Here is a 115,343-nt window from a genome sequence, read left to right as displayed (position 1 = left end):
CGCGGCCCAGGGCGTGCACGACGGCGAGCTGCTGACCCTGGTGCGCGGCGGACTCATGCGCGAGCCGCGCATCTACGACGACGTCGTGGAAGCCGTGATCGACGCGACCGCGGAGCAGCACAACTCCTGGACCCCCGCGGACAGCTCCCGCACCGCCCTCTTCGTCAGCCTCACCTTCCTCGCCCTCTGCGCCGTGCTCCTCGTCGCGACGCCGCCGACGTCTCTGCTCCCGGCGATCATCGCGGGATCGGGCGCGGTCGTGCTCAGCGTGGCCGCCGCCGTGCTGATGCGGCTGCGGCAGCCCGAGGCCGGTCATGCGCTCGGACTCACCGCCGCAGCGTACGGCGGGCTCGCGGGCTACCTCGCGGTCCCCGCGCAGAGCATCTGGGGCTGGCCGCTCGCGGCTCTCGGGCTCGGACTCGTCGTCGTCGGGGGCCTCAGCCTGGCCGTCACCCAGGACAAGCCCGAGATCCACCTCGTGCCCATCGCCCTCGGCGCCTCGATCGGGATCACGGCCACGGCGGCCGCGGTCTTCGGCGACCCGCTCGCCTCCTACGCGCTGATGCTCGCGACCACGGCGCTGCTCGCGAACGGCATCCCCTGGCTGGCTCTGAGCTCCACCCGCATCCGGGTGATCTCGCCGCAGAGCGACGCGGACATGTTCTCCGCGCCGCAGCCCATCGACGCCGAGGAGGTGAAGCGTCGCGCCGCCGCCGGCACCCGCACGCTCATCGCGCTCCGTGCCGCGCTCGGCCTCGCCGCCCTCATCGCGACCCCGCTCGTCGCCGCCAGCGGCGTCACGGGCGCTGTGCTGTGCGTGCTCGCCTTCGTCGGCATGATGTTCCAGTCGCGGCAGATGCACGCCCGCCTCGGGGTGCTCGTGCTGATGGCGATCGGGGCGATCGGCCTCGCCGCGACCGGTGTGACCGTCGCGCTCGCCCTCCCCGACGTGCGCACCTGGATGCTGCTCATCCTCGTGGTCGCCACCGTGGTGCTCATCGGACTCACGCTGCTCACGCCAAAGGCCCGCCTCCGCCTCACGCGGCTCGGCGACACGGTCGAGGTCGTCGCGCTCGCCCTCCTGCTCCCGCTCGGGGTCATCACGGCGGGGCTCGTCTGACCGATGGCGACCAAGAAGGACCTGATCGAGGCCCAGGGCTTCAGCCGACGACGTCTCCTCTCCGCCTTCACCGGCGGCGCCCCCGGCGGCAAGGAGCTCGAACCGGCCAAGCCGCTGCGCGCCGTCATCGCGGGCATCGCCCTCACCGTCGGCGTGATCCTCGTCGGCGTGTTCTGGGGCATCATGCAGCCGGGCCTCCCCGGCGACTGGCAGAACAACCGCCTCATCGTCGCCACCGACACGGGCGCCCGTTACGTCTCGGTCGAGGGGACGCTGTACCCCGTCATCAACACCGCGAGCGCCCGCCTGCTCATCCCCGCCGGCGAGTTCAAGGTCGTGCGCACGGATCAGGCAGCCCTCGACGGCATCCCGGTCGGCGGTTCGATCGGCATCCTCGGCGCCCCTGACGACCTGCCCACCCCGAGCGCCCTCATCAACACGGCATGGACCGCGTGCATCGACGACTCCGCCGGGACCGCCGTCTCGCTGTCAGGGGCGCCGATCGCGGAGCCGTCGGCGGGTACCGGCGCCGTGGTGCAGCGCGGTGACGAGCTCTTCGTGATCGCCGACGGCCTCCGCTACGCCGTCCCCGCCGACGACGCCAACGCGGTGCTGCGCGCGGTCGGCCTCGGCACCAGCGACGTCATCGAGGTCGACGGACGCTGGCTCAACCTCTTCGAGAGCGGCGCCGACCTCGAGCCGATCCGTCTGAACGCCGTCGGCGCCCGGGTGCCGGGGACCGACCTGACGGCGGGCACGATCGTGCACGTGCAGGGCAGCCCCGCGGACGAGCGCTACGTGGCGCTCGCGACCGGGGAGCTCGCGCGCCTCAGCCCGCTCGCGTACCAGCTCTACCTGCTCGGCAGCGCGCAGGAGGCCGGCGCGGATGAGGAAGAGGTGTCTCCGGCGGAGGTGGCCGACGTTCCCACCGTTCCGAACGCCGGTGGCGACGACTGGCCCACGCTTCCGCTGACGCCGCTCGCCTCCGGCGAGACCCCGTGCGCGGTCCTGGGCGACGACGCCCGCACCGTCCTCGGGTCCACGAGCACCGAGCTGCCGGAGGACCGCGACCGTGTCGCCGTCACCGTCGGCGGTGGGGCCCTCGTGCAGACGAGCGGCCCGTCGGACGAGGCGGTGGGCATGGCCGTGCTCGTCGACGAGTCCGGTACCGCGTACGCCATCCCGGGCGCCGTGCCGGACGAGTCGGCGGAAGACGCCGCCAGCGGACCGCTCGCCCAGCTCGGTTACACCCCCGGCGACGTCGGGCGGGTGCCGAGCGCGTGGATCGACTTCTTCGCCGCCGGGCCGGCGCTGACCACAGAGGCCGCGAGAGAGTCGCCCGGCTCCGAGGACGAGTGATGCGCCGCCGCGCCGCTCTCGCCACCCTCGTGGTGGGTGCTGCCGTATGGGGGACGCCGGCCGCCGCGGTGGCCGCGCCGACCGCCCCCACGACGATCGTGTCGATGGCGACCGGCGCCTGCGAGCCCGGCACCGTGGTGTTCGCTCCCGAGGCGCCGTCGGCACTCGCGGCCCTCGGGGCGGAGGATGCGAACCGTCTCGCCACCGGGAAGGGCGTGGTCGTGGCGGTCGTCGACTCCGGGATCGACGCCGGCAACCCGCACCTCGCCGGCGTCGTCGTCGGGGGCGTGAACCTCGTCGGCGACGGCGAACGCGGCGACGGCCTGAGCGATCTGACCGGGCACGGCACCGCCATCGCCGGGCAGATCGCGGCGCAGCCCGTCTCCGGCTCCGGCGTGGTGGGGCTCGCCCCCGATGCGCGCCTGCTGTCGGTGCGCGCGTTCCGCAGCGACTCGCCGCAGGACATCGACAAGGGGTGGGGACCGAGCGCCCAGCGCCTCGCCGACGGCATCAACTGGGCGGCGGACAACGGCGCGGACATCATCAACGTCTCGTCGTCGCAGGAGACGGACTCGCCTGCGCTGCGCGCGGCGGTGGAGCACGCGGCCGCCGTCGGAGCGCTCGTCGTCGCCAGCGGCGGCAACAGGATCTCCGACCCCGAGGCGGAGGACGGAGCCCGGTATCCCGCCGCCTACGAACAGGCGCTCGGCGTCAGCGCGGCCGACGCGACGGGGCTCGCGACCGACAGCTCGATCCACGGTCCGCAGGTCGGGGTCACGGCCCCCGGCGCGAACGTGCTCACCGCGGCGACGGGCGGCGGGGACTGCCTGTTCGCCTCCGATGCCCCGGCATCGAGCTACGCGACGGGCTATGTGAGCGCGGCGGCGGCTCTGGTCGCCCAGGCGCACCCGGACGATCCCCCGGCGGGGTGGGCGTATCGGCTGACGGCCACGGCGCTCCGTGCGGATGCCGACAACCGCGATGACGTGAACGGCTGGGGCTTCATCCGGCCCTCCGCCGCTATTCAGCTCCTCCCCGACCCCACCACCCGCGGACCCGTCAGCCCCTTCTTCGACACGGCCGAGAGCGCCGTGCGGCCCCCGGCGGTGAGCGTCGAGCCCGACCACGGCGTGCCGCCGTTCGTCCTCACCCGCGAGGTGGCGTTGATCGCCGCGATCGCCGGCGCGAGCCTGCTCGGAGTCCTCGGCATCCTCATCGTCCTCCGGCGACGCCGGGAGACCCCCGCCGACGCGGCGGTCGAGGTCGAGCGACAGGGCGGCCTCCTCGACCGCCCCGAGCCCGAGGCGTGAGAACCGGAGACAGAAGATGACCCCCATGGCTTCGCCGTGGCCGCCATACGATCGTTCGGCCTCGCTCGACGCGGCGGGCAGACGGAGCGGAGCGCAGCCACCGATCGGCTCCTCGCTCTCGCCGGTCTGCTCGTCGTCTTCGCCATGGTGTTCTCGGCGCTGACCGCCGCGGGTGCCGGATCATCGCCCGGAGGCTGCCGCCTGCCGCGCCCGGACGACGGCGCCCACGAGGGCCGCACCGGTGACCATGACATCTCCCGCCAACGGCAGCAGGGGCAACCTAATCCTGGCGAGACACCCGCACCAGTCGGAAGCCGACGATCGTCTCGATGAACGAGAGCACCAGGACGATGACCGCCACAGCCATCCCGTTCTGGCTTCCGCTCGCCGCGCTGAGCACGAAGACTCCCATGCTCCCGATCACGCCGACGACGGCCGTGAGGAGGGCGAGAAGGGTCAACGGTCCCGCCGCGGGCAGCTTCGCGGCAGCCGATCGTCCGAGCTGGAAGCCGTATCCGGCGAGCAGAAAGCTGAGGACGGCCACCACGGCTGCGACCAGGCCACCGCCGAGCAGAGCCCCTTCCGCCGAGGCGTTGGCGAGTGCCAGGAGCGCAGCGATTGTCGCGAACGCGCCGACGACAACGGAGACGATGGCGGGCACACGCGGGCGCGCCGTCCGGACTGCCCCGCTCATCAGGCGGTCGCGATCGACGGCCAGGTGGTGATGCCGGCCGACGTCGACGTCATGGTCGAACGCGCCTGCCCCGCCGACACGTACAGGATGGTGACGCCGGCACCGGCAGCGACGAGGAAGGTCGCGATGCCGAGACCGACGAGCACCGGAGCCGCCGGCAAGCCGATGATGGTTCCCGTCGCCACGGCCGCGCCGGCAAGAGCGCCGAGGAGCGTGAGGATGGCGACGGCGATGGCACCCCAGAAGGCGGCGATCGCCACCGCCAGCCCGCTCATGGCGTTGCCGATGTTCTCCGCGTAGTCGGACATGATCGATGTGTTGGCCCGGCGCTGCGGCTCGAGCGACTGCTGGTACTGGTCCGCGGCGCGCCCTGTCCACCGGTCGTCCACCGACAGGTTCGCGTCGACGATCGTGTCATTGATCCGCGACACCTGACCACCTACCCGCTTCCAGCCGTCGGCCGCGCCGTTGAGCACGAAGGGGTTGCCGAGATAGCTCAGCTTGTCCGCCAGCCAATCCCACATCTCCTGGATCTTGGTCAGCGTGGTGTCCCACGCGTCCTTGACCCGGTCGGCGACCCAGCTCAGGTACGCGGGGATGGTGCGGAGCGCCGCGTTGATCAGGCGCACGATCTCGTCGAGCTTCTGCTTGACCTTCTCCAGCAGTTCGAGCACTCGGTCAATGACGGGGTTCATCGTTGTCGTCTCGCCTTCGGTCAGACTGCCGGTTGCCAGATCCGATAGAGCTCGGACTGGGTGATGTCTTCGTAGCGCTCGAACTGATCGCGGACGGCGCGCAGCGCAGCCGCGCCCTCGCTCGTCCTGGTCGCACCGTCGGTGAGCAGTTGCTGCACGCGGGAATGCAGCTCCGCATAGAGGTCGGCCAGGTCGATCGCCGCGAACGAGAAAGCGCCGCGGTTCACCTCGATCCCCGCGATCTCCCCAGCGCTGGACTGCAGGGTGGCGGACGCCTCGTCCCACAGCGTGGCGTCTTTCGTCAGCGCTTCGAAACTGAGCGCGATCTCCGGATCCATCTCATTCCTTCCCACTGACGAACGCCACGAAAGCGTCCGGATCATCGACGAAACGGCCGTACTTCTCGAGCGGGCTGCCATCGAGCGCCCCCGCGTCCCGGGTCGCCCGGGTCTTCTCGAAAGCCTCGCGGAGTGTGTCGTTCAGCTCGCGCGAGATCTGGGCGCCGGAAGACCGCTCGGCCCAGTTCGGTGAGAGCGAGACCGCGACGAGGTGCCCGCCCGCGGACAGCTCCACGGTGAGGTGCCGGGAGAGCGGTGCGACCTCCTCGGTCTGTCGTCCCCGGCTGAGAGCGTCCGCGAAAGTCGCGTCGATGTTGGCGGAGACGTCGTCGAGGAAGGCGAGCATGTTCTCGAGAGCCCTCTCCACCGCGGGCGTGGTCTCCGGCTCCGCGAGGAGCGCCTCCTGCAGCTTCGCCGCCACCGAGTCGTGCGTCGAGGGGATCGGCGAGGGGCGATGATCCTGTTCGGCCGCGTCGCCGATGTTGGCCGCCCACGCCTCGACCCTGGCGGCGCTCAAGCCTTGGAAGGCGGCGACGATGCGGTCGCCGAGAGCCGACGGTTCGATGCCGTCACGCCAGCGGTCGGCGATCTCGACGGAGAGCACTCCGTCTTCGTCGATCTGCGCCGTCACCAGGCCTGCCTCATCGGTGAAGGAGGCGGGAACAGCCCGCGCGGACGCATCGGCGAACATCTTCGCCTGACTGTCCACCTCGTCGCGCAACTCGAAGAACCGTTCCGCATCGTCGCTCATCGACTATCCCCCCTCAAGGCGTTTCCTCGTCCACCATACAGAGCCTCCCGGCCGGCGTGGAGATCCTCAGCCGAAGACGACGAAGCCGAGCGCGACGAGCCCGACGACCGACACGACGCTCGCCCCGACGGTCGCAGCAAGGGTGATGATGCTCCACCGCTGCGCCTGCTTGGCGACGGACGGCAGCCCGGGCTCCACCACGCGCGTGGGAGCGGCCGCCCCGACGACGACGGGCGGAGCGACGGGAGTGCGCGGTGCCGGCCGGGGCTTGTAGATCGCAGGAGCCGGTGCGCCATCCGGGGCGGCGAAGGAATCGACGTGGAACCGCGGTTCGGCGGCCTGGGGTGCGGTGCCGTCGCCCTCTGCGGCGGCGCCCTTCTTCCGCCGCAGGCGTCGAGCCGGACGCGCGACCGCCACGGTGGCGTCCTCGGGGACGTCGGCCGCCGGAGGGGTGGAGCGATCGACGACCACGGTCGCGTCGTCGATGGCCTCGCCCGCGGCGTCCTCGGGCCCGGCATCGTCCGGCTCATCGGTGATGGCGCCCTCGGACGCGTCCTCCGCGGCATCGTCGGTTCGGTCGGGAGCCGGAGCCGTCTTCGCGCGATCCACCACGATGGTGGCCTCATCGACGGCGGCCGATGTGTCATCGGCCGCCGGGGGAACCGGGTCCGCCGCTCCGGCCCGCCGGCGGTCTCGGCGTGTCAGGATGACGGTCTCCTCGACCTCGTCGTCGCTCATCGCGCGCGCACCGGGACCGTCGTGCCCTCGAGCATCGAATCGGTGACGGCGGACACGGCGGCCCGTCCGCCCGTGGCGTCGTCGGGACGCGTGCGTGCGCCGCCGGAGACGACGTCGATCACCAGGACGGAGACGTTGTCGCGCCCTCCGCTCTGCAGCGCGCGGCGGACGAGGGCCGCCGCCGCGGTCTCCGGGCGACCGTTCATGGTCAGCGTCGCGCGGATGGCCTCATCGCTCACCTCGCCGGTCAGCCCGTCGGAGCACAGCAGGAGCCGCTCGCCGTCGACGACGGGGAGCAGCCAGCTGTCCGCCGTGCTGTCCGGGGCCCCGACCGCGCGCGTGATGACGTTGCGGCGCGAGAACGAGGCCAGGTCTTCGGGGCGGAGCTCACCGGCATCGACGAGCTCCTGTCCGAGGGAGTGGTCGATCGTGAGCTGCGCCAGCTCGGTGCCGTGGTGCCGATACACCCGGGAGTCCCCGACGTTGAAGACGAGCCAGTGCGGCGCCCCCTCGTGCTCCACGAGGGCCACACCCGTCACGGTGCTGCCCGCCCCGCGCTTGTGCGCGGCGGCGATGTCCTCGACCACGGCTGCGGCTCGACTCAGGGCGTCGCTGATGTCGCCGACATCGACCGGCAGTCCGCGCAGCGGCTCGAAGGCGGCGACGACAGCCGCGCTGGCGCGATCACCGGCGTCGTGCCCACCCATGCCGTCGGCGACCAGGAAGACCGGACGCGCGTCGAGGACCGCGTCCTCGTTGGCCGTCCGCGTGAGCCCGGTGTCGGTCAGCGCGGCGACCCGGAGGACGACGGATTCCACGGTCACGAATCGCGCTCCGCGACGACGTGCATGCCCACTTCTCCCAGGATGAACCGCCCGGTGCCGACCACGCTCTCCCCGGCATCCAGGAGCGTCTCCGAGCCGTCGTCCCCGACCACCACGACGCCGTTGGTGGCGTGCAGGTCGGTCAGGCGCCACTCGTCCTCCTGCACCACCAGGCGGGCGTGGGTCTTCGACAGCGTGCGGGTGGTGTCCGGGATGGCCAGCCGCTGCTCGCCCGGTTCCCCGGTGGGGTTCCGGCCGATCACGACGCTCGCGCCGGACAGCGAGAACCGACGACCGTCGTCCAGCACGAGGACGCGCCGCACCCCGCGCTTGCGGGCGACGACCACCGTGGCGTCGAGGTCGTCGTCGGTGGGACGCGGCGTCACCACGGTCTTGTCGACATCGGCGACCAGGCCTTCGGGCGCAGCGGGAGCAGGTACCGGCACGCTCTGTCCTGCTGCGGGGGAATCGGTCGCAGACGGAACAGGGCGGATCATGGGCATAGGCGGGGCTTCGGGCTGACCGCCGTCGCGGAACGAGGGCGGCACGGGTCGGACGACACGGTTCGCCTCCGGAGCCGGCGCGGGGGCAGCGGGCTCCTCGCTCGGCGAGGAGTCCACGGAGGGAGCAGGGGCCGGCGCGGGCTGCGGGGCGGCGGGCGGTACGTCGCCCATCGCGGCCATGATGCCGGTCGTCGGCAGCGCGGGAGTGGGGGGCGTCGGCTGTGCGGCCGGGGACGGTGGTGTCGGAGCGGCCGCAGGCGGAAGCACGGGCGCCGCAGGCTGAACCGGGGCAGCAGGCGGAATCGAGGCAGCCGGCGGAACGGGAGCAGCCGCGGGAGACGGCGCGGGCGGCGCCGGTGGTGCGAACGACGGAGACGGTGTCGCGGACGACGGAGCCGGCGGCGCGGCAGGCGGAGCGAAGGCCGGCGGAGCGAACGACCTCGGTGCCGGGGGCTCGCCCTGCGGCGCACCCGCGGTCGGCGGGGCACTCGCTGCAGGAGCGACCGCGGACGGCGCGGCGTAGTCCGGGAAGATCAGCGGCGGCGCCTCCGGCGATCCGTTACCCGCGGGAGCGAGGGAGGGGATCGTGTACCCCGACGCGTCGCGCGCGGGGGCCGCGGAAGGCGGGGCGCTGCGCCGCGGACCCGGCTGGAGGGCCGCGAGACGATCCCCCTCCGGGTAGGGCGCCGGGCCCCATGCGAGCACGGTCGCCCACACCGGCGGCAGGAGGATGGCGAGCACGGTCATGCCGGCGCCCCGCCCGAAGCGCCGGTTGATGCGATGAGTGGCGACGACCTTGAGGTAGATGCCGTAGATCTGCACGAGCGGGATGAAGTAGAACACCACCGACCAGGCGGGCACTCCCCCTCGCGCGAGGATCTCGGCCTCGTTGAGGACGGGCACCCAGCCCTTCCAGCCCTCCCCGTCGATGCGGGGGAACAGGCGCGACAGCGCGAGGGCGTACCAGACGTAGACGGCCAGGCCGACGAGCAGCCCGAGTCCGACGATGATGACGAGCATCGTGGCCAGACCGGAGTCCGCGGGCGCGGTCATGAGTCCCCCTTCTTCCGGTCATCCAGTGAACCGGTCCATCCGAGCGTACCGAGCGCGGGTCGCGCGCCGAAGCCGGGGAGGCGCAGGGAGCGCGTCCTGGCGACGAAAGACGTCGGCCGCACCCGGGTCAGAAGACGCTGCCATCGAGTCCCCGCCTTCGCCAGTTCCGCCCGCTCCGCATCCACGATCGCCCAGGCGGCCGTCGCTTCGTCGGAAGTGGGCGGGTGCTCGGCGAAGACAGCGCGGTCGACCAGAGCAGCCAGCCGCTGTGCTGCCACGCGACCGGTCGTCTGCGCGCGCTGCATCCTCGTGCCCTGCGCGTCCATGGGCACGTCATGGTCGGCGTACACGTCGGCGAGCTCTTCCCAGGCTCCGGCCAGGCGCACCTCGGGGTCTGCGGCCGTGCGCCGCGCATGCCCGCGCCGGCTCTTCGCGCCCACGAGCACGAGGAACGGCAGAACGAGCAGCAGCAGGGCAAGAAGCCCGAGACCCACTCCACGGAGGATCGGCAGCAGGAAGGCGAGGACCTCCGAGGCGGGCTCCTCCAGCGGGGGCGCATCGTTGTTCGCGTCGCTCTGCGCCTGCGGGGGATCCAGAGCCTCGGACCGCGGCTGCTCCGGAACCGTGGGGTGCTCCGGGAGCTGCTCACCTTCGGTGATGGCGCTCGGCAGCATGGCATACTGCGGCGTCGCGTCGACGGGGATCCACTCGCCGCCCGAGGCGCGCACCTCGACCCAGGCGCTCATGTTCGCGCCGGTGCACACGTCGGTGCACGCCGGGATCCCGGGGACCTCTTCGGCCGCCGCGAGTCGCGCTCCCACCACCACACGGGATTCCAGGCCCCAGTGCTGCGCGAGGAGGGCCGCGGCCACGGAGAACTGCTCGTCGTCGCCGACCGCCGCCACCAGCAGCTCCGGGTCGGCGTCGGGACCCGCCCGACGCTCCTGCTCGGTGAGCTCGGTGAACAGCTCCTCGATGCGGGCTGCGGAGTGACCGGCATAGCTGGGAGCGAAGGCGTAGCCCTCGGACTCCTGGAGAGCCGCGATCCACCCCGTGGCAGCGGCGTCCTCGAGCAGCGCGTGGCTCAGGTAGCCCCGGGATCGGAGACGGTCGACCACCTCGAGGTAGCCGGCACCGGTGCGGGGCTGCTCCTGCATCTCCGCCCATTCGACCAGCGCGGGGTATCGATCGGCATCGAGGGTCGACCGGCTGCCCTGGAGAGCGGTCACCGCGTCCGGTGCACCGGGCGCATCGACCAGCACCGAGTAGCGATCACCGGGCACGAGACCCTCCCCGCCGCCGGGCGCCTCCGCGATCGTGATGGCGGTGTCACCGTCATCGTTCACATGGAACCCGTCGGCGAGCGCGTCCGCACGCTCGCCGGAGAACGCAGGTGCCTCGGCGAGACCGGCGGGCGACGGAACCCAGATGCCCCGGTAGGCCTCGCCGATCGTGATCTCCAGCGTGACCCGGCCGGAGCCCGGGAGCGCGGAGCGCGGCAGACGGCTGAAGCGGTCATCGGCGTCGATGTGGAAGTCCTCGCCGTCGTACGCGTCGAGGGTGACGAAGCGGATGCGGTCCACGGCGCCCGGGTCGCCCTCCAGCTCCACCACCGGAGTGTCCAGGGTGTCGCCGGAGAACCAGGAGCGGTAGGAACTGAGCGGACTCGGCTGCTCCTGCACCACGACCTGCGGCTCGATCTCGTCGCGCAGCACCGAGCGGTCGGACCAGCCGGCCGCCGCCGGGGTGATCGCGAAGCCGGCCCCCAGGGCGACGACCGCCAGCGCCCCGGCGAGCAGGTGCCGGCGGGCGGTGAGCCAGACGGGGGTCGCCCGCCGGGAGATGTTGGCCGCGGCCACGGTCCGCAGCGCGGCGGCGCGCTGCAGGCGCGTACGACCGACGAGCCACACCAGGGACACCACGAAGACCGCCACCCCGACCAGCCATTCCCGCGGTGCGGGAAGCTCGATGCCGGCCACCGAGGCCGGGGAGGACGTGCCGCTCACACCGAAGGCGACGCCGAAGACGCTCATGGCCACGACCACGGGGACCGCTGCCACCGCCCGCTTGCCGCCGCTCCAGACGAAGAGCGTGGCGAGGAAAGCCCCGAACAGCATCACCACGAGGAAGGGGATGAGCACCGCCTGATACTCCCCCAACGGCGGGTTCAGAGTGAGCATCTGCTTCCAGCCCAGCACGACCCCGAGCACGGCATCCCGCACACCGCCGAAGAATGCGGGGACAGAGGTGAGAGCGGACGGGATGGCGAGCGGCACCGCGACCACCAGGTACACACCGACGGCGGCGAGCGCCCCGAGCAGAGTGCCCCAGCGCAGGACACGCGTGACGACGGCGACGGCCATGCCGAGGAGGCCGCCGATGATCCCCACCGCGAGGGCTCGGGATGACTCGTAGACCGGCCAGGCGGCCACCGTGGCGAGCAGGACGCCGACCAGGACGTACCCCAGCGACCAGAGGGTCAGGGCAGAGGGCGGGGAGCCCCGTCGTGATCCAGCGCGTCCGCGCTTCGGCCCGGCCGCGCTCATCGCAGCGCTCCTCGGGCGAGCATCTGCGGGAGATCGCCCAGTGCACCGAGGGTCATCACCGCGAGCTCCCTGGCCGTCCGCATCGTCGGCTGCGCGCCGAGTTCACTGCGCACCGCGACCGCCTCCACGGCAGCCGGGAGCTTCACCGCCGCGTGGCGCAGACGCTCGATCGGCAGGAGGGAACCGGTGAGCAGGAAGCCGATGGAGAGGTCGGGGTACGACTGCGCCGTGAGAGCGGTGACGGCCTCGAGCCTCATCACCCGCGCCGTCTGATCGATCGTGGAGGTCGCGTCGAGGAGCGCCTTGGGAGTCACCGTCGGCAGCGTGCGGATCGACAGCACCTCCGCACGGCCGTGCTCCGGGATCTCGTTGCTCACGGAGAACAGCACGTCCCTGCCGTCCCGCACACCCTGCAGCGCCAGCGAGGCGGCCGCGCTGACGGTGTTCTCGAACTCGTCGTCGTCGGCATACGACTCCGGATCGAGATCCAGGATGACGGCGATGCGCGCGTGCCGGGACTCCTCGTACTGCCGCACCATGAGGGTGCCCGTCTTCGCCGTGGACTTCCAGTGGATGTGGCGCGGCGAGTCGCCGACGACGTACTCGCGCACGGCATGGAAGGAGAGGTCGGCGTCCACCAGAGTGGTGCTCGGCGTGCCCTCGAGGTCGCGGATCAGTCCCGCACTGGTGCTGGGGAGCCGCACGGTCACCGGGTGCACGTGGATGCGCTGCACGTCCGGCCACCGGAGCTCGCGGCGGAGGATGCCGATCGGGTCGCCGCGAGTGATGGTCATCGGGCCGACGTCGATGACGCCGCGGCGGTGCGCGGCGATGGTCAGCTCTTCCCGATGATGCGCACCCGGCCGCAGCAGCGGCACGTGCGCCTCGACGAGGCCCTCACCGACCGGCACGTCCACGACGCCGGGGAGCGAGAGGCGCTCGCCGTTGTTGCGGACGTCCAGGGTCGCACCGATCTCGGCGCCCGCGACCACGCGGTCGCGGTCGAGCACGAGATCGATCCGGTAGTCGTGGGCGCCGAGGATGAACGGCACACAGGCCACCAGCAGCACGAGCGCGATCGTGGCGACCGCCCAGGCCTCCACCCAGCCGAACAGCACCCCGGCGAGCACGCCGAGCACCACGGCCACGGCGACGAGCATGCCCGCCGTGGTGACCGTCTCACGGACCCAGCCGACCGTGGCCCTGGTCGCGCGCCCCACGGAGCGGACCACCCGACGCGCGCCGAAGACCGCGCCGCGCACGGGACCGCGGCGCGTGCGGTCGTAACGCGTGACGGTGGACGTCCGCGTCGACGTGCTCGTGCCCGCGGTCGTGCGCGTCAGGCGGGATTCGGTGCTGAAGGTCACGCAGTGCCGTTCTCGCGTGGGGGTTCGACGTCGAGGAGGATCTGCCCGACGACGGCCACAGCCGTCACCCCGTCGAACTCGGCCTCCGGCTCGAGCACGAGGCGGTGCGCGAGGGCGACGACGGCGAGCTCGCGCACGTCGTCGGGCGTCACGAACGTGCGCCCGTTCTTGGCCGCCCACGTCATCACCAGCCGGGACAGCGCGAGGGCGCCGCGCACACTGGCGCCGAGACGGACCTCGGACGCCCGCCGCGTGGCGTCGACGATGCGCATGATGTAGTCCGACACCAGCGGGTTCACGTACACCCCGCGCGACATCTCCGCCATCGTCAGGATCGTGTCGGTGTCGACGATGCCGTCGAGCACCGTCTTCGGCCGGCCGGCGCCCTGCAGGATGCGCATCGTCGCGGCCTCGTCGGGGTAGCCGATCGAGGTCTTGATCATGAAGCGGTCGAGCTGGGCCTCCGGGAGCCGGTAGGTGCCGCCCTGCTCGATGGGGTTCTGCGTCGCCATCACGAGGAACGGGGAGCCGACGGACCGGGTGACGCCGTCGACCGTGACCGTGCCCTCCTCCATGACCTCCAGCAGCGCGGACTGGGTCTTCGGGCTCGCCCTGTTGATCTCGTCGGCGAGCACGATGTTCGCGAAGACGGGCCCCGCGTGGAACTCGAACGTGCCCTCCTTCTGGTCGTAGACGGTGATGCCGGTCACATCTCCCGGAAGGAGATCGGGCGTGAACTGGATGCGGCTGCTCGTCCCGTTGACCGTCTGCGCGACGGCGCGGGCGAGGGCCGTCTTGCCGGTTCCCGGGTAGTCCTCCAGGAGGACGTGGCCTCCGCTGACGGCGGTGGCGAGCACGAGCTCGACCACGTGGCGCTTGCCGAGGATCGCCTGCTCGATGTTGCCGGTCAGGATCGAGAACGTCTCGGCGAACCAGGAGGCCTGCTCGGGAGCGATGGTGACGGGGGCTGCTGCGGTGGCTGGCATAGGGAAAGAGTATTCGTGTCGGTGTGCTCGGCGGTCAGGGGCACAGGCCCGTGATGCGATGCGTGATGGGGGTCAGGGTGGCGAAGGCTCCGGTCCACGTGATCTTCGCGTCGAAGGTGCCGGGGGTGTCGACCAGGGGCGTCACCTCGAGGATGTACGAGCCGCGTGCCGCGGCGGACACCGTCACGACATCGCCCTCGACGACGGGCATGCAGGGCTGGAACACGGCGTTGACGACGGTCGGCGCGGTCGTCGCGGTGATGTTCACCTCTCCGGAGCACGAGCCGGTCTGCGTGGCATGGCAGGCGCGGGCGCGGACCTGCCCCGGGGACGAGTCCGGGGTGAGGGCGAAGTCGCCGACCCACTGTCCGTACATGTAGTACTGCGGCACGAAGCCGTTCTCGACGTCGATGCGCGGCGCCGAGGCCAGACCGTAGTCATAGCGGTTCCCGTCGCGCCGGGGGTCCTTCGCGACCGTGTAGGTGGTGTCACCGCCGGGGCCGTCGACGAACGTGAACGTGAAGACGGTTGTCGTGGACGACTCGGCCACGCCGTAGCCGTTCGATGCGCACGCCTTGACGTAGTACAGCTGGTACGGCCGCAGCCCCTGCAGAGAGGGGGACTCGGACCGCACCTCGCCGCCGGAGACCGACAGCGTGCCGTCTCCGTTCGCCGTGCAGCTGACGCTGCCCGATCGCCACGCGACATAGGTGACCTGGACGCCCCTGGTGCTGCCGTTCGCCTGTGCCGCGATGCCGGAGACGTTCACCGCCGTGTTCGAGACCGCCGTCGCCTGCGTCGTCGCCGGGTCGAAGTACACGGAGCCGGCGACGGTCACGGATGTACGGAACCCGCCGCCTTCGTTGCCGCCGCCGGTGGGCGGCTGGAACTGGCTGATCGGGACGATCGTGAGCGTCTGCGCCCCCGGCGACAGCGAGATATCGGCCGTGGTGGTCGCCCCCGTGCGATTGATGACCTCGCCCGTCTCCTCGATCCGGAAGGAGACAGCATCGTCGGCGGCGTCGATCGATACCCGCACCGCCCCGCGCCCGCGGTCGGAGACCCCCGGTCGATACTCCGGCGTGGCCGTCGCGTTCGCCACGACCGGGGCGGCGTAGGCCCAGCTCGTGTGCGGCGAGGTGGACGCCGAGGTGCCGACGGCGTTGACCGCTGCAGCCGTGAAGGTGTGCGGCGCGCCGTTGGTCAGGCCGTTCACCGTGCAGCGGTACACAGCACCGGCCGGACTGCAGGAGGCATTGGCCGCCGCCCCGTCCTGGAGGATGGTCACGCCCGACACCGCGGGGTGGGCGCGGCGCGCCTCGCCGAGCGGCACCTCCAGCACGACCGTCGAGCGGGTGAAACCCACGGTGGTCACGCTCGCCGGCGCCTGCGGGAATCCCTGCAGGTCGAGCGTGAGGGTGCCCGTGCCGGTTCGCCCCTGCGCGTCGGCCACGACGAACGAGACCACGCACTGCCCGCCCGGCGCCTGCCCGCCACCGGGCCAGCTCGCGGTGATCGTCTTGGAGCCCGCCGTCGAGAACGAGGCGACGTCGCAGCGCGATCCCGCCCCGAGCGACATCAGTCGCAGCCCGGATCCCGGCTTGCCGGCGAAGGGATCGTACTCGCCCGCCACATCGACGACGTCGATCGAGCAGCGGGCGCTGGTGACGACGCACTGCTTCGTGAAGGTCGCTCCCCGCGGGGCGTCCGGTGGGGCTGCGCCCACGACCAGACGCACGGAGGCTGAGGGCTGTCCGTACTGCGGCACGGTCACGCTGACGTTCTCGGTGTTGCCCGGTCGCGCGTCGGCGCGCGCCTCGATCGTCAGCTTCGCCCCGCTCTGCGTGACCACGAACGCCGAACCCGAGTACACGATCCGGTACTCGAGGGAGCCCGCGTTGCCCTCGCGCCCGCCTTCCCACGCGGCCATGTTGGCGTAGAGGTCGACGCTCTCCGTGGCTCCCGGCGCGATCGTGTGCGAGATCGAGGAGAGCAGCAGCTGCGGTTCGGACGGACGGATGCTGACCGGGACGTCGATGTAGGACCAGCGCTTCTGTCCGTCCAGACGCACCGGGATCAAGCAGGTGTCCGACCACGGCGCCTCACGACCGGCACGGTACTCCGCCTTGCGGGGGCCATCGGCCGCGCACGACGCCGCAGCCCGTTGCGCGGTGAACGCTCCGGAGCCGATCTCCACGGCATCCGATGACGGCAGATCGAGGTAGTCCGGCACCGCGAAGCTGACGGCCGCGTCCTCATCGACGACGACCGGCGTCGCGCCGGGGACGAGCTGGACCTGCATGTCGTCGAACGCCGGGATCCGCAGGAAGCCGTAGGCGGTCACGTCCCGTCCGCCGGCGGCGTTTCCGGTGAGCTGGAAGGGCACCAGTGCGCCCTCCTTCGGAGCGGGGCCGATGATCCGGTTCCCCTTCACCGTGTACCCGGCCTGATCGCCCCACAGGCTCAGACGGAGCGACGAGACGTCGCCGGACGGCCAGCGCACCCGGTCCGTGACGACGTCGAGGCCACCGTCCACGAGGTCGTCCCGGTCGCGCGCCGTGAGCACCGTGTCCGTCACGACCGGCTGATCGGCGACCGTGCCCTCGGTCACGGTCAGCACGATGAGGCCCTGTGCCGTGCTCCCGGTCCGCGTCGACTTCACGGTGTAGAAGTAGGAGTTCGTCCCCGCCGTCTCCCCGGCGCGCAGCACGACGCGCCCGTCCTTCAGGGAGGTGTCGGAATCGATCAGTGCATTCAGCCGCTCGTACAGCGGGTTCCCCTTGACGGGGGGCGCGTTCGGGACGAGCGCGGTGATCTCGAGCTCGCTCTGCGCGGGGTCGAGGTCGTTGGACCGGGGGTCCAGCACGACCGGTGTGCGGGACCCCGCCTCGACCCGGACGTAGTCGCTGAACGTCACCGGAGCGGCGTCCTCGACATCCGCGTCCAGGACGCCGATGCGGACCGCGCCGCTGCCTTCCTCACCCTGCGGGTCGCGCACGGTGTACCGGAACGACACCTGTCCGCCGTCCACTCCCCCGGCCGGGGCCCGGTACACGATCGCCTCGCCGCTGGCCGAGATGGTCGCCGTGCCCCCGCCCTTCTTCGGCTGGTCGACGCCGGACAGCACCACCCGGTCCCCGTCTCCGTCCATCCCGGTCGTGGGTACCGGAATCGTCACGGTCTGCCCGCTGAGGACGCGACCGGTGAGAGCGATCGGCGTGGGAGCGCGGTTCGTCCCGGGCGGCACGACGGTGACCGTCACGACGCCGTCGTCGGAGAGGGAGGGGTTCCGTTCGAGCGAGACCGAGTACGTCAGCCGATAGGTGCCTGGCGTCTTCGGCGCCAGGTAGCGCAGCGCGTTGCGGTCGGCGAAGACGAGTTCGTCCGGTTCGCCCGACCCCGTCACCTCCGGGAGCACCAGGAGCGGCTCCCCGCGGGGGGCGACGTCATTGGCGGCGACCTCGATACGCGTGAGCGAGCCCGCCCGCACCGTCACCGCGTCCGGGAAGACGATCGGGCGGGTGACGGTGGACGGCGGGGTGAGGAACACGCTCACCGTGCCCTGGACGGCCCCGCCCGCGCCATCCGCGACCGTGACGGTGGCCTTGCCGATCAGGCCGGGCTCGCCGTCCTCCGTCGTCCCGTTCACCCGCAGGCTCTCGTTCCCGACCACGCGCACGTTGAGCTGCGGGGTGGAGCTCACGGCGTCGGACAGCAGCAGCACCCGTCCGCTGGTGTTCTGCACCGCGCGGAGCACATCGACGGTCGTGTCCTCGCCCTCGCGGACGAACGCCGTCAACGGCGCCATCGCGAGCGCTGCGGAGCCGTCGACCGCCGTGACGCGGATGACCGCCGACTGCTCCGCCTGGGTCGTGGCGTCCTGCGCGGTGTACGTGACCACGTACTGGCCCGGCTCCGCCGCGGTCAACTCCACGGTTCCCGCGGCCGCGTTGGGGGTGACCTCGAAGCCCTGCGCAGTCGCGGCGGTCTGGACGGCGTCGACGAGGCGATACGACCCGGAGCCCCCGGACAGATGGTCGGAGATGCGGATGGACTGCCGCTCGCCCACGCGCGCGGTCACCGCGACGGCCGATGCCTGGAGGGCAGGGCTGCCGCTGACCTGGACTTCGAGGGTCTTCTCTGCGGTCGCACCGTGCACGTCCTGCACCACCACCGTGACCGGGATCACGGCATCCGCGGCGTTCGGGTCGGTGTGCCGGATGGCGACGCGGCCGTCGTCCGTCGGCGCCACCATCACCGGTGCCGAGGGATCCGTCTCGTAGGCGTCGCTCAGGATGAAGGCATCACCCTCGGGGTCGACCCAGCCGGAGAGCGCTGAGACGATCGTGCTGCCGCCGGCGAGGATCTGCGGCGTCGGCCACTCCTGCTTGCAGGCGTCGACGCCGCACCAGACCGGGGCGGAGTTGACTCCTGGATCGACGACCGTCAGCGTCACGGTCGCCGGCGGCGAGACGGCCGCGCCGTCCGTCACGGCGTACGTGAAGCTCGCCTGGCCCGAGCCCGCCTTCACATCGACGACCAGCGACTGGCCGTCCGCCACGAGCGCCAATTCCCCGAATGCCGGATCGCTCAGGCCTGCCGCGACGGACTCGGGATCGATCGTGAGGACGTCCTTCTTGTTCGGGTCGTGATCGTTCAGGAGGACCGGCAGGAGGACCTGCTCCCCCGCACGCACACCGAACGCGTCGTCGACGGCCACCGGCGGAAGCTGCTCCGCCACGTCCTCGACGACGATCGTGCCCTCCTGCTGCTCCGTGTCGTCCTCGATCTTCCACTGCTCGAGCGGGATCAGCACGCCGTCCGGCGCCGTCCAGATGAGGCCCGTCCCGGTCTCGACCAGCACCGCGCGATCGCCGTTGCCCTGGAAGACCGGGTCGATGGCGGCCGCGTCGAGCGTCTCGTCCGGGACCTGCAGCGGGGTGGTCTCCCCCGCGCTCCACAGGGTTCCGCCGCCGCTGTCGAGCCACGCCGCGTAGGTCTCCCCCCGGACCGTGACCGGAGCGGAGGGGACGCCGGAGGCCTCCGCCACCCGGTCGGCCTCTCCGGACGCGAGGTCGACGGAGACGAGGCCGTCCGAGTCCGCGACGAGCACCGCGTCGCCCTCGGCGGCTCCACGCTGCAGGCGTGCGTCCTCGGCGACGTCGAGCGTGACCGCCGCATCGCGACCGGAGAGCCACAGCTCGCCGGAGGTCGGCTGCAGCATCGCCCAGCGTTCCCCGACGACCGCGATCGCCAGGCCCTCCCCGGCTTCCGGCGCATCGGCCACGGGTGACTCATCCCCCAGGAACCGGTGCTCGTCGATGTCGAAGCGGCGCACGGCCCCCTCGTCCGCCGAGTAGAGGACGAGCAGGCCATCCGGCGACAGCCCGATGGCATCGGCGGTGTACGTCGGCGGGTCCTCCCCCTCCTCGACCTCGACCTCCGCGAAGGGGTCGACGAGGGCCGTGCCCGCCCCCGGTGCGAGGGTCGACACCGACACCTGCCCGGTGTCGGTGCGGTAGGCCACGTAGACCCCGGCGGAGAGGACGTCGCGGGTCCCGGCGGGGGTCGGCTGCGAAGCGAGCGGGGTCCCCTCTTCAGAGCTGTCGGAGAGCAGATCGGCGGGGCTGGCCGGATCGACATCCCACCGCTGCCGGTTCCCCTGTGCGTAGAGCACAGTGCTGGAGCCGCTCTGCCAGACCGCCTCAGGGTCATCGACATCGCGGACGGTGTCGATCTCGGCGAGCTCGGTGTTGACGCGCGCATACTGCCCGCTGTCGCGCATGACCCAGACCGCCGGTTCGAGACGCGGCACCTCCTGCGACTGATACCCCTGCGCCGTCACCGCGAGCGCCACGACGACCACGAGCGCGATGATCCCCGAGATCAGCGCGATCAGCTTGCCCCTGGGCGGGGTCGCCGCCTCGGCGGCGGTGCGGTTGCCTGCCGCCATCAGAGGATCCCTGTGAGGAACAGGACCGCGGTTCCGAGACCCGCGATGACGGCGGCGCCGATCACGGCGCCGACGATACCGACGACCAGGGGGGACCGGCTTCGGCCTCGGGTGCTCGCGGGGATGTCGTCCCGCTCACGGGGTGCGGCCTGCGGACGGGCGGCGCGCGCTGCCCTCCGCGAGTCGGGCGCGACCGTCGTGATGACCGGCCCGCGGACGCTCGTATCCGAGAAGTTCACCGGCGCCGCCGCGGCCCACTCCGCCGACGCCGCCTCGAAGGCCGTCGGCGAGATGCCGAGCTCGTACTGCGCCCAGCGCAGCTTCTCCGCGAACTCCGCCATGCTCGCCGGCCGCTTCGCCGGGTCGCGGTGCATGGCGCTCGCGAAGATGTCGTCGATGATCGGCGGGATGCCGGGGACCGGCACCGCCGTGTACCGCGCCTTGATGATGCGGTCCGTGAGCTGATCGCGCGAGTTCGAGCCGCGGTCGCCGCGTTCGAACGGACTGCGGCCGGCGAGCAGCGTGTACAGCGTCGCGCCGAGGCTCCACACCTCGCTGGGGATGGATCCGGACACGCGCTCCTGCAGCACCTCGGGGGAGCTCCAGGGCACGGACATCGCGATGGTCTCGCCCTCGCCCTCCTCGATGACGGCAGCGGCGATGCCGAAGTCGGCCAGCACGGGCGCGCCGAGCGAGTTGATGAGCACGTTCGAGGGCTTGATGTCGCGGTGCAGCAGACCGGCCCGGTGCACGGTCTCCAAAGCGCCGGCCATGCGGACGCCGATGTCGAGCACCTCCGCGAGTGGAAGCGGGGCCTTCTTGTAGCGCGCGCTCATCGTGTCGGGGCAGTACTCCATCGCGAAGTACGGCCGCCCATCCGCCGAGATGGACGCCTGGTAGATCGTGACGATCGAGGGGTGAGCACTCAGCCGCGCCGAGATGTCGGCTTCCACGTTGAAGGTCTGCAGCACCTCGGGGTTCACGGCATCCGCGAGCAGGACCTTGACGGCGACGACGCGGCGCGGCATGTCCTGTTCATAGAGGAACACATCGGCGAATCCACCGGACCCGAGCGGACGCACATAGCTGTACCCCGCCAGCGTCGGCGGTGTCGCTGCCATGCGCGTTGCCACACCTGCTCCTCACGGTCTGATGGGAGACCGCGCGCCTGCAGCCGCCCGGCGTCGTGCGCCGGGGGATCCCCCGATGTGCCGAGTATATCGGGCGAGGGAGTGTGGCCCCGCTCTCTTCTCGTCGGACCGTCAGGCCTTCCAGCACCCCTCGATGTGGTCGTCCACCATGCCCGCCGACTGCATGAGTGCGTACATCGTCGTCGGCCCGACGAAGCGGAAGCCTCGCCGCCGCAGTTCCTTGCTCAACGCGGTCGACTCCGGAGTGACGGCGGGGACGTCGGCGAACTCCCGTGGCCGTGCTCCGGTCGCCGGCGGGGCGAACGACCACATCAGCGCGTCGAGCTCCCCGTCGGCCATCGACTCCACGATCCGGGCGTTGCCGATCGTCGCGAGGATCTTGGCGCGGTTGCGGATGATGCCGGTGTCGGCCATCAGCCGTTCCACGTCCGCCTCGTCGAACGCCGACACCGCCGCGGGCTCGAAGCCGGCGAACACCTCCCGGAACCGCGGGCGCTTGCGCAGGATCGTGATCCACGAGAGTCCCGCCTGGAACCCCTCCAGCGCCATCTTCTCGAACAGCGCACGGTCCCCGTGCAGCGGCGTCCCCCACTCCTCGTCGTGGTACCGCCGGTATTCTGCGTCGTCGCCGACCCACGCGCAGCGCGCACGGGAGTCGGGCCCCAGGAGGAGGGAGGTCATCCCCTCACCGTATCCGCCCCCACCGACGCCCCACCCGTCCCGCGTCCCCTGGTCCCGCGTCCCCGGTGAGAGTTCACTTCCGCCCCTCCCCCCGCCTCCCCAGGCCCGTTTTCCATCCCGCCCCGGCACACACCTCCAACGGGGGATCGAAAAGGGCCCTTCGACACAAATCCGCGGCACCTTTTCGATCCCGCACCCGTACCTCCGACGCGAGATCAAAGCGGACCCTCCGACACGGAACTCCGGCACCTTTCCCATCCCGCACCGACCGCGGAGGCAGCGGACCGCCGTGGCACGGTGCACCCGGTTCCGCGCCCGCCGCTCGTCCTCCGCGCGCGCCCACCCAAGGCCAGCGCGGGATCAGAACCGCACCGACGCGGCCCTCGCCCGGAGACTTTTCCGTCCCGCCCCAGGGGCTCCACGGTCACGGGACGGAAATCGCTCCCAACGCGGGCACCGGAGGTGCGCTTTTGCTCCCGCACCGGACGGGAGCGGGAGCGAGACGGGAGCGGGAGCGGGACGGGAGCGAGACGGAGATCGCGCCTCGCGAGGGTGAAGGGGGTGCGCTTCTGATCCCGTACCGGATAGGACGAGGGACCGGGACGGGAGGGGGGTCAGTCGGCGAAGGTGGCGGCGTCGATGACGAAGCGGTAGCGGACGTCGGACGCGAGGACGCGCTCGTACGCCTCATTGATGGCCGAGGCGGGGATGACCTCGATCTGCGCGGTGATGCCGTGCTCCGCACAGAAGTCGAGCATCTCCTGGGTCTCCCGGATGCCGCCGATGTTCGAGCCGGCGATGGAGCGTCGTCCGGCGATCAGCGACCCCGCGTTCAGGGCGAGGGCCTCCGCCGGAGCACCGACGCACACGATGGTGCCGTCCACGTCGAGCAGCCCGAGGTAGGAGCGGAGGTCGATGACGGCGCTCACGGTGTTGAGGATCACGTCGAAGGAGCCCCGCAGGTCGCGGAAGGTATCGCGGTCGCCCGTCGCGAAGTAGCGGTCGGCGCCCAGGCGGAGGCCGTCGTCCTGCTTCGCGAGCGTCTGCGACAGCACGGTCACCTCCGCGCCGAGGGCGTGCGCGATCTGCACGCCCATGTGACCGAGGCCGCCGAGTCCGACCACCGCGACGCGCGTGCCGGGGCCGACCTTCCAATGCCGCAGCGGCGAGTACGTGGTGATGCCCGCGCACAGCAGGGGAGCCGCCGCGTCCAGGGGCAGAGCGTCCGGGATCCGCAGCACGAAGTCCTCGGTGACGACGACCTGCTGGGAGTAGCCGCCCTGGGTGATCGTGCCGTCGCGGTCGACCGCCCCGTAGGTGCCGACGGCGCCCTGCGTGCAGAACTGCTCGTCGCCGCGGAGGCAGTACACGCACTCCCGGCACGAGTTCACGAGGCAGCCGACGCCGACGCGGTCGCCGAGTGCGTGCTTCGTGACCTCGGACCCCACCGCGGCGACCGTTCCGGTGATCTCGTGTCCCGGGGCGAGCGGGTACTGCTGCGGACCCCAGTCTCCGCGCACGGTGTGGATGTCGGAGTGGCAGATACCGGCGAACGCGATGTCGATGAGGATGTCGTGCGGGCCCAGCTCCCGGCGCTCGATGACGGTCTTCTCGAGCGGGGCGGCTTCGGCGGGGGCGGCGTAGGCGGTGACGGTCGACATGATGCTCCTCGGGTCGGTACTCGCCGAGACTATCCGCCGGCGTCGATGAATCCGCTGTCCGGAGGGCCCGGGCCGTCGGTACGGCCCGGGCCGACCGCTCAGCGCTTCTGCCGCTTGAGGGTCTTCTCCAGGACGGGAGCCTGACCGGTGGCCTCGAGGTCGGCGTAGTACGCACGGGCCTCGTCCTGCCGCTGCTTCTCCGCGCCGCTCGCGATGGGCGCCCGCACGTGCTCGGGCTCGTAGCCGAACGCGTCCACGAGGTCGAGCGCGTACGGACGCAGCCGCGCGCACAGCCGATCGATGTAGCTCGACACCGCCGCCGCCCGCTGGGTGGAGAGCCGCCCGTGGATGAGGTGCCAGGCGAGGTGCTTCTCGATGAGCTGCAGTCCGAAGAGGTCGCGGAGCCAGGTCATGACCTTCTTCGTCTCGGCGTCGTCCATCGCGTGGACGGCGTCGGTGAAGGCCTCCCACTGCAGCAGCTCGCCGTGCGCCCTGGCCGCCTCGATGAGCTCGGCCTGGTTCTCGTTGAACAGCCGCGCCCCGAGCACCTTGTCCTTGCCGGCGGCGCGCAGCCGGGTCGCGATGTCGGCGACCATCTGCTGCACACGCCCTGCGAGGAGGTCGTGCTGCTGCTCCTCGCGCAGTCCGCGCTCCACCGACCGGGCGACCTGACCGAAGTCGGTCACCGCCTGACCGAGCTGACGGAGGCCGGCGCCGTGGAACACCTTGCCGGCGGTCATCCCCACGGCGTAGCGCGCGAGGGCCGCGGCGTCCTTGCCCTGGAACTGCTTCGCGTAGTCGGTCAGCAGCCGCTTGCCGACGAGCTGGAGCAGGACGTTGTTGTCGCCCTCGAACGTGACGTAGATGTCGAGATCGGCGCGGAGCCCGACGAGCCGGTTCTCGAACATGAAGCCGGCGCCGCCGCACGCCTCGCGGGCATCCTGCAGGGTGTCGAGCGCATGCCAGGTCGACAGCGGCTTGAGCGCGGCCGCGAGCGTCTCCAGATCCTCGCGGTCGTCCGGGGTGTCGGAGCGGCCGGAGAAGACCCCGTCGAACTTCTGCAGGAACTCGTCGTGCGCGAAGATCTGCGCGTACGTGGTGGCCAGGCGCGGGAGCAGCCGGCGCTGGTGCTTGCCGTAGTCCATCAGCACGACCTCCTGCCCGTCCGCACCGTCGAACTGGCGACGCTGCGTGGCGTAGGTGATCGCGATGTGGAGGCCGAGCGCGGACGCCCAGGAAGCGGCGCCGTCGAGCGAGACGCGTCCCTGCACGAGGGTGCCGAGCATCGTGAAGAAGCGGCGGCCGGGGCTGTCGATCGCGCTGGAGTAGGTGCCGTCCGGGGCGACGTCGCCGTAGCGGTTCAGCAGGTTCGTGCGCGGGATGCGCACCTGGTCGAAGGAGAGACGGCCGTTGTCGATGCCGTTCAGTCCGCCCTTGAGACCGTCGTCCTCGCGACCGATGCCCGGCAGATCCACGCCGTCCTCGCCGCGCAGGGGCACGTAGAAGCAGTGCACGCCGTGGTTCACGCCGTTGGTGATGAGCTGCGCGAACACGGTCGCCGCGATGCCGTGCAGCGCCGCGTTGCCGAGGTACTCCTTCACAGCTCCCCGGAACGGCGTGTGGATGACGAACTCCTCCGTCTCCGGATCGTAGGTGGCGGTGGTACCGACAGCGGCGACGTCGGAGCCGTGCCCGATCTCGGTCATCGCGAACGCGCCGGGGATCGACAGGTCCATGACACCGGGGAGCCACCTGTCGTGGTGCTCCTTCGTGCCGAGCTGCAGGATCGCGGAGCCGAAGAGCCCCCACTGCACGCCCGACTTGATCTGCAGGCTCGGATCGGCGGCGACGAGCTCCTCGAACCCGGCGATGTTGCCGCCGTTGTTCTCCTCGCCGCCGAAGCGCTTCGGGAACGCCCGGTGCACGGCCTTGTTGTCTACGAGGAGGTGGAGCTGGCTGAGCACGCGCTCGCGGTGGTCGTCCTTGCCGAGCTCGTCCTTCCGCCAGAACGCGGAGTCCTTGATCATCTCGCGGGCCTGGCGGCGCACGTCGCCCCAGGTGCCCATGAGGGCGTCGTTCAGGCGGGCGACATCGATCCGCGGGGCGGTCGCGCTCTCGCGCGGGTCAGGTGTCGTCGAAGGGCGGACGGCGGCGTCGACCATGAGCGTTCCTCTCAGAGAGACGAAGGTGGATGCCTCTCATGGTAGGTGTGCGACAAAACCGCACGAAGTCCCCTGTCCGCATCCTCCAACGCCTGACCGCCCCGTGCGCGCCCGCCCTTGTCGGCTCGCGACAGGTTCCGCGTTCGTAGCCCCGTCGACCCACCCCGTTCCGTGCGTCCCGGCCCCCTGCGAGCGTCCGCAAAGGGGTGGCTCGCGCGGAAGGGGGTGGGCCGGCGCAGGAGGAGTCAGGAGGCAGCGATGACGGCGAGCACGCCGTCGCCATAGGCCTCGCGCTTCTTCGCACCGATGCCGGTGATGCCATCGAGGTCGGCGTGCGACGTGGGCCGATGCTCCGCGAGCGCACGGAGCGTGGCATCGCCGAAGACGATGTACGCCGGGACGCCCTGTTCTCTGGCGGTCTCGGCGCGCCAGGCCCGCAGCGCCTCGAACAGCTCCCGGTCTCCGGCGTCGAGGGCGTCGGCGGCACTCGCCTTCCGGGCGCGGGACGGCGAGGACGGGCGTCCGATCGTGTCTTTCCGGAGCGGCACAGCGGTCTCGCCGCGCAGCACCCCGGCCGCGGCCTCTCCGGGTGCGAGCGTGCCGTAGTCGCCCTGCGCGACGAGGATGCCCCGGGCGAGGAGCTGGCGCACCACGCTCCGCCAGTCCTGGTCGGAGAGGTCGGCGCCGATGCCGTAGGTCGCGAGGGCGTCGTGCCGCTGCTGGCGGATGCGCTCGGTCGAGGCCCCGCGGAGGATGTCGATGAGGTGGCCGGCACCGAAGGCCTGATTCCGCTCCCGCTTGAGCCGCACGATCGTGGACAGCAGCTTCTGTGCGGGGACGAGCCCGTCGAAGGTCGCCGTGTCGTCGAGGCACGTGTCGCAGTTGCCGCAGGGCTGCGACTCCTGACCGAAGTACCCGAGGAGGTTCTGCCGGCGGCACTCCACCGTCTCGCACAGCGCGAGCATCGCATCGAGGTGCTGCCCCATGCGCATCTTGAACGTGCGGTCGCCGGGACTCTGATCGATCAGCCGGCGCTGCTGCACGACGTCGCCGAGCCCGTACGCCATCCACGCCACGGACGGCTCGCCGTCGCGACCGGCGCGGCCGGTCTCCTGGTAGTACCCCTCGACCGACTTCGGCAGATCGATGTGGGCGACGAAGCGCACGTCGGGCTTGTCGATCCCCATGCCGAACGCGATGGTCGCCACCATCACCACGCCGTCTTCACGGAGGAAGCGTGACTGGTTCGCCGCCCGCACCTCGGCGGGCAGACCGGCGTGGTACGGCAGCGCGTCGAGACCCTGCGCGGCGAGATAGGTCGCCGTCTGCTCGACCGACTTGCGGCTGAGCGCGTAGACGATGCCCGCCGCCCCCTCGGGCTGCGACCGGATGAACTGCACGAGCTGCTTGCGGGGATCGACCTTCGGGACGATGCGGTACTGGATGTTGGGGCGGTCGAAGCTCGCCACGAAGTGCTTCGCCGCGTCGAGGTGCAGGCGCTCGGTGAGCTCCTTGTGCGTGGCCCGCGTCGCGGTGGCGGTCAGGGCCATCCGCGGGACGCCGGGGAACCGCTCGCCCAAGTCGCCGAGCGCGAGGTAGTCGGGCCGGAAGTCATGACCCCACTGCGACACGCAGTGGGCCTCGTCGATGGCGATGACACTGAGCGTGCCGCGCTGCAGGAGGGAGGTGGTCTGCGCGCTCGACAGTCGCTCCGGGGCGACGTAGATGAGGTCGAGCTCTCCGGCGACATAGGCGCGCTCGACCTCGCGGCGCTCCTCGATCGACTGGGTGGAGTTGAGGTACGCGGCCTTCACCCCGTTGGCGCGCAACGCATCGACCTGGTCGTGCATGAGCGCGATGAGCGGGCTGATGACCAGTCCGGTGCCCTCCCGCACGAGAGCGGGCACCTGGTACGTGATGCTCTTGCCGCCGCCGGTGGGCATCAGGACGACGGCGTCGCCGCCGCCGATGACCTGCTCGACGATGGCCGCCTGGTCGCCGCGGAAGTCGTCGTAGCCGAACACCGTGTGCAGTGCCTCGCGGGCCGTCGCATACCGGCTGGGCGTGGCGCGGCGGACGGCCGGCGCGGTGGTCACCGCGGTCGTCGGACCCGGACCCCAGTCGAGGGGCGGCTCGAAGCCCGCGCCCTGCGGCTCCCAGTCCATCGGCTCCGGCGGCTCGGTCGGCTCCCACCCGTCGTCCCAGGGCTGGTCGGATGCCGCGTCCGGCTCGGGGATCCATCCGTCGTACGGATCGCGGGGAGTCTGCGGCATCCCTCCAGCGTAATCACCCCGACGGACAGCGGCACGGCGACGTCCACAGGCCCGCACCCTCGATCCCGGGCGTAGGTTGGTTCCAGACGCCGGAAGGAGCATCCGATGACCGACATCACCGTGACCCGCAACGACGAGGCCTCCCGCTACGAGATCCGTTCCGATGACGTGCTGGCCGGGTTCGCCGAGTTCGACACCCGCCCCGGCGTGATCCGGTTCCTGCACACCGAGATCGACCCCGCGTTCCAGGGCCAGGGCCTGGCGGGAAAGCTCGCCGCGGCGGCACTGACCGACGTCGCGTCGACGGGCGACGCGATCGTGCCGCTCTGCCCGTACATCGCGAAGTACCTCAAGACGCGCGAGGTGCCCGGCGCCGAGATCCGCTGGCCGCAGCGCCCGGGCTCGACGGCGGACGCCCCGGTGCAGGAGGAGTCGGCCGGCGCGGATGAGGACCCCACGGGCAGGGCGGAATGATCGGGCAACGCCGCCTCGTCCTCGAGCCCCGGGCGGTGCCGCTCGGGGGCGTGCGCGGCATGGAGGTGCTGCGGGTGCTGCCGCATCGCAACCTCCCCACCATCGGCGCGTGGTGCTTCCTCGACCGGTTCGGCCCGGCCGAGACCCGGATGCGCGTCGAGCCGCACCCGCACATCGGTCTGCAGACGGTGACGTGGCCACTGGTCGGCGAGATCCGGCACCGCGATTCGCTGGGCAGCGACGCCGACCTCCGGCGCGGTCAGCTCAACCTCATGACCGCCGGCAACGGCATCTCGCACTCGGAGTACTCCGTGGGCGAGGGCCCCGTCCCGCTGGACGCGCTGCAGTTCTGGGTCGTTCTCCCCGAGTCCGCGCGCCACGGCGACGGCGGCTTCGAGCGGCACACCGACCTGCCGACGACGACCCTTTCGGCCGCGACCGGATCGGACGCCACGGCCACAGTCGTGCTCGGCGAGTTCGCGGGCGTGCACTCGCCGGCGACCGTGCACACGCCGATCGTCGGGGCGGAGATCGTCGTGCCGGCCGGAACCACGGTGCGCCTGCCGCTGCGGCCCGAGTGGGAGCACGCGCTGCTCCTCGTCGAGGGCGACGCCGCCGTCCCCGAGCACGCGATGACCCGCAACGACATGCTCTACCTCGGCGATTCCCGCGACGGCGTCGAGGTGACCAGCAGCGAGGGCGGGTTGCTGTTCCTGCTCGGGGGTGAGCCGTTCGAGGACGAGATCGTCATGTGGTGGAACTTCGCCGGGCGCTCCCACGACGAGATCGCCGCCGCCCGCGAGGACTGGGAGGCCGCATCCCCCCGGTTCGGCGTCGTCGAGGGGCACGACCAGCGCATCCCCGCGCCGCCACTCCCCCCGGTGCGCCTGATGCCACGCAGCCGCTCCCTCTGACCCCCGCACAGGCACTCCTGCACAGGCACTCCTGCACAGGCACTCCCGCTGATCCAGGCATTCCCGCTGATTCAGGCACTCCCGCTGATTCAGGCACCCAGGACTCTCCCTGCCTGCTCTCACGCCACTGCCTGCCCTCGCGCGCGACCTCGCTGTCGCGCCCGAACAGGCACCCACGCCAGTCCAGGCACTCCCGCCAGAACAGGCACTCCCTCCCTTCCCTGCCTGCTCTCACGCCACTGCCTGCCCTCGCGCGCGACCTCGCTGACGCGCCCGAACCGGCGCCCACGCCAGTTCAGGCACCCACGCGAGTTCAGGCACTCCAACCAGTTCAGGCACCCACGCGAGTTCAGGCACCCACGCGAGCTCAGGCACCCACGCGAGCTCAGGCACTCCTGGGTCTCCCTGCCTGTTCTCGCGCCAGGGCCTGCCAACGCGCTGGAGTCCCCTGACTCGACCGCACCGACCCTCCCCGCTCTTCAGGCACTCGCGCCGGCTCAGGCTCGATGGGCTTTCACCGGCCTGAACCCGCGCGATCGCCTGTTCCAGGAGGCAGAGTCCGGGAGGCAGAAGCAGACTCAGGCGCGGTCGGGGGTGTGCACGCGGGCGAGGAAGCGGTCCGTGCGGGGCGAGGGTCCTCGAGGGTCGAGCAGCGACACGGCGACGGTGACCCCGGTCGCCAGCGGGATCGTCCAGGCGGCGGGCTGCGCGAGGTAGGGCGCCGCGACGCCGACCCCGTCCACCGCGGCGTGCACGAGCAGGGCGAGCCCGGTCGCGACGCCGCCGCACACCATGCCCGCGACCGCCCCGCGCGCGGTGAGGCCGCGCCACCACACGCCCAGCAGCACCACGGGCGAGAGCGTCGACGCCGCCACGACGAACACCACCCCCACGCTCGACACGAGTCCCGCGGGAACCGTGAGCAGCGCGATCCCCAGCGGCACGAGCGCGCACAGCACTGCGGACAGCCGGAAGGAGCGCACGGAGCCGGAGAAGACGTCCTGGCTGATGACCCCCGCGAGCGAGACCACGAGCCCGGCCGAGGTCGCCAGGAACGCGGCGAAGGCTCCGGCGACGATGAGCGCCGTCAGCAGCTCACCCGCGAGTCCAGGGAACACCCGCGACGGGAGCTGCAGCACCACGGTGTCGGCGACCCCCGGCCGTGCGAGGTCGGGGGCGGCGATCCGCGCCAGGAGCCCCATCGCGCTCGACACGGCGTAGAACGCGCTCACCATGGCGATGACGATCACGGTGGTCCGCCGCGCGGAGGCTCCGGTCGGGCTCGTGTAGAACCGCACCAGGACGTGCGGCAGACCCATCGTGCCGAGGAGCAGGGCGAGCAGCAGCGACGCGGTCTCGTAGGCGTCGAAGCCGGACGGCCCGGCCTCAGCGGGGAAGACGAGCGCGGGATCGAAGTCGTGCGGCCCGCCGCTCAGGGCGAAAGCGATGCACACCACCGGCACGAGGAGCGCCGTGAGCTTGAGCCAGTACTGGAAGGCCTGCACGAAGGTGATCGCGCGCATGCCGCCCGCGGCGACCGCCGCCGCCACGAGCACCGCGATCGTCACGGCCCCGACCCACTCCGGCAGCCCGGCCACCACGACGAGAGTGATGCCCGCGCCGTGCAGTTGCGGCACGATGTAGAGCCAGCCGATGATGAGGACCGCGAGGCTGGTGACACGGCGCGCGGCGGTCGAGTCGAGCCGGGCCTCGACGAAATCGGGGATCGTGTACGCCCCGCTGCGGCGCAGGGGCGCGGCCACGAAGACGAGCACGAGCAGGTACCCCGCGGCGTACCCGATGGGGAACCAGAAGCCGCGGGCGCCGTCCAGCAGCACCAGCCCGGAGAGGCCGAGGAAGGTGCCGGCCGAGAGGTACTCGCCGCTGATGGCCGAGGCGTTCCAGACCGGACGCACCGTCCGCGAGGCCACGAAGAAGTCGCTCGTCGTGCGCGAGACCCGCAGCCCGTACACGCCGATGAGGAGGGTGGCGATCACGACCAGGGCGACCCCGACGAGGTCGAGCACGGCGTTCACTCGCGGTCCCGCAGGGCGCGGTACCGCCGCTCGTTGCGGACCGCCGTGCGCACGTACAGCACCGCGAAGACGAGGATCACCGGGTAGAACGCGAAGGCCTGGAGGAGCCACGACAGCGGCAGCCCGCCGAGGACGACGGCGTCGATCTCGGGGATGAGCGCGATCCCGAGTGCCAGGGCGACGACGACCACCACGAAGCCGGCGACGGTGCCGAGGGCGAGCCGGAGCTGGCTGCGCATCAGGGCACGGGCGTAGACGGCATCGGCCTCCGCGACCGGGGCACCGGGCAGCGCGATCCCCCGGGTGGAGGCGGAGGAGCGGCGCGGCGGGGTGTCCGCCGTGACGCGCACCCGCTTCGGCGCCTCGGTCATCCGGCCCCCTCTCCGCGCACGAGGGCCTCCCGCACCGCCGCGACGAGCCTTCTGCTCACCGGCAGCACGGCCGTGCCGACGACCACGACGGGTTCCCCGCCCGACAGCCGCGCCTCGGTCACCGCGGCGATCCGGACGAGGGTGGAACGGTGGATGCGGAGGAATCCGGCCGGCGCCCACCGCGTCTCGAGCTCGGAGAGCGGAATGCGCACGAGATGGCCGGGCCCGTCGTCCTCGGTGTGCAGGCGCGCGTAGTCGCCCTGTGCCTGCACCCAGCGCACGTCGCTGCGCCGCACGAACCGCACGGACGCGCCCACGGTCACGGGCAGCACCTCGTCCTCGCCGCGCGGTGCGGCCTCCTGCTCGATCACCCGGTCCACGGCGTTTCGGAGCCGTTCCCGCCGGACCGGCTTGAGGAGGTAGTCCGCGGCGCGCAGTTCGAAAGCCTCGACCGCGCGGGCCTCGTCGGCGGTGACGAACACGACCGCGGGCGGTTCCGCGAGGCCGAGGAGCGCGCGGGCGAGCTCGGTGCCGAGCAAGCCGGGCATGTGGATGTCGAGGAAGGCGATCCGCACCGCACGCGCGGAGAGCTGACGCAGCGCGTCGGCGCCGTTACTCGCGGTGAGGATCTCGCCGATGCGCGGGTCGGCGCGCAGCAGGTGCACGAGCTCGTCGAGGGCCGGCTGCTCGTCGTCGGCGACGAGGACGTCGATCATGCCGCTCCTCAGTCGTCGTCCGGGTCGTGGAGGGGCTGCGATTTCGGGACTCGCATGCGCACCAGGGTACCCGCGCCGGCGTTGGTCTCGACGACCAGACCACCCCCGCTGCCGTAGACCTGGCGAAGCCGGGTGTCGACGTTCCGCAGGCCCACGTGACCGCCGTCCTCACGCGCCGTGAGCAGCGCGCGCAGACCCGCCGGGTCCATGCCGACGCCGTCGTCCTCGACGAGGATCTCGGTGTGCGTGCCGTCGTCGCGGGAGGTGATGCGGATCTCGCCCCCGCCCTCTCCCGGCTCCAGGCCGTGCCGCACGGCGTTCTCCACGAGCGGCTGCACCGAGAGGAAGGGGATGACCGTCGCGAGCGTCTCGGGCGCGATCTGCAGCGTCACCCGCAGGCGTTCGCCGAACCGCGCCCGCTCCAGTTCGAGGTACGAGTGGATGCTGCCCAGCTCCTCCGCGAGCGTCGTGAACTCTCCGTGCCGGCGGAAGGAGTAGCGCGTGAAGTCGGCGAACTCGAGCACGAGGTCGCGGGCCCGGTCGGGGTCGGTCGTGATGAACGAGGCGATCGCGGTGAGCGCGTTGTAGATGAAGTGCGGGGAGATCTGCGCACGCAGAGCCCGGAGCTCCGCCTCGGCGAGCTGGGTGCGGGAGGCCTCGAGTCCGCCGAGTTCGACCTGCGCCGCACACCAGTCGGCCACCTCCTCCGCCGCCCGCACGAGGGCGGCCCGCACCGGCGACGCGAAGGCGACGACCACCCCGACCGGCACCCCGTCGACGAGGATGGGCGCGCCGACCGCCTCCAGGTCGTCCGTCCGCGAGGGCGCGGGGAAGACCTGCCGCCGCCCGGACGCGCGCACCTGGGCGGCGATGCGCACGGCGGCGGATTCGAGCCCGTCCGCGGCGCCGTCGAGGGTGACCGTGTCGTCCTCGCCGACGATGGCGACCGCGGCGCTGCCCAGCAGAGTCCGCAGGTGCCGGGCGGCCTTGACCGCATCCGGGCCGGCCAGTCCGCCGCGGAGGTGCGGGGCGGCGAGGCTCGCCTGGTGCAGCGCCCGCAGCGCCCCCTGCTCCGCCTCGCTGCCGAGGTCGGCCGAGCCGCGCGCGAACCGCCGGGCGAGCAGCAGCAGCGCCGTGAGGGCGATGCCGCCGAGCGCGCCGAGGATCGCGGCGAGGACGACGTCGTTCATGCGCTCAGCCTAGGGACGCGCCGGCAGGCTCAGCGACCCGCGCTTCGACAGGCTCAGCGACCCACCCTGGCGCTTCGACAGGCTCAGCGACCCTCGCTTCGACAGGCTCAGCGACCCACCCTGGCGCTTCGACAGGCTCAGCGAACCGCGCTTCGACAGGCTCAGCGACCCACCCTGGGTCCCTGAGCCTGTCGAAGGGCCCTGAGCCTGTCGAAGGGTCAGCAGCAGCGGGCACCGGGATTGCGGTCCTGGTCGTCCATCCGCTGACGCCAGAACTGCCGCTCCGTCAGCGGCTCCTCGTCCGGATGATGCCGCCGGTGATGGGTGACGTACGTGGCGTACGCGGTGTCGCCCATCAGCGTCGTCATGTACCAGCGGATGCCGCGGCCGACCCGGCCGAGGGCGCTCCACAGCGCCCGCAGCGGGGAGGTCGCGGCATCCGTCCGATCCACCGTGGAGGTCATCTCAGTGCCGTGCCGCCGCGCGCTCTTCGGCGAGGATCGGCTCCCACTGCTTCTCCAGCTCGCGCTCCTCCGCGTCGGGGAGGAACCCGGCCGGGGCGAAGCGGCGCGACGGGACGGGCGGGTCCTCGGTGTTCTCACCGCCGCCGTTGCGGATCGCCTTCACGGTCGCGATGACCGCCATGACGATGACGATGATCGCGAGCACCACGAAGATGATCGACAACGTGCCCTGCACCGCGGTGTTGCGGATGACCGCCTGCAGCACCTCCGGCGCGCCGAGCGTGGTGTCGCCCGAGTTCAGCGCCTCCAGGTAGCGGAAGTGGTTCGCCCAGTATCCGATCGCCGGCACCGGCGAGAAGATCTTGTAGAGCGACGCCGTGATGGTGACGACCGCGGTGAAGGCGAGCGGCAGCGCGATGATCCACAGCCACCGGAAGTAGCTGCGACCACGCTTGGCGACGATGGCCAGCACCACGGCGAGCGCGATCGCCGCGAGCAGCTGGTTCGCGATGCCGAACAGCGGGAAGAACGTGTTGATGCCGCCGAGCGGGTCGGTGACGCCGAGGATGAGAATCGCTCCCCAGCCGGCCACCATGATCGCGGTGCAGATCCACACCCCGGGACGCCAGGAGACGTCGCGGAACTTCGGGAACCAGGCGCCGATCGAGTCCTGCAGCATGAAGCGGGCGACCCGGGTTCCGGCGTCCACCGCCGTGAGGATGAACAGAGCCTCGAACATGATCGCGAAGTGGTACCAGAACGCCATGAGCGCCTGTCCGCCGAGGGCCTGCTGCATGATGTGCGCGAGGCCGAGCGCGAGCGTCGGAGCACCACCGGTGCGCGAGACGATCGACTCCTCGCCGACCGCCGCCGCCGTGCCCGTGAGCATGTCGGGGGTGAGGTTCACCCCGGTCAGCCCGAGCGAGTTCACGAAGGCGACCGCTCCCTCCACGGTGCCCCCGGTCGCGGCGGCCGGGGCGTTCATGGCGAAGTAGATGCCCTGGTCGATCGAGATCGCGGCGACGAGGGCCATGATCGCGACGAACGACTCCATGAGCATGCCGCCGTAGCCGATGAACCGGGTCTGCCGCTCCTTCTCGACGAGCTTCGGTGTGGTGCCCGACGCGATCAGCGCATGGAATCCGGACAACGCGCCGCACGCGATCGTCACGAACAGGAAGGGGAACAGGGGCCCGGCGAACACCGGACCCATGCCGTTCTCACCGAAGATGCTGACCGCGGGGACCGAGATCTCCGGACGCACGAGGACGATTGCCCCGGCGAGCATCACGATGACGCCGATCTTCATGAAGGTGGAGAGGTAGTCACGCGGCGCGAGCAGAAGCCACACCGGCAGCACCGCGGCGATGAAGCCGTAGATGATGATGCCCCACGCGATCGTGGTGCGGTCGAGGTGGAAGAGCGCCTGACCCCACTCGGTGCCGGCGACCCAGCCGCCGCCGATGATCGCGGCCATGAGCAGCACGAAGCCGATGATCGAGACCTCGGTCACCTTGCCGGGACGCAGGTAGCGCAGGTACACGCCCATGAAGAGGGCGATCGGGATGGTCATCGCGACGGAGAAGACGCCCCACGGGCTCTCCCCGAGGGCGTTCACGACGACGAGCGCGAGGATCGCGACGATGATGAGCATGATGAGCAGCGAGGCGATGATCGCCGCGGTGCCGCCGATCTTGCCGAGCTCCTGGCGCGCCATCTGGCCGATGGTCCTGCCGCCGCGCCGCATCGAGAAGAAGAGCACCGTGTAGTCCTGCACGGCTCCCGCGAGCACGACGCCCACGATGATCCAGATGGTGCCGGGGAGGTAGCCCATCTGCGCCGCGAGCACGGGGCCGACGAGCGGTCCGGCGCCGGCGATGGCGGCGAAGTGGTGACCGTAGAGCACCCGGCGGTCGGTGGGGACGTAGTCCTTGCCGTCCTGCTTCACCTCGGCGGGCGTGGCGCGGCGGTCGTCGGGGCGGGTGATGTACCGCTCGATGACCTTGGAGTAGAAGCGGTAGCCGATCAGGTAGGTGCAGACGGCGGCGAACACGAACCAGATCGCGTTCACGGTCTCCCCGCGCACGATGGCGAGCATCACCCAGGCGACGCCGCCGAGGAGGGCGATGGCGGTCCACAGCAGGATCTTCGGCAGGGTCCAGCGGCGGCTCTTCGCCTCGTGCTCCGCGGAGAGGGCGACGGGTGGGAGGTTCGGGTCGGTCTCGATGACGGGGTCGTCGTCGACGAGCCCGGCGCCGTCGCGGCGGCGCGACGAAGGTGCGGTCATGGGGTTCTCCTCTGGGGGCGCATCATTGCGTCTCCCCACGGTAGGGAGGGCGTCCCGCTGTCGCTTCCGGATCCGGGGACGCTGCGACGAGCGGCGGCGGCCGTGCGACGAACGGATGCCCAAATGCGACGGCACGGCCGCACGAGGGATTCCTCGTGCGGCCGTGCCGGGGTCGTGCAGACGGTCCCGGATCACCCGGGGGCGTCGGTCTCCGGAGGCTCGGTCGGCTCCGGAGTCGGCCCCGGCGTCGGAGTCGGATCCGGGGTCGGCGTCGGCTCGGGAGTCGGCGACGGCTTCGGCGCGGGAGTCGGCGTCGGCGCGGCATCCGCGGGCGTCGTGACCGTCACCACGGTGCGCACGGCCGAGTCGCCGTACTGGACGAGTCCGAGGTAGCGGGTGCCGGCGATGAGACCGCTCCAGCTCAGCTCGTAGCTCGTCTTCTCCCCGCGGACCGCGGCGATCGGGTTCGGCGTCGCGGTGAACGACCCCTCCCCGTCCGGCAGCACGGAGGCGTGGGTCATGTCCCACGTCATCGGCCCGGTGGTCGCGTACACGTTGGCGACGACGAGGTAGGTGCCCGCTGTCGGGGCGGGGATCGTCACCTGCTCGTCGGCCGAGCCCGTCGCCGACTGCCAGCGCTCGTAGTAGCGCAGGTCATCGGGGCTCACCACCCGGTAGACGGTGAGGTCGAGATCGCTGCCCTCGTCGTCGGACGAGTCGAGGTCGAACCGCGAGAGGGTGGCGCCCTCCGGCACGTCCACGATCCAGGACACGTCCTTGTTCGCGTCGCCCGACTTCTCGTTCCCGGAATGCCCCTCGACCGGGTTGTCCGGGTCGCTGAGGAGCTGGAACGGCGTGAGACCCGAGACGCCCAGCGCCAGATCACCGTCGAGGCCGGGGGTGATGTCCACCGTCGTGCTGCCGTCGACGCCGGTGCCGGTGACCTCGGCCGGGGCATCCGCCGTGACCGGGAACACCGCGATCGGCGAGCGCACCGTGTTCTTCTTGCTCGTCCAGGTGAGTGAACCCGTGGCCCACTGCTCGACCGGCGCGGTGGTGCTGTCGAACGTGACCGTGAAGGTCTTCGTCTGCCCCGGCTTGTCGAAGGAGAGCTGGGACGGCGTGACGGTGACGTTCACGCCGGGGACGGAGGCCTTCGCCGTGAACACGCCCTTCTCGGTCGAGGTGACCGAGCGGGTGACGGTCTGCGCGCTGGCCAGGGAGCCGATCGAGATCGATGCCTGGTTCAGATCGCTGCCGTCGATGGGGTCGATGCCGGGGAAGTCCGACAGCCCCTTCCCGTCGAGGAACGCCGCCCAGTCCTTGAAGCCGTTGAGGTAGAGCAGACCGGGGTTCAGGAACCGCGTCGCATCGACCTGTCCGGCTCCCTGCTCGAACGGGTTCGTGTTCTTCGAGCCGTCGGGGAGCACGGTGTCGGAGGCCGTCGTCATCAGGGCCGAACGGATCTCGCCCGGGGTCGCCCGCGGGTGCTCCCCGAGGTAGAGCGCGCCGAGGCCGGCGATGTGCGGGGAGGCCATCGACGTCCCGGAGAGGATGCCGAAGGTCGGGTCCTCACCCGGGGCGTTGTGCGTGGCGGCGAGGATCGCCACTCCCGGAGCGGCGATGTCCGGCTTGAGGACATCGGTGCCGTCGGCGAGGACCGGTCCGCGGCTCGAGAAGCCCGCGATCTGCGGGGTCGGCGTGGTCACACCGGTGGTGTTCTCGCCGACGAGGGTGATCGGCCGATCGACGCCGCCCTGCACGTAGGCGAGCACGGCCGCACGGTGCACGGCGTTCAGGTGCACCGTGGGCACGGCGTGGAAGTCGTTGTCGAGGGAGTCCGCACCACCGGGCACGTTCACCAGGACCATGCCGATGCCCCCGGCGTCCTTCACGACCTGCGACTTCTCCGCGCGGGCGTTGCCGCCGCGGTCGCAGACGACGATGTGTCCGGCGACCTTCGCCGGGTCGAGGGTGCCCGGCAGGCACAGCTGCGCATCCGCCGCACCGGACGCCGCGGCATCCACAGCGGCGATGGAGGGGCCGGAGACGCTCTCGCCGAACGGGACGGTCACCGAGGCGCCGGCCTGCTCGAAGCCGTCGAACTGCACGGTGCCCTCCCACGTGGGGATGGTGGAGGCGGCGACCGTGGTGTACCACGGCGAGGCGTGGTCGGCGGTGACCGGATCGGGGCCGTCGTTGCCCGCGCTGGTCGCGACGAAGACACCGGCGGCCGCGGCGTTGAGGAACGCCAGGTCCTCCGGAGCCATCACGGTGCTCGCGGCGCCGCCGCCGATCGAGTAGTTGATAACGTCGACGCCGTCTGCGACGGCCTGATCGATGGCGGCGACGAGGTCGCTCAGGGCGCAGATGTCATCCGTGGTCACGGTCGTGTCCGGCCCGACGTAGCAGGCCTTGTAGGCCGCGACCTTCGCCCCGGGGGCGACGCCGGAGACCGTTCCGAAGTCGACGCCCTCGATCTCGGCGTCCACTCCGAAGTTGCCTGCGGCGGTGCTCGCCGTGTGCGAGCCGTGACCGTCGCCGTCACGCGGGGAGAGGTAGTCGTACTGGAAGTCGAACCCGGCCGCCTGGGCTCCCGCGAAGAAGTACTGTCCGCCGATGAGCTTCGTCGAGTAGTCGCGCTCGTCCCAGTCCTGACCCTCGACCATCGCGCCGCGGAACTGTCCGCCGTCGGACTTGTCGAAGTAGACGTAGGTGCCGTCGGTGTACGGCTCCGTGCCCTTGTGCCGGCTGTTCTGCTTCTTCTGCTGCTTGAGCTTCTTGCCCTCGAACGAGGGGTGCTCGGGAGCGATGCCGGTGTCGATCACGCCGACCACGACGCCCTCGCCCGCCTTCTTCACGCCACCGGTCTGCTGCCACACCCCGCCACGCCCCTTGCGGTCGTCGCCGAGGCCGAGGTAGTCGGTGGAGGTCTGCGCATCGGGGTGACGGATCTCGTCGGGGTACACCCCGAGGACGTCCTTCGAGGCGCGGAGCTGGTCCACCTGCTCACCCGAGAGGTCGGCGCTGAAACCGTTGAGCACCACCTGGTAGGTCGTGTCCGGGGTGACGCCGACGTCGTTGATGAGGCTCTTCTGCTCCGACTCGAGGTGCTTGACGTAGCGCCGCGCGTCCTGCGACTGCGTCTCGAGCTGCTCGCCCTCGTCAGGCTTCGTCGCCTTCAGGCCCTTGACGTCGCCTTCGTAGCTGGCGAGGGGATCGGCCTTCATGATCACGATGTAGTGCCCGGGGGTCCCCGCGACCGGAACGGGGTGCGTCACCTCCCCGGTCGCTGCGTGGCCTGCGGTTGCCGTCGATGCGATGAACAGCGTCGCCAGGGTGGTGGCTGCTGCGATCCGAAGGGGTGTTCGACCCATATCTCGCTCCTGATGATCCGATGATCCCGATGCCGCGTCGTCGCCGCACCGCGGCTCACGATAGCCCCGCCTTCCGGCGCCGGATCGAGAACTGAACGATGGTCGCCCCCGATCGTGCCGATCGGTCAGGATGGACGGCGGCCGACTCTCCGAATGTCGCCAGTAGGCTGGAGACGTGGCCCGAACCTCCGTCCTGTCGACCAGAGTGCTGCTGATCTGCGCGGCGATCGGTGTCGCCACGGGCATCCTCGGCGGCATCGCCGGATGGGTCACTCCCCTCCTCCTGGCCAGCCCCCTGCTGTTCCTCTACGGGCTCGTGCTGGGCTCGCACGTGCTGCCGGGCATCATCGCGCAGGAGGTGCTGCGACTGCCGTTCGTGGCGCTCATCACGCACGTGTTCGCGGCGCTCATCGCGAGCGCCTTCAACCCGGCGTGGTCGCTGCGGTTCATCGGCACGGCGCTGCTCTTCGGCCTCATCCAGGAGGGTGTCGCCGCCCTCACCCGCTATCGCTCCTGGGGCGCCTGGCGGTTCTTCGTCTCGGCGGTCGTGATCGGCGTCGTCGTGGCGGTGGCGGTGTTCTTCGCGGCGAACCTCGCGGTCATGCCGCTGTGGGCCCAGCTGCTGTACCTGACGATCTCCGTGCTCGGTCCGGTGGCCTGGACGGCGATCGGCCTCGCCATCGGTTCGGCGCTGCGCACCGCCGGGGTCGCGCGCCGCTGATCGCGCACGGGCCCACTGGCAGCACAGGTAAGGCTCAGCTAAGTTAGAGGCACACCCTCCGTCGAACCAGGGACGTGCCGTGCGCCCATCCGCACCCCTCCTCCGCGTGCGCGAGCTGACCCTCACCCACGCGGACGCCGTGCACCCGTCGCCCCGTGACGTGACCTTCGACATCGATCCCGGCGAGGTCGTGCTGCTGCTCGGCCCGTCCGGTTCCGGGAAGTCGACGCTCACGCTCGCCCTCAACGGCCTCATCCCGCACGCGCTCCCCACGACGATGACCGGCACGGTCGAGGCCGGAGGTATCGACACCACCACCGCGCACACCGCGACGCTCAGCACGCACGTCGCCATGGTCTTCCAGGATCCGGACGCGCAGATCGTCACGGGGACGGTGTACGACGAGGTGGCCTTCGGCCCGGAGAACCTCCTGCTCCCGGTGGAGGCCGTGCGCGCCCGCGTGGAGGAGGCGTTGCGGCGCGTCGGCTTGTGGGAGCGCCGCGACGACAACCCCGACCACCTGTCCGGCGGCGGGCGGCAGCGTCTCGCCATCGCCTGCGCCCTCGCGATGGGCTCTCCTCTCATCGTGCTGGACGAGCCGACCGCGAACCTCGACCCGCAGGGGATCGACGACGTGTACGCGGCGCTGACCGAGGTCGTGGCCGCCGGAGACCGGGCCATCCTCCTCGTCGAGCACAACCTCGATGCGGCGATGCGCTTCGTCACGCGCACCATCGTGCTCGACCGCGAGGGTCGGGTGGTCTTCGACGGTCCGGCGGCCGAGACCATCCGCGCGCACGCCGACGAGCTCCTGGCGATGGGGGTCTGGCTGCCCGCCGCGACGCTCGCCGCGCTCCGCCTCCGCGACCGGGGCGTCGTCCTCGATCCGCTGCCGCTGACGCCGGAGGCGCTGGCCGCCGCGCTTCCTCCCGGCCCCGGCGCCGCCTCCTCGATGCCGGTCGGCGATCCTCGCCCCGCCGGACCGGAGCCGATCATCCGGGCCCGCGGCCTCACCGTCGCGCGGCGCCGCACCGAGATCCTGCACGGGGTCGACCTCGACATCGCCGCCGGGAGCCTCACCGCGATCGTCGGGGCGAACGGGGCGGGCAAGACGACGCTGATCCAGGCTCTCGCCGGAGTCGTGCCGCCGCCGAGGGGTCGAGTCTCCGCCGACGGCATCGATCCAGGGACGGCCTCCCCTCGGGAGCTCGCGGCCCGCATCGGCTTCGTGTTCCAGAACCCGGAGCACCAGTTCATCGCCGCCACCGTGTTCGACGAGCTCGCCCACGGTCTCCGCCTGCGCCACGTGCCGGACGACGAGGTCCGCACGCGTGTGGCGGAGATGCTGGAGCGGTTCGGGCTGTCGCATAAGGCCGGGGTGCACCCGTTCCTCCTCTCCGGCGGTGAGAAGCGACGGCTCTCGGTCGGCACCGCCCTCATCAGCCGTCCCCGTGTCCTCGCCCTCGACGAGCCCACCTTCGGGCAGGACCGCGCCAGGGCGGCCGAGCTCCTGGCGCTGCTGGAGAGCCTCCGGGCGGACGGCACGACCGTGGTCATCGTCACTCACGACCTGCAGCTCGTCGCCGAGCACGCCACCGACACGGTCGTCCTCGCCGACGGGCGGGTCCGGGCCGCCGGTCCGACGGCGGAGCTGTTCGCCGATCCCGCGATCCTCCCCTCCGCGGGCTTGCGCGTCCCCGCCTTGCAGCGCGTGCTCACCGCGGCCGGGTGGGAGGTGTCGCCATGACGATGACCACGCTCGATCCGTATGCGCCGCTCACGGCCACGTCGCGGCGGCAGTTCCTCTACGGCCTCAACCCGCTGGCGAAGGTCGCCGGCTTCGCCCCCGCGATACTGCTCCTCGTCTTCGTGCGGGATCTGGCCACCCCCGCTGCCTTCCTCGTGCTCGCCTACGTCCTCATCCTCGTCGGGGCGCGGGTGACGGGGCGCCTCCTCGCGCTGCTCCTGCTCGGTCTGCCCGTGGGCATGGTCGCGATCGGCGTCGGCTTCTCGCTGTGGGTCGACGCGGCCCTGGTCGCCGACACCACCTCCGTCGTGACGATCGGTGACTGGACCCTCTACGACGGCGCCCTCCTCATCGGGTTCGCCACGGCGCTCCGACTCGGATCGATCGTCGCGCTCGCGCTCGTCGGCGGCCTCACCACCAGCGGTTCCGACCTCGTGCGTGCGAGCGTGCAGCAGCTGCGCGTGCCGTACCGCATCGGGTACACGGCCCTGGCCGCCTTCCGCTTCGTGCCCCGGTTCGGGCACGAGCTCGCCGTCATCCGCGCCGCGCACCGGGTGCGCGGTTACCACGGCGGCCGCGGCCCCTTCGCACGGATCGCCCGCGGCTGGGGGTGCATCGTCCCCCTGCTCGCGGGTGCCATCCGGCATGCGGAGCGCGTCGCCCTCGCGATGGACTCCCGGGCGTTCGGTGCGCATCCGACGCGGACCGAGCGGCACCTCGTGCCGTTCCGCACGAGGGACACCGTCTTCACCGTGGTCATGCTCGCCGTGTCGGCCGCGATCTTCGTCGTGTTCTTCCCCTGGCAGCTCCCCTGAAAGGCGCCCGCATGGCATTCAGCAAGATGGTCAAGCCGGAGACGGCCGAGCTCCTGCACCTCACCGTGCTCCGTACCGAACGGCTCGCGCCGCACTGGGTGCGGGTGACCCTGGGCGGCGGCGAGATCGACCGCTTCCGTCCGATGGGCTACGACCAATGGTTCCGGCTGTTCCTGCCGATCGGCGGGGAGGCCGGACTGGAGCGCGTGCCCGCCAAGGCCAACCGGATGTTCGGGTATCTGAAGTTCCTCCGCATCCCCGACGGCGAGCGCCCCGTGATGCGCAACTACACCGTGCGCGCGTACCGCCCGGCCACGCCCGAGACCGGCGCCGAGCTCGACGTCGACTTCGTGCTGCACGGCTCGGCGGCCGACGGCACCGCCGGTCCGGCCTCCCGATGGGCGGAGACCTGCGCCCCCGGCGAGCACGTCCTCATCATCGACGAGGGCCTGACATTCAACCCCGAGCGGGGCACCGACCGGGTGGTGCTCGTGGGCGACGAGACCGCCCTCCCCGCGATCGCGTCGATCAGCGCCTCCCTGCCGGCCGACGCCGCGGGCACGGCGATCATCGAGGTCCCGTCCGCGGAGGACGCCCTGGAGTTCGCGCATCCGTCGGGGCTCGACGTGGTGTGGATCGTGCGGCCTCACGAGATCCCGCCCGGGGTTCTCGCCCTGGACGCCCTCGCTCGCACCGCTCTGCCCGATGCTCCGTTCCACGCGTACGCGGCCGGCGAGCAGGCCCTGGCCTCCGGCGTCCGCAAGCAGCTCGTCGGCGAGCGCGGCGTCGACAAGAACGCCGTCAGCTTCTGCGGCTACTGGAAGATCGGCGCCGCCTCCCCCGCCTCGAAGGCCGCCCGCGAGGCCGCCGCCGAGCCTCTCGCCTGAGCCCGGGCACAAGTTCGGAGCCACAGCACGACACGCCGGGGCGGACGAGGCCGCCCCGGCGTGTCGTCGGGGATCTCCGAAGCTGTGCCTGGAGACCTCAGCGCTTGCCGGCGATCTGACGCCCGACGATCTCGCGCATGATCTCGTTCGTGCCGCCGTAGATGCGGTGCACACGGGCGTCGAGGAAGGCGCGGGCGATGGGGTACTCCGTGATGTAGCCGTAGCCACCGTGGAGCTGGACGCCGGCGTCGAGCACCTCCCACTCACGCTCGGTGGCCCAGAACTTGACCTTCGCGGCCTCTTCGGCCGAGAGCCTGCCGTCCTTGTAGGCCAGCAGCGCGCGGTCGATGAAGGCCCACAGCGCGTCGACCGTGGCGGACATGTCGGCGATGGTGAAGCGGCTGTTCTGGAAGTCGATGATGCGCTCCCCGAAGGCCTCGCGGTCCTTGGTGTACGCGACGGTCCAGTCGAACGCGGCCTGCGCGGCGGCGGCTCCGGCCACGCCGATCGAGAGGCGCTCGAGCGGGAGGTTCATCATGAGCTGGATGAAGCCCTTGCCCTCGACGCCGCCGATGAGGTTCTCCTCGGGAACGAACACGTCGCTGAACGACAGCTCGGCGGTGTCGTGGCCGTGGAAGCCCATCTTCGAGAGCTTCTTGCCGTTGTCGAACCCCTCCATGCCCTTCTCGATGAGGACGAGGCTGAACGCGTCGGGCCGGTTGCCCTCGCCCGTCTTGACGAAGGTCACGACGAGGTCGGCGGTCGCCCCCGACGAGATGAACGTCTTGGCGCCGTTGACGAGGTAGCCGCCGTCGACCTTCTTCGCCGTGGTCTTGATGCCGCGCAGGTCGGAGCCCGCACCGGGCTCGGTCATCGCGAGCGCGCCGACGACCTCGCCGGTGGCCATGCGGGGCAGCCACTTCTCCTTCTGCTCCTGCGTGCCCATGTGCACGAGGTACGGCACGGCCAGGTCGTCCTGGATGCCGAAGGCCCCGGCGAGCGAGCCCGCTCCGGCCGCGATGACCTCTTCGTTCACGATCGCGCGGAAGCGGTAGTCCTGCAGCATCCCGGCGCCGCCGAACTCCTCGGGCACGGAGAGCCCGATGATGCCCGCCTCACCGGCGGCGCGCATCGTGGCGCGGTCCACCTCGCCGGCGGCGTCCCACTTCTCGATCGCCTCGTGCGTGACGTGGCGCTTGACGAAATCCTTGACGAGGTCGCGGAAGGCCTCGTGATCCTCTTCGTAGATGTCGCGTTCCATGCCGTCCTCCCGAACGTGTCGTGCGTCGTTGCTCCGGCGAGTCTACGGCGGGAACACGGGGCAGGACAGGCGATTGTGAGAATGCATCCCATCCCGGGTGGGACTGGGTACCGCGTTTGTGGGATGCCTCAGAGCACGCCGGGCGACACCGCGGACGCGCCGCTCAGTGCTCGTAGTCGGGAGCGGCGGGCAGGCCGAAGAACTCCTCGAGGGTGTGGAAGCCGCCCTCGTGATACGCCGCCGCGAGCTCCGTGCCGACGTAGCGCAGGTGCCAGGGCTCCGGCGCGTATCCGGTGACGGGGGTGCCGACCTGCTCGTAGCGCACGATGAACCCGTACTCCCAGGCGTGCGCGGCCACCCATTCGCTCTGCCGCGTCGCCCCGAAGCCGTCGAGACCGCCGCACCCGGCATCGCAGGCCACGACGTCGAGGGCGAGACCGGTCTGATGCTCGCTGTGACCCGGCCGCGCCGAGCCGGCGTCCGCGTCGGCCTGCCCCTGGTCCCGCACGTGCGCGCCGTAGGTCGCGACCTGCAGCCCATAGGACCGGTAGCCGTTGTTCGCGCCGAGGCGGCCGACGCCCGCAGCCTCGGCGGCCTCCGCCATGCGCCCGGCCGCGTCGGCGACCTCCGCGCGCACGCGGCCCGACGGCGTCGTCATCTGCAGCGGCACCTGGCCCAGCCCCTCGGGCTCGTAGGCGGCGGGGTCGAGCGGACGCCCCTTGTTGACCACCACCCAGATCCGGGCGGGATCGCTGAGCGAGACGCAGGGCGCGTTCCCGGCGACCACCGCCTCACGGAAGCGCGCTCCGCCGCCGAACCCCGCGATGGTGGCGGCGTCGTCCCCCGCCGCGATCGCCTCCTGCACCCCGGGGTCGGCGCAAGGGTCCGCCGCCGGCGTCGCCGCGTTCTGCACCGACGGCACCTGCATCACCGCGACGGGGCGCGGGAGGGGCTCTGACGCCACGGGGGTCGCGGCCGCCCCGGTGAGGGAGAGCACCACGCCGAGCGCGGTCACCGCCAGCCCGACCGGGAGGGCGGGTCCGAGGATCGGGGAGCGCGGCGCCGCATGCTGAGCGTACGGCGAGGAGGGCATGGGTCCATTCTTCCATTCGAACATTGATGCCACACTCGCTTGACTTCAATTCGATTCTTTGTTCGACTAGGACGATGCGGTGGCAGGGACAGAAGCTCGCGGACAGCGACGAGGCGGCGCTGCCCGGTCTCGAGAACCGGTCCAGCGTCCTCCGCACGGTGACGACGCCCGAGTTCGCCGGGATGACGTTCCACGAAGTGCTGTCGAAGTCCGCCCTCAACCACGTCCCCGGGGCGTCGCGCATGCCCTTCGCCTGGACGATCAACCCCTACCGCGGCTGCTCCCACGCCTGCACCTACTGCTTCGCACGGGGCACGCACGAGTACCTCGACCTCGACGGCGGCGCCGACTTCGACACCCAGATCGTCGTCAAGGTCAACGTCGTGGAGGTGCTCGAACGGGAGCTGCGCCGCGGGAGCTGGCAGCACGAGACGGTCGCTCTCGGCACGAACACCGACCCGTATCAGCGGGCCGAAGGGCGCTACGCCCTCATGCCCGGCATCATCGAGGCGCTCGCGGCGTCGGGCACTCCGATGTCGATCCTCACGAAGGGCACGCTGATCCGCCGCGACATCCCGCTGCTGAAGAAGGCAGCGCAGCGCGTGCCGGTCGACGTGCAGATGTCGATCGCGATGTACGACGACGCGCTGCAGAAGGCGATCGAGCCCGGCGCTCCGACCACGCAGGCCCGCCTCGACACGGTGCGCGCCCTCGCCGACGCCGGGTTCCCGGTGACGGTGTTCCTCATGCCGATCATGCCGCACCTCACCGACTCCCTCGCCGCGATCGACGACGCCCTGCGCCGCATCAAGGCCGCCGGAGCGCGGAGCGTGATCTACGGAGCCCTGCACCTGCGTCCGGGCGTCAAGCCGTGGTTCTTCCAGTGGCTCGGCGAGAACCGTCCCGACCTCGTGTCGTCGTACCGGGGGCTCTATCCCGGAGCGTCCGTCGAGGCGCCGAAGCCGTATCGGCAGTGGCTCGCCAAGCGCGCTCGTCCCCTCATCCGGATGCACGGACTCGACGGCCGGCACGAGGACGACTATCCGCGGCGCGGGTTCCGCCCGGGCCAAGGCCACGTGCAGACGGAGACGCCGGCGGCGGGGCCGGTGATGTTCACCCCGAGCGGCCGCGCCGCCGCGTCCCCTCCCCAGCCGATGCTGTTCTGAGTCGGTCACGGAGGGGGTGCTTCGCCGCGTAGGCTCGAGGATCATGGCGATCGGTTCGACAGTCCACACGTTCGAGATGCAGCTGGCCGACACCGATCGCGGGGTCTACGAGGACGTCTCGCTCCGCGCCGCCCGGCATCCCTCCGAGACCGACGCGTACATGCTCACCCGGGTGCTCGCGTACGGGCTCGAGTTCGCGGAGGGCATCGCGTTCGGCGGCAGCGTCTCCGACACCGAGGAGCCCGCCGTGCTCGTGCGCGACCTCACGGGCCGGGTGACCGTCTGGATCGAGGTGGGCGCTCCCGATGCCGCGCGGTTGCACCATGCCTCCCGCCTCGCGGACCGGACGGTGGTCTACACGCACCGCGATCCGGCCAAGGTCATGGCGCCGTGGGCCGACAAGCGCATCCACCGGGCCGAGGACATCCGGGTCTACAGCTTCGATCCCGGGTTCGTCGACACCGCCACGCCTCACCTCGCCCGCCGCAACACCCTGACCCTCACGGTCACCGAGGGCGTCCTCTACCTCGACCTCAACGGCACCGCCCTCACGACATCCCTCCACGAGCACACCCTCCCCTGACCCCGGTGCAGAGTGCGACAAGGCCCCGGAGACCGAAGTCTCCGGGGCCTTTCTGATCCCGAATGCGTCAGGAAGTGAGCTCGGCGGCGGACGGCACGCGCCCGGCGATCTCCTCGATCACGTCGTCGTCCAGGCGGGCCTGCTCGAACGGGGCCTCGATCTCGGCGCGACCGAGCAGCTCGGTCATCCGGCGCTGGCGCTGTCGCGTGATGAGCGTGACGACCCGGCCCGAGCGCCCCGCGCGACCCGTGCGACCGGAGCGGTGCAGGTACGTCTTGTACTCGTCCGGCGCGTCGGCCTGGACCACGAGGTCGATGTCGTCCACGTGGATGCCCCGCGCGGCCACATCGGTGGCGACGAGGACGTTCACCCGACCCGAGGTCAGCTTCTCCAGGTTCCGCGTGCGCTTGGCCTGGTTGAGATCGCCGTGCAGCGAGACGGCCGGGATCCCCGCGTCGTCGAACTGGTCGGCCAGCATCTCGGCGTAGGCGCGAGTACGGGCGAAGACCAGCGTCTTGCCCTCGCGGTCGACGAGCGACGTGAGGATGTCCGCCTTGTCGCGGTGCTCGATGACGAGGACCCGGTGCTCGATGGTGCTGGAGCCCTGGTCTTCGCCCGCGACCTCGAACACGGCGGGGTCGACGAGGAACTCGTCCACCAGCGCCGCGACCTCGCGGTCGAGGGTCGCGGAGAACAGGAGCTTCTGGCTGCCCTCGGCCGTGCGGCGGAGGATGCGCTGCACGGGCTCGACGAATCCGAGCTCGCACATGTGGTCGGCCTCGTCGAGCACCGCGATCCGGCAGTCCGACAGGTCGAGCTTGCCCTGGTTCATCAGGTCCTCGATACGGCCCGGGGTGCCGATGACGATGTCGACGCCCTTCTTCAGCGCGCCCACCTGGCGGCCCTGGGGCACCCCGCCGTAGATCTGCGTCGTGAAGAGGCCGACGCTGCGGGCGATCGGCTGGATGGTCCGGTCGATCTGCAGCGCGAGCTCGCGCGTGGGGGCGAGGATGATCGCGCGCGGCGCCCGTCCGAACTCGCGGCGCTTGCCCGCCTGCGACTGCAGCACCCGCTCGACGAGCGGCGCCCCGAAGGCGATGGTCTTGCCGGAGCCGGTGCGTCCGCGGGCGAGTACGTCGCGCCCCTCGAGGACGGCGGGGATGCTCGCCGCCTGGATCGGGAACGGCGTCGCGGCGCCCATGTTGTTCAGGGTCTCGGTGATGTTGGAGCCCAGGCCGAGGTCGGCGAACGTGACGCCCTCGACCTCGACGGCCTGCACGGCCTGTGCCTCGAGGCGCTCGTGGACGACGTCGTCGGCCTGCTCGAACGCCGCCTTCGGCTTCGCGTTCCAGTCGCTCCGGGTCGGACGCTCGTCGCGACGAGGGCGCTCGTCCCGACGGGGCCGCTCGGTGCGGTAGGCCCCTCCGGTCGACGGCCGCTCGCGTCCGCCCTCGAAGGAGCGCTGCGTGCGGTCGCGGTCGAACGCGCGGCGCGCACGGGCGGCGTCGTACGAACGCTCGCCTCCCCGGTCCCCCGCACGGTCGCGATCGTCGCGGCGAGGACGCTCGTCGCGGTCGAAGCGGGGACGCTCGGTCCGGCGGTCATCGAAGCGCGGGCGGTCGTCGCGGTCGAAGCGCGGGCGCTCCGTCCGACGGTCGTCGAAGCGCGGACGTCCGCCGTCGCGGTGGTCGTTGTCGCGGAACCCCTGTCGCTGCGAGCCGCCGCGGTCGTCGCGCCGCGGACGGTCGTCGAACCGTCCAGCGCCGGACCGGTCGTTGTACCGCGGACGCTCGGCGCGGTCGTCGAACCGGCCGCCACCGGCGCGGTCGTCGCGGCGGTGCGGGGCCTCGCGACGCCCGGACTCCGCACGGGTGCGGATGCTGCGGGCCTCGTCGCGACCGGCGCGCTCCTGGGAGCTCCAGCGGCGCTTCGGAGCACCGGACTCGGTCTCCTCCGGGCGGTAGCCGCGGTGCCCGGGGCTGCGGCTGCCGGGGCGACGGTCGTACCCGCCGGCCGCGCGACCCTCGCGGTCGTCGCGCGCGGGACGCTCGTCACGAGCCGTGTCCCGACCGCCGGCCGGACGGTGACGGTCGTGGAACGAGGTCTTCTTGGCGCCGTAGCGCGGCTCGAAGTTCGCAGCGGCGCGACCGCCGCGGGGCTTCTTGTTCTTGGGCATTCGGGTGTCCTTCTTGCGTTCTCGCACGAGAACAGCGCTGCGCGCACGCGCGAGCACTCCGATCCAGCGGAGTCCGGACGATCTGCGGCCGGGGCCATTCCTGTGATGGTTGATTCGCGTCGATCGACGCGCACCATCGGCCCCTGGACTCACACTTCACACACTGAAAAACGTCCGCGCCCTGCGCGGGTGTCCGAAGCCGACCGTCTCAGTCTACCCGGCATCCCTGGGAGACCCCCGCACTCCGGCGGCCTGCGGCACTACGATGTCGAGGTGAACTCCGTCTCTCCCACCGGCACCCAGGTGCACCTCCGCCTCGGCGACGTGACCGCGCAGATCGCCCAGGTCGGCGCCTCGCTGCGTGCCCTCCGGATCGGCGAGGTCGATCTCGTGTCGCCCTACCCGCTCGACATCCCGACCCCCTCCTGCTCCGGAGTGGTGCTGACGCCGTGGCCCAACCGGGTGCGCGACGGCCGCTGGGACGACGAGGGCACAGTCCGTCAGCTCGCCGTCACCGAGCCCAAGACGAACAACGCCAGTCACGGCCTGCTGCGCTTCACCGCCTATACGGTCGAGCAGACCGAGGGCGCCGCGACCCTGCGCGCGACCGTCTTCCCGCAGACCGGGTACCCGTACCTGATCGAGACGTCCGTCGCGTACGTCCTGACCGCGGACGGGATCGACGTGACGCACACGCTCACGAACTGGTCCGACTCCGCGGCGCCGGTCGCGCTCGGCACGCACCCGTTCCCGACGATCGGCGACGTCGATCCGCACGACCTCGTCCTCCGCGTCCCCGCCCGCACCGCCTTCGCGACGGACGACCGGATGCTGCCGGTCGGCACCCGTCCGGCCGAGTCCGCCCTGCGAGAGGGCGTCCGCGTCGGCGACATCGCGCTCGACACCGGCTTCACCGACCTCGAACGCGACGCCGACGGCCGGGTGCGGCACACGCTGACCGCTCCCGACGGCCGCGCGATCACCCTCTGGCAGGGCGAGGGCTTCGACTTCGTGCAGGTGTACACGGCCACGAACTACCCCGATACCCCGCTCGCGGTCGCGATCGAGCCGATGACCGCGCCGGCCGACGCGTTCAACAGCGGCCGGGGCCTGCGCCGTCTCGCTCCCGGCGAGACCTGGACCCTGGAGTGGGGCCTCACCTTCGCCTGACCGCGGTTCACAACTCCGGAGAACCGACGCCGAAAGGCCCCGATCCTCGTCCTACGGACGGGACCGGGGCCTTTCTCCTGAGTTGTGAACGCGCGGCTACTCGCCGTGGTTCTCGCGCAGCTCGCGCCGGCTGACCGGCGTGCCGTCCGTGTGCACGGGGACCGGGGCGCCATCGTCGTGCGGCTCGCCCTTCCGCGCGCGACGGCGCTCCCGCGCCCCCTCGACGAGGTTGTACAGGGTCGGCAGCACGATGAGCGTCAGCACGGTCGAGGAGACGAGCCCGCCGATCACCACGATCGCCAGCGGCTGCGAGATGAATCCGCCGTGCCCGGTGATCCCGAGCGCCATCGGGGTGAGGGCGAGGATCGTGGCGAGCGCGGTCATGAGGATCGGACGCAGACGCTTCTCCCCTCCCGCCATCACCGCCTCCGCGGTCGACAGCCCCTTCTCCCGGTACTGGTTGACGAGGTCGACGAGCACGATCGCGTTCGTCACCACGATGCCGATGAGCATCAGCACGCCGATCAGCGAGGCCACGCCGAGCGGCACGCCCGTGATGATCTGCAGCAGGATGGCGCCGGTCGCCGCGAACGGCACCGAGATCAGCAGCAGCAGCGGCTGACGCAGCGACTTGAACGTCGCCACCATCACCACGTACACGATGAGGATCGCGGCGAGCATGGCCAGGCCGAGCTGCGCGAACGAATCGGCCTGCTGCGAGGCGACGCCGCCGACCTCGGCCGAGGCGCCGTCCGGCAGGTCCGCCGCGGCGAGCGCCTCGGTGACCGACTGGGTGGCGACCGCGAGGTTGTCCGAGGCGGGCGGCACGGTGACGGTCGCGGTGCGCCGTCCCTGCTCGGTGGTGATCGAGGTCGGACCGTTGCGCTGCTCGACGGTCGCGATGTCCTGCAGCGGCACGATGCCCGCCGCGGTGGGGATCGCGAGCTGCTGGAGGGCGGCGACGGTCGTCGGCGGCTCGGGGTTGACGAGGTACACGGTGAGCGCGGTGTCGTCGATCTCGACCGAGCCGATCTGCTGCGGACGCATCGTGTTCGACACGATCGATCCGACGGCGACCTCGGACAGCCCGACCCGGGCGGCGGCCTCGCGGTCCACGACCACGGCGATGTACGGCAGCGCCTCGGCGAGGTTGTCCGTGACCTGCCCGATGCCCTCGCGACCGTCGAGCTCGTCCACCACGGCGGAGGTGGCGGTGGCGAGGTCGTCACCGCTCGCGGCCGACACGGTGATCTCGATGTCGCTGGAGCCGAAGCCGGCGGAGGCCGCGACGGTGACCTCGCCGACCTCGTCGCCGAGACCGTCGATCGCGTCCTGCACCTCGGCGCGCAGCTTCTCCTGGTCGGCGTCGCCGTCGGTGAGCACGGAGTAGGTGATGCCCGCACCGCCGGAGAACGCGTCGCGCAGCGCGGAGCCGCTCGACCCGATAGAGGCCTGCACGTGCTCGATGCCGTCGATGTCGAGGAGGGCCTCCTCGACGGGGACGGCGGCGTCGGACTTCGCCTGCAGGCTCGCCGTCGGACCGAGGTCCTGCGTCACGGTCATGGTGTTCTGACCGGAGTCGCTGAGGAAGTTCACCTTCATCAGCGGGGCGGCGGCGAGCGTCCCGGCGAGGACCACCACCGCGAGCGCGACCGTGATGCCCGAGTGCTTCAGCGTCCAGCCGAGGATGGGGCGGTAGCCGCGCTGCAGCCTCGTCGGCGGGGCGGCCGGGTCCTCCGGGTCGATCGCGTTCCCCTGGTCGTCGAGGAGCGGCTTGCCGGGCTTGAGGAACCAGTACGCGAGCACCGGGACGATCGTCAGCGCCACGAAGAGCGACGCGACCATGGCGATCGTGACGGTCATCGCGAACGGACGGAACAGCTCGCCCACCATGTCGCCGACGAACACGATCGGCAGGAACACCGCCACCGTCGTGATGGTCGAGGCGGTGATGGCGGCGGCGACCTCGCGCACGGCGAGACGGATCGCATCGCCCTTGTCCGCGTCGCCCACGTAGTGGCGCTTGATGTTCTCGATCACCACGATGGAGTCGTCGACCACGCGGCCGATCGCGATCGTGAGCGCCCCGAGGGTCAGCACGTTGAGGGAGTAGCCGAAGGCCTGCAGCCCGATGAAGGTGATGAGGACCGAGGTCGGGATCGAGATCGCGGTGACCAGGGTCGAGCGCACCGACATGAGGAACACGAGGATCACGAGCACGGCCATCACGAGGCCGAGCAGACCCTCCGTGGCGAGGGTGTCGATGGACTGCACGATGAACGGCGCCTGGTCGAACACGACCGTGAACTCGGCGTCCGGGAGCGCCTCCCCGATCTCGTCGAGGGCCGCGATGACCCCCTGCGACACCTCGACCGTGTTGGCGGCGGGGAGCTTCGTGATGGAGATCGACAGGGCGTCCTCGCCGTCGACCCGGGAGATCGAGGTCACCGGGTCGGACACCTGCTCCACCGTCGCGACGTCGCCGATGGTGACCGCGGTGCCGACGAGCGGCAGGGCGGCGACCTCGTCGACGGAGGTGATCTTCGCTCCGGTCTGCACCGTGAGGGTCTCGCCGTCCTCGGTGATCTCGCCGCCGGGGAAGAGCGTGCCGTTCTGCTGGAGTGCCGTGCTGATCGCCTCGCTGCTCTGTCCCGCGGCGGCGAGCTTCGCGAGGTCGGGGGTGATGGTGATGCGCTGTCCGACGCCGCCGACGATCTCGGCCGCGTTCACCCCGTCGACGTCCTCCAGATCGGGGATCGCGACGCTCTCGAGCTGGGCCTGGGCGTTGTCCGCGTCCTCGAAGCCGGTGACCGCGACTTGGATCACCGGGAAGTCGTCGATCGACACCGAGAGCACCTGCGGCGTGACGTCCTCCGGGAGCTGGGAGGAGATCCGGTTGATCGCCTGCTGGATCTTCTGCTCTGCGGTCGCGAGGTTCGTGCCGTACGAGAACATCGCCTGCACGATGGACGCATTGGTCGTGCTCGTCGCGGTGGTCGACTCCAGGTCGGGCACCCCCTGGATGGCCGACTCGATCGGCGTCGAGACGTCGTTCTCGACCACCTCGGGTGAGGCGCCGGGGTAGGTGGTCATGACCACGAGCGCCGGCAGCTCGAGCGACGGGATGAGTTCCTGCTTGAGGTTGGTCAACGCGAGCCCGCCGAACACCGCGGCGACGATCGTCACGAGCGCGATGAGGGCGCGGTTCTTCAGGCTGAGGATGGCGAGTTTCGACAAGGCGGGGTCCTCGGTGTCAGGGGGTGGCGGTCGCTGCGGATGGGAGGGAGAGAGGTTCTCCGAGGATCCGCGCCAGTGCGGATTCGAGGAAGGACTGTTCGAGATCGACGTCGCGGATCTGCGTGCTCCACATGACGCCGTCGATGAAGATCATCGCCGCTCGGGCCCGGTCGGCGCCATAGGTCGGCTCCAGGAGGTCGACAAGGCGGTCGGACAGGTGGCGCGCGAGCGCGCGCAGCCGCGGATCGTGGACGGCTGCCGTGACGACGGCGCGATCCGCCTGCACGGCGTGTCCGTCGTGGATGCTGTCGTGGACGAGCGCGGCGATGACGTCGGCCCCGGCTCCGCGTTCGGCGAGGGTCTGCCGCACTCCGTCGAGCCGGCATTCGATCTCGTCCGCGAGGGCACGGAAGGCGGCGCTGCGCAGGTCGTCGAGGGTGTCGAAGTACTGGGTGGTCGCGCCGAGCGGCACTCCGGCGCGGGCGGCGACCATGCGGTGCGTGATGGCGTCGGCCCCGACCTCGACGATCAGCTCGGCGGTCGCGGTGACGATCTCCCGGCGGCGCGCTTCGGGATCCCGCCGCCGACGCGCGCTCTCCGCCATCACTCACCCCCTGGACATCCGTACATGTACGTTTGTACATTCGCTCCGGTGTGAACTCCCTGAGAGCCCCCGCCCATCTCCCCATCTCCCCCTTTCCCCTTCCCCCCTTCCCCGCCCCGCGAGATCACTTCCGCACCCCTCACCTCCCTTCCCCGCCCCCTTTCGCCCTCCCACAGGCGGAGCACCCCCGCAGCGCTGCGGGATCAGAAACGTGCCTGGGAGCCGCGGTTCGGGTGGCATATTGCACTCCCCTGCCGGGGGGCTGGATCCGGTGCCGGGTGGGTCAGGCGGTGGCGGGACGGGAAAGGGGCGTTGAACGCGCGGTGGGGGTGGCATATTGCACTCCCACCCGGAGGGTGGGAGGGGGCGGGCGAGAGGGTGGGAGGGGGCGGGCGAGACGGTGGGGGTCAGGCGGCGGGGGAGGAGGAGGGGGTCTGGCCGCGCTCGAAGTAGGCGACGAGCTCGGGGTCGAGCGGGGGGACGGAGATCGCGGAGCCGTCGCCCCGGAGGGACGCGGTCGCGAGGATCCCGGCAGCCACGGCCTCCCGCGCCGCGACGGGAGAGGTCGCCGTGAGACCACCGTGCCGCACGAACCGGAGGAACTCGGCCACGAGCAGCGCGTCGGCACCGTCGTGTCCGGCGTCGGGCACCTCGGGGACGATGAACACCTCGTCCGCGTCGGCCGCTCCGGCGTGCCGACGGTTCCACAACCTCACCTCGCTGCCGGCCACGTCGCCGAAGTTCTCGATGCGCCCCTCGGTGCCGATCACGGTGTAGTTCCGCCAGTAGTCCGGGGTGAAGTGGCACTGCTGGTACGAGGCGAAGATCCCGCCCTCGAGCCTCAGGTTCACCATCGAGATGTCCTCGACGTCGACGACGGGGTGGAGTCCCGTGAGCGCGGTCGGCGGCCAGTTGTCCATGCTGAACCAGTCGGGCATCCGCTCCCCCGTGCGGTCCCGCCGGTCGGTGATGTCGCCGTAGACGCTCAGGCCGCCCATCGCCGCCACCTGCTCGGTGTACGCGCCGGCCAGCCAGTGGATGATGTCGAGGTCGTGCGCCCCCTTCTGCAGGAGGAGTCCGGTGGTGCGGCTCCGGTCGGCGTGCCAGTCCTTGAAGTAGAAGTCGCCGCCGTGCCCCACGAAGTGCCGCACCCACACGGCCTTCACCTGCCCGATGCGCCCGTCCTGGATGAGCCCGCGCATGAGGGTGATCACGGGCATGTGCCGCATGTTGTGCCCGATGTAGAGCCGGGTGCCGGTGCGTCGCGCGGTCTCCAGCATGCGGTCGGCGTCGGCCAGATCGATCGCGAGGGGCTTCTCGCAGAAGACGGGTACCCCGGCCTCCAGCGCCCGGATGGTCAGGGCGGCGTGCGTGTCGTCCGGGGTCAGCACCATGACCGCGTCGACACCGGATGCGAGCAGCTCGTCGGGGGAGTCGGTGATGAGCGCGTCGGGGACGAGCGCCCTGGCGTCCGCGCGAGCGCGCGGGGCGAGGTCGCAGACGGCCGTGATGCGGGAACCGTGGCCCGGCCGGTGCACCTCCTCCTGGAGGGTGGAGCGCGCGCCGAAGCCGATGATGCCGATGTGGAGGTCCAACAGAAGTCCTTCGTGACAGAGGGGGAGAAAGGAGGGGGGCTCAGCGGCCGCGGGAGGCCGGGGCGTCGAGGTCGGTCGACCCTCCGGGCACGAGAGCCCAGGGGAACTCGTGCAGCGCGCCGGGTGAGGGCTCGTTCTCGAGCGCCTTCTCGACGATGATGCGCGCCTGACGCTCGTAGAAGTCCGTGGGGCCGACGGTGGTGAGGGTGGGCGCGATGAGCCGCGCGTCCGGCGTGTTGCCGACGCCGATCACCGCGACGTCGTGCGGGACGCGGAGCCCGAGCATGTGCGCGGCGTTGATCGCGGCGATCGCGGCGAAGTCGGTCGTCGCGTACACGGCGTCCGGGCGGTTCTCCTGCGACAGCAGCTCGATCGCGGCGGTGAAGGCGCTGGCCTGGGTCTCCGCATAGGTCACGGTCCACGCCGGATCCGGGGAGATGCCGGCCGCCGCGAGCTTCTCGACGTACGGCGTGTAGCGCGTGACCTGGGTTCCCGCGAGGCGGACGGCACCCTCCGCGGCGATGCAGCCGATGGCCGTGTGCCGCTCCAGCAGGTGATCCATCGCGAGTTCGCACCCCGGGATCGCGTCCGAGCGGATGACGTCGAAGCCGTCCGGCTCCAGATGCTCCGAGAACACCACGAGCCGCTGGCCGCGCTTGACGAGGTCGCCCAGCCGTCGGGCGTCCTCCTCGTCCAGGCCGACGCCGTCGAGGTACGCCACGTCGCTCTCGACACGGTCGAGGGCCGCGTGCCAGTCGCCGTCGGCGAGGATCAGCGTCGTGAGTCCGTGCCGGTTCGCCTCGGCGTTCACGGCGTCCGCCACCGCCAGCGACCACGGATCGCTCAGCATGTGCAGGGAGAGCTGCACCATGCCGCTGCGGCCGGTGCGGATCGCCCTGGCCGCCGTGTTCGGCCGGTAGTTCAGCTCGTCCGCCGCCGCGAGCACCCGCGCCGCGGTGGCCTCGGCCACGCCCGCGCCACTCGCGCCTGCCCGCCCGGAGAACACGTACGAGACGGTCGCGGTCGACACTCCGGCACGTTCCGCCACCATCCGCAGGGTCGGCCGGCGGCTCGGGGCGTGCTCACGCTGTGCCATGTCTCAGCCCTTCGTCCCGCTGAACGCGATGGCCTGGATGAACTGCCGCTGCAGGATCATGAACGTCACCAGCATGGGCAGGGTCGCCAGCAGCGCACCCGCCATGAGCACCGGGTAGTCGGTGCCGTGGATGCCGACGAGCTGCGAGAGCCCGACCGACAGCGGCATCTTCGCCGGATCGGTCGTCACGATCAGCGGCCACAGCAGATCGTTCCAGGACCACAGCACGGTGAACACCACAAGTGCGATGATGCCAGGCTTCGCGAGCGGAACCATGATCCGCCAGAAGGTCTGCCACGGATTCGCCCCGTCGATGCGCGCCGCCTCCTCCAACTCGGCCGGCATCGAGAGGAAGAACTGCCGCATCAGGAAGGTCCCGAAGGCGCTGAAGATGCCGGGCACGATGAGCGCCTGCAGCGTGTTCAGCCAGCCGAGCGCCTGGATGATCTCGTACTGCGGCAGCAGGTAGAGCTGCGAGGGCACCATGAGCACTGAGAGGAACACGACGAACAGGGCGTTCCGGCCGGGGAAGGCGATGCGCGCGAACGCGTAGCCCGCCATGGTGCACAGGGCGACCTGGCCGACCGTGCGCCCGACGGTGAGGAGCACGGAGTTCAGGAACATCTGCCCGAACGGCATCGAGTCGAAGACCTCGGCGAAGTTGGTGAACACCCACTCGCGCGGGAGGAACGACGGCGGCACCTGCACCGAGTCCGACAGCGTCTTGAACGAGGTCAGCAGCTGCCAGACGAACGGGAACACCATGAGCGCGGCGCCGACGATGAGCACGACGTGCACGATCCACAGTCCGCGGTTCCGGGGGGTGCCCGCCCTCCGCGATCGTGCGGGGGCCGCACCGACGACCGCACGGGTGTCGAGGGAGACGTCACTCATAGTGCACCCACTTCTTCTGCAGCCGGAACTGCACGATCGTCAGGACGAGGATGATCAGCAGCAGGAGGAAGGCGACGGCGGCGGCGTAGCCGCGGTCGTTGTCGAGGAAACCCGCTTCGTAGAACAGGTAGACGACCGTCCGGGTGTTCGGCATCGCGGGGTTGCTGCGGCCGAGCATCATGTAGATGAGGTCGAACACCTGCAGCGCCCCGATCACGCTGATGACGCTGACGAAGAAGATCGAGGGCGACAGCAGCGGGATCGTGATGGAGAAGAACTTGCGCACGGGGCCCGCCCCGTCGAGGTCGGCCGCCTCCATGATCGTGTCCGGGATGCCCTGGAGTCCGGCGAGGAAGATGACGATGTTGGTCCCGAGGCCGGCCCAGATGCCGACGACGGCGATCGCGATCAGCGCGGTGTTCGGGTCGGTCAGCCAGCTCCGCCCCTCGATGCCGACCGCACCGAGGGCCGCGTTCAGCACACCATAGTCGCCGTTGTAGATCATGCGCCAGACGAGCGCGATCGCCGCGGGCATGGTGACGACGGGGATGAAGTAGAGGGTGCGGTAGGCGCTGCGGCCCTTCAGACCCGTGGTGTTCAGCAGCGCGGCGATCCCGACCGCGAGGGGGATGCCGATCAGCGCGATCACCGTGTAGACCGCGGTGTTGCGGAGGGCGCCGAGGAGCTCCGGGTCCTGGAACAGCCGCACGTAGTTCTCGAACCCGATCCACTCCGCACCGCCGAACGGCCCCGACTTCGTGAAGGAGATGATGAGCGTGCGCACGGTCGGCCACAGGTAGAACACGGCCAAGCCCAGGGCGGTGGGCCCGAGGAACACCAGGGCCCACCACGGCGAGGCACCGGGGGTGCGGCGTCGCCGACGGCCCCCGGAGGGCGGGGCCTCCGGGGTCCGTCCGGCGGCGGGGGCGACCGCGCGAGGCGCGAGGACGGTCATGCGGTCACTCCTGCTCGGCGTCCAGCGCGGTCTGCATCTGCGCGGCGAGGTCCTGCAGGCCGTCCTTCGGGGACACTGCTCCGGACCACACCTGGGACAGCACCTCGCTCTCGATGCTCGTCCACGCGGAGGTGTTCTTCGACACGGGGTACGGGACGGCCGTCTCCAGCGCGTCGATGTAGACCTGCAGGTCGTACTGCGGGAGGGCGTCGACCCACGCCTGCTGCGTGCCGTTGTACGCGGGGATCACGGTGCCGGTCTCGGCCTGGATCTTCGCGGCCTGCTCGCCGCTGGCGAAGGCGGCGAAGTCCTTGGCCTCCTCCACGTGCGCGCTCTTGGCGTTCGCGACGTTCCCGACGCCGTGGATCACGCTCTGGTTGCCCTCCGGACCCGCCGGCAGCGGGGCCACGTCGACGCTGCCGCCGATGTCCGCGTTGTCCGCGTAGGCGATGGCGGCCCAGGAGCCGTTCTGGAACATGGCGACCTTGCCCGACAGGAAGAAGTCCTCCGGGTTCGTGTCCGTCATCTGCTGCGCCGTGGGCGAGGAGCCGTCGGCGATGAGGTCGGTCCACAGCTCGATGCCCTCGAGAGCCTCGGGGGAGCCGTATCCGCTCTCGGTGCCGTCCGCGGAGATGACCTCGCCACCGGCCTGCGCGATGGAGTTGTAGAAGTTCTCCTGGCCGTACTGGCTGGCGGCGACGCCGAACTGGCCCTTCGCGGGGTCGGTCAGCTTCGCGGCCGCGGAACGGAAGTCGTCCCAGGTCCAGCCCGCGCTCGGGTACTCCACCCCCGCGGCGTCGAACAGCGCCTTGTTGTACCAGAGCGCGACGGTGTCGAAGTCCTTGGGGGCGCCGTAGAGCGCGTCGTCGTAGGTGTAGAGGTCGACGAGCCCCTGAGGGTAGTCGGCGGCGTCCACGTCGTCGAGCGGGGCGAGCTGGCCGTTCGAGGCGTAGAGCTGGAAATTCGGGCCGTTCATCCAGAACACGTCGGCGGCCGAGCCGCCCGTCACCGCGGTCTGGAGCTTGGTGAAGTACTCCTTGTACGGCGTGACCTGGATCTCGATCGAGACGTTCGGGTGCTCCTCGGTGTACGCGGCGGCGATGTCCTCCATCGCGGGCTTCTGGTTCTCGTCCCAGATCGCGTAGCTGAGGGTGATGTCGCCGCCCGACTCCCCGGTGGCGGAGGAGGAGCAGGCGGAGAGTGCCAGGACGGCGGCCGCGGAGGCGGCGAGGGCGCCCAGGGCGCGGCGGGAGGTGCGGGGCATCGAGGTCTCCTTTGACGGGTGCACGAGAAGGCGGTGCGCGATGTTAACCGTTTAGCGTTAAACGATTAGCAGTGAGAGTAGCGCGCGCCGACGGCTCTGCGCAAGCGTCGGCTAGAGCGCAGCCCCCAGCGCCAGCCCCAGTCCCGCGGCGAGGAGACCGAGCACGAGCATGCCGACCGCGTCGAACACAGCGGCGCCGCGCTCGCCGTCTCGCCACAGAGCGACCGCGTCGAGCATCGCGGTGCTGAAGGTCGTGTAGCCGCCGAGCAGACCGGCCCCGAGCACGAACGCCGCCTCCGGCAGCGCCGTCGTCACGAGCCCCAGCGCGAAGGAGCCGGTGAGGTTGACGACGAGGATCCCCCACGGGAACCGACGGCCGACGAGCCGGGCGACTCCGACATCGACGAGATAGCGCAGGACGGCGCCGACGCCCCCGGCGAGCGCGGCGGCGAGGAACAGCAGCGGACTCACGCGGCCCCTCCCCGGCGCGGGCGTCCCACCCGGAGCCCCACGGCTGCCGCGAGGAGACCGAGGACGAGGCTGCCTGCGGCATACGCCGCAGCGAGGAGCGGTGCCGACCCCCACAGAGCCAGCGTGCCGGTCATGAAGGCGCTGTAGGTCGTGAAGCCGCCGAGGACGCCGGTGCCCAGCAGCAGCCGCAGCTCCGCCGAGGCCGGGAGCCGCGCCGCCACGACCCCGATGAGCAGGGCGCCCAGCACGTTGGCCAGCAGCACCGCGAGGGGGAAACCGCCGGGATCGTCCACGAGGAGTCCGAGGCCCAGCCGCGCCGCCGTCCCGAGCGTGCCGCCGAGCGCGACGAGCAGGACACGACGGAGACTCACGCTCGCCACTGTAGTCGCCGTATGACAGCGCGACCGTCGGATGTCAAGGCGTTGGGGTGGGGGCGGGGACAGGCGTTGACTGTCGGCATGAAGCCCCTCTGGAAGGTCGACCAGGACGCACCCCACGGCACTCCCTTCGATCCCGGCGCGCAGCACGACGTGCTGATCGTGGGGGCGGGCCTGACCGGGCTCTCGACCGCGGTGCTCCTGACCCGCGCCGGACTCGACGTCGTGGTCGTGGACGCGGGGGACGTGGCGGAGCTGTCGACGGGCGGCAACACGGGCAAGCTCTCGCTCCTCCAGGGGCAGCAGCTCGCCACCATCCGGAAGCACCATCCGGCGGCGCTCGTCCAGGCGTACGTCGACGCCAACCGGGCCGGCATGGAGTGGCTCACCGGTTTCGCCGACACCGCCGGCCTGAGCTACACCGAGCGGACCGACCACACCTACGCCCAGGGTCCGGACGGGCTCGAGGCGGTGAGAGCCCAACATGCCGCCGCGCGGGAGGCGGGACTGCCGACGCGGCTGCTCACCGCGGGCGAGTTGTCGACGCCGTTCCCCGTCGCGGGCGCGGTCGCCCTCGATTCGCAGGTGACGATCGACCCTGTCGCCGTCGCCGACGCGCTCGCGAAGGAGTTCCTCGCGGGCGGCGGCACGCTGCACACCGGCGTCCGCGTGACCGGCGCGCACGCCCTCCCGGAGCCCCGGGTGGAGACCACGGCGGGCCCGATGTTCGCCGAGCACATCGTCCTCGCGACGGGGACCCCGATCCTCGACCGGGGCCTGTACTTCTCCAAGGTCGCCGGGATGCGGTCGTACTGCGTCTCGTTCCGGGTCTCCGGCGGGGTGCCGGAGGGTTCGTTCATCTCGGCCGACGGCCCGACGCGGTCCATCCGGCCGGTGTCCGCCGCCGACGGCCCCGCCGACACCGCGCAGCTCGTGGTCGGCGGCAACGGGCATCCGGTCGGCCGCTCGGACGGCGAGACCGCGGCGATCGACGACCTGGTGGACTGGACCCGCCTGCACTTCCCGGATGCGGAGGAGACGCACCGCTGGTCTGCGCAGGACTACCAGTCACACAACCTCATCCCGTTCGTCGGCGCGCTGCCGCGCGGCCTCGGGCGCATCCGCATCGCCACCGGACATGCGAAATGGGGGCTGTCGAACGCGCCCGCCGCGGCCCTGCGGCTCACGGAGGAGATCATCGGGACGAAGCGCAGCGAGCGTCCGTCCTGGATGCTGCGCCTCGGCACCCGACTCACCGTCCCCGCCGATCTCGCGCGCGGCGCCGTCGAGGGCGCGAAGGTGGCCGCCGCCGCCACGAAAGGCTGGGTCGAGGCCGAGACCACGCCGGTCCCGGTTCCGCAGCCCGCGGAGGGCGAAGGCGTCGTGGCGAATCGCGGCGGTCGCCCGGTCGCCATCTCCACGGTCGACGGCGTGACCAGGGCCGTCAGCGCGGTGTGCCCGCACCTCGGCGGCATCCTCGACTGGAACGACGCCGAGTGCACGTGGGACTGCCCGCTGCACGCGTCGCGGTTCGCCGCGGACGGCACACGCATCGAGGGACCGGCGCTGAACGATCTCCCTGAGGTGCCGCGGACGGTCGGGGGCTCCTGACTCAGGTCCGCGGCGGCGGAGCGTCCCATCCCTGCTGCGGGCTGTCGCAGTCCTCGCGGAACACGTACTGCGACACGAGCTTGCGCTGGCTGCTCGACCAGTCGATCGCCGGGCGGCGCTGCTCGGGCGGCAGGTAGCCCAGCCGGTAGACGGCCATGAGCTCCAGGTCGTCGGGCACCCGCAGCAGCCGCACGATCTCGTCCCAGCGCCCCGGCACCTCCATCGGGAACGAGATGAACTGGATGCCCATGCCCAGCTCGACCGTGGTCAGCCAGACGTTCTCCATGGCCGCCCCCATGCTGAACACGGAGTAGAACGACGACAGCTGCCCGGGCCGGTACTCGCTGCGGTCGAGCATGACGCCCAGGAGCAGCGGCGATCCGGCGACGAGCTTGCGGTTCTCCGAGCCCAGCGTCTTCGGCACGCCGAACGTGTTCATGAGCGTCTGGCCGCGCTTGGTGAACACCTGGGATGTGAAGGGCCGAAGCGGCGCGGGGAGCTTGTCGAACAGCATGCCGCTGCGCTTCTCCTCCATCTCCTCCTGGCTGAAGCGGAAGTACGGCTTGTACCGCTCGAAGAACGTGCCGTTCGACATGGCCTCCGTCATGCTCTCGCCGGAGATGCGCGCGATCTCGTCGATCGTGTCCCTGTTCTCGATCACCACGAAGCGCCAGGGCTGGCTGTTGAGCTGCGAGGCGCGCGCCCGGCCGCTTCCAGGAGGATGCGCTGGTGCTCCTCGGAGACGGGGTCGGGCAGGAAGGCCCCGTTCGTGGTCTTGCGGCGGCGGATGGCGTCGAGCAGTTCCATGCGGTCACTTCCGGTCGGAGGGGAGGCGCGAGACCACGAGGCCCGCGAGGACGAAGGGCGCCGCCGTGACGGCGACGAGCGGGTGCCGCCGGGTGTGCGTCCCGGCGTAGGGGATCGCGGCCAGGGGGACGGCGGCGGGGAGGAGGGCCAGGGCGGCGCGATGGCTGCGCGGCGTGCGGGTGGCGAGACCGGCGACGACGGCGAGTCCGGTCGTCGCGCAGGTGAGGATGTAGAGGGCGTGGTGCACCCAGCGGAAACGACGCGTGTCGATGAGCCGCGCCGCCACCGCGGCGCCGAGGGCGCAGTTCGCCGCATAGGCCGTCGCCGCCGCCGCGAAGGCTCCGGACGCGGGGCGTTCGTCGCGCCCCCGCTTCCGTCGCCCCGTCATGGCACGACCCTACGCCCTCCCCTCCTCCCCCGATCCACCCCCTTGCGTGCGAGCCGCCCCCTTGAGTACGACCGCAGCGGGGTGGGTCGCACGCAAGGGGGCCGCTCGACGGATCAGAGGGAGGCTTCCGCGTAGATGCGGAGCGCGTCGCGGACGAACTCCGCGCCGCGCGTACCGCCCGCGGACGTCGCGTAGTTCGCACCGAAGCGCGGGTCTGCGACGTACATCTCGCCGAGACCGATGACGTAGGCCTTGGCACCCGCGTCCGGTCCCTGCCGGAGCGCGGCGGCGGGAGTGCCCGGGATGCCCGTGAGCCAGGCCACGTGACGGCGCGCGAGCTCCTGCGCCTCGGCGGACGCGGGATCGATACCGCTCTCCGCCGCGGCGATCCAGTCGCGTCCGAGGTCGGACACGCGCTGCTGCCACTCGGCACGCTCGGCGTCGCTCATCCCGCGCCACCAGCGGTCGCTGTCGGCGTAGGCCTTCTTCCCCCAGCGGTCCTCGACCTCCTGCTTGTACTGCGTGTGGTCGAAGCCGTCGAACATGTTCTCTGCCATGAGGTTCTCACCTCCTCTCAATGCCGTGATGGTGGACTCGACCGACGCGATCTGCCGCGCCAGCCTGGTCTGCTCCTCGCGCAGCAGCGCGAGATGCGTCTCAAGCGCCGACGCCTCCGCCGCCGAGCCCCCACCCTGGGTCCCTGAGCCCCCGCCCTGGGTCCCTGAGCCCCCGCCCTGGGTCCCTGAGCCGCGGACCTGGGTCCCTGAGCCTGTCGAAGGGCCCAGCACCTCCGCGATCTGCGGCAGCCCGAGCCCGAGCTCCCGCAGCAGGAGGATCCGCTGCAACCGCACGAGCGACGCCGCGTCGTAGTGCCGATAGCCATTGGCTGCGATCCGCGACGGAGGCAGCAACCCGATGTCGTCGTAGTGCCGCAGCGTGCGGCTCGTCGTCCCCGCCAGTCGCGCGATCTCCTGGATCGACCAGTCCTTCTCGTCCATCCCGCCCACCCTTCCGTGTCGTTCCCCTCCACGGTAGAAGTTGCCGTTACGTCAAGGTCAACCTCGTTCGAATCGCGTGATTTGCTCGATTCCCGGCCGAAATGGGGCCAATCAGGCGATTCGAAGCGAAGGCGGGTGTCCAGATCGAGATATATCGTGTTATCGTGACGGCAACACGATATATCGTGAATCCCTCGACACAGGAGAAGCAGACATGACCGAGAAGTGGCTCATCGCCCCCGGCGAGGAACGCGTCATCGACATCGCCTCCGCGACCCGGCTCAAGGTGGGCCTCGTCGGCGGACAGGTCGACGTCATCGCCCACGACGAACCCGGCATCAGGATCGAGGTGCACGGCGTCACCACGAAGGACCTCCGGATCGAGTCCCGCGACGGCGAGGTCGAGATCGACCACCCGCAGCTCGGCTGGGACAACTTCCTGGAGGTGTTCCGGAACTTCGGCTCCGGCGGTCCGCGCGCCGAGGTGAGCGTGGCCGTCCCGCGCAGCATCGCCCTGACCCTCGGCGTCGTGAGCGCCGGCGCCCTCGTGTCCGGCATCCGCAACGACACCCGCCTGAACACCGTGTCCGGCGACATCATCGTCGACACCCTCATCGGCGACCTCAGCGTGAACTCGGTCTCCGGCGACGTGCAGATCCGCAACCTCACCGGCTCGCTCAGCGCCAACAGCGTCTCCGGCGACGTGGCCGTCACGGGCGCCATCCGCAAGGCCACGGTCGACATCGTCTCCGGCGCGACACTGGTGGACGCGGCGGGCGACGTCAACACGATCACCGTGAACTCGGTCTCCGGCGGCACCACGGTGCGGCTCGACGAGTCCCTCGCGGCGAACTACGTCATCCGTTCGCTCAGTGGCCGTCTCCTCATCGACGGCGTCGAGCGCAGCTCGTCCGGCCCGAGCACGTACAACGGCACCACCGGGGAGCTCGCGGGACGGTTCGTCGATCTCCGCGCCAACTCCGTCTCCGGAGGGGTGACGGTCCTCCGCCGCGCCCCGCAGACGATCGAGAACGACCCGGAGTGGGAAGCATGAGCCCCGCGGTCTTCTCCCACGGCGATCTGCGCCTGTACCTGCTGTCGCTGCTCGCGGAGTCCCCGCAGCACGGCTACGGCATCATCCAGTCCCTCACGGATCGGACCGGTGGCACGTACACGCCGAGCGCCGGCACCATCTACCCGCGCCTCGCGAAGCTCGAGGAGGAGGGGCTGGTCACCAAGACCGTCGACGGACGCACGACGATCTATGCGATCACCGAGGCCGGACGCGCCGAGCTGGCCTCGCGCCAGAGCGACCTCGCCGACATCGAGGCGGGCATCACCGACACCGTCCGCCTCATCGCGAACGAGGTGCGCCAGAGCGTGCAGGAGGCGATGAAGAGCCTTCGCGCCGACCTGGCGACAGCCACCAAGGACGACCGGGCGGCGGCGAAGAACAGGCCGCGCACCGCGGGCGACGATGCACGGCTGACCAGCCGCGAGGAGCTGCACCGCGCGGACGCCGTCGTGAACGCCTTCCGCGCCCGCATCCGCACCGACCTGCGCACCCATGTCGCCAAGGGCGGCGTCCTCCCGTCGTCGGTGGTCACCGACCTCGAGAACGCGCTGGATCAGGCCGCCCGGAGCGTGACGGTGGCGCTGAGTCAGCCGGACTCCTGAGCACCTGGCATGACCGCACGAGGCCCCGTCGACATCCGTCGGCGGGGCCTCGTCGTGTGCGGATCACTCCGGCCAGATCTCCTTCTGCTCGTCCGGCACGGACTCCCCCAGGGGGACGACGAGCACGGAGCGGTGCTGGCGATGGGCGAGGCGCGCGGCGACCGAGCCGGTGAAGAACTCCCGGATGGATTCACCGATACCGCGCTTGCGGGTACCGACGACGATGAGCTGCGCGTCGAGCTTGTTCGCGAGCTGCTTGATGGCCAGCGCCGGGTCGCCGACGAGCTGACGTGCCGTCCAGGTGACGCCCTTGCCGTCGAGCACCGTGGCCGCTGCCGCCTCGACGGCCTCGAACTCGGCAGCCCCCGCGTCGAAGTTGATGTCGATGGGAGCGGAGTGCACGTAGCCGTCCGGATCCTCGTAGGTGACGAAGCGCGTGATGTCGACGTGGGCCACCACGAGCGGTGCGTTCAGCAGCCGGGCGAAGCGGACGGCCTCATCGAGAACGTGCGGGTCCTGGTCGAGCTGCATCCCGACGATCACGGCCTTCTGCAGAGCGGCGTTCTGCGTGGCCTCGTCGGACGGAGTGGAGGTGCTGTCGGTCATGGAGATCGCTCCCTTCGCCGGCCTGGCCGCGGCCAGGGTCTGTTCCCCGCGTGCTATCCTGAATGCTACTCTTACCGGCCTCGAGCCGGTGTCGTGAATGACTCGGGCGCCCGTCTGCCCGCAGCTTAACTCGTGAGGGGGTCTCAGGCATGGGCCGTGGCCGTCAGAAGGCGAAGCACACCAAGATCGCCCGCGAACTCAAGGCGTACAGTCCGTCGGTGAACTACTCGGCGCTGGAGCGCGAGCTCGCGCATTCGAGCGACTCCGACGAAGACGCCTACGTCGACAAGTGGGCCGACGAGTACGCGGACGAAGACGAAGACGAACTAGAGAAGGCGTAGCCCCTCGGTTCGAAACACCCGCACGGCTCGTGCGGGTGTTTCGTCGTTCCCGGGCGGCTGCGGGCGGGCGGCGTCGCGCGCTGCCGTGATCACGCCTACCGTCCGGAACCCGATGCCTCCGGCATGTCAGCGCTCCCTCGACGCGAGCCGAGTGCGTCGCCATACCGCTGATCCACGTCTTGTGAGCGCAAACATTTTCTGATTTGATGTGCATGTGATCGACGGCGCACCCTCGCCGCGTCCCCGCTTCGGGCGATCCGCAGGAACATGACCTCAAAGAGGAGAACAGCATGGCACCCACCTCACGCACCCCCCGCGTCGCCGCGGTCGTCGCCCTCGGCGCGGTGTCGGCGTTCGGACTCGCGGCCTGCGCCCCGGCCGCCTCCGGGGGCGGCGACGCCGGCGGTGAGCCCGTCACCATCGAGTACATGCACCGCCTCCCCGACGGCGAGGGCATGACCACGGTCGCGGAGATCGTCGACCGCTGGAACGAGGAGCATCCCGACATCCAGGTCAAGGCCACGAAGTTCGACGGCAAGGCCAGCGACATGATCCTCAAGCTCGAGACCGACATCAAGGCCGGGAACGGTTCCTGCCTCGCGCAGACCGGATACTCCGAGGTGCCCCAGCTCTACGTGAAGGGGCTGCTGGAGGACGTCGCCGCGGAGGCCGAGAAGTACGAGGACCACTACTCGGCCGGAGCGTTCAGCGGCATGCGGGTCGGCGACGCCATCGTGGGCCTCCCGCAGGACACCGGACCCCTCGTCTACTTCTACAACACCGCGGAGTTCGAGGCGCTCGGCCTCGACGCCCCGGCGACGCTCGACGACCTGACCGCCGCCTCCGCCACGGCCGCCGCCGCCGGCAAGTTCGTCACCGCCTTCACCCCGGACGAGGCGCAGAACTGGCTCTCCGGACAGGCTGCCGCCGCCGGAGACACCTGGTTCTCCACGGAGGGCGAGGAGTGGAAGGTGGACGCCGAGGGTGCGGGCTCCGAGCGGGTCGCCGCCTTCTGGCAGGGCCTGCTCGACGGCAAGCAGACGCTCGCGACCGAGCGTTGGGGTGAGGGCTTCACGGCGGCGCTGAACAACGGCAGCCTCATCGGCCACGTCGGAGCGGCGTGGGAGGCCGGATTCCTCCTCGACTCCCTGGACGGCACCCCGGCCGAGGGGCAGTGGCGCGTCGCCCAGCTCCCCGACTTCGGCGCCGGGGCGATGACCGGCCCCGACGGCGGCTCCGGCGTCTCGGTCATGAAGGGCTGCGAGAACCCCGAGGCCGCCATGGAGTTCAACGACTGGTTCAACACGCAGGTCGACGACCTCGCCTCCCAGGGCCTCGTCGTCGCCGCGAAGGGCGAGGTGGAGACGCCTGAGAAGATGCTGCGTCAGTTCGGCGGTCAGGATGTGCTCGCCGAGCTCGGCACCGCCACCGAGAACCTCAACCCCGACTTCCCCTACGCCCCCGGCTTCTCGACGCTGGCGAACATGAACGAGACGGCCGCCGCGGCCGCCGCCGGCACCGCCACTGTCGCCGACATCTTCACGACGGCGCAGGACACCGCCGTCGCGTCGCTGAAGGACCTCGGCCTTCCGGTCGCGGAATGACGGGACCGGACGGCATCATCGGATGAACGACGGCGGAGTGCACGGGCGATCGTGCACTCCGCCGTCGTCGTGAGAGCGAGAGGCACATCATGGCCACAGTGACCGAGACGAGGGCAGCGGCGCCGCTCCCTCCCGCGCGCCGTCCCGTCGCCCCGTCGACCCGTCGATCGCGGATCCGAAGAGAGGGCCTGACCGGGTGGCTGTTCATGGCGCCGTTCGCGCTGCTGTTCGCCGTCGTCTTCCTCATCCCGATCATCGTGTCGGTCCGGTCGTCGTTCTTCGCCCAGGTACCCGCCGGCGGCGGCCTGTACGGCGGCGGTGAGCTCGTCGACACCTTCGTCGGCCTCGACAATTTCGCCGCGGCAGCGACCGACGGCGCCTTCTGGGCCGGCATGGGACGGGTCGTGCTCTACGCGGCGTTCCAGATCCCGGTGATGATCATCGCGGCCCTCGCCCTGGCCCTGCTGCTGGACTCGTTCATAGTGCGCCGCCCCGCGCTGTTCCGCCTCGCCTTCTTCCTCCCGTACGCGGTCCCCGGCATCATCGCGGCGATGATGTGGCTCTACCTCTACACGCCCGAGGTGTCGCCCTTCCTGCCGTATCTGCCGGAGGGGACCGACCTCATGTCGCCGCAGACGATCCTCTTCTCGATGGCGAACATGACGACGTGGACGTACACGGGCTACAACATGCTCATCTTCCTGAGCGCCCTGCAGGCCATCCCGCGCGACCTCTACGAGGCCGCCCGCCTGGACGGCGCGACGGGATCCCAGATCGCGACCCGCATCAAAGTGCCGCTCGTACGCGGTGCCGCGCTGCTGGCCGTGCTGCTGTCGATCATCGGCACGATCCAGCTGTTCAACGAGCCGGTCATCCTGGAGGCTGCGAACTCCTGGATGGGCAAGGACTTCACGCCGATGATGCTCACCTACAACACGATGATGGGCGAGCTGTCGCCGTCGGGCAGCGGTCCGGCGTCGGCGTACTCGCTGCTCATGGCCGGCATCGCGGGTGTGCTCGCGATCGTGTACGCACTGCTCCAGCGGCGGAAGGGCGACGCATGACCACCACACGACTCGTCACCGTGGCTCCGCCGACGAAGCGGCGCTCCCGCAGGCCGCAGGCGGCGGACGCCCCTCCTCCTTCGATCGCCCCCGGCCCCGCCGCGCGCACGTTCGGCATCATCGCCCTCGTCGTCGCCACCTTGTACTTCCTCGTACCGGTGTTCTGGCTCGTGGTCGCCTCGACGAAGAACAACACCGACCTCACGTCGACGTTCGGCTTCTGGTTCGCCGAGCCGAACCTCGCTGCCAACTACGACAGCCTCATGGGCTGGACGCAGGGGCTGTTCTGGCGCTGGGTCGGCAACTCCCTGTTCTACTCGCTCAGCGCCGGGGTCATCGGCACGCTGTTCGCCGTGATGGCCGGCTACGCGATCGCCAAGTTCGCCTTCCCCGGGAAGAAGCTCGCGGTCGGCATCATCATGGCGGGGCTCCTCCTGCCCGTCGCCCTGCTCACGGTGCCGCTGTACATCGAGTTCCAGGCGCTCGGCCTCACGAACACGGTGTGGGCGATCATCATCCCCTCGGCGGTCTCGCCGTTCGGCGTCTTCCTCGGCATGGTCTACGCGCAGTCCTCGGTGCCGACGGAGCTGCTGGAGGCCGCCCGCATCGACGGCGCCGGTGAGGCCCGGATCTTCTTCACGATCGTGCTGCGGCTGCTCGGCCCCGCGATGGTGACGATCTTCCTGTTCATCTTCGTGGCCACGTGGAACAACTTCCTCCTCCCGCTCATGATGATCTCCAGCCCCGACCTCAAGCCGGTCACGCTCGGCCTCTACGGCATGATGAGCTACTTCTCCCCCGACAAGGGCGCCGTCATGCTCGGGGCACTGCTCGGCGTGATCCCGCTCATCGCCCTGTTCTTCACGCTGCAGAAGTACTGGCGCTCCGGTCTCGCCGCCGGCGCCGTCAAGGGCTAGGCACCTCGACCGCACACAGACCGGAGGCCGCCCGCGCGAGCCTCCGGTCGTGCGTGAGGAGCGGGCAGCAGAAACTCGTCCTCCAGCCACGACCCCAGGACACCGGTCGACGTTCCGGTGCAGACCAGGTCGACGACGATCGAGGCGTCGACGACGGTCACCGCCCGGCGCGCCCCTCGTGCACCGGGACATGCTCTCCCGCCCCGGAACTGCGACCCGTGGAGAACCGGCAAACTCCCCGCCGCGTGCAGAAGAGGCCCGGGGCGAACCCCGGGCCTCTTTGTGCGCAGACGGACTCAGCTGCGTCGCCGCCGCCAGAGCCCCGCGCCGAGGGCGCTCAGCGCGAGAGCCCCGACAGCCACCGCCAGCCAGGTCATCCCCTCCGCGCCGGTCGTGGCCAGCGCCCCGCCCGCGGCGGTCGCGGCCGCGGTGACCGCGAGATCCGCACGGGCCAGCTCGGCGCCCTCGGCGTCCGTCGCAACGAGCGCATGGGCACCCGCGGGCGTGCCCGCCGGGATGAGGACGGTCGCGACCGCGCTGCCGTCGGCGGCGATCGTCACCTCCCCCACGCGGACCGGCTCCGAGTGGAGCCAGAGCTGCACGACCGCCTCGGGGTCGAAGCCGCGGAGCTGCACGCGGAGGGAGTCTCCTGCCGCCGCGGTGCCGACCGACGGGGTGAGGACGGCTTTCTTCGCAGGCTTCGCCTTCTTGACTGTGAGGGCGGCGCCGGCCACCTCCGCGCCGGAGGCGTCCTTGACGAGGAAGCGGTGCTTCCCGACCGTCGCATCCGCGGGGATGAGCACGCGGGTGGTCAGCGCGCCGCGCGCATCGACCGTCGCGTCCGCGAGCCGCACGCCGTCGAGCCAGAACGAGACGACGCCGTCGGGCGCGAAGCCCGAGAGCACGGCCTCGACCGTCTCCCCCGCCCGCACGGAATCCGCGCCGAGCGTCAACGCCGGATCGGTCTCCGCAGCACAGGCCCCGAGGTCGTCCTCGGGCCGCTTCTCCGGGGCGTGCCCCGCCTGCGGGACGGTGGTGCCGTACACCGCCATCTCCGCCACGGCCGCGAACGGCGTGCCCGAGATCGACGAGGTCGCCGTCACCCGCACGTATCGCGCCGTGGTCGCGTCGAAGTCGACATCCTGCCACTCCGCGACGTTCTTCCACTCACCCGCCGCGACGTCGGTGAAGGTCTGCCCGTCGGCGGAGACCGCGACCTGGAAGCCCTTGATGGGGCCGTTCTGGTTCGCGCCGCGCCGCAGATAGGAGATGCCGTCGACCGTCTCCGCCGCCCCGAGATCGAACGTGAGCACGTGCGGATACCCGGGGGCGTCGCTGCTCCAGCGGCTGTGCCAGAACGTCCCGGCGTTGCCGTCGAGCATGTTCGCCGCCTCGCCGTCCTCACCAGCGGTCTCCTCGGAGCTCGCGGTCGCGGTGATCTGCGCGTTCGGGATGCGGGCACGGGAGGCGACAGCCGCCTCCTGCGCGGTCTGCACGGTCCGCACGTCGCAGTCGACGAGGTAGGTGGCTGCGATGCCGATGCTCACCGGAGAGCCCGCGGCCGACGCCGGTGCCGTCAGCAGCCAGTCCGTCGTCACGCTCTCGCCGGGGGCGACCTTCGCGAACAGGTTCGACGACCCGTCTGCGACCTCGACGGTGTAGCCCTCCGGGAGGTCGAGCTGCACACCGACGTTCTCCGCCAGGATGTCCTCGCTGTTGGTGAAGGTCGTGGTGAAGGGTGTCTGCGCCCCCGGGCTCAGGGTCACGGCCTCGCCGGAGACCGTGGCGCACGGGGTGCCACCCTCCGTCGGACCGAGGTCGGTGACCGTGAAGTCGTCGAGGACGAAGTCGACGTCCGGGCCGCCGACGCGCTCCAGACCGACCCATGTGTAGTCGCCGCACCCCACGATCACGTCCTCCTGGAACGCGGTGGTCTCCAGGGCCTGCACGACGGGGGTGCGACGCAGGGTCGTCGAGGAGATCTCCCCGCCGAGCACGGCGTCGGTGCCGGTCAGCCAGCGGTAGGCCCCGCTCGCACCGGCCTGGTAGTCGAACCCGATGCGATAGGTGTGCCCGGCCTGCAGCGGCACCAGCGTGGGGTCGGTCCGGTAGACGACGCCGGAGTTCTCGGAGTGGGACATCAGCGAGTGCTCGCCGGTGAGAGTGGTGTCCACCGCCAGCCCCGCGAGCGCTCCGCTGTCGAACGGCTTGGCCGTGTTGCGCCAGTCGCTCGTCGTGTACGGGTCGTGCCGCCGCGAGATGCTCGTGCGCGGGTCGTCGATGCCGTTGGCGTCGCCCTTCACGAACGGGCCCCAGCCGGGCTGATTGCCCTCGAAGTCGTTCGAGTACACGGTGCCGGACGCGGCGGGGGCCGTCGTATCCGCCATCACCCTGGCGTTGTCGATCCGTACCGTCGCGTCGCCGGCGACCGCCGAGACCGAGACGGTCACCTCGCCGGAGGCCGGGGCGACGAACGACACCGATCCGCGCTGGTAGTACTGTCCGGCCTTGGAGTCGGCGCGCATGTAGTTGTACGTCGGGGAGAGGTTCCAGGTGCGGCTCACGACGCCGCCCCCGGTGTCGACCGCGAGGCTCACGTCCCGCGTGGCCGTCGGATCGATCTGCACCTGCGCGGAGAACGCGTAGCGCTCCCCGGGGGTGAGGCCGGTGACGGTCTGCGAGATCGCGGAGGCGGACGAGCCGAACACCGCGATGTTGTCGCCCCGCGAGGCGTTCTTCGCCGCCCCGAGGTCCGTGCGCTCGATGGTCACGTCGCCCCGGGGGTTCCACCCGTCGAGCGCGCCCGAGTTGAACCCGGGATCGGTCAGGCCCGCGTCGTGATACTCAATCGGCGCCCGCTGCGCCCCGCCCTGGGGCACGACGACGTAGGCCGTCCCCTTCTCACCGGACAGCGTCAGCTTCCCGTCGACCGCGGTGACGGTGCGCACCTTCTCGCGGCCCTGGTCGCCGAGCGCGAACACGTCGAAAGTCGTGTTCCCGCGGAAGCCGTCCGTGAGACCGAACGTCTTCTCGCCGCCGGAGGCCGTGAAGAAGTACATCTTGTCCGCGTCGACGGGCGAACCCGACTCGGCGCTCGATTCCAGCGACTGCCACGGCAGCAGGTAGGAGTCGCCCCGCAGGACGGTCGCGCCGTCCATCGTGACGACCCGCGTGCCGCCGTCGAGCCGGACCGCCACGTCATCGGTGAAGGTCGCCTCGACCCCCGCCTCGTACGTCTGCAGGTCGAAGTGCTGCAGGAACTTCGTCGGCAGGCTCTGCGACCAGATGTTGCCGATGAAGCCGTCCCAGTTGCGGTTGCCCACCCAGCCCTCGGCATCGACGAGACGCTGCTGGCCGAGCAGGACGTCGTCGTTCCAGACGTCCGCCTGCGCGTTCTGGATGAACCGCACCATGGTGGAGTTGATGCCCTTGTTGTCCTTGCCGCCATAGGCGAGGTCGTTCGGCCAGTGCGACCAGACCGTGCTGTCGACGAACTTGTCGCCCCACTCGGTCGCGACCTCGAGGTCCATGGCGTTCAGCTCGTCCGCGAGCTCCTCGGCCACCCAGCCGTTGGAGTAGTACACGTCGATGTAGACGCCGCTGAGCCCGGGCACCTCGTCCCGCAGCTGCTGGAAGCGGTCGAGCACGCGTCCCGTGCCGAGGTCGGTCTGCTGATTGATGTAGTACGACTGGTCGAGCCAGTTCCAGCCCGGCTTGTAGGGCGGGGTGCCGTCGAGGATCGCCGCGTCGAACGCGTCCGCCTGCGGGTAGATCTCCGTGGCGTTGACGTGCACGCTCATGTCGGCGTTGAGCTTCGCCCCCTCGTCGACGAGGCGGTTGAGGTCGGCGAGGCCGCCCGCACGCTCGTTGTAGTTCCCGCCGTAGTCGGTGTTCGCGGAGTCGTGTCCCTCGCTGCCGAAGCCCTTGTTGAGCACCCACTGCCCGAGGCCGTCGGTCTGGTTCGCGATGCGCTTGGTGTTGTCGAGCACGAGGTCGAAGTAGTTCGTGGCGCTCGAGGCGAAGTTGAACGGGATGCGGCTGACCACGCGGTCGGCCACCCGGTCGGCACCGAGGCGCGGGGCATCGACCTCGCGGTAGCGGATCGCGGCGTCCTGCCAGTCCACGGTCTCGTCGCCGTTGCGGTCGGCGGTGAGGAGCACCGTGACCTTCGGCAGGGCGTAGGTCGTCACCCGGCTGTCGACGGCGGTGGTCGGATGGATGAGCCAGGTGTTCGAGCCGATCTCCGCGGTCCGGCCGTCGACCGCGGTCACCCGCGTCGTGAGCCGGGTGTTCCACGAGGCGGTGCCGCCGGAGGCCTGCGTCGTCGCGTTCGTGATCACGCTGCCGGCGAGGGTCCCGTGGCCGAGGAACGCGAAGGCCGCGCCCTTCGTGCCGGTGGCCGTCGTCGCGCCCACCGCGATGTGCTCGTCGGCGTTCGTGGTGCTGTTCGGGCTGATGACGGTGCGGTCGAGGACGGCGCCGTCCGCGGCCGTCGCGGAGAGGAAGGCGTTCTCGGGGAGCCCCAGGGTGTTCACCGCGGTGGAGCCGTCGACTCCGGTGACAGCGAACTCGACCGTGCCGTTCGCGGCGACCCGGATGCTGCTGCGCACCGTGACGTCGATGCCGGTCAGGGTCGAGACGTAGTCGACGCCGGTCGCCGTCGCCGTGGAGGTGGTGGTCGACGCATAGGCGGTGCCGTTGACCGCCCAGGTGCGCGGGGAGCCCTTCTGCCCGCCGAGGCGCTCATCGCCCACGCGGTAGCCGAGGATCTGCGGGAACGCGGAGGAGACGGTGGCCGTGGTGCCGCCCGCGGCGATCTCGACGGTGTCCCCGGGCTCCGGCTGCTCCGGCGTCTCCGGCTCGGTCACGATCGGCGGGAGCTCCTCGTCGGAGAGCACCTGGATCTCGCCGGCGCCGCCGCCCGTGGTGCCCTGCGCATCGATGATGAGGAGGGCGACGTACCGGCCGTCCTTCGCGGTGTCCAGAGTGATGCGCTGCTTCTCGTCGTTCGCGGTGGGCGCGTGCAGCGTCGCGGCCGCCGCGGCGGCGCCCCATCCCCCGTCGGCCGGCGAGGTGCGCGCGGCGTCCGCGTCGTCCGTGACGTACACCTCGACGGTCTTCGCCGCGACGCTCTGCCCGCGCTTGACCGAATAGTCCAGCGCCTTCACCGAGAGGGACCGCTGCAGATCGAGGGAGATCCAGTGCGGGAAAGGGGCGTTGGCCGAGTACCTCGACGTCCACTGCGTCGCGTAGTCGCCGTCGAAGGCACCGAGAGCCGTGCCGTCGAGCGAAGGCGGCGCCGGATACGGATCGGCTTCGCTGGACACCGCGTGCAGTCGGTAGTCCGCGTGCGGGACGGGGACGAGATCGGCGGCCTGCGCCGCGGTCGCGGGGAGGAGCGCTCCGCCGAGCGCGAGGGCCGTCGCCAGCAGGGAGCTGACGGCGACGGCGGTGCGCGGCGGTCGGGAAGATGTCGACACGTCTTGCCTCTCGAACGGTGCGACGGCCGGAGGAAAGGACGCCCCGATGCGCCGCAGGTGGATCATGGATCGAAACCCATGTTTGCGCTATCACCGTAGAGCGACGCGGTGGCTTAAGACAAGCGTCGAGCGCGAAGTATGCGCAAACATTGGCCGAAGGTCACCACCCGCGGCCCGTGTGCGGCTCAGGAGCCGATGAACTCCTCGGTCTCCCCGAAGGACGGCGCCTCCCGGATCTCCACCGTCGCCCCGAGGCCGTCGGTGTCGAGCACCACGATCTCGTTGCGCCCGGCGCGCCACAGCGGCGCGGGGGCGTAGAGCGTCTCCTGCGGCCCCACGCTCCAGTAACGTCCGAGCAGGAATCCGTTCAGCCACACCATGCCCTTGCCGCCACCGGGGAAGGCGAGCCACGCGTCCAGCGGTTCATCGACATCGAACCCGGCGACGGCGAGGCCGTCCGCTACGCCCGACCCGGCGGCGTCCGCCGCCGGTGCCGTCTGCGGCAGGAGGCGATGCGTCCAGCCGTTCACAAGGCGGCGGCCGATCATCACCCCGCGCATGATGCCCTTGCCCTCGCCGGTGTACGGCCCGTAGTTGATGCGTCCGAGGCTCTCGACGACGAGCGTCAGCCGACCGGAGCCGCCGTCCACGGGCAGAGCGAGAGACGTCTCGCCGTCCCGTTCGAGCACACCGAGGCGGCGGTCGTCGAGGAAGACGACCGCGCGATCATGCAGGCCGTCGATGGTCAGTGTCGCCTCCTCGGGGAACGACACGTCGGCCTCATAGGCCACGAGACCGTCCTCCGCCCCGAGCTGCTCGAAGGTGAGTGGACGGGGCGAGAGCGCGCCCGCCGCAGGGGTCGCCCGGACCACGTCGAGCAGACCCGCCCGCGGCTCCAGAGGCGCGGAGGCCGCGGACTGCCGCCGCGGCTGGTCGGGGACCGGCGGCAGCGCGTCCGCGTGGAAGGGAGCGAAGAGCGCGCGAAGCGCATGGAACTTCTCCCCGAGCGTGCCGTCCTCGCCGATCGGGGCGTCGGAGTCGTAGCTCGTCACCGTGGGCTGCAGCACGAGGTCGTGGTTCGCGCCGTTCCACAGGCCGAAGTTGGTGCCCCCGTGCGCCATGTAGAGGCTGACCGAGCCGCCCTCGTCGAGGAGGTCGCGGATCGTCCCGCCCATGCTGTCCGCCGACCGCACATGGTGCCGCTCCCCCCAGTGGTCGAACCAGCCGCCCCAGAGCTCGCTGCACATGAGCGCCTCCCCGTGCCGACGCAGCGAGGCCGCCACCGGCACCCCGGTGCCGAACGTGAACGTCGTCATCGCGCCCGGCACGCTCCCGTGCGCGATCATGTCCGGGGTGATCCCGTCCGCCGTCGTCAGCATCTCCACCATGCCCCGTCGCCGGAGTCCGTCACGGAGGTGGGCGAGGTAGGCGGCGTCGCTGCCGAACGATCCGTACTCGTTCTCGACCTGGATCGCCACGATCGGCCCGCCGTACGCCGCCTGCAGGGGCACGAGCCGCGGGAGCAGCGCGTCGTACCAGGCGTCGACGGCGGCGAGGAATGCGGGATCGCTCGTGCGCAGGGCCGAGACCCGGCCGGTGAGCCAGAAGGGCAGCCCGCCGTTCGACCACTCCGCGCAGATATAGGGGCTCGGCCGGAGGAAGACGTCGAGGCCGACCTCGCCGGCCAGCCGCACGAAGCGCTCGACGTCCCGCCAGCCGTCGAAACGGATGTCCCCCTCGACCCGCTCGTGGAAGTTCCAGGCGACGTAGGTGTCGACCGTGTTCGCGCCCATCGCGGCGAGCCGGCGCAGGCGGTCCTCCCACTGGTCCGGGTGCACGCGGAAATAGTGGATCGAGCCCGACAGGATGCGGTGCGGCGCACCGTCGCGGAGGATCTCCCCGTCGCGCCAGGACAGGGCGGGGGCGCCGGGGGCAGCGGCGTCTGTCGGCGCGGCGACGGCGGTGGAGAAGCCGTCGGAAGCCGCGGCGAGAAGGTCGGACATTGCACTCCCAGCTGAATTGTTTGCGTTCACATTATCGCATCGCCGATGTCCGCGCTCCCTGGTTTTCCGCCGATGGATCGCTACCATTGGGGCATGTCCCCTCGCCGTCCGAAAGACGACCGCGCCCCCAGCCAGGTCGACGTCGCCCGCCTCGCCGGCGTCTCCACCCAGACCGTCTCGCGCGTGATGTCGGGACAGGACAACGTCCGCCCGGAGACCGCACGACGGGTTCTCGCCGCGGTCGAGGAACTCGGCTACCGGGTGCACGCCGCCGCCGCGTCGCTCGCCTCGGGCCGCACCCGTGTGCTCGGCGTGATCGTGGTCTCGACCGATCGCTACTCCTCCGCCGCGCTCGGCGTCGGCATCCAGCAAGCCGCGGCGGCGAACGGCTACACCGTGACCACGGCGGCGGTGGCCGACCACGCCTCGGACGACGCGTTCCTCGAGGCCTTCGATCGCCTGGAGCGGCAGGGCGCGGAGGGCATCATCCTCGGTGTTCCGATCGCCCTGGACACGCCGGCGATGCGGGCGCGTACCGAACGGACGCCCGCCACCCGGAGTGAGCGCACCTCCCTCGAGGAGGACGCCCCGCTCGCGGTCGACCAGCGCGCGATCGCCCGCCTCGCCGTGGAGCATCTCCTCGACCTCGGCCACGAGACCGTGTGGCATGTCTCCGGCGACGACTACTGGACGGAGACGCAGCAGCGCAGCGAGGCCTGGGAGCAGACGCTCCGCGAGCGCGGCATCGTCCCGCCGCCCGTGATCCCGGCGGACTGGACCCCGGAGTCCGGGTACCGGGCAGGCCGCACGATCGCCGCGATCCCCGAGGCGACCGCGGTCTTCGTCAGCAGCGACGAGATGGCGTTCGGCCTCATCCGCGCCCTGCACGAGGCGGGGCGCAGCGTGCCGGAGGACATCTCCGTCGTGAGTGTCGACGACATCGCCCTCGCCGCCTACGCCTCCCCCGCCCTGACCACCGTCCGTCAGCCGTTCGAGGCCATGGGCCGCGCCGCCGCGCTACGGCTCATCACCCAGATCGAGGGCCACGACCCGGTCGGCGAGATGCCCTCCACCGACCCGCAGCTCATCGTGCGCTCTTCGACCGCCCCACCGCGGGTCGCGCGCTGACGGCGATCGTCACCAGCGGCCGTGGCGGCGCTCCCACTCGTCCTCGATCGTGCGGCGGCGACCCGCGATGATCCCCGCCGGCACCGAGACGACCAGCACCCCGGCCACCACGAGAAGCGGCACCTGCCACCCTCCGCTGGTGTCGTGGAGGAGCCCGACGAGGAGCGGGAACACCGCCGCGATCGCGTAGCCGATGCTCTGCACGAAGCCGCTGAGGGCGACGGCGCTCTCCGGCGTACGGGCGCGGATGCTCAGGAGCACGAGGCTCAGCGGGAACATGATCGCGGTGAGCCCGAAGATCGCGACCCACAGCGGCAGCGCGACGGTCGGGAAGAGCAGCAGGCCGCCGAGCCCGACGAGACCGGCGACCACGGCCACGAAGAAGAGCGGGCGGGTGGCCTGGAACCGCACGACGAGCACCGGCACGAGCATGGAGCAGGGCAGCCCGACGAGAGCGAACAGCGAGAGCAGGAAGCCGGCGGTCGCCGGGGTCACGCCACCGAGGTCGACGAGGATGGTGGGCAGCCAGGCGAAGGCGACATAGGCCATGGTCGACGACGTGCCGAACACGAGGGCGAGCGCCCACGCCAACGGCAGCCGCCAGAGCCGGCCGAAGACGCGGGGGTTCGCCGACTGCGTCGTGATCGGCCCGGTCGAGGCGGCGACCGCGTCGCGCACATCGTCCACGCCGTCGGTGGGGTCAGGAACCAGGAGTTCCGTCGGCACCGCGCGCTCGTCGCCGCGGGAGCGCACCAGCAGCGTCACCCAGGGCACGAGCGCGAGGGCGGCCACCACGCCCCACATGCCGAGCGAGATCCGCCAGCCGAGCGAGTCGGCGACGGGGACGGCGACCAGCGGCGGGAGGAAGGTCGAGACCGCGAGCGTCGTGGAGTACGCGGTCATCATGACGCCGAGCCGGTCGGCGAAGTACTTCTTGACCAGCGGTGGCAGCAGGACGTTGCCCGACCCCACGCCGGCGAACACGACCGCGGTCGCGGCGAGCAGACTCCACGAGTCGGGGGCGAGGCCGCGCAGCAGCATGCCCGCCGCCATCAGCACGATGGCCACCACTGCCATCCGCTCCAGCCCGAACCGGCGCTCGAACAGCGGGGTCAGCAGCCCGAACAGCGCGAAGCAGACGGGTGGAGCCGCACCGATCAGCCCCACGATCACGGGGGCCACCGGGAAGTCCTGGGCGACGTGGTCGAGGACCGGAGAGAGCGAGGCGACGGCCGACCGCAGCGAGAACGCGACCAGCACGATCCCGATCAACGCGAGGGCGCGCCCCTGCCAGAGGGGTCGGCCCTGCGGCGAGCTCAGGGACCCGGACATCAAGAGGTCTGCGACCCCTCCACCCAGGCGAGGTACTCGTCGGTGACGGTGCCGGTGACGTAGCGGCCGTCGAAGCAGCTCATGTCGAGGTCTTCCAGTACGGAACCCTCGGTGATCGCGGCCTTCAGGTCGTCGACCTCCTGGTACACGAGGTGGTCGCAGCCCAGCTCCTCCGCGATCTCGGGGATCGTGCGGCCGTGGGCGATGAGCTCGTGCCGCGAGGGCATGTTGATGCCGTACACGTGCGGGTGTCGGACGGGCGGGGCGGCGGAGGCGAAGGTCACCGAGGCGGCTCCGGCATCCCGGGCCATCTGGATGATCTCCTTCGAGGTGGTGCCCCGCACGATGGAGTCGTCGATCAGCAGCACGTTCTTGCCCTGGAACTCCGTCGACATGGCGTTGAGCTTCTGACGGACGCTCTTCTTGCGCACCGCCTGCCCCGGCATGATGAAGGTGCGGCCGACGTAGCGGTTCTTGTAGAAGCCCTCGCGGTACTCGATGCCGAGCTTGCGGGCGACCTCCATGGCCGCGGGACGGGACGAGTCGGGGATCGGCATGACCACGTCGATCTTGTCCATCGGGACGTGCTTCGCGATCGTGTCGGCGAGCTTGTCGCCCATCCGCAGGCGGGACTCGTACACCGAGATGCCGTTCATGACGGAGTCCGGACGAGCGAGGTAGACGTACTCGAAGGCGCAGGGCGCGAGGTGCGTCTCGGTGGCGCACTGCTTCGTGAACAGCTCGCCCTCGTTCGTGATGAACACGGCCTCGCCGGGCTCGACCTCGCGCACGACCTCGTAGTCGCCGTTCTCCAGCACGAGGGACTCGCTCGCCACGACCCACTCGTCCTTGCCCTCGGCTCCGGGGACCGTGGACGGGCGGCGGCCCAGGATCAGCGGACGGATGCCGAACGGATCGCGGAACGCGAGCAGGCCGTAGTTGGCGATGACGGCGATCACCGCGTACGCGCCCTCGATGCGGTCATGCGTGCGGGCGACGGCCTCGAAGATCCGGTCCGGGTCGAGGTCGACCGTGGAGGTCGTGGCCTGCAGCTCACCGGCGAGCACGTTGAGCAGCAGCTCGGTGTCGCTCGACGAGTTCAGGTGCCGGCGGTCGCGCTGCGCCATGTCGGCGGCGAGCTCACGCGTGTTCGTGAGGTTGCCGTTGTGGATGAGGATGATGCCGTAGGGCGCGTTCACATAGAACGGCTGCATCTCCTCTTCACTGGACGCGGTGCCCTTGGTGGCGTAGCGGACGTGGCCGAGACCGACGTTGCCCAGCAGTCCGCGCATGTCGCGGGTGCGGAACGCCTCGCGCACCATCCCCTGGGCCTTGGCGTTGTGCATGACGCCGTTCGCCTCGGCGGTGGCGATGCCCGTCGCGTCCTGCCCGCGATGCTGCAGCAGCAGGAGGGCGTCGTAGATGTCCTGATTGACCGGGGCAGAGCCCACCATTCCGACGATGCCGCACATGGGCTCTTACTTCGCTCCGTCCGCGTAGGCGCCGACGAGGCGCACTGCTCCACCATCGACGCCCTTGGCGCCCTGTTCGAATTCGCCGGCCGGACGCGGGCCGAAGCCCACCGTGCCGACCTGCCAGGAGGGCATGCCCTCGGCGTTCAGCGCCGCGATCGCGGCGTCCTTCCTGTCCGCCGCCACCACGGCGAGGAAGCCGATGCCGAGGTTCCAGGTGCCCTCGGCGGACTCCAGCGTGGAACCGGCGATGTCGCTCAGCACGCGGAACACCGGGCTCGGCGACCAGGTGCTGCGGTCGACCTCGACCCAGCTTCCCCGGGGGAGCACGCGCGCAAGGTTGGCGGCGATGCCGCCGCCGGTGACGTGGCTCAGCGCGTGGACGCCGCCGGAGGCCTCGATCAGGCGCAGCAGCGGCAGCGTGTAGAGGCGCGTGGGCTCGAGCAGAGCCTCGCCCCACGTCGAGCCGAAGTCCTCGGCGTTGTCGCCGTAGGAGATCCCGGCACGGGTGATGATGTGCCGCACGAGCGAGTAGCCGTTGGAGTGCAGGCCGCTGGAGGCGACCGCGATGACCGCATCACCGTCCTGCACACGCTCCGCGCCGAGGATGGCATCGGCCTCGACCACACCCGTCGCCGCGCCGGCGACGTCGTAGTCGCGAGGGCCCAGGAGACCGGGGTGCTCCGCCGTCTCGCCGCCGACGAGCGCGGTGCCCGTCGCGGCGCACGCCTCGGCGATACCGCGCACGATGTCCGCGATCCGCTGGGGAACGACCTTGCCGCAGGCGATGTAGTCGGTCATGAACAGCGGCTTCGCGCCCACCACGACGATGTCGTCGACGACCATGCCGACGAGGTCCTGGCCGATCGTGTCGTGCTTGTCGATGGCCTGCGCGATGGCGACCTTGGTGCCGACGCCGTCGGTGCTGGTCGCGAGCAGCGGACGCCGGAAGTCGCGCAGGGCGCTGGCGTCGAACAGACCGGCGAAACCGCCGACACCGCCGAGCACCTCGGGGCCGTGCGTCGCGCGCACGGACGACTTCATCAGTTCGACGGCGAGGTCACCCGCTGCGGTGTCGACGCCGGCTTCGGAATAGGGGTTGGTGGGGGAGGCAGCCACTCGAACAGCCTACCGCCCGCGGGCGCCCCGTCGGCTCGCGGCCCTCTTCGAGTGCAGGGCGGATCGCGCGATACCGAAACGTCCTCATCTGTAGCGTAATCATCCGCACATGTGAGAGTCTGTCGGCGAATCGGGCGGGCTCGACGACCGGATGTCGCGGAAAGAACAGGAGAGGTGACTGTGCGCATACAGGAGAAGAGAACGGAGCGACGACGCAGGAGAAGCCGGGGCGCGGTGAGCAGCGCCGTCGCCCTCCTGGCCCTGGTCGGACTCGCGGTGCCGCCGGCGGCGCAGGCGGCGGAGCTGGATGCCATCACGGCGGTGAGGGTGGTGGAACCGACAGGCGACATCCACCTGTACGACACGCTCCGACTCGAGGCCACCTGGGCCGTTCCGGACAGCGCGCAACCGGGGGACACCTTCTCGCTCGCCTTTCCCACGACGCCCCGCTTCGTCGGGGTCTCCTCGACGTTCCCGCTGCGGGATCCCGACGGAGCCGTGGTCGGCACCTGCACCGTCACGGCGAGCGCGATCACGTGCACGCTGAGCGACTACGTCCTCACGCACGACAACGTCCGCGGGACGCTGTTCTTCCAGATGAAGGCGGAGGAGACCACCGACGTCGACACCGTGACCTTCACCACCGGGGACGGGGATCCGATCACCGTGGAGATCCCCGGGGGCGGCGTCGGCCCGCAGCGCCCCGAGCCGGTGCCGACGGACGCGACCAAGTCGGGCGTGCAGACCACCGACGGGACGATCGAGTGGTACATCTGGGTGCCCGGACGACTGCTCAGTGGAGAGCGCCCGACCCTCACCGACACCGCGACGCCCGGGCTGACCCTGCTGCCGGACACCGTGGCGATCGGATCGGTCGCCACCGACGCGTGGGCCGGCGGCCTCTTCGACCCGGCGGACTTGCACCCGCTCGCGGCGGGGTCGGACTTCGTCCTCACTCCGGGCACCGCGAGCTCGTCGTTCACCGTGGAGTTCACGGCGCCGGCTCAGGCCGACCGCCTGTATCGACTGTCGTATCAGACCCAGCTGCCGGCGGATGCGCACAACGGCCAGGTGTTCGCCAACACCGTCTCCGGATCGAGCGTCACCAGCACCACGGCGACCGTGACCACGAGCGTGGCGGGCGGCGACGGCGAAGGGGACGGGCGCGGCGGGTTCGCGGTCGCGAAACGGATCGTCGGGGAGGGGGCACCCCTCGTCCCGGCCGATGCGACGTTCGCCGTCGACTACTCCTACCCCACCGCGGACGGCCCGGTGACCGGCACGCTCACGTTGCTCGCGGACGGCACCGCTCACGCCGTCGGGGGGATTCCGGCCGGAGCGGTCGTGACGCTGTCCGAGCACCGGGCCGATGCCGTCCCCGGCGTCGTGTGGGGAAGCCCGCAGTTCACCGGCGACGGGGTGACGGCCACCGACGGAGGCGCACAGCTCACGATCAGCGCGGAATCCGTCGTGGCCGTCGAGCTGCGCAACCCGACCACGCTCTCCCCGCCGTCCCCGACCACGCCGCCGACCACGGTCGAGCCGCCGTCCCCCTCGGCTCCCGCGACGCCGCCCGCTCCTCCCTCCCGGGGCCTCGCGGCCACCGGCGGCGACGCCGGCGGCCTGACCGGACTCGCCGCCGGGGCGGTGCTCGCGCTCGCGGCGGGGATCCTGCTCAGCCGGCGCGTCGGGACCCGCGCAGACTCCGCACCGGGACGCACCGGCATCGAGAGCTGACCCGGCCCCGGCAGGCGAGGGGCCCGGTCCGACGGATCGGACCGGGCCCCTCATGTGGTGGATGCGCGGGGATCAGTTCCCGCCGGTGACGTTGTCGCGAGCGTCCTGAGCGCTGCTCTTGACCTCGTCGACCGCGTGGGTCGCGTCGTCACGGACGTGGGCGGCGGCACCCGCGGCCTCGTCCTTGACGGCGGCGAAGGCCTCCTGTGCCGGCTCCTTGAGGTCCTGGCCGATGGTCTTGGCGACGTCGGTCGCCTCATCGACGAGAGGCTGGGCCTTCTCCTTGATGTCCTCGGCCAGTTCCTTCTCCTTCGAGGAGGCGGGGATGACGGCGGCCACGACGAGCCCCGCAGCGAAGGCCATGAGCCCCACCGCCAGCGGGTTGCCCTGCGCCTTGGCCACGGTGTGCCGTCCGGCGTCGGCGACCGAGGAGGAGGCATCCCCCAGTCGGTCCCCCGCGTCGTCGGCGGCGCCCATGACGCGGTCGACCGCCGAGCGCACGGCGCCCTTCATCTTCTGCGTCTGCCGGTGCACGACCTTCGAGGGGGTGACCTTGTCGGCGAGGGCATCGACATCCCTGCCGAACTCCGCTCGGGTCCGCTCGATGTCGGCGCGGATCGCGTCGGGTGAATCGCTCATTTGTTCTCCTCATTCCTCTTCACCGCATCAGGGATGCGCTTGAGGCTGTCCACGGTGCGCGGAGCCCCTTCGATGCTCTTCAACTGCTTGCGTCCCATCACGAACAGGACGAGCGCGATCACCGCCCAGATGACGGCGACGATCACGGCCGACCAGCCGAGGCCGGTGACATAGGCCCCGAGGGCCCACCAGAGGGCGACCGACAGGAAGAACACGGCCATCAGTGCGCCGTATCCCGCTCCGCCGAGCATCCCCGCCCCCCGGCCCGCACGCGTGGCCGACTGCTTGAGCTCGGCTTTGGCCAGCTCCAGCTCCTGCCGCATGAGGGTCGACAGATCGGTGGTGACCTCGCTGAGCAGATCGCCGAGTGACGTGGTCTCCGCCTTCTGCTCCGAGGGCGTGGGGGTGGCGTCGGTCATGGTCGCCCCTCTTCATCGGTGCCGCGGGAGGCGGCGTCCGTGCGGTCGTAGAGCGGGGTGTCCCCGTCGTCGACCGTCTCGCCGCGCGGCGTGACGCCCCACGGGGCGGTGCCGGCATCGATGCCGCTCATGCCGTCCGGCGCTCCGGGCACGGTGCCGTCGGTGGGAAGCGGCGGCTCACCGAGAGTGGTGTTCTCTGCGGTCCCCGCGCCTCCGACCACTCCCGCGGCGCCCGCGCTGCCGGGGATGGCGCCGGGCGTGGTCGCCGGGGCGACGACGGGACGCGGCGGGACCGCGGGTGCCGCCGCTCCCGCCCCCGACGGGGAGCCCGAGCCCGATGCCGCGCCGGACGAGGCGGACTCGGCGGCGCCCTCGGAGAGCGCCCTGGTCAGCCGGCCGGCGACGAGACCGGCGAGCGCGGCCACCGCGATGAACGTGCCGGGCTTCGCCCGCGCGTAGGACTTCACCTCGGTGAGCAGCGAACCGGGGTCGCGGTCGCCGATCCAGCCGGCGATGCCCTGGATACGCGTCGACGCCTGGCGCACGAGGTCGGCGGCGACACCGCCGTCGGAACGCTCCGCCATCGTGCCCAGCTCCCCGCCCACGGACCGGAGTCCGTCCGCGACGCGGCGCTGCTGCACCGCCGCCTGCTCCGACAGCTCCGTCTTGGTCTGGTGGTACAGGTCGCGCACCTGGTCCTTGGCCTCGTGGGCGACCGCCCCGGCTTCGGCCTTCGCCGTCTCGACGACGTCCGCGGCCTGACCCTTCGCCGTGTCGGCGACACCCGCGGCCTCATGCGCGGCGGTCCGGACGGTGCCCGGAGACTCGGTCGTACCGCTGCCCGCGGCACCTTCTGCATTGCTCTGCGACATCGTTCTTCCTCTCGACTCCCGCCGACGGCCGCCGGCGTGTGAGCAGGTCTACCCCCGGGTGCGGCGATCACAGCGAGGGTTGACGCGGCTCGCGGAGGGCATTACCGTGCCGGGACTCCGCACCGTAGCCGCACCCGCCTACGATGGGGCCATGGCCGACAAGCCGCAGTGGCTCATCCGCGAAGACGCGAGCGTCCCCGTGCTCGTCGCGCTCGCCCTGCGCCAGCTGCTGGGCATCAGAGCGCCGCTGGACCTGCCGTCCCTCCGCGACCTGTCCGTGCGCGCGCCCGATGCCCCCGACGCCTCCCCCGAGGTCGAGGCGCAGTGGCAGGGCTACTGGGACATGACCGTGGAGCCGCGGGCCCACCACTCCGGCGTTCCGCTCGAGCTGATCGACGGTTTCGACACCCTGGTGGCCCTCCCGGCGACCGGCGCCGAAGCGCTCTCGACCGCGATCCGTCCGCATGCCGGCACCGCCCTCCGGTACGCCAACGCCGCGCACGACCGATACGTCGGGTCGATGAAGAGCCACACGGGCGGAGACGCTTATCGGGCGTACGCGAGCGCGATCGCGGAGTTCGAACGAGACATCGGACGACGCGCGCACTCGTTCGAGCTGAACGTACAGGTGCTGCCGCTGTCGCAGCGCGGGATCTGGTGGATCGGCGACCTCACGGTCGCGGTGACCGACGGCCTCCGCCGGGACGTCGTGGCGTTCGACTCCGCCATCCGCCCGGTGATCGCCGAGCTCGCCTAGGCGCGGTCGGTCGTCGTGTCGTCCTCGTCGACCACGGTCTCCCGGTCGACCCTCACGACGCGGTCGTGGCGGCGGGCGATCCGCTCGAGCACGAGACCGGCGACGCCACCGAGAGCCAGACCGATCGGCACGGTCCAGAGCAGCAGGAAGCCGAAGACCTGACCAGGCGGGTAGACGACATCGAGCGCCTGCGACTGCTCGAAGCTGCCGACCATCGTGAGGATGCCGGCGGCGATGACGCCCAGCACGACCCCGATGCCCATGAGCACGCCGTACCGCGGTACGCGGCGCACGGTCGCTTCGACGGTCTGGTGGGTGTCGTGGGAGGGCATGCCTCCATTGTCCCACCCTCTGCGGGCGTGCGCAGCCGCACGCGGAACCGCCCTCCCCGATCACCGGGGAGGGCGGTTCCGATAGCCGCCGGACTCAGACCTCGGTCGTCGTCTCGGCCGGCTCCCCCCTCCGGGTGCGACGCACGATCAGCACCCCGCCCGTCGCGGCCAGGGCCACGACGACCAGCCCGCCCACGATCCAGGGCCACACCGGGGCTTCCTCCGTGGCGACCGGCGCGCTGATCGCGGTCACCGCCGCGTCCGCCTCGGCTTCCGGCTCAGACTCCTCCTCGGCGGGAGTGCCGCAGGCGCCGTCGACCGGGATCACGGCGGAGACCGGGTCGAGCTCCTCGCCCGCCTCATACGTGCCGAACGCGGAGGCCCCGGCCGGGGTCAGCGTCGTGGGGACCGCATCGAGGGTCAGCGCGCCGTCGACCACGGCGGCGTCCGCGAGGGCGAACTCGGCGAGACGCACACCCTCTTGCGCCACCGCCTCTCCCGCCTGAGTGGTCCCGGTCACATCGAACACGAGGTAGCCGGCGTCGCCCGTGAGCTCGACGCGCGCGTTCGCCAACGTCGTGTTCAGCGCCCCGTCGTGGCCCGTGAAGGTGATGCCGCCGCCGTAGGTGACCAGACCCGAGCCCGCGGCGTCATCCAGCGAACCGGTGCCGTTCGACCACACGAAGGCGGGATACTCGTAGGCCACGTCGGCGAGCGTCCAGCCGCCCCGGGCGATGCCCTCGATGTACGTGCGGAACGACTCCTTGTAGCCCCAGTGCAGGGTCGCCCCCTCGACCGTGCACACGCCGATCTCCGTGGTCGCTCTTGCGAGCGTGAACGCGAGACCGCGATCGACCGAGCCCTGGAAGGTGAGCGTGTGCTCGCCGTCCGCGAGTGTGGCCGGGAGGGCACCCGACCACTTCACGACCCCCGCCGCGTCCGCCGTCACCGTACCGAGCAGCACCGGGGTCGAGTACACGACCACCTTGATGTCCTCCTCGTTCGCACGGAAGCCGGAGGCGGAGACCGTAGCCGTCTTCCCGGCGGCGAGCGCGGCGAGGTTCTCCTCGTCGACCTCGATGCCGGCCGCCGTCGGGGCGGTCGTCGGGAGCGTGGACTTCGGGACGACCGCAGCCGCCGCGACCGTGCCCGTCGTGCCCGAGGGAGCGGCGGCGACGGAGCCGATCGTGAACGAGACGGGGTTGAGCGTGGTGCCGTACCCCGAGAGCACGCGGTCGCGTCCGGCGTCCGTGAGGGCGGCGGGTGCCGCCGTGTAGGTGACGGCGCCACCGGCCGCCGTGCGGACGGCGCGGGAGAGGTCGAGGGTCGCGAACGGCACCTGCGCACCCCCGCTCGTCACGGACAGCGTGGCGGAGGACGCCGAGCTGATCCGGATCGTCGGATCGGCGACGGTGACGTCGAGCACCCCGTGGTGGCCGGTGAAGCGCACGGCACCGCGGTAGACGACACTGCCGCGTCCGGAAGCCGCGTCGAAGTCGCCGCCCACGGTCTGCCCGAACTGGAACTGGCCGCCGGATCGGGTGGCGCCCCCGGAGACGGCGATCGCGCCCTGGGCGATCGGTCCGGTGATGTAGTTCGTGAACGAGGACGAGATGGCCCAGCGCAGCGACCCGCCGGGGACGGTCGCGGCCGGCTTCGTCGGAGTCACCGGGGGCTTAGGCGTGACCGGGGGCTTCGGCTCGGTCGGCTTCTCGCCGAGCAGTGCGCGCCACTGTGCGTCGGTGATCGTGACCGCTCCGCGCGCGTAGATGGTGTCGGCGGTCGGCATCGTGTGCTGCTGCCACACGATCGCCTCATACGCCTTCGACCGGTCGAGGTTCTTCGCCGCCGCGTTCAGGTCGACGGCGAAGGCTCCGAAGCCGATGTTCCGGACGTACTGCATGGCGAGGAAGCCGCCGCCTGCGGTCACGTCGGCCTCGGTCCCCGTCTCGATGAGCGCCACGTAGGCGCCGGTGACCGCGCCGAGGTCGGCGGCGGTGACCTTCACCGTCAGCCCGTCCGCGGCGGTGGCGCCGGTGACGGCGGTCGTGACCGTCGGTCCGGAGGAGGGCAGCAGGGCGTTCCACTGCGCGTCGGTGACGGTGACGGTGGAGCGTGCGTAGATGGTATCCGCGCTGGGCATCGTGTGCTGCTGCCAGACGATCACCTCGTACGCCTTCGACCGATCGAGAGCACTCGCCGCCGCGGTCAGGTCGACGGTGAAGCCGCCGCCCGTGATGCCGCGCACGTACTGCATCGCGAGGAAGCCGCCGCCGGCGGTGACATCGGCCTCCGTGCCCTTCTCGATCAGCGCGGCGTAGGCACCGGTGACGGCACCGAGCTTCGTCGCCGCGGCCGTGACCGTGAGGCCGTCCTCGGCCGTCGCCGCCTTCACTGTGGTCGTCAGCCCCGAGGCGATGCGGTAGTCCAGAGCGACGCTGCGCTCCTGGTCGGCGTTGACGACACCGCCTGCCGGGTAGGTGTACACCCCGTAGGAGCCGGGCGTCGCCGGGGTGTCCTTCAGCGTCAGCGCGACCTGGAACGAGCCCTCGGGCGAGATGTCCACCCACTGCGCGCGGATCGCGCCCTGGTACTGCGTCGGGACCTGGGCCAGCACGCCTTCGGCGAGCGCCCAGGCCTGTGCGCCGACCGAACGCGCCGAGGACGGCGCCCCCTGTGAGGGCTGCCACGTGGACGCGAAGTTGCCGAAGACCACGTAGGTGCCCTGGGGCAGGTTCGACGGGATCGGGACGCCGCGTCCGCCGACGTTCGCGGTCGGGTCGTATCCGGTGCCCTTGACGATGATCTCGTCGCCGGCCTGGAGGCGAGCGCCTGCAGCGGGCGTGGTGCCGTCGGCGAGGAACACCTCGATGGCGGCTTCGGCGGGCGCCGGCTCGGTCTCTCCCGGGGCCGTCTCTCCCGGCTCCGTCTCCCCGGGCCCCGTCTCACCGGGCTCCGTCTCACCGGGCTCGGTCTCACCGGGCTCCGTCTCGCCTGGAGTCGTCTCTCCCGGCTCCGTCTCGCCCGGCTGGACGGGCGTCGTTCCGAAGACCGTGTCCCACTGCCCAGACGTCACCGTGACGTCGCCGCGGCCGTAGATCGTGGCGGCTGTCGGCGCGGTGTGCTGCTGCCAGACGAGCACCTCGTACGTCTTCGTCCGGTCCAGGGACGCCACGGGCGCCTGCAGCGTGAAGGACGTGGCCCCCTGCTGCACGCTCGGGAAGGGCAGCGCGAACGCGGCGTAGCCACCCCCGGCGGAGATGCCGCTCTCGGTGCCCGACACGATCAGTGCGGCATAGACGCCCGTCACGTCCGGCAGACTCTCGACCCGCACCTGCACGGTGAGGCCGCTGGTGTCGGCGGACGAGACCGCCGCGGTGACGGTCGCCGCGGCCGCGTGGGCCGGCGAGCTGACCATCGCCCCAGCGGCGAAGAGGACGAAGGAGACGATTGCGGCGAGCAGGACACGCAGGCGTGTGCTCGCTGAGGGGGTATGTGCTGTGGCGTTCACGGTTCTCCGCGGCGCGCCGGGCGCGATCGATCGCGCGCCCTGCGGCGCCGCACGGCAGTCGGGCGAAGGTGGACTTTGGTTAGGCTTGGCTAAGCAAGCCGCCGATCCCGAGCGTAGAGGGACGCCAGTGAGGGCGTCAAGTTTTAGGATAGCCTTGCCTAATGCGACGCACCCCTGCCCTGCTTCTCGCCGCCGCGCTGGCCCTCGGACTGGCCGCGTGCGCCGGGGCGGACTCCGGCCCCGGGGCGGCGGCACCCCCTGTCGACGACGCCTGCCCGCAGGCCTCGACTCCTCTCGCCGATCTCGACCTGGTCGCCGACGTGCGCGCAGCGACGGGCCCCTCGACCGCGTGCCTCGCGAGTCACGCGGTCGCGCCCGTCGAAGACGACACCGCCCCGGCGCTCCCGGTCACCGTGACCGACAGCGAAGGCCGCGAGGTCGAGATCACGGACACCGACCGCATCCTCCCGATCGACATCTCCGGCACGATCGCCGCCACGGTGTTCGCGCTCGGGCTCGGCGATCAGGTCGTCGGACGCGACGCGTCCACGCAGTTCCCCGGCACCGAGGATCTCCCGGTCGTCACCAAGACCGGGCACACGCTCAACCCGGAGGCCATCCTCGAACTGGCCCCGACCGTCGTGCTCACCGACACCACGATCGGCCCGAAGGAAGTCCGCCAGCAGCTGCGGGATGCGGGCATCGCGGTCGTCGTCATCTCCAGCGACCGCCGGATCGACACCACCGACGCGCTCGTGACGGAGATCGCCACGGCCCTCGGCGTCCCGACGCGCGGCACGGCGCTCATCGCCCGCCTCGACGCCGAGCTCGACGCCGCCATCGCGGAGATCGCCGAAGTCACCCCGTCCGCGGAGACGGACCGCGCACGCATGCTCTTCCTGTACGTGCGCGGGAGCGCCAACGTGTACTACATCTTCGGCGAGGACTCCGGGGCGGACTCCCTCATCGATGCGGTCGGCGGTGTGGACGTCGCGGAGGAGATCGGCTGGGAGGGCATGAAGCCGATGACCGCGGAAGCACTCGTCGCCGCGCAACCCGACGTGCTCGTGATGATGACGGACGGATTGGAATCGGTCGGCGGCGTCGACGGGCTCATCGAACGCATCCCTGCCATCGCCGAGACCCCCGCAGGAGCGCATCGCCGCGTGATCGACATGGCCGACGCCGAGATCCTCAGCTTCGGGCCGCGGTCGGCCGACGTGATCAGCGCCCTCGCGCGAGCCCTGTACGCGCCGGAACCGGCCTCGTGACCGGCGAGGTCGTCACCCCGACGCCGACCCGGCATCGGGGACTGCGCTTCGCGACGGTCGTCGTCGCCCTCGTCATCGGCCTTCTCGTCACGGGCGTCGCGTCGATCACGAGCGGGCAGTACGACCTGTCCCCGACCGCGCTCCTGGACGTCCTGTTGCGCGGCCTCGGTATCGACACCGCCGAGACTCCGGCCGCGGCGACCGACGACGGCGTGATCTACAACCTCCGCCTCCCCCGACTGGTCCTCGGCCTGCTCGTCGGCGCCGCGCTCGCGGTCTCCGGCGTGCTCATGCAGGCCATCTTCGGCAACCCTCTCGCGGACGCCGGCGTCGTCGGCGTCTCCTCCGGCGCGGCGCTCGGAGCGGCGGCCAGCATCACGTTCGGCCTGGCCACCTTCGGCATGTGGACCACGCCCGCCTTCGCCTTCCTCGGCGGTCTCGCGGCCGTCTTCTCCGTCTACCTCCTGAGCCGCTCCGGCGGTCGCACCGAAGTGGTCACGCTGCTGCTCACCGGCATCGCGATCAACGCCATCGCCGGCGCCGGCATGGCCTTCCTCACCTTCCTCGGCACGACCTCGACGCGCGAGCAGATCGTGTTCTGGCAGCTCGGCTCGCTGAACGGCGCCCTCTGGTCGAACATCCAGCTCGTCGCGCCGCTCGTGGCGGTCGGGATCGTCGTCGCCCTGATCGTGGCGCCGGGTCTGGATCTCTTCGCCCTCGGCGAGCGCACCGCCCGGCATCTGGGCGTGCCGGTCGAGCTGCTGCGGATGGTCGTGATCGTCACGGTGGCACTGCTCGTCTGCGCCGCGGTCGCCTTCGCGGGGATCATCGGGTTCGCGGGTCTCGTCGTGCCCCACCTCATGCGCATGCTGATCGGCCCCGCACACCTCCCGCTCGTGATCGCCTCCGCCCTCGGCGGCGCGCTCCTCATCGCGGCCGCCGACCTTGTGGCGCGCACGGCGGTGCCGCTCGCGGACCTCCCCATCGGCATGATCACGTCCCTCGTGGGCGGCCCGTTCTTCCTCTGGCTCCTCGTGCGGACGCGGCGGCGGTCGGGAGGATGGGCGTGAGCCCGCGCCTGCGGGGCCAGGGGCTCACGGTGCGGGTCGGGGACGGACGCGCCATCCTCGACGACGCGGCCATCGACATCCACGCCGGCGAGGTGCACGCCCTCGTCGGGCCGAACGGCGCAGGCAAATCGACCCTGTTCGGCGTGCTCGCGGGGGACGTCGCTCCGATGTCCGGCACCGTCCTCCTCGACGGCCGCCCCGTCGCGGGGACGCGTCCCCGCGATCTCGCCCGGCAACGCGCCGTGCTGCTGCAGGAGAACGCCGTCACCTTCCCCTTCACGGTCGAGCAGGTCGTGCGGATGGGGCGCACGCCGTGGGCGCGGAGTCCGGCCGCCGAGGAGGACGACAGCGCCGTGGCGGCGGCGATGGCGACGACCGAGGTCACGGCGCTGCGGGAGCGCTCCGTCCCCTCGCTCTCCGGCGGTGAGCGCGCGCGGGTGGCGCTGGCCCGCGTGCTCGCCCAGAGCACCGGGATCCTGCTGCTCGACGAGCCGACGGCGGCGCTGGACCTCAAGCATCACGAAGACGTGATGCGCGTGGTCCGCACCCAGGCGGAGGCCGGGGTCGCGGTCGCGGTCGTGCTGCACGACCTCAACGCCGCGCTCGCGCACGCCGACCGCGTCACTCTGCTCACGGGCGGTCGGGTCGCCGCCACCGGCACGCCGGACGAGGTCCTCACGGCCGCACGGATGGAGGAGGTCTACGGACAGCCCGTCGATGTCTTCCCGCACCCGCTGACCGGGGTGCCGCTCGTCGTGGCCCGGCGCTAGGGGCGCAGCGGGAGGACCCCGGTGAGATCCGCACGCGTGCCCGAGGCGTGGATGCGCCCGGCCGTCGCGGCGTCCGCCCATGCCTCCGTGCCGGTCGCGACCGCGATCCACGTGGCGGCGTCCATCTCCACCACGTTCGGCGGAGTCCCACGGGTATGCCGCGGCCCCTGGATCACCTGCACGGCTCCGAACGGCGGGACGCGCACCTCGACGCTGTTGCCCGGCGCCTTCTCGTCGAGCAGCTGCAGCAGGTAGCGCACCGCGGTGGCGAGCTCCGGCCGCGCCGGCTTCGTCCCCGCGGCCTCGGCGTCGCGCACGGCACCGAGCGCCGCGCGTCCGTCGACGATGTCGATCTTCCTGGCCATCCCCCCACCCTAGATCCGCCGCGGCGGCCCCGGTCATAAGCTCGATGGCATGAGCATGCATCCCCAGGGCGCCCGCGCCGAGCTGCTCGCCGCCGCAGCCGACCACTCCTGGAGCGTGCCGATCCCTCCGCTCGCCGACCCGGGCCGCGCCCACGACGCCTCGGTGCTCATCCTCTTCGGCGTCCTCGACCGCATCCCCGCACCGACCGTCGATGCGGCCGTCGCCCGCGACCTCGACGTGCTGCTGCAACGCCGCGCGCCCACGCTCTCCTCGCACCCGGGGCAGGTCTCCTTCCCCGGCGGGCGCGCCGAAGCGGCCGATGCCGACGCGGTCGCCACGGCGCTGCGCGAGGCCGAGGAGGAGACCGGCCTCGATCCCGCGGGGGTCGAGGTGCTCGCCACGCTTCCCGTGATCCCCCTCGCCGCGAGCAACCACCTCGTCACCCCTGTGCTCGCCTGGTGGCAGTCGCCGTCACGCGTCGTCGCCGTCGACCACGCGGAGACCGTCGAGGTGTTCCGCGTCCCCGTTGCGCAGCTCCTCGACCCGGCGACCCGCTTCACCTCGACCCTTTCCCGTGCCGGCCGCACGTTCCGCGGACCTGCGTTCGACGTCGACGGCACGATCGTGTGGGGCTTCACCGCCATGGTTCTCGACGCGCTGTTCGACGCGACCGGGTGGACCGTGCCCTGGGACACCGCGGCCGAGCGGCCGATCGCGCTCTGACCCCGCCGACCTCCGTGCACAACTCAGGAGAACCGCGGCGGATCGGTCCGGATATGCCGTCGGATCCCGGCTGCCGCGCCGATCGTCCTGAGTTGTGAACGCGGGACCGGCCGAAACCCCGCGCATGTGCCTCGATAGGCTGGACGGGTGAAGATCCTCGTCCTCGGTTCCGGTGCCCGTGAGCACGCGATCATCCTGGCGCTGCGCGCCGAGTCCACCGCGCACGAGATCCTCGTCGCCCCCGGCAACGCCGGCATCGCGCAGGACGCGACACCCGTCGCCCTCGACCCGCTCGACGGCGCCGCGGTCACCGCCTTCGCGAACGAGCACGCGATCGACCTCGTCGTTATCGGCCCGGAGGCCCCTCTCGTGGCAGGCGTCGCGGACGAGCTCCGCGGTCGCGGCATCCCCGTGTTCGGTCCGGGCAAGGCCGCCGCGCAGCTCGAGGGCTCCAAGGCCTTCGCCAAGCGCGTCATGGACGCCGCCGGTGTGCCGACGGGCCGCGCGGTCCGCGCCGCCACGGTCGGCGAGGTCGAGGCCGCGTTCGACGAGCTGGGCGCCCCCTATGTCGTCAAGGCCGATGGGCTCGCCGCGGGCAAGGGCGTCATCGTCACCTCCGACCGCGCCGAGGCCCTGGCGCACGCGGAGCAGTACCTCCCGGCCGGCCCCGTCCTCGTCGAGGAGTTCCTGTCCGGCCCCGAGGTCTCACTGTTCTTCCTCAGCGACGGCGACACCGTGCGCGCCCTCAGCCCGGCACAGGACTTCAAGCGGGCCCTCGAGGGCGACGCCGGCCCCAACACCGGCGGCATGGGGGCGTACTCGCCGCTGCCCTGGCTCGCGGAGCAGTTCGGCAGCGAGCAGGCGTTCGTGGAAGAGGTCACCCGCGACGTCGCCCTCCCGGTCGTCCGGCAGCTCGACGCGGAGGGGACCCCGTTCATCGGACTCCTCTACGCCGGTCTCATCCTCACCCCGCAGGGCGTGCGCGTGATCGAGTTCAACGCGCGCTTCGGCGACCCGGAGACCCAGGTCGTGCTCCCGCGACTGGAGACCCCGCTGTCCCAGCTCCTCTTCGCCGCCGCCTCCGGCACCCTCGAGGACCAGCCGGAGCCCGTGTTCCGCGATGAGGTCGCGATCACCGTGGTCCTGGCGAGCGAGGGGTACCCGGAGGCGCCGCAGACCGGGCGCCCGATCGAGGGTCTGGACGAGGCCGCCGCCGTGGAGGGTGTCCGCCTGGTGCACGCCGCGACCGCGAGCCCCGACGCCCCGGGGGGTTCGCTCATCGCGACGGGTGGCCGTGTGCTGAACGTGGTCGCCGTGGCCCCGGACTTCCGCACCGCCCGCGACCGCGCCTACGACGCCCTCGGCCGCATCCGCCTCGAGGGGTCCCACCACCGCACCGACATCGCTGCCCGGGTCGCTGACTGACCGTCCCCGTTGAAGTAGCGCAAATGGCTGCATCCCGACCGGAAATGCAGCCATTCAAGCGACTCGAAGCCCGGGACCGTCGGCGACCGTCCCCGTTGAAGTAACGCAAATGGCTGCATCCCGACCGGGGATGCAGCCATTTGAGTGACTCGAACGGGGTCAGAGGACCTTGGACAGGAAGTCCTGGAGGCGCTCGTTCTTCGGGGCGCCGAACAGGTCGGCGGGGGTGCCCTCCTCGACCACGACGCCGCCGTCCATGAAGACCGTGCGGTCGGACACCTCGCGCGCGAAGCCCATCTCGTGGGTCACGAGCACCATGGTCATTCCGCCCTCGGCGAGGTCGCGGATGACCTGCAGCACCTCGCCGACCATCTCCGGGTCGAGGGCGCTGGTGGCCTCGTCGAACAGCATGATCTCCGGGTCCATCGCGAGTGCACGGGCGATGGCCACGCGCTGCTTCTGACCGCCGGAGAGCGACGCGGGCTTCGCGTCCGCCTTCTCCGACAGGCCGACGCGCTCGAGCAGCGAGCGGGCACGGTCGCGGGCCTCGGCCTTCGTCATGCGGCCGAGCTCGACCGGGGCGAGCGTGATGTTCTCCAGCACGGTCATGTGCGGGAACAGGTTGAAGTGCTGGAACACCATGCCGATGCGCTGACGCACCTCGTCCAGCTTCACGCTCTTGTCGGTGAGGTCGACCCCGTCGATGATCACGTGCCCCGACGTCGGCTCCTCGAGCTTGTTGAGGCAGCGCAGCAGCGTCGACTTGCCCGAGCCGGAGGGGCCGATCACGGCGATGACCTCACCGTCCTCGACCGTGAGATCGATGCCCTTGAGCACCTCGTTGTCGCCGAACGACTTGTGCAGGTCCCTGACCTCGATCTTGCTCATGCGTTGGCCTTCCTCTCCAGGCGGTTCGCGAGCAGCGTCAGCAGCGTGATCACGACGAAGTAGATGATGGCGACGATCGTCAGCACCTGCGCCGAGAGATACGTCGAGGCGATGATCTGTCGCGAGACGAACGTCAGCTCGGCGAGACCGATGACGCTGATGAGGGAGGTGTCCTTCAGCGTGATGATGCCCTGGTTCACGAACGACGGGATCATGATCCGGAACGCCTGCGGCAGCACGACCTTGCGCATCGTCTTCCAGTGACTGAGGCCGAGCGAGCGCGACGCCTCCGCCTGACCGGGGTCGACGGCCTGGATGCCGCCGCGGATGATCTCCGTCATGTACGCACCGGTGTTCAGCGACAGGGTGATCGCACCGGCCACGAACGGGTCGAACTTGAGGTCCGGAATGAGCTGCGGGATGGCGAAGAACACGAAGAACGCCTGGATCAGGATCGGGGTCCCGCGGAAGACGTAGACGTAGGCGGTCGCGATCCAGCGGAACGGCGCGAACTTCGACAGTCGTCCGAAGCCGAAGATGATCCCGAGGATGAAGGCTGCGATCACCGCGACGATCGTGGCGAGGATGGCGAGCCACAGACCCTGCATCAGGGCCGGCCAGTACTTCACCGCGACCGAGATGATGTCGGTGGGCTGCGCCTCCTGCGCGTCGTCACCCGTCGCGAGGTAGGTGTCCACGATCTCGTCGTACGCACCGGAGTCCTGCAGGTTGGCGAGGCCGGCGTTGAACATCTCCAGGAGCTCGGCGTTCTCGCCCTTGTTCACCGCGAAGCCGTACTCGCCACCGAGCGCCGGCTCGCCGACGAGACGGAAGCCGGACCCCTGCTGGATGCCGTAGGCGAGCACGGGGAAGTCCTCGAAGTAGCCGACGGCCTGACCCGCCTTGACCGCGTCGACCATGTCGGTCGTGTCCTGATAGGGCGTGATGCGGAAGCCGTACTCGTCGGCGTTCTCCTCGGCGAAGGTCTGCCCCTGGGTGCCGGTCTTCACCGCGACGGTCTTGCCGTCGAGGTCGTCGAGGGACTCGATGTCGCTGGACTCGAGCACGCCCAGCTGCACGCCGCTCGTGAAGTACGGGTCGCTGAAGTCGAAGGTCTGCTGGCGCTCCTCGGTGATCGACATCCCGGCCATGACGGCATCGACCTGGTTCGACTGCAGCGCCTGCACCGCGGCGTCGAAGCCGAGCTGGCGGATCTCCACGTCGAAGCCCTGGTCCTCCGCGATCGCGCGCAGGAGGTCCATGTCGATGCCGACCAGGTCGCCGGACTCGTTCGTGAACTCGAACGGCGCGAAGGTCGTGTCGGTGCCGATGACGTAGGTCTCGCCGTCGTCGGCCGCGGTGGCGGGCGCGGCTCCGGCGAGCAGCGCCCCGGCGGCGACGAGCGCGGCGAGAGCGGTCGCGCCGGCGGTGCGGCCGAACCGCCGCAGACGGCTCGGCGGAGAGGATGGATGGCGGCTCACGTCGAGTGCTCCTCGGGGGTTCGGAAGGGCGGCCCGGCGGCCGCCGACCATCCACCCTAACCCTGCACCTCCCGCGCACCGGAATCTCGGAGAGACGCCCGACACTGCCGGAAGCCGCGTGGATACCGGCGTGTCGGGGTCATCGCGGTCACGCCGGAGGGGTCGCGGGGACGGCCTCGTCCTTCCGATCCTGCCCACGGAGGAACAGCGAGGCGACCAGTGCGATGAGGATCACACCGGCGGGGAGCAGCAGCGTCTCGGACATGCCGGCCGCGAAGCCCTCCGCGACCTGCGGGGGCAGCGCGCCGCGGCCCGTGCCGGCCGGAGCGTCGGCCAGACCGGGGAGGTTCGCCTCCAGCCGCGACTGCATGAACGCGGCGATCGAGGCGGAGCCGATGACCGAGCCGATGGTGCGGGTGGTGTTGTAGATGCCCGCACCGGCACCGGCCTGCCGCGGCGGCAGCTTGCGCGTGGCCGTGGTCGCCAGCGGCCCCCACATGCCCGCGTTGCCGATGCCCATCAGGGCGGACGGCAGCAGGAACATCAGGATCGGGGTGTCCATCGTGGTCAGGGCGGAGTACCAGACCAGGGCACCCGCGACGCAGAGCAGGCCGGGCACGAGGATGATGCGTGGGTCGACACGGTCGAGGATCTTCCCGGCGACCGGGGCGAGCACGCCCGACAGCACGGCCATCGGGATGAGCAGCATCGCGGCCTCGGTGGGGGTGAGGCCACGCGCCGTCTGCAGGAAGAACATCATCGGCAGCGACATGCTCGTGACGGTGAAGCCGACCGCCGCGATCGCCACGTTCGCGCCGGAGAAGTTGCGGTCGCGGAAGAGGGCGAGCGGGACGAGGGGTTCGCTGCGGGTGCGGGCCTGCTGCACGATGAAGAGCGCGAGCACCACGACGCCGGCGATGATGAGGCCCCAGACCGAGATCGGGCCCGCGATGGTCCCCCAGTCGTACTTCTCGCCCTCCTGCAGTCCGAAGACGATGAGGAACAGCGCGACGGCGCTGAGCACGACGCCGACGAGGTCGAACCGGTGCGGGTGCGTCTTCAGCTTCGGCACGAGGATCCAGGCGAGCACGAAGGCGACCACGCCGACGGGCAGGTTCACGAAGAAGATCCACGCCCAGCCGAAGCCGTCGACGAGCAGACCGCCGGCGAGCGGGCCGACGAGCGTGGCCACGCCGGCCGTGGCACCCCAGAGGCCCATCGCCGCCCCGCGGCGGTTCGGCGGGAACGTGCGGGTGATCACGGCCATGGTCTGCGGGGTCATCAACGCGGCGCCGAGCCCCTGGACCGCGCGGGCCGCGATCAGGCCCTCGAGCGTCGTCGAAAGTCCGCACCAGAGCGAGGCGAGGGTGAAGACCGCGAGCCCGATGAGGTAGATGTTCTTCGGCCCGAAGCGGTCGCCGAGTCGTCCGGTGATCAGCAGCGGCACGGCATAGGCGAGCAGGTAGGCGCTGGTGACCCACACGACGTAGTCGAGGTTGTTCGTGTCGGGGTCGAGGGCGGCCTTGATCGCCGGGTTCGCGACGGAGACGATCGTGGTGTCGACGAGGATCATGAAGAACCCGATGACGAGCGCCCAGAGCGCGGGCCACGGACTCTTCGGCGCGTGACCGGCGGCGAAGGGCCCCGTCTCGGGCCCCGAGGTCTGACGGGAATCGGTCATTGCTGTGCAGCCTTTCGCTGGGCGCGGTAGCGGTCGGTGTCGTCGAAGGCGTCGGGGCCCCAGCGGAGCTCGTCGCCGTCGAGGCGGGTGAGGAGGGAGTCGAGCCAGCGGAGCTCGGCGTCGAGCAGCGCCTCCTGCCGTTCGATCTCGACCAGGACCTGCGGCGGGACGCCCTTGGCGCGGGCGGAGGCGAGGCCGTCGTGGTGCAGCGCGTACGAGGCGACGAGGGCCTCCCGTCGCTCCTGCAGCAGCGCGACGGCGTCGTCGCGGTCGAGGTTGTGCGACTCGGCGAGCGCGACGCGGGCGTCGGTCTCGCGGTCGATGCGGGGGAGGGCGCGACGCACCCAGGCGACCACCGCCTCCCGGCCGGCGTCGGTGAGGGTGTAGGTCGTCCGCTCCGGTCGGTTGCCCTCGCGATCCGTGCCGACCTCGTCGAGCAGACCGGCACGCTGGAGCCGGGCGACCGTGTGGTAGAGCGTGCCGTTGGTGACGGTGATGAGGCGGTCGTCGTGACGCGCGCGGAGCAGGCGCACCATCTCGTACGGGTGCATGTCGCTCTCGCGAAGCAGCGCGAGCACCATCACCCCGAGCGGCGTGAGTCCCGCCACCACATCCCCGCTCTTCCCCACGCCTCTCCCCTGTCCGCTGCTCTGTCGCCCCGTCGGATAGTCCACATGGACTATACACCCGCCTCTCCCCCGACGAGACCCCGGTTTTCCGGCGAGACCCCGGGGTCCCGACGCGCTCACCCCGGGGTCTCGACGCGAACGCGGGGTCTCGGCGCGGAAGAGGACGCATCACCGGGATAATGGGCGGGTGAGCACACCGTCCGCAGGAAACGCGCAGGCCATCCCCGGGTGGCGACACCTCTACTCCGGAAAGGTCCGCGACCTCTACGCCTCGGAGGACCCGGCCGACACCCGCATCCTCGTCGTCGCGTCCGACCGGGTGAGCGCCTTCGACGTCGTGCTCTCCCCCGGCATCACCGACAAGGGCGCTCTGCTGACGCGCCTCAGCCGCTGGTGGTTCGCCCAGCTCGACGTGCCGAACCACCTCACGGACGGCGACCTGCCGGAGGAGGTGGCCGATCGCGCCATGCTCGCCCAGTCGCTCGAGATGCTGCCGATCGAGTGCGTCGTGCGCGGGTACATCACCGGCTCCGGCTGGGCCGAGTACCAGGAGCACGGCACCGTGTGCGGCATCGCCCTGCCGGCAGGCCTGCAGAACGGCGACCGCCTGCCCGAGCCGCTGTTCACCCCGGCCTACAAGGCGCCGATGGGCGAACACGACGAGAACATCACGTTCGACCGCGTCGTCGAGCTCGTCGGGGCGGACCGGGCGGCCGAGCTCCGCGACGCCTCGCTCGCGATCTACCGTCGTGCCGCGGCCATCGCCGAGGAGAAGGGGCTCATCCTCGCCGACACGAAGTTCGAGTTCGGGACCGACGCCGACGGCATCCTCCGCCTCGCCGACGAGGTCCTCACGAGCGACTCCTCCCGGTATTGGGACGCCGAGGCCTGGCGCACGGGGTCGACCCCGGCGGAGCGGATGGCGAGCTTCGACAAGCAGATCGTGCGCGACTGGCTCGCGGCGAACTGGGACAAGCAGGGCGAGCCCCCCGTGCTGCCCGAGGAGGTCGTGGCCCGGACGGCCGCCCGGTACCGGGAGCTCATCGACCGCCTCGGCGCCTGACGTCGCGCTCCCCGCGGCCGCGGGACGCACAGGGAAAACTCAGGAATCGGTAGTGTTGCTCCAGCACTCCGCCCCCGATCCCGAACCCTGAGGAGCCCGCATGGCTTTGTGGAAGCTGCACGGAAACGGCCGCACCGTCGAGCCCGGCGCCGTCGTCACCCCCGAGGAACGTCTGTCCTGGCCCGCGACCATCGCCATCGGCGCCCAGCACGTCGTCGCCATGTTCGGCGCCACGTTCCTCGTGCCGACGCTCACCGGCTTCCCGGTGTCGACCACGCTGCTCTTCAGCGGCATCGGCACGCTGCTCTTCCTCCTCATCACGAAGAACCAGCTGCCGAGCTACCTCGGCTCCTCGTTCGCCTTCATCGCCCCCATCACCGCGGCCGTCGCGGCGGGCGGCACCGGCTCCGCCCTCGCGGGCGTGGTCGCGGTGGGCGTGCTCCTCGCGGTCGTCGGTCTCGTCGTGCAGTTCGTCGGCCTCCGCTGGGTCGACGCCCTGATGCCCCCGGTCGTCGCCGGTGCCATCGTCGCGCTGATCGGCTTCAACCTCGCCCCCACCGCCTGGAGCAACTTCGCGCTCGACCCCGTGACCGCCACGATCACCCTCGTCGCGATCATCCTCTTCGCCGTGCTCTTCCGGGGCTTCCTCGGCCGGATCTCGATCTTCCTCGGCGTCGCCGTCGGCTTCATCTGGGCCGCCTTCAACGGCTCGTTCGAGGTGCCCAACCCGCTCCGTGGCGACAAGACCCCCGCCGAGCTCATCGCGGACGCCCCGTGGATCGGCCTCCCGCACTTCCAGTTCCCGGACTTCGTCGAGCCAGGCACCTGGTCGACCATCGCGATGTTCCTGCCGGTCGTGCTCGTGCTCATCGCGGAGAACGTCGGTCACGTGCGCGGCGTCGCGACCATGACCGAGGACCCCGCGATCAACCGCCACACCGGTCGCGCCCTCATCGCCGACGGTGTCGCCACGACCATCGCCGGTGGATTCGGCGGCTCGGGCACCACGACCTACGGCGAGAACATCGGTGTCATGGCCGCGACCCGCGTGTACTCCACCGCCGTGTACTGGGTGGCGGGTCTGTTCGCGGTCCTCCTCGCGTTCTCCCCCAAGGTCGGCGAGGTGTTCAACTCGATCCCCGCGGGCGTGCTCGGCGGTGCGACGACGGCGCTCTACGGCCTCATCGGCATCATCGGCATCAAGATCTGGGTCGACAGCCGGGTCGACTTCTCGCGTCCGGTCAACCAGTACACCGCAGCGGTCTCGCTCGTGATCGGCATCGCCGGGTTCACGATGCAGCTCGGCGACTTCGCCTTCGGCGGGATCGTGCTCGGGACGGTCGCGGCGCTGCTGATCTATCACCTGGGCAACCTCATCGCCCGCGCGCGCAAGACGGGTGCCGACGACCCGAAGCCTCTCGAGCCCGTCGGCCCCCTCGGCGGCGACCCCGCGTAACGCTCACATGCGGGACGGTTTTTGCCCCTCCCGCACCCCGCGGAGGCCCGTTTTCGCACTCGCGCGGGTTTGCGGGGTGGAGCCGTAACGGAAAACGCCCCTTCTTCTCACGACGAGGGGGCGTTTTCGCGCTCGCACGGGCCTTGGTCGCCGCGTCGCGTGCGGGATCGAAATGGGGCCTTCCGGGTCTCCGGAAGGTGCACTTTCGCACTCTCCAGACAGGAACGTCCCGGCCCACGCGGTGTCCGCGGGTCCGGCCCCTACGGTGCAGGGTCGAAAAGGGGCGCCCCCGGCGGGCGGGAGGGGCCTATTCGCACTCGCACGCGGGGGACGTCCCCCGCGTCGGAGCGCGCGGGATCGAAAACGGGCGTGCCCGGCGGGCGGGAGGACCGTATTCGCACTCTCACGCGGGGGGCGCTGGCGGGATCAAAGCGTGCGGGATCGGAAAGGGGCGTCTGAGGGGTGCGGGAGGGGTGTTTTTGCACTCCGCACGCGGAGGGTGACCGGGGCGGGGTCAGGCGATCGTGGCGAGGAGGGCGTCGGCGGCGAGGGTCGCGCCGGTGTCGGCGCGCGGGGTGAGCGTGCCGGCGCGGTGCGCGGTGACCGTGGTCTCCATCTTCATCGCGTCGAGCACGGCCACCGGGTCTCCCTCGGCCACCTCGGCCCCGTCGTCGACGAGCCAGCGGACGAGCGTGCCCGGCGCGGGGACCCGCAGCTCGGAGGGATCCGCCGAGGACACGGGGGCCGCGACCTCTCCCGCCGGACGACCGATGCCCGCCAGCAGCTCCGCGGGCAGACCGAGCATCACGCGGCGGCCGTCGATCTCCACCGGGAACCGCTGCAGTCCGGACACCGGAGCGACCGCGGGCCGAGGCTGCGCCTCCAGGGCCGGGAGCAGCACGGTCTCGATCCACTGGGTGTGCACGGCGAAGGTCGCGGTCGCGAACGCGGGGTCGTCGATGGCGCGGAGGTCGAACGGGATCACGGTCGCCGGACCCTCGACCGCGAGCTCCCGCAGCGCCCGACGCGCACGGACGAGAGCCGCGTCCCGGGTGTCCGCGTGCACGATGAGCTTCGCGATCATCGAGTCGAACGCGGGCTGCACGGTGTCTCCGGCCTCGATGCCGCTGTCCCACCGCACGCCGGGTCCACCGGGGATGCGCAGACCGTCCACCCGTCCGGGGCTGGGCAGGAACCCGCGGCCGGGGTCTTCGGCGTTGATGCGGAACTCGAACGCGTGCCCGGTCGGCGCCGGGGTCTCGGTGAACGACGGCCCCTCGCCGAACGCGATACGGAACTGCTCGCGGACGAGGTCGGTCCCGGTCACCTCCTCGGTCACGGGGTGCTCCACCTGCAACCGGGTGTTCACCTCGAGGAAGGAGATCGTGCCGTCCGCGGCGAGGAGGAATTCGACCGTGCCGGCGCCGCGGTACTGCACCTCGGCGCAGATCGCGCGCGCCGCGTCGTGGAACGCCGTCCGCTGCGCCTCCGTGAGACCGGGCGCAGGAGCCTCCTCGATGAGCTTCTGGTTGCGGCGCTGCATCGAGCAGTCGCGGTCGCCCACGACGACCACGCCGCCGCGCCCGTCGCCGAGCACCTGCACCTCGATGTGCCGCGGGCTCTCCAGGAAGCGCTCCACGAAGCACTCCCCGCGGCCGAACGCGGCGGTCGCCTCGCGGGTGGCCGCGTCGAACGCGTCGGCGACCTCCGACAGCTCGCGGACGACCTTGAGCCCGCGACCTCCGCCGCCGAACGCGGCCTTGATCGCGATGGGCAGACCGTGCTCCTCGGCGAACGCCACCGCCTCCTGCGGTCCGGACAGCGGCTGATCCGTGCCCGCGGCGAGCGGAGCCCCGACGCGCTGCGCGATCCGGCGCGCGGTCATCTTGTCGCCGAGCGCGTCGATGCTCTCCGGGGAGGGCCCGATCCAGACGAGTCCGGCGTCCTCGACGGCCCGCGCGAAGGCGGCGCTCTCGGACAGGAAGCCGTAGCCGGGGTGCACGGCGTCGGCGCCGCTGCGGCGAGCCGCGTCGATCAGCGCCTCGATGGACAGGTATGTCGTCGCCGCGGTGTCGCCGCCCAGGCCGATCGCCTCGTCCGCGAGCCGCACGTGCAGGGCATCCGCGTCCTGATCGGCGTAGACGGCGACCGACGTGTAGCCGGCCTCGGCGCACGCACGGATCACGCGGACCGCGATCTCGCCGCGGTTGGCGATCAGCACAGTGGTCATGAGGTCTCCTTGACGGTGAAACGCACCCGCACGCCCGGCGGAAGCTGGGCGGCGAGATCGAGGCTGCGATCGGTGAGAGCACCGATGATGGGGTAGCCGCCGGTGAGCGGATGATCGGGGAGGAAGAGCACGGGCTGGCCGTCCGGCGGCACCTGGATAGCCCCGGTCACGGCGCCTTCGCTCGGCAGCTCACCACCGACCTCGCGTTCCAGGGGCACGTCGCCGTGCAGGCGGATGCCCACACGGTCGGAGCGCGGCGTGACCGTCCACTCCTGCGCGGTGAGCGCGTCGATGCCGGCGGCCGTGAACCAGTCGTCGCGCGGGCCGAGCGTGATCTCCAGCGCGACCAGCTCCCCGGCTGCGGGAAGGGGGCGCGGCACCGGGTCCGGCTCGACGGCGGCCACCGCGGCAGCCCCGATCGGAAGGAGATCGCCCGCGGTCAGCGGCGCCGGGCCCAGTCCGGCGAGCGTGTCGGTCGCGCGGCTGTCGAGCGCCGCGGCCGGAGCGAGACCGCCGCGGACGGCGATCACGGACCGGAGTCCGCGCTCCGGGTGCCCCAGCGTGAGCTCGTCGCCGTCGACGGTCGCGAACGGCACGCCGGGGAGAAGCGTGCGCTTCGTGCCGTCGGCGTCGGTGAGCGTGAGCGTGCCCGTGGCCCCGGTGACGGCGGCCACACCCGCGCCGTGGAAGCGCAGCACGGCCCCGCCGACGCTCTCCAGCACGGCTGCGGCAGGCACGTTCCCCACCGCCCGGTTCGCCGCATGCATCGCGACGCGATCGGCGACGCCGGAGGCCGAGACGCCCAGCGCCGCGAAGCCGGGGCGACCTGCGTCCTGCACGAGGAGCTGCAGCGACGGTCGCACGACCTCGACCGCCGGACCGTCCTCACGGCGGTCGATGCGCGTCGCGGCGGCCGATGCCGGCGACGCCGCGACCGACTCCCGCTCCGCACGCACGAAGCGCACGCGGCGACCCGGCGCGAGCAGCGCCGGCGGGTCCCGGTCGATGTCCCACATCTCCAGGGCGGTCCGGCCGATGAGCTGCCAGCCGCCGGGGCTCTCCCGCGGATACACGCCGCTGAACGCCCCGGCGAGCGCGACGGAGCCGGCGGGCACCCGGGTGCGGGGCGACGACCGCCGCGGCACGTCGAAGAGGGGGTCGCCGCTCACGGCATAGCCGAAGCCGGGAGCGAAGCCGGAGAAGGCCACCCGCCAGTCGGCGGCGAGGTGACGGGCCACCAGCTCCTCCGCCGAGACGTCGAGGAGCGCGGCCGCCTCGTCCAGATCCTCCCCGTCGTAGCGGACCGGGATGGTGACCTCGCCCGCATCGGGCAGCGCTGCGGCGTCGACCTCGGTCGCGGCGAGCACCTCGGCCAGCGCGGCGGCCGAGGTGCGGTGCGGATCGAAGCGCACGAGCACCGTGCGGGCGCCGGGGATGCGCTCGAGCACGCCGGGCACGTCGCTCCATGCGAGGTTCAGCCGCATGGCCTGCTCGAGGTCGTCCGCCTCGACGAGCAGCGCGCTGTCGGAGGCCGTGAGGATGCGCATCAGACCCGGTACTCCGCATCCGGCACATCGGTGACGAACATGTAGCCCGGGGCGTGGGTGACCGCGAACGGCGGCTTCGACGCCATGATCGCCGCCTGCGGGGTCACGCCGCACGCCCAGAACACGGGGATCTCGCCGGGGCGGATCTCGGGGGCGTCCCCGAAGTCCGGCGCCATCACATCGGCGATACCGAGCGACGCCGGGTCGCCGATGTGCACGGGCGCACCGTGCACCGCCGGGGTGCGCCCGGAGATCTGCACGGCATCGGCCACGCGGTCCGCGGGGATCGGTCGCATCGAGACCACCATCTCGCCGCGCAGCCGTCCGGCCGGGGTGCAGTCCACCGCCGTGCGGTACATCGGCACGTTGCGCCCGAGCTCCTGATGACGGATCGGGATCCCGGCCTCGACGAGACCCGTCTCGAACGTGAAGCTGCAGCCGATGAGGAAGGCGACGAGGTCGGGATGCTCGTCCCACGCCGCCGTCGCGTCGGACACCTCCTCCACGAGCGCGCCGTCCCGCCAGATGCGGTACCGCCCGATATCGGTGCGGATGTCGCTGCCCGGCGCGAGCCGCGACTCCACCTCCCCCTGCTCGATCACCTCGAGGACGGGGCAGGGCTTCGGGTTGCGCTGCGCGTAGAGGAGGGTCTCGAAGGCCCAGTCCGCGGGCACCGCGATGAGGTTCGCCTGGGTCAGCCCCGGGGCGACGCCGCTGGTCGGCGCGGAGTGGCCGGCCCGGTGCGCCACACGGGCGGCCCGGGCGTCGGCGAGCTGTGCGGGAGTCGCGAGCACGGCCATGTCAGACTCCGGCGAACGGGGCGATGGTGATGCCCTCCGCCTGCAGCAGGCGCTTCGTCTCCGCGGCCATCGCGACCGAGCCGGGGCTGTCGCCGTGCACGCAGATCGACTGCGCGGACACGGCCACGTCGGTGCCGTCGATCGCCCGGATCACGCCGTCCGCGGCCAGGCGCACCATCCGCTCGGCCACCGCGGTGGGGTCGTGCAGCACGGCCCCCTCCTCGGTGCGCGAGACGAGCTGACCGTCCGGCTGGTACGCGCGATCCGCGAAGGCCTCCGCGGCGACCGCGAGTCCGGCCCGCTCGGCGACGTCGAGCACCACTCCGCCGGCGAGACCGAGCAGCACAAGCGAGGGGTCGACCGCCTTGATGGCCGCCACGACGTCCTTCGACTGCCGCTCGTCGCGGGCGATGGTGTTGTAGAGCGCCCCGTGCGGCTTGACGTAGGAGACCCGCCCGCCGACCGCCGCGGTGAGCCCGAGGAGAGCACCGAGCTGGTACTCCACGTGCGCCTGCAGCGTGGCCGAGTCGATGTCGACCTTCGTGCGCCCGAAGTTCTCGTAGTCGCGGTACCCGGGGTGGGCGCCGATCACGACGCCGCCGGCGACGGCCGCGGCCAGGGTCTCGCGGATCCCCTCCGGGCTGCCCGCGTGGAACCCGCACGACACGTTCGCACTCGTGACGATCTCGAGCATGCTCGCGTCGTCGCTGACGATCCGGTCGGGGACGTTCTCGCCGAGGTCCGAGTTCAGGTCGATGGTCGCCATGTCACGCTCCGATTCCGAGGAAGGCGAAGATGGGGCCGATCGAGACGGCGCCCATGTACCAGGTGAGCGCGGTCACGACGGTGCCCGCGATGAGCAGCCACATCGGGTACTTCCGGTCGCCGAGCAGGTCGCGGCGGAACCAGCCGATGTACATGAACACCGTGAGGCCGATGGGGAGGATCAGGCCGTTGAAGCCGCCGACGAAGACGAGGATCGCGGCCGGGGCCGTGCCGATCGCCAGGTAGACCGCCAGCGACACGACGATGAACGCGACGGTGGCGAGCTGCAGCGGCCAGCCGCCGCGGAGCTTGGCGGTGAACGTCGAGAGGAACGTCGCCGAGGTGTACGCGGCACCGATGACCGAGCTGATCGCGGCGGCCCAGAAGATCGCGCCGAAGACCCGGAGCCCCGCGTCGCCGAGCACCGCACCGAACGCCTGCCCGGCCGGGTTCGCGGCCTGCGAGGAGAGGTCGAGCGCCACGCCGGAGGCCACCACACCGAGGATCGCGAGGAACAGCACGTAGCGCATGATGCCGGTCACGAGGATGCCGTTGGCGGCGGCGCGCATGACGGGCTTCGCGTACTGCGGGCCCACGTGGCCGGAGTCGAGGTAGCGGTGAGCGCCGGAGTAGGTGATGTAGCCGCCGACCGTGCCGCCGACGATCGTGGTGATGGTGGCGAAGTTGAGCTGGTCGGGCACGAAGGTCTGGCGCAGGGCGTCGCCGACCGGCGGCTGGGCGATGAACGCGACCACGAGGGTCATCACGATCATCCCGATGCCGAGGACGATCAGCACGATGTCCATCACCTTGCCGGCCTTCTTCACGAGGAAGATGATGATCGCGAGGGCCGCCGTGAGCGCGCCGCCGAGCTTCGGGTCGAGCCCCAGGAGGGCGTTCAGACCCAGGCCGCCACCGGCGATGTTGCCGATGTTGAACGCGAGTCCGCCGATGACGACGAGGACGGCGATGACGTGGCCGGAGAACGGGATGGCGCTGTTGGCGAGCTCGCCGGCACGCTTGCCGGACGAGGTGATCATGCGCCAGATGTTCAGCTGCACCGCGATGTCGACGAGGATCGACACGAGGATGGCGAACGCGAAGGCGGCTCCCATCTGGGCGGTGAACGTTGCGGTCTGGGTGATGAAGCCGGGGCCGATGGCGCTCGTGGCCATGAGGAAGATGGCGCCGATGACGGCACTGCGGCCGGCGCGCTTCTTCGCGTGGGCGGCGCGGGCTTCGTCCTCGGGGGTGAGGGCGGGGGCGGACTGCTCGGACATAGGGGGGTCCCATCGTCGTTGGTGGGTGTCGGGTGACCCCCAGTGTAGAACGGACAGAACCCGATTGTTCAACAATCATGTTTCCGTCGTGCTACAGCGCGATTGCTTTTCGGTAATGATCGGCGTGATGCCGCCCTACGATGAAGGCATGAACCAGCAGGGCCCGCTCGCCGACGTGCTCCGTCAGCGCATCATCGACGGCGACGTCGCCCCGGGCTCCCGGCTGTCCGAATCGGCTCTCGCCGAGCGCTTCGACGTGTCGCGCAACACCCTGCGCGAGGCGTTCCGGGTGCTCGCGGAACAGGGCCTCGTCGAGCACATCCCGCACCGCGGCGTCTCGGTCGCCTCTCCCTCGATTGCCGACGTCATCGACATCTACCGCGCCCGCCGGGTCATCGAGTGCACGGCTCTGCGGCAGTCCGAGCCCGAGCATCCCGCCGTCCAGCGCATGACCGACGCGGTCGCCGCGGCCGAGGCCGCCGTGGCCGGGGTCTCGGCAGACGACACGTCCGCCTGGCGCGCGGTCGGCAGCGCGAACATGGCGTTCCACGTCGCGCTCGTCGACCTCGCCGACAGCCCTCGTCTCGCCCGCACCTACCGGAACGTCGCGGCGGAGCTGCGGCTCGCTTTCCTCAAGATCGACGACCCCCGCGCCCTGCACGAGCCGTTCGTCCGGAAGAACCGCGCCGTCCTCGACACGTTCCTCACCCGCGGCGCGGAGGCCGGCGCAGCCGAGTTGGAGCGGTACCTCGTGCAGTCGGAACGGGTCGTGCTCGGCGCGTTCGCGCGGATGCAGCTCGACTGAGCGCGGCGACTCAGGACGCGTCGGTCCGCAGCGCCGCCGTGGCGCGGGGGCGGGGTTCGCCCCGGGGCGAGGCCGGCAGCCCAGGCAACGCGGCGGTCGGCTCCGGGAGACCGTACCGGCGGTGCAGCCAGCGCCGCGCGTCCTCGAGCGGATACGTGTCGCCGAAGACGCAGTACTTCACGAACACCCCCTCCAGAGTGCTGCGGAGCATGACCTCCTCCAGGGCCGGGTCCTCGGCGCCTCGGGCGCGGAAGACGGCGCGCACGGCATCCTCCGCGGCCGCCGCACCCTCGGCGTAGCGCTGCTCCGACTCCGCGAACAGCCGATGGGTGAGCGGCTGCTGCTGCATGGCGAGCACCGCGCGCTGCAGAGGCATCGCGAAGGCGGTCGCCCCGATCGCCCCGTCGATGATCGCGGCCAGCATCTCGTCGGGCGTGCCCTCGACCTGCGCGAAGGCCAGGACCGTCTCGAACCAGCGGTCGATCACAGCGCCGACGAGCTGGTCCTTGCCGCCGAAGTGGTAGTTCACCAACCCCTGGGCGACTCCGGCGCGACGCGTGATCTCGGCGATGCCCGCCCCGGCGACGCCGCGTTCGCTGAACACCTCGATCGCCGCCTGGAGGATGTTCTCCCTGGCGCGCTCTCGCGCCAGACGATTCTGCGCATCCGATCGCGCCATGCGGTGTCCACCTCCCGGGTCGTCCGGCGGAATTCCCTCACGGGCCGTCTCGGGATAGATTAATCACTGAATGCTCGTTCAACCTATGGAGGGTGCGAGCACTCGCGGCGCGGGGGTTCGCCGCAGCGGGCCACGGACGCGTCTCACGCCTATGGAGGGGGTGGCGGAGACGCGTCCGTGGTCATCCTCGACCTCCGGCCTACGACGAGGGACCGACGACCAGGCCCGGTCGTCGACCGCCGGTGCCGACGTCCGGCCGAGCCGTGGCGGCACCTTCGACGGCGACCGATCCAGCCGATTCCTGACCTGAGTGCAGAAAGCGGGCGACGGGCCGTGTCGCGCCTTGACCCCGTCGAAATCGCGCGGTTAGCGTGAGCGGGCTTCGGCCCCTCGGTGGCAGCGATGCTCACCGTTCCGGCCGGAGTCCGCTCGCTCACCGGGCGCGCGGCACCGCTCAGATCGAAGAGGATCTTCCATGCGATTCACCAGAAAACTCGCGCTCGCCGCCACCGCGGCGGCCGCGCTCAGCCTCAGCGCGGTCATCCCCGCCACGGCCGCGTCCCCCGACGACTCCGCGCCCTCGTACCAGGAGTTCGCGGCGTCGACCTATCGGGACGTCGACGGCGCCTACGTCGTCAACGGCGATGAGGTGATCTCGAACAAGAAGGAGCTGCGCGCGTTCTACGACCGGCTCGTCGGCCCCGAGACCCTCAACGATGGCCTCATCGTCAACACGGTCAACAACATCGATGACAAGTGGTCGGCCGCACAGGTGGCCAACCTCACCTACTGCGTGAGCACGAAGTTCGGCAGCCGGCACGCCGACGTCGTCCGGGCGATGGAGGGCGGCGCGGCGCTCTGGGAGTCCGCGTCTTCGAAGGTCGACTTCCGCTACGTGAGCAGCGCCGACGCCAACTGCACCACGCGGAACAACGCCGTCGTCTTCTCCGTCGAGCCGGTGGCCACGACGCAGTACATCGCCCGCGCCTTCTTCCCCAGCACGCCGGCCCGCCAGCAGAACGTCCTCATCGACGACTCGATCTGGAGCGCCGGAGCGTGGACCCCGACGAACGTGCTCGGCCACGAGCTCGGCCACGTCCTCGGCTTCCGCCACGAGCACACCCGCCCGGAGGCGGGCACCTGCTTCGAGGACAACAACTGGCGTCCGCTCACGCCGTACGACTCGTCGTCGATCATGCACTACCCGCAGTGCAACGGCAGCTCGGCCGATCTGTCGATGACCAGCGTCGACCGCAGCGGCGTCGTCTCGCTCTACGGGAACTGACGCTCTCGTCAGACGCGCTCCGGCACCACCGAGGCCCGGTCGTTCCGCGACCGGGCCTCACCCGTGTCCGCGGTCGGTGCGGCTCAGGCGGAGCCGCGGACGACGAGCTCCGTCGGCAGGATGGTCGTCCGAGGCGGGTCCTCCCCCGCGAGCCGGGAGAGCAGCACCTGCGTCATCGCCTCGCCCTGGGCGTACATGGGCTGGCGCAT

Annotated in this window: 91 protein-coding genes and 1 pseudogene (2 of these 92 only partly in view); 31 read left to right on the top strand and 61 right to left on the bottom strand. The window is 71.3% G+C overall.

The genetic code is table 11. The features are described 5' to 3' along the window. The 3 genes in view from eccD to BLU02_RS12300 are tightly spaced (at most 3 nt apart) and all read left to right on the top strand, a layout consistent with a single transcriptional unit that may run on beyond the window. On the top strand, positions 1-1,120 hold the 3' portion of the coding sequence (gene eccD / locus BLU02_RS12310; RefSeq protein WP_060923226.1) for a type VII secretion integral membrane protein EccD. Its footprint begins 215 nt before the window's first position; the window shows 1,120 of its 1,335 coding nt (coding positions 216-1,335); its start codon lies beyond the left edge, outside the window; its stop codon occupies positions 1,118-1,120. 3 nt (positions 1,121-1,123) lie between these two features. Then, positions 1,124-2,479 (top strand): type VII secretion protein EccB, encoded by a 1,356-nt coding sequence (gene eccB / locus BLU02_RS12305; RefSeq protein ID WP_060923225.1) that lies wholly within the window; start codon positions 1,124-1,126, stop codon positions 2,477-2,479. Beyond that, on the top strand, positions 2,479-3,789 hold the full coding sequence (locus tag BLU02_RS12300) for a S8 family serine peptidase (RefSeq protein ID WP_060923224.1): 1,311 nt from the start codon (positions 2,479-2,481) through the stop codon (positions 3,787-3,789). Before eccB ends, BLU02_RS12300 begins: the two co-directional genes overlap by 1 nt. Positions 3,790-4,069: 280 nt before the next feature. Here BLU02_RS12300 and BLU02_RS12295 read toward each other — a convergent pair whose 3' ends face one another. The 16 genes from BLU02_RS12295 to recQ form a co-directional block, all read right to left on the bottom strand. Next, on the bottom strand, positions 4,070-4,483 hold the full coding sequence (locus BLU02_RS12295; RefSeq protein ID WP_144881419.1) for a hypothetical protein: 414 nt from the start codon (positions 4,481-4,483) through the stop codon (positions 4,070-4,072). Beyond that, positions 4,483-5,178: a hypothetical protein gene (locus BLU02_RS12290; RefSeq protein ID WP_139833250.1), complete on the bottom strand. Its 696-nt coding sequence runs from the start codon at positions 5,176-5,178 to the stop codon at positions 4,483-4,485. Before BLU02_RS12290 ends, BLU02_RS12295 begins: the two co-directional genes overlap by 1 nt. Before the next feature lie 20 nt (positions 5,179-5,198). After that, positions 5,199-5,516 (bottom strand): hypothetical protein, encoded by a 318-nt coding sequence (locus tag BLU02_RS12285; RefSeq protein ID WP_060923221.1) that lies wholly within the window; start codon positions 5,514-5,516, stop codon positions 5,199-5,201. Position 5,517: 1 nt separating this feature from the next. Beyond that, on the bottom strand, positions 5,518-6,267 hold the full coding sequence (locus BLU02_RS12280; protein WP_060923220.1) for a SadB/YajI family lipoprotein: 750 nt from the start codon (positions 6,265-6,267) through the stop codon (positions 5,518-5,520). Positions 6,268-6,333: 66 nt separating this feature from the next. Further along, a complete protein-coding gene (locus BLU02_RS12275; RefSeq protein WP_060923219.1) occupies positions 6,334-7,005 on the bottom strand; it encodes a hypothetical protein in 672 nt (223 codons plus the stop codon). Beyond that, positions 7,002-7,829, bottom strand: coding sequence for a PP2C family protein-serine/threonine phosphatase (locus tag BLU02_RS12270; protein ID WP_060923218.1), 828 nt, complete (start codon positions 7,827-7,829; stop codon positions 7,002-7,004). Before BLU02_RS12270 ends, BLU02_RS12275 begins: the two co-directional genes overlap by 4 nt. Next, positions 7,826-9,385, bottom strand: a complete 1,560-nt coding sequence (locus tag BLU02_RS17865) for a DUF5684 domain-containing protein (protein ID WP_083370998.1) — start codon at positions 9,383-9,385, stop codon at positions 7,826-7,828. The genes BLU02_RS12270 and BLU02_RS17865 overlap by 4 nt, the downstream gene beginning before the upstream one ends. Next, positions 9,382-11,931 (bottom strand): transglutaminase TgpA family protein, encoded by a 2,550-nt coding sequence (locus BLU02_RS12260; RefSeq protein WP_060922369.1) that lies wholly within the window; start codon positions 11,929-11,931, stop codon positions 9,382-9,384. Before BLU02_RS12260 ends, BLU02_RS17865 begins: the two co-directional genes overlap by 4 nt. Continuing rightward, positions 11,928-13,298 carry a DUF58 domain-containing protein gene (locus BLU02_RS12255; RefSeq protein WP_060922370.1) on the bottom strand — a complete coding sequence of 457 codons (1,371 nt, stop codon included), beginning with the start codon at positions 13,296-13,298 and terminating at the stop codon, positions 11,928-11,930. Before BLU02_RS12255 ends, BLU02_RS12260 begins: the two co-directional genes overlap by 4 nt. Further along, positions 13,295-14,284 carry an AAA family ATPase gene (locus BLU02_RS12250; RefSeq protein WP_060922371.1) on the bottom strand — a complete coding sequence of 330 codons (990 nt, stop codon included), beginning with the start codon at positions 14,282-14,284 and terminating at the stop codon, positions 13,295-13,297. Before BLU02_RS12250 ends, BLU02_RS12255 begins: the two co-directional genes overlap by 4 nt. Before the next feature lie 34 nt (positions 14,285-14,318). Next, a complete protein-coding gene (locus tag BLU02_RS12245; protein ID WP_060922372.1) occupies positions 14,319-20,237 on the bottom strand; it encodes an Ig-like domain-containing protein in 5,919 nt (1,972 codons plus the stop codon). After that, a complete protein-coding gene (locus BLU02_RS12240; protein WP_167627851.1) occupies positions 20,237-21,370 on the bottom strand; it encodes a serine/threonine-protein kinase in 1,134 nt (377 codons plus the stop codon). Before BLU02_RS12240 ends, BLU02_RS12245 begins: the two co-directional genes overlap by 1 nt. Positions 21,371-21,499: 129 nt before the next feature. Next, a complete protein-coding gene (locus tag BLU02_RS12235; protein WP_060922374.1) occupies positions 21,500-22,069 on the bottom strand; it encodes a DNA-3-methyladenine glycosylase I in 570 nt (189 codons plus the stop codon). 614 nt (positions 22,070-22,683) lie between these two features. Further along, entirely contained in the window at positions 22,684-23,730 is a 1,047-nt protein-coding gene (locus BLU02_RS12230) for an NAD(P)-dependent alcohol dehydrogenase (protein ID WP_060922375.1), read from the bottom strand. Positions 23,731-23,828: 98 nt separating this feature from the next. After that, complete coding sequence (locus BLU02_RS12225) at positions 23,829-25,892, bottom strand: acyl-CoA dehydrogenase family protein (RefSeq protein ID WP_060922376.1); 2,064 nt, start codon at positions 25,890-25,892, stop codon at positions 23,829-23,831. 245 nt (positions 25,893-26,137) lie between these two features. Next, positions 26,138-28,165, bottom strand: a complete 2,028-nt coding sequence (recQ, locus tag BLU02_RS12220) for a DNA helicase RecQ (RefSeq protein ID WP_060922377.1) — start codon at positions 28,163-28,165, stop codon at positions 26,138-26,140. Between the two features lie 105 nt (positions 28,166-28,270). Here recQ and BLU02_RS12215 point away from each other — a divergent pair, with 105 nt between their 5' ends. Next, positions 28,271-28,639 carry a GNAT family N-acetyltransferase gene (locus BLU02_RS12215; RefSeq protein ID WP_060922378.1) on the top strand — a complete coding sequence of 123 codons (369 nt, stop codon included), beginning with the start codon at positions 28,271-28,273 and terminating at the stop codon, positions 28,637-28,639. Continuing rightward, the gene (locus tag BLU02_RS12210; RefSeq protein ID WP_060922379.1) at positions 28,636-29,553 is read left to right on the top strand and encodes a pirin family protein; all 918 of its coding nucleotides are present in this window, start codon (positions 28,636-28,638) and stop codon (positions 29,551-29,553) included. Before BLU02_RS12215 ends, BLU02_RS12210 begins: the two co-directional genes overlap by 4 nt. Before the next feature lie 578 nt (positions 29,554-30,131). Here BLU02_RS12210 and BLU02_RS12205 read toward each other — a convergent pair. From BLU02_RS12205 to BLU02_RS12170, 7 genes are all read right to left on the bottom strand, one after another. After that, positions 30,132-31,589, bottom strand: coding sequence for a sodium/solute symporter (locus tag BLU02_RS12205; RefSeq protein WP_083370997.1), 1,458 nt, complete (start codon positions 31,587-31,589; stop codon positions 30,132-30,134). After that, on the bottom strand, positions 31,586-31,960 hold the full coding sequence (locus tag BLU02_RS12200) for a hypothetical protein (RefSeq protein WP_060923612.1): 375 nt from the start codon (positions 31,958-31,960) through the stop codon (positions 31,586-31,588). The genes BLU02_RS12205 and BLU02_RS12200 overlap by 4 nt, the downstream gene beginning before the upstream one ends. Further along, positions 31,957-32,676 (bottom strand): LytR/AlgR family response regulator transcription factor, encoded by a 720-nt coding sequence (locus BLU02_RS12195; RefSeq protein WP_060923613.1) that lies wholly within the window; start codon positions 32,674-32,676, stop codon positions 31,957-31,959. Before BLU02_RS12195 ends, BLU02_RS12200 begins: the two co-directional genes overlap by 4 nt. An 8-nt stretch (positions 32,677-32,684) precedes the next feature. Then, a complete protein-coding gene (locus BLU02_RS12190) occupies positions 32,685-33,866 on the bottom strand; it encodes a sensor histidine kinase (protein ID WP_083370996.1) in 1,182 nt (393 codons plus the stop codon). Positions 33,867-34,084: 218 nt separating this feature from the next. Then, positions 34,085-34,330: a YbdD/YjiX family protein gene (locus tag BLU02_RS12180; RefSeq protein WP_082750140.1), complete on the bottom strand. Its 246-nt coding sequence runs from the start codon at positions 34,328-34,330 to the stop codon at positions 34,085-34,087. Position 34,331: 1 nt separating this feature from the next. Further along, positions 34,332-36,617: a carbon starvation CstA family protein gene (locus tag BLU02_RS12175; protein ID WP_060923062.1), complete on the bottom strand. Its 2,286-nt coding sequence runs from the start codon at positions 36,615-36,617 to the stop codon at positions 34,332-34,334. A gap of 191 nt (positions 36,618-36,808) precedes the next feature. Further along, positions 36,809-39,994: a S8 family peptidase gene (locus BLU02_RS12170; protein ID WP_060923063.1), complete on the bottom strand. Its 3,186-nt coding sequence runs from the start codon at positions 39,992-39,994 to the stop codon at positions 36,809-36,811. Positions 39,995-40,169: 175 nt separating this feature from the next. Between BLU02_RS12170 and BLU02_RS12165 the strand changes: the two genes are divergently transcribed. The 4 genes from BLU02_RS12165 to BLU02_RS12150 all read left to right on the top strand — a co-directional run bounded on the left by BLU02_RS12165 (position 40,170) and on the right by BLU02_RS12150 (position 44,164). Further along, positions 40,170-40,715, top strand: coding sequence for an ECF transporter S component (locus BLU02_RS12165; protein ID WP_060923064.1), 546 nt, complete (start codon positions 40,170-40,172; stop codon positions 40,713-40,715). A gap of 79 nt (positions 40,716-40,794) precedes the next feature. Further along, positions 40,795-42,462 carry an ABC transporter ATP-binding protein gene (locus BLU02_RS12160; protein ID WP_060923065.1) on the top strand — a complete coding sequence of 556 codons (1,668 nt, stop codon included), beginning with the start codon at positions 40,795-40,797 and terminating at the stop codon, positions 42,460-42,462. After that, positions 42,459-43,277, top strand: a complete 819-nt coding sequence (locus BLU02_RS12155) for an energy-coupling factor transporter transmembrane component T (RefSeq protein ID WP_060923066.1) — start codon at positions 42,459-42,461, stop codon at positions 43,275-43,277. Before BLU02_RS12160 ends, BLU02_RS12155 begins: the two co-directional genes overlap by 4 nt. A gap of 11 nt (positions 43,278-43,288) precedes the next feature. Continuing rightward, positions 43,289-44,164, top strand: a complete 876-nt coding sequence (locus tag BLU02_RS12150) for a siderophore-interacting protein (protein ID WP_060923067.1) — start codon at positions 43,289-43,291, stop codon at positions 44,162-44,164. A gap of 97 nt (positions 44,165-44,261) precedes the next feature. On the opposite strand, the gene BLU02_RS12145 is transcribed toward BLU02_RS12150, so the two are convergent. Both BLU02_RS12145 and BLU02_RS12140 read right to left on the bottom strand, forming a co-directional pair. Next, the gene (locus tag BLU02_RS12145) at positions 44,262-45,425 is read right to left on the bottom strand and encodes an acyl-CoA dehydrogenase family protein (RefSeq protein ID WP_060923068.1); all 1,164 of its coding nucleotides are present in this window, start codon (positions 45,423-45,425) and stop codon (positions 44,262-44,264) included. 163 nt (positions 45,426-45,588) lie between these two features. Further along, positions 45,589-46,518, bottom strand: coding sequence for a M15 family metallopeptidase (locus BLU02_RS12140; RefSeq protein WP_083370995.1), 930 nt, complete (start codon positions 46,516-46,518; stop codon positions 45,589-45,591). A gap of 74 nt (positions 46,519-46,592) precedes the next feature. Between BLU02_RS12140 and BLU02_RS12135 the strand changes: the two genes are divergently transcribed. Together BLU02_RS12135 and BLU02_RS12130 are read left to right on the top strand one after the other, a co-directional pair. Further along, entirely contained in the window at positions 46,593-47,684 is a 1,092-nt protein-coding gene (locus BLU02_RS12135; RefSeq protein WP_060923580.1) for an Rv2578c family radical SAM protein, read from the top strand. Positions 47,685-47,727: 43 nt separating this feature from the next. After that, positions 47,728-48,267, top strand: coding sequence for a YaeQ family protein (locus BLU02_RS12130; RefSeq protein WP_060923581.1), 540 nt, complete (start codon positions 47,728-47,730; stop codon positions 48,265-48,267). Positions 48,268-48,334: 67 nt separating this feature from the next. Here the strand turns inward: BLU02_RS12130 and BLU02_RS12125 are convergent, their stop codons facing one another. Continuing rightward, positions 48,335-50,443, bottom strand: a complete 2,109-nt coding sequence (locus BLU02_RS12125; protein WP_083370994.1) for a DEAD/DEAH box helicase — start codon at positions 50,441-50,443, stop codon at positions 48,335-48,337. 273 nt (positions 50,444-50,716) lie between these two features. On the opposite strand from BLU02_RS12125, the gene BLU02_RS12120 reads away from it, so the two are divergent. After that, positions 50,717-51,613 (top strand): aldose 1-epimerase family protein, encoded by an 897-nt coding sequence (locus tag BLU02_RS12120; protein ID WP_060922313.1) that lies wholly within the window; start codon positions 50,717-50,719, stop codon positions 51,611-51,613. 96 nt (positions 51,614-51,709) lie between these two features. Here BLU02_RS12120 and BLU02_RS12115 read toward each other — a convergent pair whose 3' ends face one another. From BLU02_RS12115 to BLU02_RS12075, 9 genes are all read right to left on the bottom strand, one after another. Next, the gene (locus tag BLU02_RS12115) at positions 51,710-54,850 is read right to left on the bottom strand and encodes an efflux RND transporter permease subunit (RefSeq protein ID WP_060922312.1); all 3,141 of its coding nucleotides are present in this window, start codon (positions 54,848-54,850) and stop codon (positions 51,710-51,712) included. A gap of 16 nt (positions 54,851-54,866) precedes the next feature. Beyond that, the gene (locus BLU02_RS12110; protein WP_060922311.1) at positions 54,867-55,454 is read right to left on the bottom strand and encodes a TetR/AcrR family transcriptional regulator; all 588 of its coding nucleotides are present in this window, start codon (positions 55,452-55,454) and stop codon (positions 54,867-54,869) included. Positions 55,455-55,861: 407 nt separating this feature from the next. Beyond that, positions 55,862-57,049, bottom strand: a complete 1,188-nt coding sequence (locus BLU02_RS12105; protein WP_197676694.1) for a Gfo/Idh/MocA family protein — start codon at positions 57,047-57,049, stop codon at positions 55,862-55,864. Positions 57,050-57,089: 40 nt separating this feature from the next. Continuing rightward, positions 57,090-58,145 carry a LacI family DNA-binding transcriptional regulator gene (locus tag BLU02_RS12100; protein WP_060922309.1) on the bottom strand — a complete coding sequence of 352 codons (1,056 nt, stop codon included), beginning with the start codon at positions 58,143-58,145 and terminating at the stop codon, positions 57,090-57,092. Positions 58,146-58,148: 3 nt separating this feature from the next. Continuing rightward, positions 58,149-59,039: a carbohydrate ABC transporter permease gene (locus tag BLU02_RS12095; RefSeq protein ID WP_197676693.1), complete on the bottom strand. Its 891-nt coding sequence runs from the start codon at positions 59,037-59,039 to the stop codon at positions 58,149-58,151. After that, complete coding sequence (locus tag BLU02_RS12090; protein ID WP_060922308.1) at positions 59,032-59,994, bottom strand: carbohydrate ABC transporter permease; 963 nt, start codon at positions 59,992-59,994, stop codon at positions 59,032-59,034. The genes BLU02_RS12095 and BLU02_RS12090 overlap by 8 nt, the downstream gene beginning before the upstream one ends. Before the next feature lie 4 nt (positions 59,995-59,998). Next, on the bottom strand, positions 59,999-61,258 hold the full coding sequence (locus tag BLU02_RS12085; protein WP_060922307.1) for an ABC transporter substrate-binding protein: 1,260 nt from the start codon (positions 61,256-61,258) through the stop codon (positions 59,999-60,001). A gap of 111 nt (positions 61,259-61,369) precedes the next feature. Further along, positions 61,370-61,729, bottom strand: a complete 360-nt coding sequence (locus BLU02_RS12080) for a fluoride efflux transporter FluC (RefSeq protein ID WP_060922306.1) — start codon at positions 61,727-61,729, stop codon at positions 61,370-61,372. Beyond that, entirely contained in the window at positions 61,726-62,100 is a 375-nt protein-coding gene (locus tag BLU02_RS12075) for a fluoride efflux transporter FluC (protein WP_231919565.1), read from the bottom strand. The genes BLU02_RS12080 and BLU02_RS12075 overlap by 4 nt, the downstream gene beginning before the upstream one ends. Before the next feature lie 87 nt (positions 62,101-62,187). Between BLU02_RS12075 and BLU02_RS12070 the strand changes: the two genes are divergently transcribed. Further along, on the top strand, positions 62,188-63,717 hold the full coding sequence (locus tag BLU02_RS12070; protein ID WP_060922304.1) for an FAD-dependent oxidoreductase: 1,530 nt from the start codon (positions 62,188-62,190) through the stop codon (positions 63,715-63,717). Position 63,718: 1 nt separating this feature from the next. Here the strand turns inward: BLU02_RS12070 and BLU02_RS12065 are convergent. From BLU02_RS12065 to BLU02_RS12055, 3 genes and pseudogenes are all read right to left on the bottom strand, one after another. Continuing rightward, positions 63,719-64,524, bottom strand: a pseudogene (locus BLU02_RS12065) (nitroreductase family protein). Between the two features lie 4 nt (positions 64,525-64,528). Beyond that, the gene (locus BLU02_RS12060) at positions 64,529-64,912 is read right to left on the bottom strand and encodes a hypothetical protein (protein ID WP_060922303.1); all 384 of its coding nucleotides are present in this window, start codon (positions 64,910-64,912) and stop codon (positions 64,529-64,531) included. Positions 64,913-65,025: 113 nt separating this feature from the next. After that, positions 65,026-65,910, bottom strand: coding sequence for a MerR family transcriptional regulator (locus tag BLU02_RS12055; RefSeq protein WP_060922302.1), 885 nt, complete (start codon positions 65,908-65,910; stop codon positions 65,026-65,028). Positions 65,911-66,124: 214 nt separating this feature from the next. Here BLU02_RS12055 and BLU02_RS12050 point away from each other — a divergent pair, with 214 nt between their 5' ends. Together BLU02_RS12050 and BLU02_RS12045 are read left to right on the top strand one after the other, a co-directional pair. Beyond that, positions 66,125-66,964, top strand: coding sequence for a DUF4097 family beta strand repeat-containing protein (locus BLU02_RS12050; RefSeq protein WP_025104702.1), 840 nt, complete (start codon positions 66,125-66,127; stop codon positions 66,962-66,964). Then, positions 66,961-67,587, top strand: coding sequence for a PadR family transcriptional regulator (locus BLU02_RS12045; protein WP_060922301.1), 627 nt, complete (start codon positions 66,961-66,963; stop codon positions 67,585-67,587). The genes BLU02_RS12050 and BLU02_RS12045 overlap by 4 nt, the downstream gene beginning before the upstream one ends. 63 nt (positions 67,588-67,650) lie before the next feature. On the opposite strand, the gene BLU02_RS12040 is transcribed toward BLU02_RS12045, so the two are convergent. Further along, positions 67,651-68,193: a universal stress protein gene (locus BLU02_RS12040; protein ID WP_060922300.1), complete on the bottom strand. Its 543-nt coding sequence runs from the start codon at positions 68,191-68,193 to the stop codon at positions 67,651-67,653. A 149-nt stretch (positions 68,194-68,342) separates the two neighbouring features. Between BLU02_RS12040 and BLU02_RS12035 the strand changes: the two genes are divergently transcribed. The 4 genes from BLU02_RS12035 to BLU02_RS12020 all read left to right on the top strand — a co-directional run bounded on the left by BLU02_RS12035 (position 68,343) and on the right by BLU02_RS12020 (position 72,119). Further along, positions 68,343-68,534: a DUF3073 domain-containing protein gene (locus tag BLU02_RS12035; RefSeq protein WP_025104705.1), complete on the top strand. Its 192-nt coding sequence runs from the start codon at positions 68,343-68,345 to the stop codon at positions 68,532-68,534. Positions 68,535-68,824: 290 nt separating this feature from the next. Then, complete coding sequence (locus tag BLU02_RS12030; protein ID WP_060922299.1) at positions 68,825-70,138, top strand: ABC transporter substrate-binding protein; 1,314 nt, start codon at positions 68,825-68,827, stop codon at positions 70,136-70,138. A gap of 89 nt (positions 70,139-70,227) precedes the next feature. Next, positions 70,228-71,202 carry a carbohydrate ABC transporter permease gene (locus tag BLU02_RS12025; protein ID WP_082750061.1) on the top strand — a complete coding sequence of 325 codons (975 nt, stop codon included), beginning with the start codon at positions 70,228-70,230 and terminating at the stop codon, positions 71,200-71,202. Further along, positions 71,199-72,119 carry a carbohydrate ABC transporter permease gene (locus BLU02_RS12020; protein WP_060922297.1) on the top strand — a complete coding sequence of 307 codons (921 nt, stop codon included), beginning with the start codon at positions 71,199-71,201 and terminating at the stop codon, positions 72,117-72,119. Before BLU02_RS12025 ends, BLU02_RS12020 begins: the two co-directional genes overlap by 4 nt. Before the next feature lie 296 nt (positions 72,120-72,415). On the opposite strand, the gene BLU02_RS12015 is transcribed toward BLU02_RS12020, so the two are convergent. Together BLU02_RS12015 and BLU02_RS12010 are read right to left on the bottom strand one after the other, a co-directional pair. Continuing rightward, the gene (locus tag BLU02_RS12015; protein ID WP_083371083.1) at positions 72,416-77,599 is read right to left on the bottom strand and encodes an endo-alpha-N-acetylgalactosaminidase family protein; all 5,184 of its coding nucleotides are present in this window, start codon (positions 77,597-77,599) and stop codon (positions 72,416-72,418) included. Positions 77,600-77,784: 185 nt separating this feature from the next. Then, the gene (locus tag BLU02_RS12010) at positions 77,785-79,602 is read right to left on the bottom strand and encodes a glycoside hydrolase family 35 protein (RefSeq protein WP_083370993.1); all 1,818 of its coding nucleotides are present in this window, start codon (positions 79,600-79,602) and stop codon (positions 77,785-77,787) included. 93 nt (positions 79,603-79,695) lie between these two features. Between BLU02_RS12010 and BLU02_RS12005 the strand changes: the two genes are divergently transcribed. Next, on the top strand, positions 79,696-80,730 hold the full coding sequence (locus BLU02_RS12005) for a LacI family DNA-binding transcriptional regulator (protein ID WP_060923337.1): 1,035 nt from the start codon (positions 79,696-79,698) through the stop codon (positions 80,728-80,730). Positions 80,731-80,739: 9 nt separating this feature from the next. On the opposite strand, the gene BLU02_RS12000 is transcribed toward BLU02_RS12005, so the two are convergent. The 3 genes from BLU02_RS12000 to purM are packed head-to-tail and all read right to left on the bottom strand — an operon-like array spanning position 80,740 to position 84,653. Continuing rightward, positions 80,740-82,062 carry an MFS transporter gene (locus BLU02_RS12000; protein ID WP_060923338.1) on the bottom strand — a complete coding sequence of 441 codons (1,323 nt, stop codon included), beginning with the start codon at positions 82,060-82,062 and terminating at the stop codon, positions 80,740-80,742. After that, positions 82,062-83,534, bottom strand: coding sequence for an amidophosphoribosyltransferase (gene purF / locus BLU02_RS11995; protein WP_025104714.1), 1,473 nt, complete (start codon positions 83,532-83,534; stop codon positions 82,062-82,064). The genes BLU02_RS12000 and purF overlap by 1 nt, the downstream gene beginning before the upstream one ends. 6 nt (positions 83,535-83,540) lie before the next feature. After that, positions 83,541-84,653, bottom strand: a complete 1,113-nt coding sequence (gene purM / locus BLU02_RS11990; protein WP_060923339.1) for a phosphoribosylformylglycinamidine cyclo-ligase — start codon at positions 84,651-84,653, stop codon at positions 83,541-83,543. Between the two features lie 234 nt (positions 84,654-84,887). On the opposite strand from purM, the gene BLU02_RS17685 reads away from it, so the two are divergent. Beyond that, complete coding sequence (locus tag BLU02_RS17685) at positions 84,888-86,390, top strand: Ig-like domain-containing protein (RefSeq protein ID WP_083370992.1); 1,503 nt, start codon at positions 84,888-84,890, stop codon at positions 86,388-86,390. Between the two features lie 72 nt (positions 86,391-86,462). On the opposite strand, the gene BLU02_RS11980 is transcribed toward BLU02_RS17685, so the two are convergent. Genes BLU02_RS11980 through BLU02_RS11970 form a run of 3 tightly spaced genes read right to left on the bottom strand, consistent with a single transcriptional unit; the run spans position 86,463 to position 88,320 of the window. Beyond that, positions 86,463-87,029: a DUF3618 domain-containing protein gene (locus BLU02_RS11980; protein WP_060923664.1), complete on the bottom strand. Its 567-nt coding sequence runs from the start codon at positions 87,027-87,029 to the stop codon at positions 86,463-86,465. Beyond that, complete coding sequence (locus tag BLU02_RS11975) at positions 87,026-87,448, bottom strand: phage holin family protein (protein WP_060923665.1); 423 nt, start codon at positions 87,446-87,448, stop codon at positions 87,026-87,028. Before BLU02_RS11975 ends, BLU02_RS11980 begins: the two co-directional genes overlap by 4 nt. Beyond that, the gene (locus tag BLU02_RS11970) at positions 87,445-88,320 is read right to left on the bottom strand and encodes a hypothetical protein (protein WP_083370991.1); all 876 of its coding nucleotides are present in this window, start codon (positions 88,318-88,320) and stop codon (positions 87,445-87,447) included. The genes BLU02_RS11975 and BLU02_RS11970 overlap by 4 nt, the downstream gene beginning before the upstream one ends. 151 nt (positions 88,321-88,471) lie before the next feature. Here BLU02_RS11970 and BLU02_RS11965 point away from each other — a divergent pair, with 151 nt between their 5' ends. Continuing rightward, entirely contained in the window at positions 88,472-89,077 is a 606-nt protein-coding gene (locus BLU02_RS11965; RefSeq protein ID WP_060922432.1) for a hypothetical protein, read from the top strand. Here BLU02_RS11965 and BLU02_RS11960 read toward each other — a convergent pair. Further along, positions 89,074-89,409: a hypothetical protein gene (locus tag BLU02_RS11960; protein ID WP_060922433.1), complete on the bottom strand. Its 336-nt coding sequence runs from the start codon at positions 89,407-89,409 to the stop codon at positions 89,074-89,076. The genes BLU02_RS11965 and BLU02_RS11960 overlap by 4 nt on opposite strands. Positions 89,410-89,503: 94 nt before the next feature. Continuing rightward, entirely contained in the window at positions 89,504-92,920 is a 3,417-nt protein-coding gene (locus BLU02_RS11955; RefSeq protein ID WP_060922434.1) for an HtaA domain-containing protein, read from the bottom strand. A gap of 161 nt (positions 92,921-93,081) precedes the next feature. Between BLU02_RS11955 and BLU02_RS11950 the strand changes: the two genes are divergently transcribed. The 3 genes from BLU02_RS11950 to BLU02_RS11940 are packed head-to-tail and all read left to right on the top strand — an operon-like array spanning position 93,082 to position 96,031. Then, a complete protein-coding gene (locus tag BLU02_RS11950) occupies positions 93,082-94,191 on the top strand; it encodes a heme/hemin ABC transporter substrate-binding protein (protein ID WP_060922435.1) in 1,110 nt (369 codons plus the stop codon). Continuing rightward, positions 94,188-95,261: a FecCD family ABC transporter permease gene (locus BLU02_RS11945; protein WP_060922436.1), complete on the top strand. Its 1,074-nt coding sequence runs from the start codon at positions 94,188-94,190 to the stop codon at positions 95,259-95,261. The genes BLU02_RS11950 and BLU02_RS11945 overlap by 4 nt, the downstream gene beginning before the upstream one ends. Further along, positions 95,258-96,031, top strand: coding sequence for a heme ABC transporter ATP-binding protein (locus BLU02_RS11940; RefSeq protein ID WP_231919564.1), 774 nt, complete (start codon positions 95,258-95,260; stop codon positions 96,029-96,031). Before BLU02_RS11945 ends, BLU02_RS11940 begins: the two co-directional genes overlap by 4 nt. Here BLU02_RS11940 and BLU02_RS11935 read toward each other — a convergent pair. Then, the gene (locus tag BLU02_RS11935) at positions 96,028-96,396 is read right to left on the bottom strand and encodes a sterol carrier family protein (protein ID WP_060922438.1); all 369 of its coding nucleotides are present in this window, start codon (positions 96,394-96,396) and stop codon (positions 96,028-96,030) included. The two genes, BLU02_RS11940 and BLU02_RS11935, sit on opposite strands and share 4 nt — an antisense overlap. 49 nt (positions 96,397-96,445) lie before the next feature. Here BLU02_RS11935 and BLU02_RS11930 point away from each other — a divergent pair, with 49 nt between their 5' ends. Both BLU02_RS11930 and purD read left to right on the top strand, forming a co-directional pair. Next, complete coding sequence (locus BLU02_RS11930; RefSeq protein WP_060922439.1) at positions 96,446-97,120, top strand: NUDIX hydrolase; 675 nt, start codon at positions 96,446-96,448, stop codon at positions 97,118-97,120. A gap of 147 nt (positions 97,121-97,267) precedes the next feature. After that, positions 97,268-98,545 (top strand): phosphoribosylamine--glycine ligase, encoded by a 1,278-nt coding sequence (purD, locus tag BLU02_RS11925; protein WP_060922440.1) that lies wholly within the window; start codon positions 97,268-97,270, stop codon positions 98,543-98,545. 159 nt (positions 98,546-98,704) lie between these two features. Here purD and BLU02_RS11920 read toward each other — a convergent pair whose 3' ends face one another. The 4 genes from BLU02_RS11920 to BLU02_RS11905 all read right to left on the bottom strand — a co-directional run bounded on the left by BLU02_RS11920 (position 98,705) and on the right by BLU02_RS11905 (position 103,224). Further along, positions 98,705-99,433 (bottom strand): amino acid ABC transporter ATP-binding protein, encoded by a 729-nt coding sequence (locus BLU02_RS11920; RefSeq protein WP_060922441.1) that lies wholly within the window; start codon positions 99,431-99,433, stop codon positions 98,705-98,707. Beyond that, positions 99,430-100,914, bottom strand: a complete 1,485-nt coding sequence (locus BLU02_RS11915) for an amino acid ABC transporter substrate-binding protein/permease (RefSeq protein WP_082750073.1) — start codon at positions 100,912-100,914, stop codon at positions 99,430-99,432. Before BLU02_RS11915 ends, BLU02_RS11920 begins: the two co-directional genes overlap by 4 nt. A 148-nt stretch (positions 100,915-101,062) precedes the next feature. Further along, entirely contained in the window at positions 101,063-102,595 is a 1,533-nt protein-coding gene (locus BLU02_RS11910) for a DHA2 family efflux MFS transporter permease subunit (RefSeq protein WP_060922442.1), read from the bottom strand. Beyond that, positions 102,592-103,224: a PadR family transcriptional regulator gene (locus BLU02_RS11905; RefSeq protein ID WP_306304911.1), complete on the bottom strand. Its 633-nt coding sequence runs from the start codon at positions 103,222-103,224 to the stop codon at positions 102,592-102,594. Before BLU02_RS11905 ends, BLU02_RS11910 begins: the two co-directional genes overlap by 4 nt. A 187-nt stretch (positions 103,225-103,411) precedes the next feature. On the opposite strand from BLU02_RS11905, the gene BLU02_RS11900 reads away from it, so the two are divergent. Together BLU02_RS11900 and BLU02_RS11895 are read left to right on the top strand one after the other, a co-directional pair. Next, positions 103,412-104,287: a phosphoribosylaminoimidazolesuccinocarboxamide synthase gene (locus tag BLU02_RS11900; RefSeq protein WP_060922443.1), complete on the top strand. Its 876-nt coding sequence runs from the start codon at positions 103,412-103,414 to the stop codon at positions 104,285-104,287. Positions 104,288-104,387: 100 nt separating this feature from the next. Then, complete coding sequence (locus BLU02_RS11895; protein ID WP_060922444.1) at positions 104,388-105,743, top strand: uracil-xanthine permease family protein; 1,356 nt, start codon at positions 104,388-104,390, stop codon at positions 105,741-105,743. 514 nt (positions 105,744-106,257) lie between these two features. On the opposite strand, the gene BLU02_RS11890 is transcribed toward BLU02_RS11895, so the two are convergent. From BLU02_RS11890 to BLU02_RS11870, 5 genes are read right to left on the bottom strand one after another with little or no spacing between them, the layout of a single operon-like run. Next, positions 106,258-107,973, bottom strand: coding sequence for an acetyl/propionyl/methylcrotonyl-CoA carboxylase subunit alpha (locus BLU02_RS11890; RefSeq protein WP_060922445.1), 1,716 nt, complete (start codon positions 107,971-107,973; stop codon positions 106,258-106,260). After that, on the bottom strand, positions 107,970-109,520 hold the full coding sequence (locus tag BLU02_RS11885; RefSeq protein ID WP_083370990.1) for a 5-oxoprolinase subunit B/C family protein: 1,551 nt from the start codon (positions 109,518-109,520) through the stop codon (positions 107,970-107,972). Before BLU02_RS11885 ends, BLU02_RS11890 begins: the two co-directional genes overlap by 4 nt. Beyond that, positions 109,520-110,320, bottom strand: coding sequence for a putative hydro-lyase (locus BLU02_RS11880; RefSeq protein WP_060922870.1), 801 nt, complete (start codon positions 110,318-110,320; stop codon positions 109,520-109,522). The genes BLU02_RS11885 and BLU02_RS11880 overlap by 1 nt, the downstream gene beginning before the upstream one ends. Position 110,321: 1 nt before the next feature. Then, complete coding sequence (locus BLU02_RS11875) at positions 110,322-111,086, bottom strand: LamB/YcsF family protein (RefSeq protein WP_060922869.1); 765 nt, start codon at positions 111,084-111,086, stop codon at positions 110,322-110,324. A gap of 1 nt (position 111,087) precedes the next feature. Then, positions 111,088-112,365, bottom strand: coding sequence for an NRAMP family divalent metal transporter (locus BLU02_RS11870; RefSeq protein ID WP_060922868.1), 1,278 nt, complete (start codon positions 112,363-112,365; stop codon positions 111,088-111,090). A 148-nt stretch (positions 112,366-112,513) separates the two neighbouring features. Here BLU02_RS11870 and BLU02_RS11865 point away from each other — a divergent pair, with 148 nt between their 5' ends. Then, on the top strand, positions 112,514-113,170 hold the full coding sequence (locus BLU02_RS11865) for a GntR family transcriptional regulator (RefSeq protein WP_082750116.1): 657 nt from the start codon (positions 112,514-112,516) through the stop codon (positions 113,168-113,170). Between the two features lie 10 nt (positions 113,171-113,180). Here the strand turns inward: BLU02_RS11865 and BLU02_RS11860 are convergent, their stop codons facing one another. Next, complete coding sequence (locus BLU02_RS11860; protein ID WP_060922867.1) at positions 113,181-113,849, bottom strand: TetR/AcrR family transcriptional regulator; 669 nt, start codon at positions 113,847-113,849, stop codon at positions 113,181-113,183. 475 nt (positions 113,850-114,324) lie between these two features. On the opposite strand from BLU02_RS11860, the gene BLU02_RS11855 reads away from it, so the two are divergent. After that, positions 114,325-115,134, top strand: a complete 810-nt coding sequence (locus BLU02_RS11855; protein ID WP_060922866.1) for a M57 family metalloprotease — start codon at positions 114,325-114,327, stop codon at positions 115,132-115,134. Between the two features lie 83 nt (positions 115,135-115,217). On the opposite strand, the gene BLU02_RS11850 is transcribed toward BLU02_RS11855, so the two are convergent. Beyond that, positions 115,218-115,343: the final stretch of a LacI family DNA-binding transcriptional regulator gene (locus BLU02_RS11850; RefSeq protein ID WP_060922871.1), read on the bottom strand. The gene runs 870 nt beyond the window's last position; only the last 126 of its 996 coding nucleotides appear in the window; its start codon lies off the right edge, out of view — the gene reads right to left on this strand; it ends in the stop codon at positions 115,218-115,220.

The organism is Microbacterium paraoxydans (assembly GCF_900105335.1).
GTDB lineage: Bacteria > Actinomycetota > Actinomycetes > Actinomycetales > Microbacteriaceae > Microbacterium > Microbacterium paraoxydans.
The sequence above is the reverse complement of the archived record's forward strand: the minus strand, read 5'-3'. Positions and strand labels throughout refer to the sequence as shown.

Coding starts and splice junctions, on each gene's coding strand:
- BLU02_RS12280 (WP_060923220.1), bottom strand. CDS start 6,267: ATGAGCGACGATGCGGAACGGTTCTTCGAGTTGCGCGACGAGGTGGAC.
- BLU02_RS11960 (WP_060922433.1), bottom strand. CDS start 89,409: ATGCCCTCCCACGACACCCACCAGACCGTCGAAGCGACCGTGCGCCGC.
- BLU02_RS12030 (WP_060922299.1), top strand. CDS start 68,825: ATGGCACCCACCTCACGCACCCCCCGCGTCGCCGCGGTCGTCGCCCTC.
- BLU02_RS12190 (WP_083370996.1), bottom strand. CDS start 33,866: ATGAACGACGTCGTCCTCGCCGCGATCCTCGGCGCGCTCGGCGGCATC.
- BLU02_RS12095 (WP_197676693.1), bottom strand. CDS start 59,039: ATGAGTGACGTCTCCCTCGACACCCGTGCGGTCGTCGGTGCGGCCCCC.
- BLU02_RS12055 (WP_060922302.1), bottom strand. CDS start 65,910: ATGGACGAGAAGGACTGGTCGATCCAGGAGATCGCGCGACTGGCGGGG.
- BLU02_RS11855 (WP_060922866.1), top strand. CDS start 114,325: ATGCGATTCACCAGAAAACTCGCGCTCGCCGCCACCGCGGCGGCCGCG.
- BLU02_RS11935 (WP_060922438.1), bottom strand. CDS start 96,396: ATGGCCAGGAAGATCGACATCGTCGACGGACGCGCGGCGCTCGGTGCC.
- BLU02_RS12210 (WP_060922379.1), top strand. CDS start 28,636: ATGATCGGGCAACGCCGCCTCGTCCTCGAGCCCCGGGCGGTGCCGCTC.
- BLU02_RS12195 (WP_060923613.1), bottom strand. CDS start 32,676: ATGATCGACGTCCTCGTCGCCGACGACGAGCAGCCGGCCCTCGACGAG.
- BLU02_RS12170 (WP_060923063.1), bottom strand. CDS start 39,994: ATGGGTCGAACACCCCTTCGGATCGCAGCAGCCACCACCCTGGCGACG.
- BLU02_RS12250 (WP_060922371.1), bottom strand. CDS start 14,284: ATGCCAGCCACCGCAGCAGCCCCCGTCACCATCGCTCCCGAGCAGGCC.
- BLU02_RS12045 (WP_060922301.1), top strand. CDS start 66,961: ATGAGCCCCGCGGTCTTCTCCCACGGCGATCTGCGCCTGTACCTGCTG.
- BLU02_RS11970 (WP_083370991.1), bottom strand. CDS start 88,320: ATGTCGCAGAGCAATGCAGAAGGTGCCGCGGGCAGCGGTACGACCGAG.
- BLU02_RS11870 (WP_060922868.1), bottom strand. CDS start 112,365: ATGTCCGAGCAGTCCGCCCCCGCCCTCACCCCCGAGGACGAAGCCCGC.
- BLU02_RS11980 (WP_060923664.1), bottom strand. CDS start 87,029: ATGAGCGATTCACCCGACGCGATCCGCGCCGACATCGAGCGGACCCGA.
- BLU02_RS11860 (WP_060922867.1), bottom strand. CDS start 113,849: ATGGCGCGATCGGATGCGCAGAATCGTCTGGCGCGAGAGCGCGCCAGG.
- BLU02_RS11885 (WP_083370990.1), bottom strand. CDS start 109,520: ATGCGCATCCTCACGGCCTCCGACAGCGCGCTGCTCGTCGAGGCGGAC.
- BLU02_RS12040 (WP_060922300.1), bottom strand. CDS start 68,193: ATGACCGACAGCACCTCCACTCCGTCCGACGAGGCCACGCAGAACGCC.
- BLU02_RS12140 (WP_083370995.1), bottom strand. CDS start 46,518: ATGCCCTCCTCGCCGTACGCTCAGCATGCGGCGCCGCGCTCCCCGATC.
- purF (WP_025104714.1), bottom strand. CDS start 83,534: ATGTGCGGCATCGTCGGAATGGTGGGCTCTGCCCCGGTCAATCAGGAC.
- BLU02_RS11890 (WP_060922445.1), bottom strand. CDS start 107,973: ATGACCACTGTGCTGATCGCCAACCGCGGCGAGATCGCGGTCCGCGTG.
- eccB (WP_060923225.1), top strand. CDS start 1,124: ATGGCGACCAAGAAGGACCTGATCGAGGCCCAGGGCTTCAGCCGACGA.
- BLU02_RS12225 (WP_060922376.1), bottom strand. CDS start 25,892: ATGGTCGACGCCGCCGTCCGCCCTTCGACGACACCTGACCCGCGCGAG.
- BLU02_RS12010 (WP_083370993.1), bottom strand. CDS start 79,602: ATGTCCGACCTTCTCGCCGCGGCTTCCGACGGCTTCTCCACCGCCGTC.
- BLU02_RS12175 (WP_060923062.1), bottom strand. CDS start 36,617: ATGACCGCACCTTCGTCGCGCCGCCGCGACGGCGCCGGGCTCGTCGAC.
- BLU02_RS12025 (WP_082750061.1), top strand. CDS start 70,228: ATGGCCACAGTGACCGAGACGAGGGCAGCGGCGCCGCTCCCTCCCGCG.
- BLU02_RS11910 (WP_060922442.1), bottom strand. CDS start 102,595: ATGACCGATTCCCGTCAGACCTCGGGGCCCGAGACGGGGCCCTTCGCC.
- BLU02_RS11895 (WP_060922444.1), top strand. CDS start 104,388: ATGGCTTTGTGGAAGCTGCACGGAAACGGCCGCACCGTCGAGCCCGGC.
- BLU02_RS12050 (WP_025104702.1), top strand. CDS start 66,125: ATGACCGAGAAGTGGCTCATCGCCCCCGGCGAGGAACGCGTCATCGAC.
- BLU02_RS12230 (WP_060922375.1), bottom strand. CDS start 23,730: ATGTCGACCGTCACCGCCTACGCCGCCCCCGCCGAAGCCGCCCCGCTC.
- BLU02_RS11965 (WP_060922432.1), top strand. CDS start 88,472: ATGGCCGACAAGCCGCAGTGGCTCATCCGCGAAGACGCGAGCGTCCCC.
- recQ (WP_060922377.1), bottom strand. CDS start 28,165: ATGCCGCAGACTCCCCGCGATCCGTACGACGGATGGATCCCCGAGCCG.
- BLU02_RS12215 (WP_060922378.1), top strand. CDS start 28,271: ATGACCGACATCACCGTGACCCGCAACGACGAGGCCTCCCGCTACGAG.
- BLU02_RS11975 (WP_060923665.1), bottom strand. CDS start 87,448: ATGACCGACGCCACCCCCACGCCCTCGGAGCAGAAGGCGGAGACCACG.
- BLU02_RS12125 (WP_083370994.1), bottom strand. CDS start 50,443: ATGCCCAAGAACAAGAAGCCCCGCGGCGGTCGCGCCGCTGCGAACTTC.
- BLU02_RS12130 (WP_060923581.1), top strand. CDS start 47,728: ATGGCGATCGGTTCGACAGTCCACACGTTCGAGATGCAGCTGGCCGAC.
- BLU02_RS12145 (WP_060923068.1), bottom strand. CDS start 45,425: ATGGAACGCGACATCTACGAAGAGGATCACGAGGCCTTCCGCGACCTC.
- BLU02_RS11920 (WP_060922441.1), bottom strand. CDS start 99,433: ATGAGCAAGATCGAGGTCAGGGACCTGCACAAGTCGTTCGGCGACAAC.
- BLU02_RS11880 (WP_060922870.1), bottom strand. CDS start 110,320: ATGGCCGTGCTCGCGACTCCCGCACAGCTCGCCGACGCCCGGGCCGCC.
- BLU02_RS12180 (WP_082750140.1), bottom strand. CDS start 34,330: ATGACCTCCACGGTGGATCGGACGGATGCCGCGACCTCCCCGCTGCGG.
- BLU02_RS12085 (WP_060922307.1), bottom strand. CDS start 61,258: ATGCCCCGCACCTCCCGCCGCGCCCTGGGCGCCCTCGCCGCCTCCGCG.
- BLU02_RS11875 (WP_060922869.1), bottom strand. CDS start 111,086: ATGGCGACCATCGACCTGAACTCGGACCTCGGCGAGAACGTCCCCGAC.
- BLU02_RS12090 (WP_060922308.1), bottom strand. CDS start 59,994: ATGACCGTCCTCGCGCCTCGCGCGGTCGCCCCCGCCGCCGGACGGACC.
- BLU02_RS12300 (WP_060923224.1), top strand. CDS start 2,479: ATGCGCCGCCGCGCCGCTCTCGCCACCCTCGTGGTGGGTGCTGCCGTA.
- BLU02_RS12035 (WP_025104705.1), top strand. CDS start 68,343: ATGGGCCGTGGCCGTCAGAAGGCGAAGCACACCAAGATCGCCCGCGAA.
- BLU02_RS12110 (WP_060922311.1), bottom strand. CDS start 55,454: ATGGCGGAGAGCGCGCGTCGGCGGCGGGATCCCGAAGCGCGCCGCCGG.
- BLU02_RS12005 (WP_060923337.1), top strand. CDS start 79,696: ATGTCCCCTCGCCGTCCGAAAGACGACCGCGCCCCCAGCCAGGTCGAC.
- BLU02_RS12275 (WP_060923219.1), bottom strand. CDS start 7,005: ATGAGCGACGACGAGGTCGAGGAGACCGTCATCCTGACACGCCGAGAC.
- BLU02_RS12000 (WP_060923338.1), bottom strand. CDS start 82,062: ATGTCCGGGTCCCTGAGCTCGCCGCAGGGCCGACCCCTCTGGCAGGGG.
- BLU02_RS12245 (WP_060922372.1), bottom strand. CDS start 20,237: ATGGCGGCAGGCAACCGCACCGCCGCCGAGGCGGCGACCCCGCCCAGG.
- BLU02_RS12150 (WP_060923067.1), top strand. CDS start 43,289: ATGGCATTCAGCAAGATGGTCAAGCCGGAGACGGCCGAGCTCCTGCAC.
- BLU02_RS12070 (WP_060922304.1), top strand. CDS start 62,188: ATGAAGCCCCTCTGGAAGGTCGACCAGGACGCACCCCACGGCACTCCC.
- BLU02_RS12260 (WP_060922369.1), bottom strand. CDS start 11,931: ATGAGCGCGGCCGGGCCGAAGCGCGGACGCGCTGGATCACGACGGGGC.
- BLU02_RS12200 (WP_060923612.1), bottom strand. CDS start 31,960: ATGACCGAGGCGCCGAAGCGGGTGCGCGTCACGGCGGACACCCCGCCG.
- BLU02_RS17865 (WP_083370998.1), bottom strand. CDS start 9,385: ATGACCGCGCCCGCGGACTCCGGTCTGGCCACGATGCTCGTCATCATC.
- BLU02_RS11865 (WP_082750116.1), top strand. CDS start 112,514: ATGAACCAGCAGGGCCCGCTCGCCGACGTGCTCCGTCAGCGCATCATC.
- BLU02_RS12285 (WP_060923221.1), bottom strand. CDS start 5,516: ATGGATCCGGAGATCGCGCTCAGTTTCGAAGCGCTGACGAAAGACGCC.
- BLU02_RS12020 (WP_060922297.1), top strand. CDS start 71,199: ATGACCACCACACGACTCGTCACCGTGGCTCCGCCGACGAAGCGGCGC.
- BLU02_RS12135 (WP_060923580.1), top strand. CDS start 46,593: ATGCGGTGGCAGGGACAGAAGCTCGCGGACAGCGACGAGGCGGCGCTG.
- BLU02_RS12290 (WP_139833250.1), bottom strand. CDS start 5,178: ATGAACCCCGTCATTGACCGAGTGCTCGAACTGCTGGAGAAGGTCAAG.
- BLU02_RS12100 (WP_060922309.1), bottom strand. CDS start 58,145: ATGGCACAGCGTGAGCACGCCCCGAGCCGCCGGCCGACCCTGCGGATG.
- BLU02_RS12155 (WP_060923066.1), top strand. CDS start 42,459: ATGACGATGACCACGCTCGATCCGTATGCGCCGCTCACGGCCACGTCG.
- BLU02_RS12295 (WP_144881419.1), bottom strand. CDS start 4,483: ATGAGCGGGGCAGTCCGGACGGCGCGCCCGCGTGTGCCCGCCATCGTC.
- BLU02_RS12060 (WP_060922303.1), bottom strand. CDS start 64,912: ATGACGGGGCGACGGAAGCGGGGGCGCGACGAACGCCCCGCGTCCGGA.
- BLU02_RS11930 (WP_060922439.1), top strand. CDS start 96,446: ATGAGCATGCATCCCCAGGGCGCCCGCGCCGAGCTGCTCGCCGCCGCA.
- BLU02_RS11950 (WP_060922435.1), top strand. CDS start 93,082: ATGCGACGCACCCCTGCCCTGCTTCTCGCCGCCGCGCTGGCCCTCGGA.
- BLU02_RS12235 (WP_060922374.1), bottom strand. CDS start 22,069: ATGACCTCCCTCCTCCTGGGGCCCGACTCCCGTGCGCGCTGCGCGTGG.